Source organism: Pseudomonas sp. LBUM1657, assembly GCF_059716075.1.
Genome location: NZ_CP166799.1, coordinates 5,332,802 through 5,446,513, shown reverse-complemented (window position 1 = coordinate 5,446,513; position 113,712 = coordinate 5,332,802). Strand labels below are relative to the sequence as shown.

General features: G+C 59.5%; 102 protein-coding genes, 2 tRNA genes, 1 other RNA gene, 4 pseudogenes and 1 riboswitch (2 of these 110 only partly in view). Of the genes and pseudogenes, 62 read left to right on the top strand and 47 right to left on the bottom strand.

Translation table 11 applies throughout. The annotated features are described in order from the left end of the window. Positions 1–1,080, bottom strand: the 5' portion of a protein-coding gene (locus ACA055_RS25170) for a short-chain fatty acid transporter (protein ID WP_497681072.1). Its footprint begins 339 nt before the window's first position; only the first 1,080 of its 1,419 coding nucleotides appear in the window; the start codon lies at positions 1,078–1,080; the stop codon falls past the left edge of the window. A gap of 201 nt (positions 1,081–1,281) precedes the next feature. Between ACA055_RS25170 and ACA055_RS25165 the strand changes: the two genes are divergently transcribed. The 3 genes and pseudogenes from ACA055_RS25165 to ACA055_RS25155 all read left to right on the top strand — a co-directional run bounded on the left by ACA055_RS25165 (position 1,282) and on the right by ACA055_RS25155 (position 4,037). Further along, on the top strand, positions 1,282–2,595 hold the full coding sequence (locus tag ACA055_RS25165; RefSeq protein WP_497681071.1) for an MFS transporter: 1,314 nt from the start codon (positions 1,282–1,284) through the stop codon (positions 2,593–2,595). A gap of 125 nt (positions 2,596–2,720) precedes the next feature. After that, positions 2,721–3,449: pseudogene (locus ACA055_RS25160) on the top strand (PAS domain-containing protein); the annotation flags it as partial. Next, positions 3,429–4,037: a methyl-accepting chemotaxis protein gene (locus ACA055_RS25155; protein WP_497684486.1), complete on the top strand. Its 609-nt coding sequence runs from the start codon at positions 3,429–3,431 to the stop codon at positions 4,035–4,037. The pseudogene ACA055_RS25160 and the gene ACA055_RS25155, both read left to right, overlap by 21 nt. A 115-nt stretch (positions 4,038–4,152) precedes the next feature. Here the strand turns inward: ACA055_RS25155 and ACA055_RS25150 are convergent, their stop codons facing one another. Then, complete coding sequence (locus ACA055_RS25150) at positions 4,153–4,521, bottom strand: cupin domain-containing protein (RefSeq protein ID WP_497681070.1); 369 nt, start codon at positions 4,519–4,521, stop codon at positions 4,153–4,155. Positions 4,522–4,597: 76 nt separating this feature from the next. Then, complete coding sequence (locus tag ACA055_RS25145) at positions 4,598–5,407, bottom strand: AraC family transcriptional regulator (RefSeq protein ID WP_497681069.1); 810 nt, start codon at positions 5,405–5,407, stop codon at positions 4,598–4,600. A gap of 151 nt (positions 5,408–5,558) precedes the next feature. Here ACA055_RS25145 and ddlA point away from each other — a divergent pair, with 151 nt between their 5' ends. Continuing rightward, a complete protein-coding gene (gene ddlA / locus ACA055_RS25140) occupies positions 5,559–6,653 on the top strand; it encodes a D-alanine--D-alanine ligase (protein ID WP_497681068.1) in 1,095 nt (364 codons plus the stop codon). 102 nt (positions 6,654–6,755) lie between these two features. Here ddlA and ggt read toward each other — a convergent pair whose 3' ends face one another. Continuing rightward, a complete protein-coding gene (ggt, locus tag ACA055_RS25135; protein WP_497681067.1) occupies positions 6,756–8,588 on the bottom strand; it encodes a gamma-glutamyltransferase in 1,833 nt (610 codons plus the stop codon). A 163-nt stretch (positions 8,589–8,751) separates the two neighbouring features. On the opposite strand from ggt, the gene ACA055_RS25130 reads away from it, so the two are divergent. After that, complete coding sequence (locus ACA055_RS25130; protein ID WP_497681066.1) at positions 8,752–9,861, top strand: DUF2817 domain-containing protein; 1,110 nt, start codon at positions 8,752–8,754, stop codon at positions 9,859–9,861. A gap of 88 nt (positions 9,862–9,949) precedes the next feature. Here the strand turns inward: ACA055_RS25130 and ACA055_RS25125 are convergent. Beyond that, positions 9,950–10,026: transfer RNA gene (locus ACA055_RS25125), tRNA-Met, on the bottom strand. A gap of 116 nt (positions 10,027–10,142) precedes the next feature. Beyond that, positions 10,143–12,200: a methyl-accepting chemotaxis protein gene (locus ACA055_RS25120; protein ID WP_497681065.1), complete on the bottom strand. Its 2,058-nt coding sequence runs from the start codon at positions 12,198–12,200 to the stop codon at positions 10,143–10,145. A 332-nt stretch (positions 12,201–12,532) separates the two neighbouring features. Between ACA055_RS25120 and ACA055_RS25115 the strand changes: the two genes are divergently transcribed. Next, a complete protein-coding gene (locus ACA055_RS25115) occupies positions 12,533–13,750 on the top strand; it encodes an MFS transporter (protein WP_497681064.1) in 1,218 nt (405 codons plus the stop codon). A gap of 199 nt (positions 13,751–13,949) precedes the next feature. On the opposite strand, the gene ychF is transcribed toward ACA055_RS25115, so the two are convergent. From ychF to ACA055_RS25075, 8 genes are all read right to left on the bottom strand, one after another. Then, positions 13,950–15,050, bottom strand: a complete 1,101-nt coding sequence (gene ychF, locus ACA055_RS25110) for a redox-regulated ATPase YchF (RefSeq protein ID WP_134419017.1) — start codon at positions 15,048–15,050, stop codon at positions 13,950–13,952. Between the two features lie 22 nt (positions 15,051–15,072). Continuing rightward, the gene (gene pth / locus ACA055_RS25105) at positions 15,073–15,657 is read right to left on the bottom strand and encodes an aminoacyl-tRNA hydrolase (RefSeq protein WP_008153430.1); all 585 of its coding nucleotides are present in this window, start codon (positions 15,655–15,657) and stop codon (positions 15,073–15,075) included. Positions 15,658–15,826: 169 nt separating this feature from the next. Next, on the bottom strand, positions 15,827–16,432 hold the full coding sequence (locus ACA055_RS25100) for a 50S ribosomal protein L25/general stress protein Ctc (protein ID WP_497681063.1): 606 nt from the start codon (positions 16,430–16,432) through the stop codon (positions 15,827–15,829). A 143-nt stretch (positions 16,433–16,575) separates the two neighbouring features. Further along, positions 16,576–17,517 carry a ribose-phosphate pyrophosphokinase gene (locus tag ACA055_RS25095; protein WP_003208392.1) on the bottom strand — a complete coding sequence of 314 codons (942 nt, stop codon included), beginning with the start codon at positions 17,515–17,517 and terminating at the stop codon, positions 16,576–16,578. 47 nt (positions 17,518–17,564) lie between these two features. Then, positions 17,565–17,639 (bottom strand) — tRNA-Gln (locus ACA055_RS25090). Between the two features lie 36 nt (positions 17,640–17,675). Then, positions 17,676–18,527 (bottom strand): 4-(cytidine 5'-diphospho)-2-C-methyl-D-erythritol kinase, encoded by an 852-nt coding sequence (gene ispE / locus ACA055_RS25085; RefSeq protein ID WP_497684485.1) that lies wholly within the window; start codon positions 18,525–18,527, stop codon positions 17,676–17,678. Positions 18,528–18,529: 2 nt separating this feature from the next. Then, positions 18,530–19,147: a lipoprotein insertase outer membrane protein LolB gene (lolB, locus tag ACA055_RS25080; protein ID WP_497681062.1), complete on the bottom strand. Its 618-nt coding sequence runs from the start codon at positions 19,145–19,147 to the stop codon at positions 18,530–18,532. A gap of 4 nt (positions 19,148–19,151) precedes the next feature. Further along, complete coding sequence (locus tag ACA055_RS25075; protein WP_497681061.1) at positions 19,152–20,876, bottom strand: tetratricopeptide repeat protein; 1,725 nt, start codon at positions 20,874–20,876, stop codon at positions 19,152–19,154. A 182-nt stretch (positions 20,877–21,058) separates the two neighbouring features. Between ACA055_RS25075 and hemA the strand changes: the two genes are divergently transcribed. The 6 genes from hemA to ACA055_RS25045 all read left to right on the top strand — a co-directional run bounded on the left by hemA (position 21,059) and on the right by ACA055_RS25045 (position 26,430). Next, positions 21,059–22,348, top strand: a complete 1,290-nt coding sequence (hemA, locus tag ACA055_RS25070) for a glutamyl-tRNA reductase (protein WP_497460702.1) — start codon at positions 21,059–21,061, stop codon at positions 22,346–22,348. Further along, entirely contained in the window at positions 22,345–23,427 is a 1,083-nt protein-coding gene (gene prfA / locus ACA055_RS25065; protein ID WP_497681060.1) for a peptide chain release factor 1, read from the top strand. Before hemA ends, prfA begins: the two co-directional genes overlap by 4 nt. Then, a complete protein-coding gene (gene prmC / locus ACA055_RS25060) occupies positions 23,428–24,258 on the top strand; it encodes a peptide chain release factor N(5)-glutamine methyltransferase (RefSeq protein ID WP_497681059.1) in 831 nt (276 codons plus the stop codon). Further along, positions 24,252–25,007, top strand: coding sequence for a molybdopterin-synthase adenylyltransferase MoeB (locus ACA055_RS25055; protein ID WP_497681058.1), 756 nt, complete (start codon positions 24,252–24,254; stop codon positions 25,005–25,007). Before prmC ends, ACA055_RS25055 begins: the two co-directional genes overlap by 7 nt. Further along, positions 25,000–25,791, top strand: coding sequence for a glutamate racemase (gene murI, locus ACA055_RS25050; protein ID WP_497681057.1), 792 nt, complete (start codon positions 25,000–25,002; stop codon positions 25,789–25,791). The genes ACA055_RS25055 and murI overlap by 8 nt, the downstream gene beginning before the upstream one ends. 120 nt (positions 25,792–25,911) lie before the next feature. Continuing rightward, positions 25,912–26,430, top strand: a complete 519-nt coding sequence (locus ACA055_RS25045; protein ID WP_497681056.1) for an acyloxyacyl hydrolase — start codon at positions 25,912–25,914, stop codon at positions 26,428–26,430. Positions 26,431–26,557: 127 nt separating this feature from the next. Here the strand turns inward: ACA055_RS25045 and ACA055_RS25040 are convergent, their stop codons facing one another. The 8 genes and pseudogenes from ACA055_RS25040 to ACA055_RS25005 all read right to left on the bottom strand — a co-directional run bounded on the left by ACA055_RS25040 (position 26,558) and on the right by ACA055_RS25005 (position 32,694). Then, complete coding sequence (locus tag ACA055_RS25040) at positions 26,558–26,863, bottom strand: YkgJ family cysteine cluster protein (protein WP_497681055.1); 306 nt, start codon at positions 26,861–26,863, stop codon at positions 26,558–26,560. A 218-nt stretch (positions 26,864–27,081) separates the two neighbouring features. Then, complete coding sequence (locus tag ACA055_RS25035) at positions 27,082–27,864, bottom strand: SDR family NAD(P)-dependent oxidoreductase (protein ID WP_497681054.1); 783 nt, start codon at positions 27,862–27,864, stop codon at positions 27,082–27,084. After that, positions 27,861–28,004 (bottom strand): annotated as a pseudogene (locus ACA055_RS25030) (nuclear transport factor 2 family protein); the annotation flags it as partial. The gene ACA055_RS25035 and the pseudogene ACA055_RS25030, both read right to left, overlap by 4 nt. Before the next feature lie 31 nt (positions 28,005–28,035). Beyond that, positions 28,036–29,481: a deoxyribodipyrimidine photo-lyase gene (gene phrB / locus ACA055_RS25025; protein ID WP_497681053.1), complete on the bottom strand. Its 1,446-nt coding sequence runs from the start codon at positions 29,479–29,481 to the stop codon at positions 28,036–28,038. Positions 29,482–29,502: 21 nt separating this feature from the next. Further along, complete coding sequence (locus tag ACA055_RS25020) at positions 29,503–30,444, bottom strand: MerR family transcriptional regulator (RefSeq protein ID WP_497681052.1); 942 nt, start codon at positions 30,442–30,444, stop codon at positions 29,503–29,505. Continuing rightward, positions 30,444–31,400 carry a YbgA family protein gene (locus ACA055_RS25015; protein WP_497681051.1) on the bottom strand — a complete coding sequence of 319 codons (957 nt, stop codon included), beginning with the start codon at positions 31,398–31,400 and terminating at the stop codon, positions 30,444–30,446. Before ACA055_RS25015 ends, ACA055_RS25020 begins: the two co-directional genes overlap by 1 nt. 224 nt (positions 31,401–31,624) lie before the next feature. After that, positions 31,625–31,711: pseudogene (locus ACA055_RS25010) on the bottom strand (TIGR02450 family Trp-rich protein); the annotation flags it as partial. Then, positions 31,708–32,694 (bottom strand): NAD(P)/FAD-dependent oxidoreductase, encoded by a 987-nt coding sequence (locus ACA055_RS25005; RefSeq protein ID WP_497681050.1) that lies wholly within the window; start codon positions 32,692–32,694, stop codon positions 31,708–31,710. The gene ACA055_RS25005 and the pseudogene ACA055_RS25010, both read right to left, overlap by 4 nt. A gap of 196 nt (positions 32,695–32,890) precedes the next feature. Here ACA055_RS25005 and ACA055_RS25000 point away from each other — a divergent pair, with 196 nt between their 5' ends. Together ACA055_RS25000 and hemH are read left to right on the top strand one after the other, a co-directional pair. Continuing rightward, the gene (locus ACA055_RS25000) at positions 32,891–33,793 is read left to right on the top strand and encodes a TIGR01777 family oxidoreductase (protein ID WP_497681049.1); all 903 of its coding nucleotides are present in this window, start codon (positions 32,891–32,893) and stop codon (positions 33,791–33,793) included. 13 nt (positions 33,794–33,806) lie between these two features. Continuing rightward, entirely contained in the window at positions 33,807–34,829 is a 1,023-nt protein-coding gene (hemH, locus tag ACA055_RS24995) for a ferrochelatase (protein WP_497681048.1), read from the top strand. A gap of 141 nt (positions 34,830–34,970) precedes the next feature. Here the strand turns inward: hemH and ACA055_RS24990 are convergent, their stop codons facing one another. Further along, on the bottom strand, positions 34,971–36,245 hold the full coding sequence (locus ACA055_RS24990; protein WP_497681047.1) for a uracil-xanthine permease family protein: 1,275 nt from the start codon (positions 36,243–36,245) through the stop codon (positions 34,971–34,973). A gap of 2 nt (positions 36,246–36,247) precedes the next feature. Next, positions 36,248–36,886, bottom strand: a complete 639-nt coding sequence (gene upp / locus ACA055_RS24985) for a uracil phosphoribosyltransferase (protein ID WP_462019523.1) — start codon at positions 36,884–36,886, stop codon at positions 36,248–36,250. Positions 36,887–37,053: 167 nt separating this feature from the next. On the opposite strand from upp, the gene ACA055_RS24980 reads away from it, so the two are divergent. The 3 genes from ACA055_RS24980 to ACA055_RS24970 all read left to right on the top strand — a co-directional run bounded on the left by ACA055_RS24980 (position 37,054) and on the right by ACA055_RS24970 (position 38,626). After that, complete coding sequence (locus ACA055_RS24980) at positions 37,054–37,611, top strand: hypoxanthine-guanine phosphoribosyltransferase (protein ID WP_497681046.1); 558 nt, start codon at positions 37,054–37,056, stop codon at positions 37,609–37,611. 178 nt (positions 37,612–37,789) lie between these two features. Then, on the top strand, positions 37,790–38,275 hold the full coding sequence (locus ACA055_RS24975; protein WP_497681045.1) for a hypothetical protein: 486 nt from the start codon (positions 37,790–37,792) through the stop codon (positions 38,273–38,275). A gap of 63 nt (positions 38,276–38,338) precedes the next feature. After that, positions 38,339–38,626, top strand: a complete 288-nt coding sequence (locus ACA055_RS24970; RefSeq protein WP_497681044.1) for a PA4642 family protein — start codon at positions 38,339–38,341, stop codon at positions 38,624–38,626. 68 nt (positions 38,627–38,694) lie between these two features. Here ACA055_RS24970 and mqo read toward each other — a convergent pair whose 3' ends face one another. Together mqo and ACA055_RS24960 are read right to left on the bottom strand one after the other, a co-directional pair. Beyond that, positions 38,695–40,203 (bottom strand): malate dehydrogenase (quinone), encoded by a 1,509-nt coding sequence (gene mqo / locus ACA055_RS24965; RefSeq protein ID WP_497681043.1) that lies wholly within the window; start codon positions 40,201–40,203, stop codon positions 38,695–38,697. 739 nt (positions 40,204–40,942) lie between these two features. Continuing rightward, a complete protein-coding gene (locus ACA055_RS24960) occupies positions 40,943–41,176 on the bottom strand; it encodes a hypothetical protein (protein WP_497681042.1) in 234 nt (77 codons plus the stop codon). A gap of 198 nt (positions 41,177–41,374) precedes the next feature. Here ACA055_RS24960 and ACA055_RS24955 point away from each other — a divergent pair, with 198 nt between their 5' ends. Then, entirely contained in the window at positions 41,375–41,959 is a 585-nt protein-coding gene (locus ACA055_RS24955) for a YajG family lipoprotein (RefSeq protein ID WP_497681041.1), read from the top strand. Positions 41,960–42,149: 190 nt separating this feature from the next. Here ACA055_RS24955 and ACA055_RS24950 read toward each other — a convergent pair whose 3' ends face one another. Beyond that, a complete protein-coding gene (locus ACA055_RS24950) occupies positions 42,150–42,356 on the bottom strand; it encodes a hypothetical protein (protein WP_497681040.1) in 207 nt (68 codons plus the stop codon). 194 nt (positions 42,357–42,550) lie between these two features. Here ACA055_RS24950 and ACA055_RS24945 point away from each other — a divergent pair, with 194 nt between their 5' ends. Then, on the top strand, positions 42,551–42,829 hold the full coding sequence (locus ACA055_RS24945; RefSeq protein WP_497681039.1) for a hypothetical protein: 279 nt from the start codon (positions 42,551–42,553) through the stop codon (positions 42,827–42,829). Between the two features lie 114 nt (positions 42,830–42,943). Here ACA055_RS24945 and ACA055_RS24940 read toward each other — a convergent pair whose 3' ends face one another. Beyond that, positions 42,944–44,110 carry a 1-acyl-sn-glycerol-3-phosphate acyltransferase gene (locus tag ACA055_RS24940; RefSeq protein WP_497681038.1) on the bottom strand — a complete coding sequence of 389 codons (1,167 nt, stop codon included), beginning with the start codon at positions 44,108–44,110 and terminating at the stop codon, positions 42,944–42,946. Positions 44,111–44,250: 140 nt separating this feature from the next. Between ACA055_RS24940 and ACA055_RS24935 the strand changes: the two genes are divergently transcribed. From ACA055_RS24935 to ACA055_RS24925, 3 genes are read left to right on the top strand one after another with little or no spacing between them, the layout of a single operon-like run. After that, complete coding sequence (locus ACA055_RS24935) at positions 44,251–44,433, top strand: CPXCG motif-containing cysteine-rich protein (protein ID WP_008153387.1); 183 nt, start codon at positions 44,251–44,253, stop codon at positions 44,431–44,433. A 14-nt stretch (positions 44,434–44,447) separates the two neighbouring features. Next, positions 44,448–44,708 (top strand): putative signal transducing protein, encoded by a 261-nt coding sequence (locus ACA055_RS24930; protein ID WP_497681037.1) that lies wholly within the window; start codon positions 44,448–44,450, stop codon positions 44,706–44,708. 35 nt (positions 44,709–44,743) lie between these two features. After that, entirely contained in the window at positions 44,744–45,367 is a 624-nt protein-coding gene (locus ACA055_RS24925; protein WP_497681036.1) for an SOS response-associated peptidase, read from the top strand. 126 nt (positions 45,368–45,493) lie between these two features. On the opposite strand, the gene ACA055_RS24920 is transcribed toward ACA055_RS24925, so the two are convergent. Next, positions 45,494–46,237, bottom strand: a complete 744-nt coding sequence (locus ACA055_RS24920) for a methyl-accepting chemotaxis protein (protein WP_497684484.1) — start codon at positions 46,235–46,237, stop codon at positions 45,494–45,496. Between the two features lie 114 nt (positions 46,238–46,351). Continuing rightward, positions 46,352–46,546: pseudogene (locus tag ACA055_RS24915) on the bottom strand (HAMP domain-containing protein); the annotation flags it as partial. A gap of 1,304 nt (positions 46,547–47,850) precedes the next feature. Between ACA055_RS24915 and ACA055_RS24910 the strand changes: the two are divergent. After that, positions 47,851–48,666, top strand: coding sequence for a M48 family metallopeptidase (locus ACA055_RS24910; RefSeq protein WP_497681035.1), 816 nt, complete (start codon positions 47,851–47,853; stop codon positions 48,664–48,666). Between the two features lie 109 nt (positions 48,667–48,775). On the opposite strand, the gene ACA055_RS24905 is transcribed toward ACA055_RS24910, so the two are convergent. The 3 genes from ACA055_RS24905 to ACA055_RS24895 all read right to left on the bottom strand — a co-directional run bounded on the left by ACA055_RS24905 (position 48,776) and on the right by ACA055_RS24895 (position 51,611). After that, on the bottom strand, positions 48,776–49,360 hold the full coding sequence (locus ACA055_RS24905) for a TMEM165/GDT1 family protein (RefSeq protein WP_497681034.1): 585 nt from the start codon (positions 49,358–49,360) through the stop codon (positions 48,776–48,778). Positions 49,361–49,448: 88 nt separating this feature from the next. Continuing rightward, positions 49,449–49,573: riboswitch (yybP-ykoY riboswitch) on the bottom strand. Positions 49,574–49,613: 40 nt separating this feature from the next. Further along, positions 49,614–50,612, bottom strand: coding sequence for a methyltransferase (locus ACA055_RS24900; protein WP_497681033.1), 999 nt, complete (start codon positions 50,610–50,612; stop codon positions 49,614–49,616). A gap of 33 nt (positions 50,613–50,645) precedes the next feature. Next, positions 50,646–51,611 (bottom strand): 2-hydroxyacid dehydrogenase, encoded by a 966-nt coding sequence (locus tag ACA055_RS24895; RefSeq protein ID WP_497681032.1) that lies wholly within the window; start codon positions 51,609–51,611, stop codon positions 50,646–50,648. 161 nt (positions 51,612–51,772) lie between these two features. On the opposite strand from ACA055_RS24895, the gene ACA055_RS24890 reads away from it, so the two are divergent. Continuing rightward, entirely contained in the window at positions 51,773–52,402 is a 630-nt protein-coding gene (locus ACA055_RS24890; protein ID WP_497681031.1) for a LysE family translocator, read from the top strand. A 48-nt stretch (positions 52,403–52,450) separates the two neighbouring features. On the opposite strand, the gene ACA055_RS24885 is transcribed toward ACA055_RS24890, so the two are convergent. Further along, positions 52,451–53,089: a CatB-related O-acetyltransferase gene (locus ACA055_RS24885; RefSeq protein ID WP_497681030.1), complete on the bottom strand. Its 639-nt coding sequence runs from the start codon at positions 53,087–53,089 to the stop codon at positions 52,451–52,453. Between the two features lie 41 nt (positions 53,090–53,130). Beyond that, complete coding sequence (locus ACA055_RS24880; protein WP_497681029.1) at positions 53,131–54,024, bottom strand: glycosyltransferase family 2 protein; 894 nt, start codon at positions 54,022–54,024, stop codon at positions 53,131–53,133. A gap of 344 nt (positions 54,025–54,368) precedes the next feature. Here ACA055_RS24880 and ACA055_RS24875 point away from each other — a divergent pair, with 344 nt between their 5' ends. The 4 genes from ACA055_RS24875 to ACA055_RS24860 all read left to right on the top strand — a co-directional run bounded on the left by ACA055_RS24875 (position 54,369) and on the right by ACA055_RS24860 (position 62,797). Further along, a complete protein-coding gene (locus tag ACA055_RS24875) occupies positions 54,369–56,051 on the top strand; it encodes a fatty acid--CoA ligase (protein ID WP_497681028.1) in 1,683 nt (560 codons plus the stop codon). Positions 56,052–56,390: 339 nt separating this feature from the next. Continuing rightward, on the top strand, positions 56,391–58,277 hold the full coding sequence (locus tag ACA055_RS24870) for a DUF1302 domain-containing protein (protein WP_497681027.1): 1,887 nt from the start codon (positions 56,391–56,393) through the stop codon (positions 58,275–58,277). A gap of 28 nt (positions 58,278–58,305) precedes the next feature. After that, on the top strand, positions 58,306–59,670 hold the full coding sequence (locus tag ACA055_RS24865) for a DUF1329 domain-containing protein (protein WP_497681026.1): 1,365 nt from the start codon (positions 58,306–58,308) through the stop codon (positions 59,668–59,670). 388 nt (positions 59,671–60,058) lie between these two features. Continuing rightward, positions 60,059–62,797: a winged helix-turn-helix domain-containing protein gene (locus tag ACA055_RS24860; RefSeq protein WP_497681025.1), complete on the top strand. Its 2,739-nt coding sequence runs from the start codon at positions 60,059–60,061 to the stop codon at positions 62,795–62,797. Positions 62,798–62,871: 74 nt separating this feature from the next. Here the strand turns inward: ACA055_RS24860 and ACA055_RS24855 are convergent, their stop codons facing one another. Continuing rightward, a complete protein-coding gene (locus ACA055_RS24855; RefSeq protein ID WP_497681024.1) occupies positions 62,872–69,129 on the bottom strand; it encodes a matrixin family metalloprotease in 6,258 nt (2,085 codons plus the stop codon). 219 nt (positions 69,130–69,348) lie between these two features. Between ACA055_RS24855 and ACA055_RS24850 the strand changes: the two genes are divergently transcribed. After that, positions 69,349–69,993 (top strand): MBL fold metallo-hydrolase, encoded by a 645-nt coding sequence (locus tag ACA055_RS24850; protein ID WP_497681023.1) that lies wholly within the window; start codon positions 69,349–69,351, stop codon positions 69,991–69,993. Positions 69,994–70,107: 114 nt separating this feature from the next. Continuing rightward, positions 70,108–70,836, top strand: a complete 729-nt coding sequence (locus ACA055_RS24845; RefSeq protein ID WP_497681022.1) for a YiaD family glycine zipper/OmpA-like lipoprotein — start codon at positions 70,108–70,110, stop codon at positions 70,834–70,836. A 123-nt stretch (positions 70,837–70,959) separates the two neighbouring features. Here the strand turns inward: ACA055_RS24845 and ehuA are convergent, their stop codons facing one another. The 4 genes from ehuA to ehuB form a co-directional block, all read right to left on the bottom strand. Next, positions 70,960–71,835, bottom strand: a complete 876-nt coding sequence (ehuA, locus tag ACA055_RS24840) for an ectoine/hydroxyectoine ABC transporter ATP-binding protein EhuA (protein ID WP_497681021.1) — start codon at positions 71,833–71,835, stop codon at positions 70,960–70,962. Next, entirely contained in the window at positions 71,835–72,491 is a 657-nt protein-coding gene (gene ehuD / locus ACA055_RS24835) for an ectoine/hydroxyectoine ABC transporter permease subunit EhuD (protein WP_497681020.1), read from the bottom strand. Before ehuD ends, ehuA begins: the two co-directional genes overlap by 1 nt. Beyond that, on the bottom strand, positions 72,488–73,147 hold the full coding sequence (gene ehuC, locus ACA055_RS24830) for an ectoine/hydroxyectoine ABC transporter permease subunit EhuC (RefSeq protein ID WP_497681019.1): 660 nt from the start codon (positions 73,145–73,147) through the stop codon (positions 72,488–72,490). Before ehuC ends, ehuD begins: the two co-directional genes overlap by 4 nt. Positions 73,148–73,217: 70 nt before the next feature. Further along, positions 73,218–74,075: an ectoine/hydroxyectoine ABC transporter substrate-binding protein EhuB gene (ehuB, locus tag ACA055_RS24825; protein ID WP_497681018.1), complete on the bottom strand. Its 858-nt coding sequence runs from the start codon at positions 74,073–74,075 to the stop codon at positions 73,218–73,220. A 282-nt stretch (positions 74,076–74,357) separates the two neighbouring features. Between ehuB and ehuR the strand changes: the two genes are divergently transcribed. The 8 genes from ehuR (at position 74,358) to ACA055_RS24785 (ending at position 83,885) form a co-directional block, all read left to right on the top strand. After that, the gene (gene ehuR, locus ACA055_RS24820; RefSeq protein ID WP_497681017.1) at positions 74,358–75,752 is read left to right on the top strand and encodes a MocR-like ectoine utilization transcription factor EhuR; all 1,395 of its coding nucleotides are present in this window, start codon (positions 74,358–74,360) and stop codon (positions 75,750–75,752) included. A 107-nt stretch (positions 75,753–75,859) separates the two neighbouring features. Then, the gene (eutB, locus tag ACA055_RS24815) at positions 75,860–76,831 is read left to right on the top strand and encodes a hydroxyectoine utilization dehydratase EutB (RefSeq protein ID WP_497681016.1); all 972 of its coding nucleotides are present in this window, start codon (positions 75,860–75,862) and stop codon (positions 76,829–76,831) included. Between the two features lie 36 nt (positions 76,832–76,867). Beyond that, the gene (gene eutC, locus ACA055_RS24810; protein WP_497681015.1) at positions 76,868–77,860 is read left to right on the top strand and encodes an ectoine utilization protein EutC; all 993 of its coding nucleotides are present in this window, start codon (positions 76,868–76,870) and stop codon (positions 77,858–77,860) included. 42 nt (positions 77,861–77,902) lie between these two features. Beyond that, positions 77,903–79,093, top strand: coding sequence for an ectoine hydrolase DoeA (gene doeA, locus ACA055_RS24805; protein ID WP_497681014.1), 1,191 nt, complete (start codon positions 77,903–77,905; stop codon positions 79,091–79,093). Positions 79,094–79,096: 3 nt separating this feature from the next. Beyond that, the gene (gene doeB / locus ACA055_RS24800; protein ID WP_497681013.1) at positions 79,097–80,098 is read left to right on the top strand and encodes a N(2)-acetyl-L-2,4-diaminobutanoate deacetylase DoeB; all 1,002 of its coding nucleotides are present in this window, start codon (positions 79,097–79,099) and stop codon (positions 80,096–80,098) included. A 131-nt stretch (positions 80,099–80,229) separates the two neighbouring features. Beyond that, complete coding sequence (locus ACA055_RS24795; protein WP_497681012.1) at positions 80,230–80,709, top strand: Lrp/AsnC family transcriptional regulator; 480 nt, start codon at positions 80,230–80,232, stop codon at positions 80,707–80,709. Between the two features lie 294 nt (positions 80,710–81,003). Beyond that, positions 81,004–82,476, top strand: a complete 1,473-nt coding sequence (locus tag ACA055_RS24790; protein ID WP_497681011.1) for an NAD-dependent succinate-semialdehyde dehydrogenase — start codon at positions 81,004–81,006, stop codon at positions 82,474–82,476. Between the two features lie 23 nt (positions 82,477–82,499). Beyond that, on the top strand, positions 82,500–83,885 hold the full coding sequence (locus tag ACA055_RS24785) for an aspartate aminotransferase family protein (protein ID WP_497681010.1): 1,386 nt from the start codon (positions 82,500–82,502) through the stop codon (positions 83,883–83,885). Positions 83,886–84,113: 228 nt separating this feature from the next. Here the strand turns inward: ACA055_RS24785 and ACA055_RS24780 are convergent, their stop codons facing one another. Continuing rightward, entirely contained in the window at positions 84,114–84,548 is a 435-nt protein-coding gene (locus tag ACA055_RS24780; RefSeq protein WP_497681009.1) for a Z-ring associated ZapG family protein, read from the bottom strand. A 144-nt stretch (positions 84,549–84,692) separates the two neighbouring features. On the opposite strand from ACA055_RS24780, the gene ACA055_RS24775 reads away from it, so the two are divergent. From ACA055_RS24775 to zapE, 3 genes are all read left to right on the top strand, one after another. Then, complete coding sequence (locus ACA055_RS24775; RefSeq protein WP_497684483.1) at positions 84,693–85,322, top strand: alpha/beta hydrolase; 630 nt, start codon at positions 84,693–84,695, stop codon at positions 85,320–85,322. A 24-nt stretch (positions 85,323–85,346) separates the two neighbouring features. Next, positions 85,347–86,702: a tryptophan--tRNA ligase gene (locus tag ACA055_RS24770; RefSeq protein ID WP_497681008.1), complete on the top strand. Its 1,356-nt coding sequence runs from the start codon at positions 85,347–85,349 to the stop codon at positions 86,700–86,702. Positions 86,703–86,792: 90 nt separating this feature from the next. After that, a complete protein-coding gene (gene zapE / locus ACA055_RS24765; protein WP_497681007.1) occupies positions 86,793–87,887 on the top strand; it encodes a cell division protein ZapE in 1,095 nt (364 codons plus the stop codon). An 83-nt stretch (positions 87,888–87,970) separates the two neighbouring features. On the opposite strand, the gene ACA055_RS24760 is transcribed toward zapE, so the two are convergent. After that, entirely contained in the window at positions 87,971–88,867 is an 897-nt protein-coding gene (locus tag ACA055_RS24760; RefSeq protein WP_497684482.1) for a GlxA family transcriptional regulator, read from the bottom strand. 245 nt (positions 88,868–89,112) lie between these two features. Here ACA055_RS24760 and ACA055_RS24755 point away from each other — a divergent pair, with 245 nt between their 5' ends. Further along, positions 89,113–90,249: an acyl-CoA dehydrogenase family protein gene (locus ACA055_RS24755; protein WP_497681006.1), complete on the top strand. Its 1,137-nt coding sequence runs from the start codon at positions 89,113–89,115 to the stop codon at positions 90,247–90,249. Between the two features lie 126 nt (positions 90,250–90,375). Here the strand turns inward: ACA055_RS24755 and ACA055_RS24750 are convergent, their stop codons facing one another. Then, entirely contained in the window at positions 90,376–91,416 is a 1,041-nt protein-coding gene (locus tag ACA055_RS24750) for an NADP(H)-dependent aldo-keto reductase (RefSeq protein WP_497681005.1), read from the bottom strand. Positions 91,417–91,661: 245 nt separating this feature from the next. Here ACA055_RS24750 and rplM point away from each other — a divergent pair, with 245 nt between their 5' ends. From rplM to ACA055_RS24715, 7 genes are all read left to right on the top strand, one after another. After that, positions 91,662–92,090, top strand: coding sequence for a 50S ribosomal protein L13 (gene rplM / locus ACA055_RS24745; RefSeq protein WP_007905295.1), 429 nt, complete (start codon positions 91,662–91,664; stop codon positions 92,088–92,090). Between the two features lie 14 nt (positions 92,091–92,104). Beyond that, a complete protein-coding gene (gene rpsI, locus ACA055_RS24740) occupies positions 92,105–92,497 on the top strand; it encodes a 30S ribosomal protein S9 (RefSeq protein ID WP_002555064.1) in 393 nt (130 codons plus the stop codon). Positions 92,498–92,764: 267 nt separating this feature from the next. Next, positions 92,765–93,358 carry a ubiquinol-cytochrome c reductase iron-sulfur subunit gene (gene petA / locus ACA055_RS24735; protein ID WP_095192981.1) on the top strand — a complete coding sequence of 198 codons (594 nt, stop codon included), beginning with the start codon at positions 92,765–92,767 and terminating at the stop codon, positions 93,356–93,358. Further along, positions 93,358–94,569 carry a cytochrome b gene (locus tag ACA055_RS24730; RefSeq protein WP_497681004.1) on the top strand — a complete coding sequence of 404 codons (1,212 nt, stop codon included), beginning with the start codon at positions 93,358–93,360 and terminating at the stop codon, positions 94,567–94,569. Before petA ends, ACA055_RS24730 begins: the two co-directional genes overlap by 1 nt. Beyond that, on the top strand, positions 94,569–95,351 hold the full coding sequence (locus ACA055_RS24725; RefSeq protein ID WP_497681003.1) for a cytochrome c1: 783 nt from the start codon (positions 94,569–94,571) through the stop codon (positions 95,349–95,351). The genes ACA055_RS24730 and ACA055_RS24725 overlap by 1 nt, the downstream gene beginning before the upstream one ends. A gap of 150 nt (positions 95,352–95,501) precedes the next feature. Further along, the gene (locus tag ACA055_RS24720; protein ID WP_007905304.1) at positions 95,502–96,119 is read left to right on the top strand and encodes a glutathione S-transferase N-terminal domain-containing protein; all 618 of its coding nucleotides are present in this window, start codon (positions 95,502–95,504) and stop codon (positions 96,117–96,119) included. 16 nt (positions 96,120–96,135) lie between these two features. After that, positions 96,136–96,549 carry a ClpXP protease specificity-enhancing factor gene (locus tag ACA055_RS24715; RefSeq protein WP_008155980.1) on the top strand — a complete coding sequence of 138 codons (414 nt, stop codon included), beginning with the start codon at positions 96,136–96,138 and terminating at the stop codon, positions 96,547–96,549. 53 nt (positions 96,550–96,602) lie between these two features. On the opposite strand, the gene ACA055_RS24710 is transcribed toward ACA055_RS24715, so the two are convergent. From ACA055_RS24710 to ACA055_RS24695, 4 genes are all read right to left on the bottom strand, one after another. Further along, entirely contained in the window at positions 96,603–97,181 is a 579-nt protein-coding gene (locus tag ACA055_RS24710; protein WP_497681002.1) for a BON domain-containing protein, read from the bottom strand. Beyond that, the gene (locus ACA055_RS24705) at positions 97,178–97,771 is read right to left on the bottom strand and encodes a phosphoheptose isomerase (protein ID WP_007972584.1); all 594 of its coding nucleotides are present in this window, start codon (positions 97,769–97,771) and stop codon (positions 97,178–97,180) included. The genes ACA055_RS24710 and ACA055_RS24705 overlap by 4 nt, the downstream gene beginning before the upstream one ends. A gap of 104 nt (positions 97,772–97,875) precedes the next feature. Further along, complete coding sequence (locus tag ACA055_RS24700) at positions 97,876–98,238, bottom strand: YraN family protein (RefSeq protein ID WP_497681001.1); 363 nt, start codon at positions 98,236–98,238, stop codon at positions 97,876–97,878. After that, positions 98,238–100,049 carry a penicillin-binding protein activator gene (locus ACA055_RS24695; protein WP_497681000.1) on the bottom strand — a complete coding sequence of 604 codons (1,812 nt, stop codon included), beginning with the start codon at positions 100,047–100,049 and terminating at the stop codon, positions 98,238–98,240. The genes ACA055_RS24700 and ACA055_RS24695 overlap by 1 nt, the downstream gene beginning before the upstream one ends. A 176-nt stretch (positions 100,050–100,225) precedes the next feature. Between ACA055_RS24695 and rsmI the strand changes: the two genes are divergently transcribed. From rsmI to murC, 13 genes are all read left to right on the top strand, one after another. Continuing rightward, positions 100,226–101,131 (top strand): 16S rRNA (cytidine(1402)-2'-O)-methyltransferase, encoded by a 906-nt coding sequence (gene rsmI, locus ACA055_RS24690; protein ID WP_497680999.1) that lies wholly within the window; start codon positions 100,226–100,228, stop codon positions 101,129–101,131. Positions 101,132–101,206: 75 nt separating this feature from the next. Next, positions 101,207–101,560: RNase P RNA component class A (gene rnpB / locus ACA055_RS24685), an RNA gene on the top strand. A 448-nt stretch (positions 101,561–102,008) separates the two neighbouring features. After that, positions 102,009–102,464, top strand: a complete 456-nt coding sequence (mraZ, locus tag ACA055_RS24680; protein WP_008147486.1) for a division/cell wall cluster transcriptional repressor MraZ — start codon at positions 102,009–102,011, stop codon at positions 102,462–102,464. Further along, a complete protein-coding gene (rsmH, locus tag ACA055_RS24675) occupies positions 102,461–103,408 on the top strand; it encodes a 16S rRNA (cytosine(1402)-N(4))-methyltransferase RsmH (RefSeq protein ID WP_497680998.1) in 948 nt (315 codons plus the stop codon). Before mraZ ends, rsmH begins: the two co-directional genes overlap by 4 nt. Further along, on the top strand, positions 103,405–103,698 hold the full coding sequence (gene ftsL, locus ACA055_RS24670) for a cell division protein FtsL (protein ID WP_003205353.1): 294 nt from the start codon (positions 103,405–103,407) through the stop codon (positions 103,696–103,698). The genes rsmH and ftsL overlap by 4 nt, the downstream gene beginning before the upstream one ends. Beyond that, positions 103,698–105,437 (top strand): peptidoglycan D,D-transpeptidase FtsI family protein, encoded by a 1,740-nt coding sequence (locus tag ACA055_RS24665; RefSeq protein ID WP_497684481.1) that lies wholly within the window; start codon positions 103,698–103,700, stop codon positions 105,435–105,437. The genes ftsL and ACA055_RS24665 overlap by 1 nt, the downstream gene beginning before the upstream one ends. Further along, positions 105,437–106,900 (top strand): UDP-N-acetylmuramoyl-L-alanyl-D-glutamate--2,6-diaminopimelate ligase, encoded by a 1,464-nt coding sequence (locus tag ACA055_RS24660; protein WP_497680997.1) that lies wholly within the window; start codon positions 105,437–105,439, stop codon positions 106,898–106,900. The genes ACA055_RS24665 and ACA055_RS24660 overlap by 1 nt, the downstream gene beginning before the upstream one ends. Further along, positions 106,893–108,260, top strand: coding sequence for a UDP-N-acetylmuramoyl-tripeptide--D-alanyl-D-alanine ligase (locus ACA055_RS24655; protein WP_497680996.1), 1,368 nt, complete (start codon positions 106,893–106,895; stop codon positions 108,258–108,260). The genes ACA055_RS24660 and ACA055_RS24655 overlap by 8 nt, the downstream gene beginning before the upstream one ends. Continuing rightward, on the top strand, positions 108,260–109,342 hold the full coding sequence (gene mraY, locus ACA055_RS24650; protein WP_007904350.1) for a phospho-N-acetylmuramoyl-pentapeptide-transferase: 1,083 nt from the start codon (positions 108,260–108,262) through the stop codon (positions 109,340–109,342). Before ACA055_RS24655 ends, mraY begins: the two co-directional genes overlap by 1 nt. Positions 109,343–109,347: 5 nt before the next feature. Then, complete coding sequence (gene murD / locus ACA055_RS24645) at positions 109,348–110,694, top strand: UDP-N-acetylmuramoyl-L-alanine--D-glutamate ligase (RefSeq protein ID WP_497680995.1); 1,347 nt, start codon at positions 109,348–109,350, stop codon at positions 110,692–110,694. Beyond that, complete coding sequence (gene ftsW, locus ACA055_RS24640; protein WP_497680994.1) at positions 110,691–111,908, top strand: putative lipid II flippase FtsW; 1,218 nt, start codon at positions 110,691–110,693, stop codon at positions 111,906–111,908. The genes murD and ftsW overlap by 4 nt, the downstream gene beginning before the upstream one ends. Then, positions 111,898–112,968 (top strand): undecaprenyldiphospho-muramoylpentapeptide beta-N-acetylglucosaminyltransferase, encoded by a 1,071-nt coding sequence (murG, locus tag ACA055_RS24635; RefSeq protein ID WP_497680993.1) that lies wholly within the window; start codon positions 111,898–111,900, stop codon positions 112,966–112,968. Before ftsW ends, murG begins: the two co-directional genes overlap by 11 nt. After that, positions 112,961–113,712: the 5' portion of a UDP-N-acetylmuramate--L-alanine ligase gene (murC, locus tag ACA055_RS24630; protein ID WP_497680992.1), read on the top strand. 709 nt of this gene lie beyond the right edge of the window; 752 of the gene's 1,461 nt are visible here — the first part of the coding sequence; its start codon is at positions 112,961–112,963; its stop codon lies beyond the right edge, outside the window. Before murG ends, murC begins: the two co-directional genes overlap by 8 nt.

Here is a 113,712-nt window from a genome sequence, read left to right as displayed (position 1 = left end):
GTCGTGGGACGCGATGCTGACGAAAAAGGTCGAGATGTGGTGAGCCAGGGTCTGAGCGTCAGTGCCTTTGACGGTGGTCATCAGCGCCGCGATCGAGCCGTACAGCGGGAACTGGATCAGTACGCCGGTGGTGGTCGGCACTGCACGGCTTACCGCGTCCAGGAAACTGCGCGGGCGCCAGTGCAGCAGAGCGCCGAGCATGATGAACAGGAAGTTATAAGTGTTCAGCCCGGAAATCGCACTGATCGCCGGTTTGGTCGAAAACTCATGAAACAACCATCCGGCCGCCAGCAGCACCAGCAGAATCGTCAGCAGAGGGCTGTGTTCCAGCCATTCGCCGGGGCGGGTGCGCGGTTGCAGCGGCGGCAGGTTGAAACTCGGATCAACGCCGCAGGCCTCGGCATCACGGGCCGACTTCGGGCCGGGTGCGGTGGCGTAGGCAATGATCAGCGAGATCACGATCAGTGCCAGCAACATCACGCCGGACTGCCACAGAAAAATGGTTTGGGTAAACGGAATCACCCCGGTGATCGACAAAATCGACGGCGGCAGGCTGCCCGTGTTGGCCTGCAATTGCGCAGCGGACGACGACAGGCCCAGGGCCCACACCGCGCCGAGGCCCAGGTACGCCGCAGCACCGGCGGCGCGGTAATCCATTTTCAGATCGGTCCGACGCGCGAGGGCACGCACCAGCAAGCCGCCAAACACCAGCGACAAACCCCAGTTCAGCAGCGACGCGACCATGGAAATCAGCGCGACCCAGGCCACCGCTGAGCGACCGTTTTTCGGGATTCGCGCCAGACGGTCGATCAGTTTCACTGCGGGTGGCGAACTGGCGACCACATAACCGCCGATCACCACGAAGGCCATCTGCATAGTGAATGGAATCAGGCTCCAGAAGCCGTCACCGAAGGCCATGGCGGCATCGGTGGGTTTCGCGCCCATGACCATGGTGGCCACGGCAACGATGATCACTGCCAGCGCGGCAAACACCCAGGAGTCGGGGAACCAGCGTTCGGCAAAGCTTGAGCAGCGCAGGGCAAAGCGGGCGGAGCGGCTATCTTCGATATCAGCGGCCACGGGAGTACCTCGAATTTTTATGTTTTTTGTGGTCTTCAGGGCCGCACAGGCCCGTCTGGACAGCTGCCAACAGTAAATCAATCGATCTTTTTTTGTGACGAAGTTTTACGAGCATTGGACTTTGGTCTAACGGGTTGTCCGCTGACGCGTTTGCGTAGACCATGGGCGCCTTGGTTTTTTGCCTGTGCCAGAGTTCTTTTGATGACTGCCAATACCGATTCGCGCCCGGCGCCGTTCAACCGCTCGGACTACAAGACCCTGGGCCTTGCAGCCCTTGGCGGCGCCCTGGAAATCTACGACTTCATCATTTTCGTGTTTTTCGCGCTGACCCTCAGCCAGCTGTTTTTTCCACCGGAAATGCCCGAATGGCTGCGGCTGCTGCAAAGCTTCGGGATCTTCGCCACCGGCTACCTGGCGCGTCCCCTGGGCGGGATTCTGATGGCGCATTTCGCCGACCGGCTGGGTCGCAAGAAAGTCTTCAGCCTGAGTATCCTGATGATGGCGCTGCCGTGCCTGTTGATCGGCATCATGCCGACCTACGCACAGATCGGCTATTTCGCGCCGCTGCTGTTGTTGGCCCTGCGGATTCTTCAGGGGGCCGCCGTGGGCGGTGAAGTGCCGAGCGCCTGGGTGTTCGTCGCAGAACACGCGCCGGTCGGCCATCGCGGCTATGCCCTGGGCTTTTTGCAGGCGGGGCTGACCTTCGGCTATCTGATCGGTGCGTTGACGGCGACCTTTCTGGCGCAGGCGTTCACTCCGGCGGAAATCCTCGATTACGCCTGGCGTTACCCGTTCCTGCTGGGCGGCGTGTTTGGCGTGATCGGCGTCTGGCTGCGCCGCTGGCTCAGCGAAACCCCGGTGTTCATGGCCATGCAGGCCCGACGCGATGCCGCTGTTGAGCTGCCATTGCGCACGGTATTGCGCGAGCATCGCCTGGCCATGCTGCCGGCGATGATCCTCACCTGCGTGCTGACGTCGGCGGTGGTGGTTTTTGTGGTCATCACGCCGACCATGATGCAGAAAACCTTCGGCATGACCGCCAGCCACACCTTTGCCCTGAGTGCCTTGGGCATCGTCTTCCTCAATATCGGCTGCGTGCTTGCCGGGTTGCTGGTCGACCGCATTGGTGCCTGGCGCACGGTGATGCTGTACAGCCTGTTGCTGCCGCTGGGCATCGGCGTGCTCTACACCTGTCTGATCATTGGTGGTACCTGGATCGGTCTGGCATACGCCGTGGCCGGCCTTAGTTGCGGGGTGGTCGGTGCGGTGCCGTCGGTGATGGTCAGCCTGTTTCCGGCGCGGATCCGCGTCTCGGGGATTTCCTTCACTTACAACATTGCCTACGCCGCCTGGGCGAGTGTCACACCGCTGTTGCTGATCGGTCTGATGCCGTGGAGTCCGTGGATCTGTGTGATCTTCTGCGCCGTGATGGGGGCGGTGGGTGTGAGCAGCGCTGCTTATTTCGGCTCGCGGATGCCGCAAGTCGCCACGTGCCCGGCGGCTGGAGCGATGTGAGTGGGGCGGTGGGTGTGCTGCAACTATTTTTGTAGGACAACCCTGAAGCGCTCTTCAGAAAATATTTCCAATGCCGATGGCTAGGCTGCATTCCGCTTTCTATCCCTGTCCATCGGTGCTTTCCCATGTTCAACACACGCTTGAAGCAGGAGCTGTCCGCTCTTCGCGAAGAACTCTCCAGCCTTCAGCAAGTGAAGGAAAGTCTGGACAGCGAGATGCTGGTCCTGACCCTCGATCCCGATAGGCGGGTGCAATCGGTCAACCAGAACTTCCTTGGTGAGATGCATTACAAAAGCAACGATCTGATTGGCCGGCCCATCGAAGACATCGTGCCGGTTCATGTGACGTCGGACGAATTCCACCGCCGCTTCAAGGCTGCTCTGTCGCGCGGTGAACACTTTGCCGGCACCGTGCGCCTGTTGCGCGGCAATGGCCAAGAAGCCTGGCTGCGTTCGATCGTGCAGCCGGTACGGTCCATGGACGGCCGGATCAAGCACTTCTCGATTTATTCCAGCGACCTGACCCGCACCATCGAGGCATCCCGCGAACATGAGAACCTGATCGGTGCGCTGGTGCGCTCGACGGCAGTGATCGAGTTCGACCTTAATGGCAACGTGCTGGCGGCCAACGATCGGTTCCTCAGCGGCATGGGTTACAGCCTCGCGCAGATCAAGGGCAAACATCACCGCACCTTCTGCGAGCCGGAGGAATACAACAGCGCCGAGTATCAGAACTTCTGGCGTCGCCTGAACGCCGGAGAATTCGTGGCCGAACGCTTCAAGCGTATCGACAGCCACGGCCGCGTAGTCTGGCTGGAGGCGTCCTACAACCCGGTGGTCGATGCCAACAACAAACTCTACAAAGTGGTGAAATTCGCCACGGTGATTACCGATCAGGTCAATCAGGAACGCGCCGTTGCCGAAGCGGCCAACATTGCCTACAGCACCTCACAGCAAACTGACAACAGCGCCCAGCGCGGTACCGCCGTGGTGACGCAGGCAGTGAATGTGATGCGTGATCTGGCCAAACATATGCAAACCGCCGGCGAAGGCATTGAAGCGTTGAACGAGCAGTCGCTGGTGATCGGCACCATCGTCAAAACCATCAGCGGCATCGCCGAACAGACCAACCTGCTGGCGCTCAACGCCGCCATCGAAGCAGCTCGGGCGGGTGAACAGGGTCGAGGTTTTGCGGTGGTCGCGGACGAGGTCCGGCAACTGGCGTCGCGCACCAGCCAGGCCACCGATGAAATTGTCGGCGTGGTGCGTCAGAACCAGGACATGGCCCGCAACGCCGTGGCGCTGATGACCGACGGCAAACTCCAGGCTGAACAGGGCCTGGCGCTGGCGGCAGAGGCCGGCACGGTGATCGTCGAGATTCAGGACGGTGCGCAAAAAGTCGTGAATGCGGTCGGGCAATTTGCCAATCAGTTGGCGACGTGATTACGCGCAAATAACCCTTGAAAAAGATCGTCCGGGCATGTGCCAGAGGACGATCTTTTTTGTTCTTTCAAACCACCTGGCACCGCTAGTCATTGCCGCCGTAAGCCGGCTGCTTTCACACCCAGACATCATTCTGCGCAGTGCGCTCGCCGCCTTCACTGCCGGTGTTCAGCACGCCCTTGGGTTCGATCAGCAGCAATTTCACTTCCTGCTCAGCGAACGGTTTGTGCTCGACACCCTTTGACACCACATACATTTCGCCGGCATTCACCAGCACGTGACCATCGCGAAAATCGATGCGCAATTGCCCTTCGAGGACGATGAAGGCTTCGTCGGTATCCTGGTGATCGTGCCAGATGAAATCCCCCAACAGTTTCACCACTTTGAACTGGTAGTCGTTCATTTCGGCGATGACACGCGGTGTCCAGAACGGGCCGATCCGGGAGATTTTTTCAGCGAAGTTCAGGCTTTCGTACGCTTTCATGAAGCCGCTCTCGTGGTTGGTCGTGGGCCCACGATAATCAGCGTATCAGCGTGATTCTTGTACGATTGTGCGAGGCTCAGCGGCGGTGCATTTTCATCCAGCGGGCGGGCGACAGGCCGTAGGTTTTGCTGAAGTGCCGGGTCATGTGGCTCTGATCGGTGAAGCCGGCGATCAACGCGGCGCCGACCAGCGACTGGCCCTGAATCAGCAACGAACGGGCCAGGTCCAGGCGGCGCATGGTCAGGTATCGATAAGGGCTGGTGCCGAACAGCAGGCGAAAATCCCGCGACAGACTCCAGCGATCCCGCCCGCTGTGATGCGCCAGTTCGTCCAGTGTTACCGTGCGATCCAGGGCGCTGTGGATGTATTCCCGCGCGCGTTCCGCAGCGACATAGTCGACGCTCGGAAGGGTGGCAGACACTTCAGAAACGCTGTTCAAGGCCTGCGCCAGATCGAACAGTGCATCCTGCTCTTCCATCGGATCGAGGGGGTAATCGAGGCTTCGCAACAGTACGCCGGTCGCGGCGAACAAACGCGGATCGGTCGACAGGCCATTCTTGATAAACGGCAGCGGCTTGCCGCCGAGTATCTGCTGGATCAGCGCCGGTTCGATGTACATCATTCGGTACTGGAACCCGGTGTCGGTGCCAGCCTCGCCATCGTGGACTTCATCCGGATGCAGCACCATGGTTGTGCCCGGCAGACTGTGGCGCCAGGCGCCGCGGTATTGATAACTCTGCACACCGGCCAGGGTATGACCGATCGCATACGTGTCGTGGCGGTGCAGGTCGTAGCCGTGGCCTGCAAAAAATGCCTCGAAACGCTGGAGCCCGCCGACGTCGGGCGCTCGGTGGAACCAGTCGATGGGCGGCGTGTGCTTGGCCATGGTGTCGTTGTCTTGAGTTCGATGCAGAGCACGTTAACCCAGCGATCACCTGTCTGTCTGCTGGCCGATAGAGCCATTCGACTGGTAGAAAAAGCCGGGCGAATGCTGCAAGGTGTTGCACTCTCTGAAGCCAATCGTTGAGGCGTTCTGAATGAGCAAGCTGCGGGTAGGCATTATTTTCGGTGGCCGTTCGGCTGAACATGAAGTGTCGCTGCAATCGGCGAAAAACATCGTAGACGCGCTGGATCGGTCGCGCTTCGAACCGGTGTTGATCGGGATCGACAAGCAAGGCCATTGGCACCTCAACGACCCCTCCAACTTCCTGCTCAACCAGGAAAACCCGGCACTGATCGCCCTCAACCAGTCCAACCGTGAACTGGCCGTGGTGCCGGGCAAGGCCAGTCAACAACTGGTGGAAACCTCGAGCCAGGAACTGCTGGGGCACGTCGATGTGATCTTCCCGATCGTCCACGGCACCCTCGGTGAAGACGGTTGCCTGCAAGGTTTGCTGCGCATGGCCGATCTGCCGTTTGTCGGCTCCGATGTGCTCGGCTCGGCCGTCTGCATGGACAAGGACATCAGCAAGCGCCTGCTGCGCGATGCCGGGTTGGCCGTCACGCCGTTCGTGACCTTGACCCGGGCCACGGCAGCGCGCATTGGGTTTGCCGAGGTGAAAGACAAACTCGGTCTGCCGCTGTTCGTCAAACCGGCGAACCAGGGTTCCTCCGTGGGCGTGAGCAAGGTGAACGACGCGACCGAATATACGGCCGCGGTCGAGCTGGCCCTGGGTTTCGATGAAAAAGTCCTGGTCGAATCGGCCGTCAGCGGCCGCGAGATCGAATGCGCGGTGCTCGGCAACGAGGACGCCATTGCCAGCGGTTGCGGCGAGATCGTGGTGCGTAGCGGGTTCTATTCTTACGACAGCAAATACATAGACGATCAGGCGGCTCAAGTCGTGGTGCCGGCTAACATCAGTGTCGAGGCCAGCGAACGCATTCGTGCTTTGGCCGTTGAAGCCTTCCAGGTGTTGGGCTGCTCCGGGCTGGCGCGAGTCGATGTGTTCCTGACCGACAGCGGCGAAGTGTTGATCAACGAGATCAACTCATTGCCCGGCTTCACCCGTATCAGCATGTACCCCAAGCTCTGGCAGGCCACCGGCATGACTTACAGCGAACTGGTCAGCCGCCTGATCGAGCTGGCGCTGGAGAAACACAAAGCGCGGCAGGCGCTGAAAATCTCTCGCTAGGTTACCTGCCAAAAACCGGCAATTGAGGTGACGAATCAGGATTCGTTACCTATAAAAAAGGGCCTACCTCCCGGTAAGCCCTCTCTCATTCCTTCGTGCGACTCAATCCCCCAAAGCCGCCCCCTCACGCCGAGGATCAGCGCCTCCCGCCAGCGAAGCGTTCCCCTGCGCATTCTTGACCCGGACAATCGCCTGAGTCCCGCTGGTCATGTCGTTTTCGATCACGTCGTGCCCTTTGTCTTTCAGCGCCTGAATCAGCTGCGCGCTGAACTGCCCTTGTTCCAGTTCCGTCGGGCCGTTGCGGCTGCCGAAGTTGGGCAGGTTGATGGCGGCTTGCGGGTCGAGGTTCCAGTCGAGCAGGCCGATGGTGGATTTGGCGACGTATTCGATGATTTGCGAGCCGCCGGGGGAGCCGATGGTGGCGAGGAATTCACCGCTCTGGCGGTCGAAGATCAGCGTCGGGGCCATGGACGAGCGCGGGCGTTTGCCGGGTTCGACCCGGTTGGCGACCTTTTGTCCGTTCTCTTCGGGGATGAACGAGAAGTCGGTCATCTGATTGTTGAGCAGGAAACCCTGGACCATCAGGTGCGAGCCGAACGCGGCTTCGACGGTGGTGGTCATTGAAACCGCTCCGCCCAAGTCATCGACCGCCACCACTTGCGACGTGGAGATTCGCAGCGGCGAACGGTCCGGCGCATAGGCGACCTGAATGCCCGGCGGGGTGCCGGGTTTGGCCATGCCCATGCTGCGATCACCGATCAAGGCTGCACGACTGGCGAGATAGGTCGGGTCGACCAGGCCTTTGACGGGGACGGGAACGAAGTCTATATCGGCCAGGTACAGCGCGCGGTCGGCGTAGGCCAGGCGTTCGGCTTCAGAGATCAGATGCACGGCTTCAGGGGCGGGTTCGATGCCCGCTGGTTTGTTGGTCTTGAGCGGTTTGAGGGGTGCCAGGGCAAAACGCGCATCGCGGGTTTCCAGGGCCTGCAAGGTGCCGAGGATTTGCGCCACGGCGATCCCGCCTGAAGACGGTGGCGGCATGCCGCACACCTGCCAGCGTTTGTAGTCGGTGCACAGCGGTGCGCGCTCCTTGGCGCTGTAACCTTTGAGGTCGTTCAGCGACAAGCTGCCGGGGTTGGCATGGCCCTGAACCTTGGCGACGATCTCTTGAGCAATGGGGCCCTGGTACAACGCATCCGGCCCTTCTTTGGCGATGCGTTTTAACGCGGCAGCCAGTGCCGGGTTTTTCAGCGGCGTGCCGGCGGCCTTCGCGCTGCCATCGGCATTCAGGAAGTAGGCTGCCATCTCCGGTGAGCGCTGCACGGATGAGTCCGAGGCGATCAACCGATGCAGGCGTGGCGAGATGGCGAAACCTTGCTCCGCGAGTTTGATGGCCGGTTCAAACAGCTGCGCCCATGGCAGGCGACCGTGTTTTTGATGGGCGAGTTCAAGGGCTCGCAGCACGCCCGGCGTCCCCACCGAGCGACCGCCGATTTGTGCCTGGGTGAACGACATTTGTGTGCCGTCCGCCCGCAGGAAAAGTTTCTCGGTGGCGCCAGCCGGTGCGGTTTCGCGACCATCGTAGGTGCGCACAGCCTTGCCATCCCAGAGCACGATAAACGCACCGCCACCGATGCCCGAGGATTGCGGCTCGACCAGGGTCAGCACGGCCTGCATCGCAATCGCGGCATCGATCGCCGAGCCCCCCTGACGCAGCATGTCCCGGCCGGCCTCGGCTGCCAGCGGATTGGCCGCGGCCGCCATGTGTTTCGTGGCGTGCTGAGTGCGCAGGTCGGTGCGGTAACCCGAGGCGGCTTCTGGCGCGACCGGTAAAGTCGAAGAGGGCGGAGCGCTGCAGGCCGCGAGGGTTAAAGCGGTGGCAATCAGCGAAAGGGCTGACCGGCGATAGCGGCTAAAGTGGAAGGCTGAGAACACGCGGGGTACTCCGTCCGTTGGAAAAGTTCTTGGGACTTTATCGACCGACAGGAAGTGACGCAAACCACGCCCACCGCAAAGGCGTTTTCGTCCTTCATGAACCGAGGTATTTTCTGTAGGGTCGAGGGCAACAGACTGGCCAGAAGATCAACGTGAGGCAGACATGCAGACCGAGTTCCCCACCCAGCCGAGTTACCGCAGCCAGCGTGAACAATTTCTGGCGGTAGCGACCGCGGCCGGCGCGACGCTGACCGAGTACCCACATCCACTCAAAGGGCCGTTCGGCGAGCCTTTGATCACCGATGTGGCGGTGTTGGGTGATCCGGGCGCCAAGCGCTTGCTGATTGCGCTGAGCGGCACGCACGGGGTCGAAGGCTTCTACGGCTCGGGATGCCAGATCAAATGGTTGCAGGAGTTGGGCAAGCGTTCACTGCCGGCCGATGTCGCGGTGGTGATGATCCACCTGATCAATCCCTGGGGCACGGCGTGGTTGCGCCGGGTCAACGAAGACAACATCGACCTGAACCGCAATCACCTGAACTTCGACCGTCCGCTGCCGGACAATCAGGCCTATGTCGCGCTGCATGACATTTATGCCTGCACCGAGCTGCAAGGCCCCGAGCGTGATCGTGCCGATGCCTTGCTCGACGAGCAGATTCGGGAACACGGCTGGCCGGCGGTGATGTCGATTGTCGAGGGCGGCCAGCACAGTCATCCCGATGGGCTGTTTTATGGCGGGCTGGCACCGAGTTGGTCGAACCGCACGCTGCACCAGATCATTGAGAAGCACGTCGCCCACGCCGACGTCGCCCTTTTTTTCGACTTGCACACGGGCGCCGGCGAGTACGGTCATCCGATGTTGCTGACCATCACCGAGGCGGCCTATCCGGCGTTGAAAGAGGCGCAGGGCATTTACGGTCCGTGGCTCTACACCTTGCACACCGGCACCGACACGCTGAGCGAAACCGGTGTTGCCGCTACCGCCACCGGCTACACCTCCCAGGCGTTGATCAATGCGCTGCCGCAGGTGCGGGTGATGCCGTTTGTGATCGAGTGCGGGACTTATCCGGGAGCGGACGTTCATCGTCATCTGCGCGACGATCACTGGCTGCACCTGTACGGCAATCTGAGCGACAGCGTGGGGCGCGGGATCAAACTGAATCTGCTTGAGCAGTTCTATCCCGCCGACAGCGATTGGCAGGCGATGGTCTGGCTGCGTACGTGGCAGATCTGGGAACGGGCGTTGTCCGCGTTGCCGGCGATTCGCGCCTGACGCGACCTACGCTGGCGCGGTGGTCTGGAGGCACTTTTCTCGAGGCATAAAAAAACGGCCTACCTTTCGGTAAGCCGTTTTTAGTACTTGGTGGCTACACAGGGACTTGAACCCCGGACCCCAGCATTATGAATGCTATGCTCTAACCAACTGAGCTATGTAGCCAAGTGGCGCGCATTATTGGCTCGTAACAGAGATGTGTCAAGCGTAAATCTAAAATATTTCTCTACGCTTTCAACCGCTTATCCACCTGACCCGAAAAACCGGGCAGGGGGAGGGCGTCAACTGAGCTGAAATCTCCCGGTATTGGCACTCAAGGCCTTGCTGCCCTGGCTCAAGGTGTCTGCTGCAAGGTTCACCGCTCGCGCGCCTTCAAGCAAGCGTACCGCCGCCTGATCGACTTGCTGGATGTTGCCGCTGACCTCATCGGCGGTGGTCGCTTGTTCGTCGACCGCGGTAGCGATCTGCGCCAGGGTGTCGGTGACGCTCTGCACGGCGCTGGCGATCTCACCCAGGCGTTCGCCCAGACCGGTGACAGCTTGCGCATCGGATTGAGCCTGGTCGCAGGCCGCTTCCATCAGGCTCACGGCTTCGTTCACCGTGTTGCGCAGGCTGTCGACCGTGCCGGCAATCTGCGCGGTAGAGGACTGGGTGCGTTGCGAGAGACTGCGCACTTCATCGGCCACCACGGCAAATCCGCGACCTTGCTCACCTGCGCGTGCGGCCTCGATGGCGGCATTGAGCGCCAACAGGTTGGTCTGTTCGGCAACGCCGCGAATGGTGTCCACCACCAATTGAATCTGCTGCCCTTGTTCGCTGACCCGTCCCAGTGCCGCGGCGGTGTCGTTCAAACGCTGATTGAGCTGTTGAATGCTCGCCGTTGTGCGCACGCTGTCGCGGCTACTGTCGGCGGCGATACGCTGGGTGTGCTGAGCGCTGCCGGAGGCTTGTTCGCAGCTCTGGGCAACACCTTGAGAGGTTGCGGCCAATTGCGTGGCGGCAGCGGCGATCTGGCTGATCTGCAATTGCTGGGCTTCGACTTCCCCAAGGGCGCCGCTGGAATGATGGTTCAGAGTGCGCACCGCGTTGCTCAGTTGCAGGGTTTCGTGATCAACCCCCAGCAGACTATTGCGCAGTTGCACCACGGCGACGTTAAGGGCAGTGCTGATGGCTGCCAATTCGTCGCGGCCCTGCACGGGGACTTGCAGGCTCAGATTGCCATCGCGCAACGCTTCGGCCAGCAGGGTGATGCCGCTGGCGCTACGACGGATCGAGGCCTGCAAACAAATGAACAGGTACAGCGCGGCCAATAGCAGGCAGCCGAAGATCGTCGCCACCAGTATGAACTGACGGATCGCCGAGCCGTGGTAGTAATCCAGGCGCTGATCCAGCGACATCAACGACTGCTGACGCAGCGAGGCGAGATCGGTAAGCAGGGCGTCGAGACTGCGTTCGAACTCTTCCGGCTTGAGCTTGATGCTGCCGCCGAACACGCCGTCGTCGAGGACTTTCAGCTCGGCGTCGAGGTGCTTGAGGCTGTCATGGTATTGCCCGGCCCAGGCTTGCAACGCGCTGGGTAGACGCGCCTCCAGCAGACTGGCGGTTTTTACGAGTTGCTCGCGGGCATCACCGATTCGGCTGCGCAGGTCGCGCAATTGCAGACGACTTTGCAGGGTGAACTGCCCGGACACCACCGACGCCTGGCCGACGCTGGCCAGACGGCCGACCCGTTCGATCAAGTCGGGTGCGTGCTGCGTGGAAATCTGCGTCAGCAGATAGGTTTCCAGCCAGGGTGCAAGCGTCAGGCGATTATCCATGGCGATCTGCTCGCGCAAGGCTTGCAGCGCACTCAAGGCGTTGGTGAAACGATCGTAACCGTCCGGCCACCAGCCGACGCTGCTCAGGCTTTTCGAGTCGAGGCCGTTGAGGGCTGTTTGCAGTGCCTGATAACGGGCCAGGGTTTCACCCTCGGCACCTTCGGTTTGCAGTGCATTGCCGAGGTCCGAAGTGGCTTGCGCGACGGCCGGCTGGACCGCATCAAACGCGGCCATCGCCGCGAGGGTCGCGGGCGTCGGCTGGCGATTGGTTTCCGTGGCACGCCAGCGAGCCGCGCGGTCACGCTGGGCGGCGAGCAAGTTATCGAGCGCGTCGAGGGCGAGCAATTGGCGAACGCCAGCGCGTTCGCCGGAGATCAGGTTCAGTTTGTCGCGATAATCCTGCCCGATCATTAACAGGCTGCCCGCCAGCGGCAGGATAAACAGCAGAAACAGCAGCTGAAATTTACGTGCGAAGCCAAAACGCCCCAGCAATCCGATCCCCGGTGATAAAAAAGCCTGCATGCCCCATGACTCCTCTGGACACCACGCACCATTGGCGTGCGTCGAGGTCCTTGCGACCACGACTTGTGCCCTTTTAATAGGCCTCGAAAGTTCACCCTCGTCAGCTCTGTAGGCCGACTCTGTGGCGAAACTTCCCATTCTCGGTCCCCTTTGTAAGGGGCCGCGTTGAAGGGGATTAGTAAGGCAAGATTCAGACCATGGCGTTGCGCTATCACCTATTCAGCGATGGGCGTCGAGTTCGTTAGCAGGCTAAGGGGATGGCGCTGCTGCACTGAAAAATGGCACATTGGCGCACCTGCCTGTGCGCACCCATCTGCTGTACGGAAATTTCCATGGCTATCAGCAACGTTCAGTCCGCCGCTACATCGGCGCCCGCTACTTCACAAAGCAGCCCTCTGGTCATGCGCATCATCGGCGCGGTGGCGCTGGCGCATTTGATCAACGACCTGATTCAGTCAGTGCTGCCGTCGATTTATCCGATGCTCAAGGCCAACTATGGCCTGACCTTCACTCAGGTTGGATTGATCACGCTGACGTTTCAGCTGACGGCCTCGCTGTTGCAGCCGTGGGTCGGCTACCACACCGATCGCCATCCCAAACCGTGGCTGCTACCGGCCGGGACGGTCTGCACGCTGATCGGCATTCTGATGATGTCGGTGGTCGGCACATTCCCATTGATTCTGCTGGCGGCGGGATTGATCGGCATCGGCTCCTCGACCTTTCACCCGGAAGCCTCTCGTGTGGCGCGACTGGCTTCAGGCGGGCGTTTCGGCCTCGCGCAATCGACCTTTCAGGTCGGCGGCAATGCGGGTTCGGCCTTCGGTCCGCTGCTGGCGGCGGCGATCATCATTCCTTTCGGCCAAGGGCATGTAGCGTGGTTCGGGTTGTTCGCCGTGTTTGCGCTGTTCGTGCTCTATCGAATCAGCCGCTGGTACGCCAATCACCTGAGCCTGTTCAAGCTCAAGCAAGGCCAGGCGGCGACGCACGGCTTGTCGAAAAACCGAGTGATCAGTGCCTTGGTTGTGCTTGGATTGCTGGTGTTCTCCAAGTATTTCTACATGGCCAGCTTCACCAGTTATTTCACCTTTTACCTGATCGAGAAATTCGACCTGTCGGTGGCCAGCTCACAGCTGCACCTGTTCCTGTTTCTTGGCGCGGTAGCGGCGGGGACTTTCTTCGGCGGGCCGATCGGCGACAAGATCGGGCGTAAGGCAGTGATCTGGTTCTCGATCCTAGGCGTTGCCCCGTTCACATTGATCCTGCCCCACGTCGACCTGTTCTGGACCAGCATCCTGAGTGTCGTGATCGGCTTCATCCTCGCCTCGGCATTTTCGGCCATCGTTGTGTATGCCCAGGAACTGGTGCCGGGCAATGTCGGGATGATTGCCGGGGTGTTTTTCGGGCTGATGTTCGGTTTTGGCGGGATTGGCGCGGCGCTGCTGGGGTATCTGGCGGATGTGCACGGCATCGAGTACGTGTACTTTTTATGCTCGTTCCTGCCGTTGCTTGGCGTACTGGCGATCTTCCTGCCCAGAACCAAAAAGGCCTGACCCGACACAAGCCGAATGTGTGTGGGGCCTGCTCGCGAGGCGGTGTGTCAGCTGCATTGATTTCGACTGACACTTCCTCTTCGCGAGCAAGCCCGCTCCCACAGTTAATCGATGGTGTGGCAGGTGACTTATTTCAGGCACAAAAAAGCCGCGCATGAGCGCGGCTTTTTCTTGGGCGGGTGCTTAGTTCTGAATAAAGTTAGACGTTGAAGCGGAAGTGCATTACGTCGCCGTCTTTAACGATGTAATCCTTGCCTTCCAGACGCCATTTACCGGCTTCTTTGGTGCCGGCTTCGCCCTTGTATTGGATGAAGTCGTCATAAGCGATGACTTCGGCGCGGATGAAGCCTTTTTCGAAGTCGGTGTGGATCACGCCAGCGGCTTGTGGTGCGGTAGCACCGACGCGGACGGTCCAGGCGCGGACTTCTTCGACGCCAGCGGTGAAGTAAGTCTGCAGGTGCAGCATTTCGTAGCCGGCGCGGATCACGCGGTTCAGGCCAGGCTCTTCGAGGCCCAGGGCTTCGAGGAACATGTCTTTCTCTTCACCGTCATCCAGCTCGGCGATTTCGGCTTCGATCTTGTTGCAGACCGGAACCACCATGGCGCCTTCTTCTTCGGCGATGGCTTTGACGATGTCCAGCAGCGGGTTGTTCTCGAAACCGTCTTCGGCAACGTTGGCGATGTACATGACCGGCTTGGTGGTCAGCAGGTGGAAACCACGAATCACCGCTTTATCGTCGGCCCCCATGGTCTTCATCAGGGTGCGCGCAGGCTTGCCGAGGGTGAAGTGAGCGATCAATTGCTCCAGCAGGCCTTTCTGGACCACGGCGTCCTTGTCACCGCCCTTGGCGTTACGGGCGACTTTCTGCAGTTGCTTTTCGCAGCTGTCGAGGTCGGCGAAGATCAGCTCCAGGTCGATGATCTCGATGTCGCGTTTCGGGTCGACGCTGTTGGAGACGTGAATCACGTTCTCGTCTTCGAAGCAGCGGACCACGTGCGCGATGGCATCGGTTTCACGGATGTTGGCGAGGAACTTGTTGCCCAGGCCTTCACCTTTCGACGCGCCGGCAACCAGGCCTGCGATGTCGACGAATTCCATGGTGGTCGGCAGGATGCGCTTGGGATTGACGATGGCCGCCAAGGCTTCCAGACGGCTATCCGGCATCGGCACGATACCGGTGTTCGGTTCGATGGTGCAGAAGGGGAAGTTCTCGGCCGCGATCCCGGATTTGGTCAGGGCGTTGAACAGGGTGGATTTACCGACGTTAGGCAGGCCGACGATGCCGCAATTGAATCCCATGGTGTTTTCCCCGAGGAGTGAGTCAGGCCTTCTGGCTGTGCAGGTTTTTCATCGCGCGGTTCCATTCACCGGCGAGGATATCCGGCAGCACGCCGAGGGCAAAGTCGATGCTGGCATCGAGTTTTTCCTGTTCGGCGCGTGGCGCACGACCCAGGACGAAATTTGAAACCATACTGGCAACGCCCGGGTGGCCAATGCCAAGCCGCAAGCGGTGAAAGGTATTCTGATTGCCCAGTTGCGCGATGATGTCGCGCAACCCGTTGTGACCGCCATGGCCGCCGCCCTGTTTGAGCTTGGCAACGCCGGGTGGCAGGTCGAGTTCGTCATGCGCCACCAGGATTTCTTCCGGCGTTATGCGAAAGAAGCCGGCAAGTGCCGCTACGGCCTGGCCGCTGCGGTTCATGTACGTGGTGGGAATCAGCAGACGAACATCCTGACCCTGATGCGAATAGCGCCCGGTCAGGCCGAAATATTTGCGATCGGCTACAAGGTTCACACCCTGTGCGTTCGCGATGCGCTCAACAAAAAGGGCCCCTGCGTTATGCCGGGTCTGTTCGTATTCAGCGCCTGGATTTCCCAGGCCAACGATCAGTTTGATGGCAGTCACGATAGGGGCCCTTCCTTGGAGTGGTGGATAACATCGCCGCGATCAGGGAGTGCGGCGAAAGTGGACGACAAGTGCTCATTTACCATTATGTAAACTCCGCGTTCTCGCCCGCTTTCTCGCTACGCTCTAGTCCGCGATGTTTCCGGTCACTCCGGCGAACAGAGTGAAATTACTCTGCTGCGCCTTCTTCAGTAGTAGCTTCTGGAGCAACACGTGGAGCGTGGACGTTGGCAACAGCCTTGTCATCACCGTGTGCCAGAGCAACAAACTCAACGCCTTTAGGGGCTTTGAGGTCGGACAAGTGAATGATCGAGCCGATTTCGGCGTTAGCCAAGTCAACTTCGATGAATTCAGGCAGGTCTTTTGGCAGGCAGGTCACTTCGATTTCCGAAACAACGTGCGAAACTTCGCCGCCTTTCTTGATCGGAGCTTCTTCACCAACAAAGTGTACAGGCACGATAGCGGTCAGTTTCTGGCCAGCTACAACGCGTACGAAGTCAGCGTGCATCACGTGGCCTTTGGCCGGGTGACGCTGCAGAGCCTTGATGATTACGTTTTGCTTGGTGCCGCCAACGTTCAGCTCGATGATGTGGCTGTAAGCCGCTTCGTTTTCGAGCAGTTTGGCAACTTCTTTAGCCAGCATGCTGATGGATTCAGGGGCTTTTTCGCCACCGTAAACTACAGCTGGTACCAGGCTTGCGAGACGACGCAGGCGGCGGCTCGCACCTTTCCCCAGGTCGGAACGCACTTCAGCATTCAGAGTAAAATCGTTCATGTTGTATCTCCAAAATAACCACATTCGCCCCAGCGTTTGCGACCAGCGCTAAAGGCGATATGGGCAAAAAAGCCCCGCCCCGACAGGAATGCCGGGGCGGGGCGCTTTTCGTCAACGACGATGTAATGGAAAGGGCAGGGCCCTTAACGGAACATCGCGCTGATCGATTCTTCATTGCTGATGCGGCGGACCGCCTCGGCAACTACCGGCGCGATATCCAGTTGACGGATACGCGAGCAGGCTTGAGCAGCAGCGGACAACGGGATGGTGTTAGTCACCACCAGTTCGTCCAGCATGGAATTTTCGATGTTTTCGATCGCCCGACCGGACAGCACAGGGTGTGTGCAGTAGGCGAAAACCTTGGCAGCGCCATGCTCTTTCAAGGCCTTCGCCGCATGGCACAGCGTGCCGGCGGTATCGACCATGTCATCGACCAGAATACAGGTACGCCCTTCGACATCACCGATGATATGCATCACTTCAGAGTGATTGGCTTTCTCACGGCGTTTGTCGATGATCCCGAGATCCACGCCCAGGGATTTGGCAACAGCACGTGCACGCACGACGCCGCCAATGTCCGGGGACACGATCATCAGGTTTTCGAAGCGCTGATCTTCAATGTCATCCACCAGAACCGGGGAGCCGTAGATGTTATCTACCGGAATATCGAAGAAGCCCTGGATCTGGTCAGCATGCAGATCAACCGTGAGAACACGGTCGATGCCGACTACGGTAAGCATGTCAGCAACGACTTTCGCGCTGATAGCCACACGTGCGGAACGCGGACGGCGATCCTGACGGGCATAACCAAAGTAAGGAATAACAGCAGTGATACGAGTAGCCGAGGAGCGGCGGAAGGCATCAGCCATCACTACCAGTTCCATCAGGTTATCGTTGGTCGGAGCGCAAGTCGGCTGAATAATGAAGACATCTTTACCGCGGACGTTTTCATTGATCTCGGCAGTAATTTCGCCGTCGGAGAACTTACCGACAGAGATGTCACCGAGAGGGATATGCAGCTGACGTACAACACGCCGAGCCAGATCGGGGTTAGCGTTCCCCGTAAAGACCATCATCTTGGACACGCGCAGTACCTGAAGGCTGAGGGTATACCTGGATGAGTATAGGAAAATGGCAGGGGCGGCTGGATTCGAACCAACGCATGGCAGGATCAAAACCTGCTGCCTTACCGCTTGGCGACGCCCCTGTATCTGTTGCAACGAGTACCCAGTACTCGGTTCCTTTAGAGCAGACTTTGCAGCTTGCGATGCAACATCGAAACGTTGCTTCCTTTTGCTACAAACCCTGTAAGGGTCTCTGTAAGAAGGGCCGAGACTTTATCAGCTTCAGCTTTGCTTGGGAAGCCCCCAAACACACAACTTCCAGTTCCGGTGAGTTTTGCTTCGGTAAATTTACCTAACAAATTCAATGCGTTACGTACATCCGGGTAACGCCTTGCTACTACCGGTAAGCAGTCATTTCGACTGTTTCCCTTGGGAACGGGGCGCACTTTAATGGGAGAAGAGTTACGTGTCAACAACGGATCTGAAAAAATTTCTGCTGTACTTACAGAGACTTGCGGCACAAGCACGACATACCACGGTTCTTCGGGGTCTACGGGGGTAAGTTTCTCCCCCACGCCCTCGGCAAAAGCCGCGTGCCCACGCACGAAAACCGGGACGTCGGCGCCCAGCGTCAGGCCTAGCGCGGCCAGGCGATCTTCATCCCAACCCACTTGCCAGAGATGATTCAGTCCGAGCAAAGTCGTCGCGGCATTTGAGCTGCCGCCACCGATTCCGCCGCCCATGGGCAGAATTTTTTCGATCCAGATATCGATCCCGAGGGAGCAACCGGATTGCTCCTGAAGTTTTTTTGCAGCCCTGACGATCAGATTGCTGTCGTGCGGTACGCCGTCGAATTCGGTGTGCAGTTTGATCACGCCATCGTCGCGCACGGCAAAGGTGATTTCGTCACCGTAATCGAGAAACTGAAAAATCGTCTGCAACTCGTGGTAACCGTCTTCACGGCGACCGAGGATGTGCAACATCAAATTGAGTTTGGCCGGGGAGGGCAGCGTCAAACGAGGAGCCGTCATATTCACTGCCCCAGTTTGCGTGGTTGCCATTCCTTGATCACCAGCGTGACGTCAAGGTCGGTGCCGTGCAGTTTGATCCGCTCGGGCAACCAGAAGCCGCCTTGTTCGGCGTAACTCAGATATTCGACCTGCCAGCCATCCTGTTCCAGGTTGGCCAGGCGGCTGTCGGCATCCAGTGTCAGGTGGCTTTTGCTGTCCGGGGCCGGGAGCCCACGAACCCACCAGGCCAGATTGGACACTGGTAGTTTCCAGCCGAGCTGCTCTTCTACCAGCGCTTCCGGAGTGGGCGCTTCATAGCGACCCTGGTTGGCGACTTCCAGCGAGACCTTGCCCGGGCGCCCCGTCAAGCGCGCAGCGCCGCGCCCCAGCGGACCGGAGAGGCGGATGTCGTAGTAGTCCTGTCGCTGCAGCCAGAACAGCGTGCCGCTGCCCGAGTCTTTTGGTGCGCGAATGCCGATTTTGCCGTTGATCTGCCAGCCGTCGAGGCCGGTCAGTTGCTGTTTGTACTCGCGCCATTGGGCCGGGTTGCCTTGACCCTGGACCGTTTCGCGGGCGCCGAAGCCTGCGCATCCGGCGAGCAGGGCGATGAAAGTGAACACGATGAAGTGGCGCAAAAACATAATCTTAAAGAGTCTCTGATCCGGTCAGGCGCTTGATGGTGCTGCGCAGGATTGGGCTGTCGGGCTGTTCCTTGAGGAACTTGCTCCAGATTTGCTTGGCTTCCCGTTGCTTGCCATTGGCCCACAGGACTTCACCGAGGTGAGCGGCGACTTCCTGGTCGGGGAAGCGCTCCAGGGCTTGACGCAAGTAACGTTCGGCCTCGTCGAGATTACCCAGGCGGAAGTGCACCCAGCCGAGGCTGTCGAGTACCGCCGGGTCTTCCGGATTGATCTGGTGCGCCTGTTCGATCAGGGCCTTGGCTTCGACGTAACGCGTTGTGCGGTCGGACAGGGTGTAACCGAGAGCGTTCAACGCCATTGCATTGTCCGGGTCGCGCTTGATGATCAGCCGCAGGTCTTTTTCCATTTGCGCCAGGTCATTGCGTTTTTCTGCCTGCATGGCGCGGGTGTACAGCAGATTCAGATCGTCCGGGTATTGCTGCAAGGCTTGCTGCAATACTTTCCAGGCCTTGTCGCCCTGCTTGTTGGCGGACAGGGTTTCGGCTTCGATCAAATACAACTGAATCGCATAATCGGGCTGTTCTTCGCGCTCTGCCGCCAGACGACTTTGGGCTTCGGCGGTCTTGCCGTTGTTCATCAGGATATCGGCCTGACGCAATTGCGCTGGCAGGTAATCGTTACCCGCACCGACCTGGCCGTACTCGATCAGCGCGCCTTGGGGGTCGTTGCGCTCTTCAGCGATACGACCGAGGTTCAGGTGCGCCGAATCGACATGGCTTTCCCGCGCGATCAAGTCTTCCAGGTAACCCTTGGCCTCGTCCCAGGCCTTGGCTTCCAGACACACCAGCGCCAGGGAATAACGCAGTTCGTCGTCTTCTGGATACTGTTGAACCAGGCTTGAGAACTCGACTTTTGCGTCGTCCATGCGGTCCTGTTCAACCAACATGCGCGCGTAGGTCAGGCGCAGGCGTTTGTCGTCCGGGTACTTCTTGATGTTTTTTTGCAGCAGCGGCAGGGCTTCATCGCCACGGTTGAGCCCTTGCAGCAGGCGTGCGCGCAAGAGGATCGGCGCGATTTCGCCTTCGTCCGGCGGATTGTCTTCCAGCAGGGTCAACGCGCCTTTGGCGTCGCCGTCCTGTTGCAGCAACAAGGCCTTGCCGAAAATCAGTTGGCTGTTGTTCGGATGGCGCTGCAGCAAACGGTCAAAACTTTTCATCAGGCCGTTGCGGGTGTCCTGGTCGGTGTCGGCCGCAGACAGGGCGAGGAAGTCGAAATGCGTGTCGCCCTTGCCTTGCAGGACTTTCTCCATATAGACCATGGAGTCGTCATACCGCCCGGCGCGCGCCAATTGCACGGCCGCAGCCCGTTGCGCCTCGAGGTCGTCCGGGGCGTTTTTGGCCCAGATCAGCGCGGTATCCAGGGCGGCCTGATCGGCGCCCAGATATTCGGCGATACGGAATGCCCGCTCGGAGATGCCCGGATCCTGTGTGTTGATGGCCTGGGTCACATAGTTGTCCAGGGCAATGTCGAAACGATTGCGCTGGCCAGCCAGTTCTGCGCTCAGCAGGCTGAAGACGGTTTCTTCACTGAACGAGCTGTAAACCTTGGGCTTTTCTGGGGCCGGGGTGCTGTCTTCGACCGGCGGCGTACCGTCCGACGAAACGGGTGCCAATGCCTGGCAGCCGCTGAGGAAGACAAATGCGAGGAGCAACGCGGAAGATCTATTCATATAGGAAGAGGACGACTAACCTGCGGTCGGATCATCATGACACAAGCCTTCGGCCAAACATAACCGAGTCTCAATTGATGCCTTTATAGGGGCAGGCAATTGTGACAATAGTCAGCGGTAGTTGTTCTGGCCCCGGCGAAGTAGGACAATTGCCGGCTTCACGTCACCATCAGCGACCTTGAATGGCCTTCCTTGCACTCGGTATAAACCACAAGACTGCGTCAGTAGACGTCCGCGAGCGCGTGGCCTTTACCCCTGAGCAGCTGGTTGAGGCCTTGCAGCAGCTCTGCCGACTCACCGACAGCCGCGAAGCTGCGATCCTCTCCACCTGCAATCGCAGTGAACTCTATATAGAACAGGATCACCTTTCGGCTGACATCGTGTTGCGCTGGCTGGCCGATTATCACCATTTGAGCCTCGAAGAGCTGCGCGCGAGCGCTTATGTGCACGAAGATGATGCGGCAGTTCGTCACATGATGCGGGTGGCTTCCGGGCTCGATTCGCTGGTATTGGGCGAACCGCAGATTCTCGGCCAGATGAAATCAGCCTACGCCGTGGCCCGCGAGGCCGGCACCATCGGTCCGCTGCTCGGGCGTTTGTTCCAGGCCACGTTCAATGCGGCCAAGCAAGTGCGCACCGACACCGCCATCGGCGAGAACCCGGTGTCCGTGGCGTTTGCCGCGGTCAGCCTGGCGAAACAGATTTTCAGCGACTTGCAACGCAGCCAGGCCTTGCTGATCGGCGCTGGCGAGACCATCACCCTGGTCGCCCGCCATCTGCACGAACTGGGTGTGAAGCGCATCGTGGTCGCCAACCGCACCCTGGAGCGCGCGAGCATTCTGGCCGAGCAGTTCGGCGCTCATGCGGTGCTGCTCTCGGACATTCCGGCCGAACTGGTGCGCAGCGACATCGTCATCAGTTCCACGGCCAGTCAGTTGCCGATCCTTGGCAAAGGCGCCGTGGAAAGCGCCTTGAAGCTGCGCAAGCACAAACCCATCTTCATGGTGGATATCGCCGTTCCTCGGGATATCGAGCCGGAAGTCGGCGAACTGGACGACGTTTACCTGTATAGCGTCGACGATCTGCACGAAGTGGTCGCCGAAAACCTCAAAAGCCGTCAGGGCGCTGCGCAAGCGGCGGAAGAGATGGTCTCAGTCGGCGCCGAAGATTTCATGGTCCGTCTGCGCGAACTGGCGGCGGTGGATGTGCTCAAGGCCTACCGCCAACAAAGCGAGCGCCTGCGCGACGAAGAATTGCTCAAGGCCCAGCGCATGCTGGCCAACGGCAGCAGCGCCGAAGACGTGCTGGTGCAACTGGCACGCGGGCTGACCAATAAACTCTTGCACGCACCGAGCGTGCAGTTGAAAAAGCTCTCTGCCGAAGGTCGCCTCGATGCGCTGGCCATGGCCCAGGAACTCTTTGCCCTCGGTGAGGGCTCATCGGATAGCTTTTCGGATAAAAAACCGCAATGAAAGCGTCACTGCTCAATAAGCTGGACATCCTCCAGGACCGTTTCGAGGAATTGACCGCCTTGCTTGGCGACGGCGAAGTCATTTCCGATCAGAACAAATTCCGCACCTATTCCAAGGAGTACGCGGAAGTCGAGCCGATTGTCGAAACCTATAAACAGTTGCTCAAAGTACAAAGCGACCTCGAAGGTGCCCAGGCACTGCTCAAGGACAGCGACCCGGACATGCGCGAAATGGCCGTGGAAGAAGTCCGCGAAGCCAAAGAGCAACTGATCGACATCGAAGCCAGCCTGCAACGCATGCTGTTGCCCAAGGATCCGAACGACGGGCGTAACGTGTTCCTCGAAATCCGCGCCGGCACCGGCGGTGACGAGGCGGCGATTTTCTCCGGCGACCTGTTCCGCATGTATTCGCGTTACGCCGAGCGGCGTGGCTGGCGGGTGGAAATCCTTTCGGAGAACATCGGTGAGCACGGCGGCTATAAAGAAGTCATCGCTCGGGTCGAAGGCGACAACGTCTACGGCAAGCTGAAATTCGAATCTGGCGCTCATCGCGTGCAACGGGTTCCGGCCACTGAATCCCAGGGGCGCATCCACACTTCGGCGTGCACCGTGGCCGTGTTGCCCGAGCCGGACGAGCAGGAAGCGATCGAAATCAACCCGTCCGATTTGCGCATCGATACCTACAAGTCCTCCGGCGCCGGTGGTCAGCACGTCAACAAGACTGACTCGGCGATCCGCATCACGCACTTGCCGTCCGGTATCGTCGTTGAGTGTCAGGAAGAGCGATCCCAGCACAAGAACCGCGCCCGGGCGATGTCCTGGCTGTCGGCCAAGCTGAACGATCAGCAAACCAGCGCCGCCGCCAATGCCATCGCCAGCGAGCGTAAGTTGCTGGTCGGTTCGGGCGATCGCTCCGAACGGATCCGCACCTACAACTTTGCCCAGGGCCGGGTCACCGACCACCGGGTCAACCTGACGCTGTATTCCCTCGACGAAATCCTTGCAGGTGGCGTCGATGCAGTCATCGAACCGTTGCTGGCCGAATTCCAGGCCGACCAATTGGCAGCGATAGGTGAGTAAATGACGATCATTGCCAGTTTGTTACGTGCTGCCGACCTGCCAGATTCGCCCACCGCGCGACTGGATGCCGAATTGTTGCTGGCCGCTGCGTTGGGCAAGTCCCGCAGTTTTCTGCACACCTGGCCCGAGCGCATCGTTCCGAGCGAAGCGGCGCTTAAATTTGCCGAGTATTTGCAGCGCCGCCGGGGTGGTGAGCCAGTGGCCTACATACTCGGTCAGCAAGGTTTCTGGAAGCTTGATCTGGAAGTTGCGCCTCACACGCTGATCCCGCGCCCGGACACCGAACTGTTGGTGGAAGCGGCGCTTGAACTCCTGCCAGCCACACCTGCCAAGGTCCTCGATCTCGGCACCGGCAGCGGCGCCATTGCCCTGGCCCTGGCCAGCGAGCGTCCGGCCTGGAAGGTTACCGCCGTGGATCGCGTGCTCGAAGCCGTGGCCCTGGCCGAGCGCAATCGCCAGCGTTTGCACCTGAATAACGCCACCGTGCTGAGCAGTCATTGGTTCAGCGCCCTGGAAGGTCAGCGTTTTCAGTTGATCATCAGCAACCCGCCCTACATCGCGTCCGCCGATCCGCATCTGGCCGAGGGCGACGTGCGCTTCGAACCGGCCAGTGCCCTGGTGGCCGGCATCGATGGGCTGGACGATCTCCGTTTGATCGCCGCCCAGGCGCCGGATTACCTTGAAGCGGGCGGCTGGTTGATGCTCGAACATGGTTACGATCAGGCCGCCGCGGTGCGCGATTTGCTGGTGACCCGCGGCTTTGAACATGTCCACAGCCGCACCGATCTGGGCGGTCACGAACGCATCAGTCTGGGGCGCTTGCCGTGCTGAATGATCAGGAATTGTTGCGCTACAGTCGGCAGATTCTGTTGCAACACGTCGACATCGACGGTCAGTTGCGACTCAAGGAAAGCCGCGTGTTGATCGTCGGTCTCGGCGGCCTCGGCGCCCCGGTGGCGTTGTACCTGGCGGCCGCGGGCGTCGGCGAGTTGCATTTGGCAGACTTCGACACGGTCGATCTGACCAACCTGCAACGCCAGATCATTCACGACACCGACAGCGTCGGCATGACCAAAGTCGATTCGGCGATCAAACGCCTGAGCGCGATCAACCCCGAGATCCAATTGATCGCCCATCGCGCGGCGCTGGACATTGACACACTGGCTGCTGCGGTGGCCGCGGTGGACCTGGTCCTGGACTGTTCCGACAATTTCTCCACCCGCGAAGCGGTCAATGCTGCCTGCGTGACCGCCGGCAAACCCTTGGTCAGCGGCGCGGCGATTCGCCTCGAAGGGCAGTTGTCGGTGTTCGACCCGCGTCGTCCGGAAAGTCCTTGCTACCACTGTTTATACGGGCACGGCAGCGAAGCCGAGCTGACCTGCAGCGAAGCCGGGGTCGTCGGTCCGCTGGTGGGGCTGGTGGGCAGCCTGCAAGCGCTTGAGGCGCTGAAACTTTTGGTGGGGTTCGGCGAGCCCCTGGTGGGCCGTCTGTTGTTGATCGATGCCTTGGGTTCGCGCTTTCGTGAATTGCGGGTCAAGCGTGATCCGGGTTGCAGCGTCTGTGGGTCGAAACATGCGTGAAGCGCCGATTGGCGTGTTCGATTCCGGTGTCGGTGGGCTGTCGGTGCTGGCCGAGATCCAGCGTTTGTTGCCCAATGAATCACTGTTGTATGTGGCCGATTGCGGGAATGTTCCCTATGGTGAGAAAACCCCGGAGTTCATCCGCCAGCGCTGCAGTGTGATGGCAGATTTTTTTCAGCAGCAGGGTGCCAAGGCCCTGGTGCTGGCCTGCAACACGGCGACGGTCGCCGGTGTTGCGGATTTGCGGCGTGATTATCCCGAGTGGCCCATCGTCGGCATGGAGCCGGCGGTCAAGCCGGCTGCCGCCGCTACCCGCAGCGGTGTGGTCGGAGTCCTCGCCACCACCGGCACTTTGCAGAGCGCCAAGTTCGCTGCGTTACTCGATCGCTTCGCCACGGATGTGCAGGTCATCACTCAGCCGTGTCCCGGTCTGGTGGAGCTGATTGAAAACGGCGATCTGCACAGTGCGGCCCTGCGCCAGTTGCTGGCCAGGTACGTCGAACCGCTGCTGGGTGCCGGGTGCGACACGATAATTCTTGGCTGCACGCATTACCCCTTCCTAAAGCCGTTGCTTAAGCAGATGATCCCCGATGACATCAGCCTGATTGACACCGGCGCCGCCGTGGCACGGCAACTTCAGCGTCTGTTGGCGGAGCGTGAATTGCTCGCCGATGGGCCTGCACGTGCTGCACAGTTCTGGACGAGTTCCGATCCGGAACATTTTAGAAATATCTTGCCGATACTGTGGAATACGTCTGGTGTTGTGCGAAGCTTCAATGAGTAAATAAATCTTGGGAAAAACGACTAATCGGGCTGAACTTCTGATTAAGCGTCGACTTCTATAGCTTTAGATTGCTGAGCAACAAAAAAACCATACGAAATCGTTCGGAAAAGGATGTTTCTAATGAAGCGACTATTCTGCTTGGCTGCGATTGCGGCCGCACTGATGGGGCACAGTTTCACCGCACAGGCGGCAGGCGTGGAGTTCGCGGTCGGCCAGACCAGCGAGTCGACCATGACCTATCGACTGGGCATGCAATTCGATTGGGACAAGAGCTGGCTGCAAAGTGATGTCGGTCGTTTGACCGGTTACTGGAGCGGCGCCTACACCTATTGGGAGGGCGACGAGGCATCCAGCAACCATAGTTTGTCGTTCTCACCGGTGTTGGTTTACGAGTTTGCCGGCCAGAACGTCAAACCCTATGTCGAGTTGGGGGTTGGTGTCGCGCTATTTGCCAATACCGAAGTCGAAAACAACCAGCTCGGCAGTTCCTTTCAATTTGAAGACCGCTTCGGGTTTGGCCTGCGCTTTGCGGGTGGACATGAAGTCGGGATCCGCGCGACGCACTATTCCAATGCCGGGATCAGTAGTCCGAACAACGGTGTAGAGAGTTACGCGCTGCATTACACGATGCCGTTGTAAGCTTACTGCACCTTTAATGTGGGAGCGGGCTTGCTCGCGAAAGCGATTTAACGTTCAACATAGATGTTGGCTGTTAGTCCGCTTTCGCGAGCAAGCCCGCTCCCACATTGGTATCCAGGATTTGGCTTCAGCGATACGCCGTGGTGATCCCCAGGCGTTCTTCGATGCATTCCGGTGCGCCCATCTCGAATTCCCGGCAGATTAGCGGGCGTTTTTCGTAGATGGTGCACATCATGCTGTTGCGATCCAGCGCGGCACACCAGCCGTCATCCAGACGCAGCATGACTTCCCCACCCCAGTCATCGGTATCGATAAAACGTTCGGGCACGCCAGTATCGGTGATCAGCATGACTTCGAGCTGGCAGCAGCAGGCTGCGCAAGTCGAGCAAGTGACCGCCGGTGTGACGATTTGCGTGTGGGGAATGGTTTTCATGGGACGCAGTGTAAGGCAGTGGGTCGGTCCTGTGTGAAAGGCCTGACAGACGTCTAGCGGCGGATTCATCCAGTCCCGCTGACATCCTGCCCTATGGTGCCGAGATGCTGGACGTCGTTAGCCGCTACATCGATATGAACCAGGGGCCGGTCGTCGACTGGGATTGAGCAGGTAGGCGCTGGTCAGCGCCGAGATACCGCTGCCGATATTGGCGATGTTCACGGCTGATCCTTGATGGGCGGATTGCTGCGCACCATGCGCCTGCCGATCGCCAGTTGTATCCGGTCAGGCATTTTCGACAGCGGCCAGAGGGCCGCCATGAACATGGCCGGGAAGGCGATTTCCAGCGGACGTTCTCTGAGTTTGTCGAAGATGTGCCGCGCAGCTTTATCCACCGGCCAGCTGAGGGGCATCGGGAAGTCGTTTTTCGCTGTCAGTGGCGTGTCGACAAACCCCGGGCTGACTACCGTGACTTCGATGCCTTCCGGGGCAAGATCAATGCGTAGGGATTCGAACAGATACCGCAGCCCCGCTTTCGAGGTGCCATACGCTTCGGATCGGGGCAGCGGCAGGTAGGTCACCGAGCTGGCGATGCCCACCAAATGCGGTGCCGTACCGGCCCGCAACAGTGGCTGGGCGGCTTCAATGCAATAGCTGCTGGCAAGCAGGTTGGTGCGCACCACATGCTCGACGATCGAGGCATCGAACTGCTTGGCATCTACGTATTCGCAGGTGCCGGCGTTGAGGATCACCGTGTCCAGGGAACCCCAGAGGTCAGCAATCTGCTCGCCGATCTCACGCACGGTCTGGCTGTTGGTCAGATCGCCCGCGACCACCATTACTTGCCCTGGATAACGCTGGGACAACGCTTTCAGCGGCGCCACCGAACGTGAACTGACGGCCAGGTGGGCGCCGGTTTTCAGTATTTCCTCGGCCAGCGCGGCGCCAATGCCGCTGCTGGCGCCGGTCAGCCAATATCGTCGTGGTGTTGCAAGACTCATCCCAATCTCCTTTTCAACCAGGCAATTGCCCGGCCCAATACGGGTAGATATTCACAATGCAGCGCCCCGGCATCGACGTAATCCCGGTGGCAATAAATCTTGTCGCGCCAGCGCAAGTGCGAACACCCGCCGACCCGAACTGCAAACTGCCGGACAAAATGCCGTAGCCAATCACTCATGTCCAACTCCCGTGTGGTGTCGCGACGGCAGATTTTTAAACGCAGCCAGTGCGCGCGTGCGGGATGTACTTAGATTGACGATTGGCGACGGATAATCGGCAACCCCAAACAAGCCGCCGAGGTTTGCCGGGTTGTGCACTTCTTTCTTGTCCAGCCCGGCCAGTTCCGGCAACCAGTGCTTGATGAACACGCCTTCGGCGTCGAATTTTTCCGACTGGCTCAGCGGGTTGAAGATCCGGAAGTAAGGCGCCGAATCGGTGCCGGTGGATGAGCTCCACTGCCAGCCGCCGTTGTTTGCCGCGAGGTCGCCATCGATCAAGTGACGCATGAAAAAGCGCTCCCCTTCACGCCAATCGATCAGCAGATTCTTGGTCAGGAACATCGCCACCACCATGCGCAAGCGGTTGTGCATCCAGCCGGTTTCGAGCAACTGGCGCATCGCTGCGTCGATGATTGGCAGGCCGGTGCGGGCCTGCTGCCAGGCCGCGAGTTCGTCGGGTGCATTGCGCCAGGCCAGGGCTTCGGTTTCCGGGCGGAAGGCACGGTGACGGGAAACCCGTGGGTAGCCCACCAGGATGTGTTTATAAAACTCGCGCCACAGCAGTTCATTGATCCAGGTCACGGCGCCGACATTTCCACTTTCGAACTCGCCCTGATTGCTTTGCAACGCGGCGTGCAGACATTGACGAGGCGAAATCACCCCGGCGGCGAGATAGGCCGAGAGTTGGCTGGTGCCGGGTTTGGCCGGGAAATCCCGCTCGTTTTTGTAGTAGTCGATGTGCGCGTCGGCGAAGGTGTCGAGGCGGCGAAGGGCTTCGGCCTCACCGGCCGGCCAGAGGGCGCGCAAGCGGTCGTCGGGCGTTTCGAAACCCTTGGCGTGCAAGGGTATTTTGTCGCTGTCGATGTTTAACGGCGCTTGAGCCAGCGGAGCGATCACCGGGCTTGGCAGCGACCGATGCAGGCGTTCGTAGCAGACCTTGCGGAATTGACTGAAGACCTGGAAGTAAGTGCCCGTCCGGGTCAGCACGGTGCCAGGTTTGAACAGCAGTTGATCGAGGTAACTGTGAAACTCGATGCCCGTGGCTTTCAGTGCTTCGGCGACCGCTGCATCGCGGCGGGTTTCATGGATGCCGTATTCCTCGTTGACGTGCACTGCGTCGATCTTCAGCTGCCGGCAAAGATCGAGCAGCACGGCTGGCGCGTCATCCCAGCGCGGCGCGCTGCGGATCAGCAGGGGGATGTTCAATTCGCCCAATGCGCGGCTCAATTCGTTCAGGTTGCGCAGCCAGAAATCCACTTTGCAGGGGGCGTCGTCGTGCTCCAGCCATTGCTCCGGGCTCAGCAGATACACCGCCACACTCGGGCCGCGGGCTGCGGCGGCCGAGAGGGCGGTGTTGTCGTTCAGGCGCAAGTCACTGCGCAGCCAGATCAATTGCATGGTGGTGTCCGTGGCAAACATTTATATGAGCCCGCGCTGAACCAGAGCCTGGTGAGCCGATAACGGATCTCCAGCCAGGAACAAATCAGCGATTTCAGTCTTTCTTGCGGACAACTCAGCGTGGTGAATGCACACCGTTGGTCCGGCAATCATTTTTGGGCAACTGACGCCATTCAAAAGTTTCGTCAGCTGCGAAAGGTTTATGGCTTTGCTGGAATACAGCAGTACGCCACGGGCTTGCAGGTGATCGACCGCTAACGCAAGTTCGCCAGCGGGGAGTGGCCAATCGAAAACCTCCACCGGGCAATCGGTACTGCTGATCAGCCAGGCGGTGAGCCACAAGTGAGGCTCCAGTGGCAGGTCCGAGTGATTGATCAGCAGCAGCGGCGCGGTGCGCAACTGACGGTTGTTATGGTAGATGCGTGCGCCAAATTTGCTGCGTAGCCAGGATAAAAAAAATATCCGTTCCATCTGTGCGCCGAACTGGCCCTGCCAGCGTTGTTCGAGTTCCGCCAGCAACGGCATCAGCAGTTGTTCGCACAAGGTTCGTGGCGGGTACAGTGCCATGGCGTGGTTGACGGTGTCATCGAGGGTGCGTTCGGACAATCGAGTGACCGCTTGCAGCACTGTATGGCGCAGCACCTGCCAGTCGTTTTCGAAGGATTGGGTAAATGCCAGCGGGGTGTCGAGCAGTTGCTTGACCTGACTGACGGCCACGCCACGGTTGAGCCAGGTAAGAATTGTCAGGATGCGTTGCACATGTTCAGCGCTGAACAGCCGATGACCCTTGGGCGTGCGTTGCGGCACGATCAGGCCATAACGTCGCTCCCAGGCACGCAGGGTGACGGCGTTGACGCCGGTTTGCCGGGCCACTTCACGGATCGGCAGCCAACCTTCGTCGAGGGCTTTCTTGAAATCGGCGCCGAGGTCTTCGCTGGCGCTCGTGTCGAGTGAGGTGTTCATCAGATCGCGTTTCGCAGGCTGAGGTTCTCCGGGTGCGGTTGCAGATACACCTGCTGTGCAATGTACGGATCCGGGTGTTGGCGAAAGTAGTGCTTGAGCAAAGTCAGTGGCACCACCAGCGGTACGATTCCTTCACGGTACTGATCAATGAGATGTAGCACTTCCTGTTTGTCTTCGGCGCTGATCGCGCGTTTGAGGTAGCCGCTGATATGTTGCAGGACGTTGCTGTGGGTGCGGCGGGTGGCGCACTTTTTCAGGGCGGCGATTAGTTCGCTGAAATAGCGTGGGCCGAGCTCGTTCGGGTCGGTCTGGCCCATGTTGCCCAGCAAATTGCCCAAGGTTTTGTATTGCACCGGGTTGTGGGCCATCAACAGGTATTTGTAGCGCGAGTGGAAGTCCGTGAGGCCGCGACGGGTCAGGCCTTCTTGCAGCAACTGCTGCCAGGCGCTGTAGGCAAATACACGAGTGAGGAAGTTTTCACGCAGCACCGGGTCGTTGAGGCGACCGTCTTCTTCCACCGGCAAGTCCGGGTGCAGGGCGCAGAAGGCCTGGGCATAGATGCCGCGACCACCGCCATCCACCGGCGCACCGTTGGCGTGGTAGACCTTGACTCGCTCCAGTCCGCAGGAAGGGGATTTCTGCATGAAGATGTAGCCGCAGACAGTGCCCAGCTCTACCGCCATCTTCTGACCGTATTCGGCCAGCGGACGGGTGACGTTGATCGTCGGGTTGACCGTGCCGATGGCTTGCGGGTGATCAGGATGGCCCACCAGGCGGATGGGCTCGCGAGGAATGCCCAGGCCAATGGCGACTTCCGGGCAGACCGGGACGAAATCGAAGTAGTCAGTGAGGGTGCGGCTGCACAGTCGCGACTCCTTGTGCCCACCGTTGAAGCGCACCTCGGCACCCATCAGGCAGGCGCTGATAGCTATTTTCGGTTTCTCGGCGTAGGGCATTGGAGCACCTCGAATCTAAATTTGTACAGATTGTTTTATCTGTACAACATGATTTCATCATAGATTCAAAGGTGTACAAGTCAAACTATTTGTATAAGTTTTGTCTAGCTGCACTCGGTCCCTGTGGGAGCGGGCTTGCTCGCGAATGAACGATAACGCGGTTTGCCTGAGAAACCACAATGCCTGCTTCGCGAGCAAACCCGCTCCCACAGGGATGAAGTCCAGCTCAGCAGAGAATGTTTTTCACGTTTTTTTTGGGGGGCTGCTGTCCATTTCGACAGCAGCAATTGACTCGGATTGATGCGATTCACTGCAGGTGCGCATGCAGACGGCGGGCGGCTTCCTGGCCGCTTAGCCAGGCACCTTCGACACGCCCGGACAGGCACCAGTCGCCACACACATAAAGGCCCAGGTCGGCATCGGCCAGTGCGCCCCATTCATGGCTGCTGGCGGGGCGGGCGTAGAGCCAGCGGTGGGCGAGGCTGAAACTTGGTGCTGGCATGGCGTCGTGCAGCAGCTCGGCGAATGCACCGTGCAATTGCTCGATCACCGCTTCCTTGGACAGGTCGATATGTTGTCGGCTCCAGACGCTGGTGGCATGCAGAACCCAAGTGTCCAGCGTGTTGTCGCGTCCCGGTTTGCTGCGGTTGCGCGCCAGCCAGTCGAGCGGGCTATCCTGCACGAAGCAGCCTTCCATGGGGGTTTCCAGCGGTGTCTCGAACGCCAGTGCAACGGCCCAGGTCGGTTCCATTTTTACTCCCGCAGCGGCACCGGCGAGTTTCGGCGCGGAGGCCAGCAGCGCGGTCGCTTGTGGGGCCGGCGTGGCGATGACCACATGACTGAACGGACCGTGGGTGAAGCCTTCGGCGTCCTGCAGATGCCAGTGTTCTTCACCGCGATAGACCTCGGTGATCCGGCAAGCGAAGTGCACTTCCAGGTCGCCAAGCAGGCCGCGAGTGATTGCGCTCATGCGCGGCGTGCCGACCCAGCGGGTCTGCTCGTCGGGAGACAGGTTGAGCTGGCCACCATGGTAGGTGTAGAGCTGTGGCGTCCATTCGGCGACCCAGCCATTGGCTTGCCAGCGCGTGACTTCAGTGACGAAGCGGCGATCGCGGGCGGTGAAATATTGCGCGCCCATGTCCAGAGCACCCGCATCGCTGCGCTTGCTCGACATGCGTCCGCCACTGCCGCGGCTTTTATCGAAAAGTTGAACGACATGCCCGGCCTCCGTGAGGGCCTGGGCGGCGGAGAGTCCGGCGATGCCGGTGCCGATGATTGCGATAGGTACAGTCATAGGGGCCTCGTTTACCTTTCTGTACAGACTACGCCGTGGTTGAAACCTGTACAATATTGTTTTTTGGTATAACTTTTAGCGTTATCGTTCTGATAGCTTGGCCTATTGTTAAACACAGAGCCTGCCCGATATCAAAGATCCCTGCTTATAAAAATAGACTAGTGAACAGGGTAAAACGCCACGCGAGGAAGAAGTCATGCACATATTGCTGACCGGCGGTACTGGTTTGATAGGACGTCAACTCTGCCGACACTGGTTGAGTCAGGGACATCGTCTGACGGTCTTGAGTCGTACGCCTGAAAAAGTCGCGAAAATTTGCGGCGCTGAAGTACGTGGAGTCGCACTGTTCGAAGACCTTGGACAGGAAGCGGTTGATGCCATTATCAATCTGGCAGGCGCACCGATTGCCGACCGACCATGGACGTCCAAACGCAAAGCACTGCTGTGGAGCAGCCGGATCACCCTGACCGAAACGATGCTGGCCTGGCTTGAAAGCCGCGCGCAGAAACCGCAGGTATTGATTTCGGGCTCCGCTATCGGCTGGTACGGCGATGGTGGCGAGCGGGAATTGACCGAGAAGTCGCCCCCCGTCATCGATGATTTCGCCAGCCAGTTGTGCATCGCCTGGGAAGAAACCGCTCAACGTGCAGAGGCGATGGGCATTCGCGTGGTGCTCATTCGCACCGGTCTGGTGCTGTCCGCCGAGGGCGGCTTTTTGTCGCGGCTGTTGCTGCCGTTCAAACTGGGGATGGGCGGGCCGATCGGTAACGGTCGGCAGTGGATGCCGTGGATTCATATCCAGGATCAAATCGCCCTGATTGATTTTCTCCTGCATCGCAATGAGGCCAGCGGTCCATATAATGCCTGCGCGCCCAAACCGGTGCGCAATCGCGAGTTTGCCAAGACGCTGGGCAACGTGCTCCACCGCCCATCGTTCATGCCCATGCCGGCCCTGGTTCTAAAGGTGTGCCTGGGCGAGTTGTCATTGTTGTTGCTGGGCGGTCAGAAAGCCGTACCGGCTCGCTTGCTGGAAGCGGGTTTCACTTTCCGGTTCACTGATTTGCGCGCGGCCCTGGACGATCTGTCCAGCCGCCTTTGAAATAGGATGTTGCATGACCGATCACGCGTTGCTTCTGGTCAACCTGGGCTCCCCTGCCTCCACCTCGGTGGCGGATGTGCGCAGTTACCTCAATCAATTTCTGATGGACCCGTATGTGATCGACCTGCCCTGGCCGGTGCGACGTTTGCTGGTGTCGCTGATCCTGTTCAAGCGCCCGGAGCAGTCGGCCCATGCCTACGCTTCGATCTGGTGGGAGGAGGGCTCGCCGCTGGTGGTGCTCAGCCGTCGCCTGCAACAGGCCATGTCCGCGATGTGGACTCACGGTCCGGTCGAGTTGGCGATGCGTTACGGTGAGCCGTCCATTGAGTCGACGCTGGTTCGCCTGGCAGCGCAGGGCCACAAGCGGATCACCCTTGCTCCGCTTTATCCACAGTTCGCTGACAGCACCGTGACCACGGTGATCGAGGAAGCCAAGCGGGTGGTGCGGGAGAAAAAGCTCGATGTGCAGTTTTCGATTCTCGAGCCGTTCTACGATCAGCCGGAATACCTCGATGCATTGGTGGCGACTGCCAAGCCTTATCTGCAACAGGATTTCGATCACCTGTTGTTGAGTTTCCACGGTTTGCCTGAGCGGCACTTGAAGAAGCTCAATCCGGGGCACAGTTTCGAAGGCGGTGGCGATTGCTGTGCCGGTGCGCCGCCGGAAGTGGTTGCGACCTGTTATCGCGGTCAGTGCCTGCGCACCGCGGCGGAATTTGCCAAGCGCATGGGCTTGCCGGACGGCAAGTGGTCGGTGTCGTTCCAGTCGCGTCTGGGCCGGGCCAAGTGGATCGAGCCCTACACTGAAGCGCGTCTCGATGAACTGGCCAAAAGCGGTGTGAAAAAGGTGCTGGTGATGTGCCCGGCGTTCGTCGCCGATTGCATCGAGACCCTGGAAGAGATCGGTGATCGCGGGCTGGAACAGTTCCGCGAGGCGGGAGGGGAGGAGTTGGTGCTGGTGCCGTGCCTCAACGATGATCCGCAGTGGGCGCGGGCGTTGAATGCGTTGTGTGAGCGGGCGCCGATTGCTTTGTAGGATTTGAGGGCCCCTTCGCGAGCAAGCCCGCTCCCACACTTTGATCGGTGTCGAACACAAAAATTGTGTCCACCGAACATCCAATGTAGGAGCGGGCTTGCTCGCGAAAGCTATTTCACTAACGACAAAGACTTCAAACCGTTACAACAACGACTCATCCGCCTTCTTGTGCTTCCAGCTGTCATTTCCCGGCAGCAACAGGTTCAGCGCAATCGCCGTCACCGCGCACAGCGCGATGCCTTTGAGGCCGAAGTCGTCCGGGCCAGTCCCGGTGCCGACCAGCACGCCGCCTATCCCGAACACCAAAGTGACCGAGACAATCACCAGATTGCGCGCCTCGCCCAGATCAATCTTGTGGCGAATTAGCGTGTTCATGCCCACCGCCGCGATCGAACCGAACAACAGGCACAGAATTCCGCCCATCACCGGCACCGGAATGCTTTGCAGCAGCGCGCCGAACTTGCCGATGAAGGCCAGGCTAATGGCGAAGATCGCCGCCCAAGTCATGATTTTCGGGTTGTAGTTCTTGGTCAGCATCACCGCGCCGGTCACTTCGGCGTACGTGGTGTTGGGTGGACCACCGAACAGGCCCGCTGCGGTGGTGGCGATGCCATCGCCGAGCAGGGTGCGGTGCAGGCCAGGCTTTTTCAGGTAGTCGCGACCGGTCACGCTACCCACGGCGATCACGCCGCCAATGTGCTCGATGGCTGGCGCCAGGGCTACCGGAACGATGAACAGAATCGCCTGCCAGTTGAACTCCGGAGCAGTGAATTGCGGAATCGCAAACCACGGGGCCGCAGCGATCTTCGCGGTGTCGACGACACCAAAGTAGAACGCCATCGCAAAACCCACCAGCACCCCGGAGATGATCGGCACCAGGCGGAAAATGCCTTTGCCGAATACCGCGACAATCAGGGTGGTCAGCAGCGCTGGCATCGAAATCATCATCGCCGTCTGGTAATGAATCAGCTCAGTGCCGTCACCTGCCTTGCCCATCGCCATGTTGGCAGCGATTGGCGCCATGGCCAGGCCGATAGAGATGATCACCGGGCCAATCACCACGGGTGGCAGCAGGCGGTCGATGAACCCGGTACCTTTGATCTTCACCGCAAGGCCCAGGAAGGTGTAGACGAAACCCGCCGCCATCACACCGCCCATGGTCGCCGCGAGGCCGAATTGGCCTTTGGCGAGAATGATCGGGGTGATGAAGGCAAAGCTCGATGCCAGGAACACCGGCACCTGACGCCCGGTGACGATCTGAAACAGAATCGTCCCCAGGCCTGCCGTAAACAGCGCCACGTTCGGATCGAGGCCGGTAATCAGCGGCATCAACACCAGGGCGCCGAAGGCCACGAACAGCATCTGTGCGCCAGACAGCACCGTGCGCCAGAGCGGATCGTTGAACTCTTGCTGCATGGTCACGCGTCCTTCTGCTTGGTGCCGAAGATCTTGTCACCGGCGTCGCCCAGGCCTGGGATGATGTAACCGTGTTCGTTGAGTTTTTCGTCAATGGATGCGGTGTAGATGGTCACGTCCGGGTGAGCCTTCTCGACAGCGGCGATGCCTTCCGGCGCGGCCACCAGCACCATGGCGCGGATATCCCGGCAACCGGCTTTTTTCAACAGGTCGATGGTGGCGACCATGGAACTGCCGGTGGCGAGCATCGGGTCGATGATCATCGCCAGGCGTTCGTTGATTTCCGGGACCAGTTTTTCCAGGTAGGTATGGGCCTGCAGGGTTTGTTCGTTGCGGGCTACGCCCACGGCACTGACTTTGGCGCCCGGGATCAGGCTCAGCACGCCTTCGAGCATGCCGATACCGGCGCGCAGGATCGGCACCACGGTAATTTTCTTGCCGGCGATTTTCTCGACCGACACAGTGCCGGCCCAACCTTCGATATCGTAGGTTTCCAGCGGCAGGTCTTTGGTGGCTTCATAGGTCAGCAGGGCGCCGACTTCCTGAGCGAGCTCACGGAAATTCTTGGTGCTGATGTCTGCACGGCGCATAAGGCCAAGTTTATGACGGATCAGCGGATGGCGGATCTCACGGATGGGCATGGGGAAAGGCTCCGGCGGCGGGCAAAAAAACCGGCCTAGATTAATCTATCCGAGGGTGTTGTCCTATAGACATAGAGTACGTTAGTCCACAAACGCTTGATCTGGCCTCGCTTGATGCGTACCTTTGCCCGCTTTTCCTGAATCCGCCACCCCCCCTGGAGAGCGCCATGTCCGCTGATCTCGAGCATATCCGTCAAATCATGCGAGAGGCTGACTGCCTGTACACCGAAGCTGAAGTCGAGGCGGCCATCGCCCGCGTCGGTGCACACATCAACGAACAACTGGCTGAAAGCAATCCGGTGGTGTTTTGCGTAATGAACGGCGGGCTGATTTTCGCCGGCAAGCTGCTCACCCATTTGCAATTCCCGCTGGAAGCGTCCTACCTGCACGCCACCCGTTATCGCAACGAAACCAGCGGTGGCGACCTGTTCTGGAAAGCCAAGCCGGAAGTCTCGTTCATCGACCGTGACGTGCTGATCATCGACGACATCCTCGACGAAGGTCATACGCTGGGCGCGATCATCGACTTCTGCAAACACGCCGGTGCCCGCGCCGTGCACACCGCCGTACTGATCGACAAGGACCACGACCGCAAGGCTCGCCCGGACCTGAAAGCCGATTTCGTCGGCCTGCCGTGCATCGACCGTTACATCTTCGGTTACGGCATGGACTACAAAGGCTACTGGCGTAACGCCAACGGGATTTTTGCTGTTAAAGGGATGTAAGCTTCGGCGCCGATCTCCTGTGGGAGCGGGCTTGCTCGCGAAAACGGCCTGACTGACACATTGATGTTGAATGTGCCGCCGTCTTCGCGAGCAAGCCCGCTCCCACAAGTATTGGTGTTCACAGATTCACTTTCGCACACCCATGCTAGAGTGCTCGGCCCGTCCTCCGGAGCCCGTCATGAGCCTTATGATCCGCAGCTGCGCCGTCCTGTTGCTGACCCTCAGCCTGCCCCTGGCCGCCGCCCCGGCGCCGATGCACGCGCAATTCCTGCCCCCGGATGACCTGACGCTGCGGGACGCAGAACCCGAGCAGCAACAACTGTTGCAAGTCACCGAGTACTCGGTGGTGGTCGGCAGTCAGCGCCAGTCCAATCAGCAGCCGATCCCGGTCACTTCGCCGCTACTGATTCGCCTCAAGGGCAAATCCTTGAACAAGGGAGCGACCATCAACCAGGTGCTGGTCAATTTCGATGGCGAAAGCAAAAGCCTGAAAAAGCCGATCTACGACGACAAGAGCAAAACCCTGACGCTCTTTTACCCGATGGCGCAGTACCGGGTGATCATCGACTTGTTGCGTAACGACACGGTGTATTGCCAGTTCCTCAGCTACGCCAACGGCCATGTCTGGGCCGATCTGCACACGGGCAGTGTTCGTCCGCGTTGAGCCCTGTGCCCGGGGAGGGGTAAACTGCCCGCCCCGTGAAATGTCTGCGAGCTGGAGTCGGCAATGCGTAAAGATAAGAAACAAGTGATTGGTGACGAGATCGGCGATGAGCAAATCAAGTTGTTTCTCGACTTCGAACCGGTCGACGCCACTTCGCCGTCGCTGCACAAACTGATCAAGGCCTACCGTGGCCTGCGTATCGATGACTTCGAGCGTTTTCTGACGTTCTTCGTCGAAGCCGGTTTTGATCTGGACGGCAAGGATGAGCACGGCAATGACTTCGTCGCCCTGATCAAGGATCAGCGCAACGCGGCCGAGTACATCGAGCTGATCGATAAGGCTCGCGGTTAAGACCTTTTAAAAGGCACAAAAAAACGCCCCGCTCTCAATGAGAGCGGGGCGTTTTTTATGGGGCTGAATCAAGCATAGCTTGGGGTTTCGCTGCTTTCTTCAACCAGTTCCAGGGCGATGTTGTTATGCGTATTGATCTTGCGATACAGCGCAGCATCGGTTTCCAGGACCTTTTCCCGAGCCGGGAAAATTTCCGCCAGCTTGGTAGCCCACTCGCCGGAGGCTTTGTTCGGGAAGCATTTTTCGATCAGTTCCAGCATGATCGAAACGGTCACCGAAGCGCCTGGCGAAGCGCCGAGCAGTGCAGCAAGGGAACCGTCCTTGGCCGCGACCAGTTCGGTACCGAACTGCAGAACGCCGCCCTTTTTCGGGTCTTTCTTAATGATTTGTACCCGTTGGCCGGCCACTTCCAGACGCCAGTCTTCGGCTTTGGCTTCAGGGTAGAAGCGACGCAGGGAGTCCAGTCGCTGCTCCATCGACTGCATCACTTCGCTGACCAGGTACTTGGTCAGGTCCATGTTGTTTTTCGCCACGGCCAGCATCGGGCCGATATTGCCGGCGCGAACCGACATCGGCAGGTCCATGAAGGAACCGTGCTTGAGGAACTTGGTGGTGAAGCCGGCGTATGGCCCGAACAGCAGGGACTTCTTGCCATCGACCACGCGGGTGTCCAGGTGCGGCACCGACATCGGTGGCGAACCCACTGCGGCCTGGCTGTAGACCTTGGCCTGGTGGTGCTTGACCACTTCCGGATTGTCGCAACGCAGCCACTGGCCACTGATCGGGAAGCCACCGAAGCCTTTGCTTTCTTCGATGCCCGACGCCTGCAACAGCGGCAATGCCGCGCCGCCAGCGCCGAGGAAAACGAACTTGGCGTCGACGTCGCGGGTGTTGCCGCTGTTGACGTCCTTGATGCTGACGGTCCAGCCACCTTTGTTGCGCTTCAGATCAGTGACGCGCTTGCAGTACTTGACCTGGGCATCGGGTGCGCTGGTCAGGTGCTGGAGCAGTTGGTTGGTCAGGGCGCCGAAGTTGACGTCGGTGCCGTTCATCACGCGGGTGGCGGCGAGGACTTCGTCAGCTGAACGCCCCGGCATCATCAGCGGCATCCACTCGGCCATGGTGGACTTGTCTTCGGTGTATTCCATGTCCGCGAAGGCATGGTGCTTGCTCAGCACCTTGAAGCGTTCCTTGAGGAAAGAAACACCGTTGTCGCCCTGCACGAAGCTCAGGTGCGGTACCGGGCTGATGAAGGTCTTGCACGAGCCGAAGGTGCCTTTTTTGGTCAGGTAGGACCAGAACTGCTTCGACACTTCGAACTGGGTGTTGATGTGCACGGCTTTCTTGATGTCGACGGTGCCGTCGGCGGCCTGCGGCGTGTAGTTGAGCTCACACAGCCCGGCGTGACCGGTACCGGCGTTGTTCCACGGGTTCGAACTCTCCGCGGCACCGGAATCCATCAGCTCGACGACTTCCAGCTTGATCGCGGGGTCGAGCTCTTTGAGCAGTACAGCCAGGGTGGCACTCATGATGCCGGCCCCAACCAGTACTACGTCGACTGCTTCGTTATGCGCCATTTAACGCGTCTCCAAAATCTGCAGCACCAAATTGTCGGCATGGCTGCCAGGAGTGACGGGGCGTGTCAGTGATGCCCCAGGTACCCATGGCAGTATCGCCATGTCCGAATCTTCGCAATTTTTCGCAACTTCGACGGACGCTACCGACCGGGTCTAAAAGAGTTACATGAACTCATTTCAACGCGCGGCTGGCAATTCGACTTATGGTCGATACATCCGTTTGTGCAACCAAATCCGTAGCGGACAGGCTTCAGGCTCCGGTGTTCGAGGAGTACTCGGTCCTGTGTCGTTGGGCTGTTTCAGACGCTAATGGTGCATGTTCAGACGCAAAACTATTCATTTGCTCGCCACACTCTTGTGAAGTAGTGAAAACCCGTTTTTTTCACGCTCTTTTGAAGACGTGAACCTCAAAAAAGGGCTGTCCCAGCCTGGCACCGTGCCCGGATGGATTGCCGCCATGGAATACATGACAGGCAAAACGGGCAAACAGCTCAGTGACCGAGCGTAATGACAGCTCTGCAGATTCGCGAAAAGTGGAGGTTTTGCTCAAGGAACAGCAAGCGCGCCAGCTTCACTCGATCTGTGTGGGCGGCTCTCTGTGGGCGGTGCGGGGTGCCAATGCAAGCGCATTGACGATGCTGCGAGGCCCGATCAGGAGACGTCCTTATAATCGGGGGGAGATTGTAGCGAAGAAACGCAGGGAAATGGTCGTGTTTAATGACTTTTATTAGGCGTCTGGTCAGGTGGTCAACAGTTGTTGCGCCCGTGAGCGTGGCTGGCGCTGGCTGATGCGGGCGCTGGCGGGCAGGGGATGGTGCAGCCAGTTGAGGCGGATTTCTTCGATTTCGACCCAGCCATCGCCCATGGGCTGCAGGCTGCATTGCTTGAATGCCTGGCAGTGGCCGTTGCGGTCGAGCAGGGCGAAGCAGCGGTGCAGGGGGCGTGGCGCGAACAGCGAGATGAGATAGCGCATGGGAAAGTACCGTGTGGGGTGACTGCCGTGAAGGTTGCCAGTGAGTCGTGACGCGAAAGTGTATGGGCGGTGACAGATGTGTGACAGGACGCGCGGTCCTAAAGGTGTGTCAGACTTTTCTGTAATTGTTGCGCTGGTTCGCCGCAGTGGCGCACCGCTATACTGCGGGCCTTAGTGCCTGATTCTGGAGAGAAGCGCATGTTGCAACGCCTGTTGTTCGGTTTGATCACTGTGACCAGTTTGACCCTGGTCGGCTGCGCCCACAGCCCGCAACAACTGAACCCGGAACCGAAGCTGAACGCACAGTTGGCCCCGATCGGCCGTGGCCAGCCGGTGGTGGTGCGTGTGGTGGACGGTCGTCCGTCGCCAACCCTGGGTACCCGTGGCGGTCTGTATCCAGAGACCAGCGCAATTACGGTGCAGGGCGCGCAGATTCTGCCGAAGTTGCAGGCTCAGGCCGAAGCAGCCGTGCGCCTGTTGGGCTTCACTCCGACGTCCAATGCGATGAATGCTCCACAACTGACCGTGACCCTGGCCGAGCTGAAGTATCAATCGCCCAAAGAGGGTATGTACGTGACCGAGGCGACCATTGGCGCGACGTTCCGCTCCGATGTGCAGAATGCCAATCGTCGTTACAGCGGTCGTTATGGTGCGTCCCTGGATCAGCGTTTTGGCATGGCCCCGAATCAGGAGACCAACACCAAGCTGGTCAGCGATGTGTTGAGTGATGCGTTGACGCGTCTGTTCAAGGATCCGACGATTGGTCAGATTCTCAGCGAGTAAACTTTCGCTGCATTAAAAAGCCCGGTACCAGCAATGGCCCCGGGCTTTTTGTATCTGCCAACTTTACGGGTTCACACCGATCAAAATGTGGGAGTGGGCTTGCTCGCGAAGGCTTTTTGACATTCAACATTGAAGTCGTCTGACACACCGCTTTCGCGAGCAAGCCCGCTCCCACAAGGGATCACTGTTGTCAGGCAGCTTGCGAATAAAAATCCAGCACGCTCACCCCGGTCAGCAAATCCGTTTCCGGCAAATCCGCATGTTGGTGCCCACCCAGTGCGCAATACACCAGCCAGTGGCGATCCTGAACATTGAAGGCGAGACTGCCCACGAGATCTTGTTGTTCGTCGCTCTGGGCGATGAGGTAGAGGCGATCCTGGTTTTCGGCGTGCAGCATGACGGGCTCCGTGTCGTTTTCGTGGGGCCAGAGATTGGCGGATTCAGATGACGAAGCCGTGACGCAGGACAGGAATCTGCCAAATGGTGAGTTATTTGTCGCAAAGGGCAGGGCAGGCGTGGAGGCTTTCGGTAGAATCCGCGGCGCGGTCGTCGGTCCGGCGTCTGCCACACCTGTTTTGTCTGAGGTCCGTGATGTCGCTGCATTTGATGACGCTGTTTACCGCCCATCCTGCCAAATTGATCAACCTGGTTGCGTTGCTGTTCGCCTTCCCGGGCAGCTGGTTGCTGCACGCCACGCGTCGTCGTGAACAGCGCGCGATGGCCAGTCTCGCAGCCCAGCGCCAGAGTCGTCCCAGCGAAGAGCCCATCCTGGACTGGGCGACGCTACGCATGAACCGGTTTTTCTATCGATTCGGTTTTGCCTGTTTGGGCTTGGCGTTGCTGGTGTCGTGGATCAGCACACAATTCTGAAGCGCTGACACAAAACGTGTGGCGGGGGGAAAGTACTCTCACCACGGATTCTTCGTCGACCAGACAAACAAAAACGGCGCCCGAAGGCGCCGTTGTCGTATCCAGCCAAAAACCCTACAGCGGTAACCCGGCCTTGACGCGGTACTGATTACGCACCGGCGTCGCATATTGCAGCACCAGGAATGGACGATGTTCCTCGGGGCAAGCCTCCAGGCGGCGCTGCCATTCTTCCTGAGCCTTGGCCAGTTCGTCGGCAGCGAACACCTCGGCGGCTTTGGGCACTTGCAACTGCGGGTCGGCGTCTTTCCATTGTGCATAAGCCAGGTAATGCACCGGGAACAAGCGATAGCCGCCGAGGATCTGCCGGTCCATCTCGATTGCCAGTTGCTTGGTGTCGTCGAACAGTTCGGTAATCGGTGCGGCGAAGTTCACATGCACCCGGCCCTTGTAGCCGGTGATGCCCTTGGCGATGCTCACATCGTCCTCGCCCGGCACTTTGGTGTAACTGCCAGTGGTGGCGCGGATGAACAGCTCGCGGGCCTTGGCCTGGTCGCAGGGGTCGTATTCGTAGCTGATCGACACCGGGGTGACGTTCAGCGAGCGGATGACCTCGCCGAACGGCTCGTCCTTGCGACTCATGTGGAACATCTTGAGGATCGCCGACTCGGTGCGGTCGTCACCGTCCTTGGCCCGGCCTTCGGCCTGTGCAATCCAGATCGAGGCGCAATCGTTGCGGATCGAGTGGTTGATGTAGGCCGACAGCAGCTGATACGCCGCCATCTTCTCGCGGCGACCGGTGATCGAACGGTGCACGATGAAGCTCTTGTTCAGGCGCATCAGATCGCTGACGAAGGGCTTTTGCAGGAGGTTGTCGCCAATCGCGATGCGCGGTGTCGGCAGGCCGGCGTGGTACACGGCATAGTTGACGAAGGCCGGGTCCATCACGATGTCGCGGTGGTTGGCGATGAACAGGTACGCACTGCCGGACCTGAACTGCTCGACGCCGGTATAGGTCACGCCGTCGGTGGCACGCTCGATGGTGTGGTCGACGTAGACTTCGACCTTGTCTTGCAAGGTGGCCACCGAGTTGACGCCGGCGAACTCACGGCGCAGCCGATGAGCTATAAGAGGTTTGAGCATCCAGCCGAGGGCACCGGCATAACGCGGGAAGCGGAAGTGGATGAGGATATCTAGAAGCGCCTTGTCGCCGAGCAGCCGGGCCAGCACCGCTGGGACTTCGCTGTCGTCGTATGGTCGGATGGCATCGAATTCGCCCATCATGCTCTCTTGTTGGGAAACGGCTAGGGTAAGTAAAGGTTTTGATCGAAAACCAACGGGGCACGGTCTGAAAAGGTAGCCAGACAAAAATAGCCCTGCAAATAGACCGGCGATTATACGCACAAGTCACCCGGGAGACCGCGATGCTGGAAACCGAGCGCTACGAATGTCCGTATTGTGGTGAAGAAGCTGAGGCGGTGCTGGATTTGTCCGGCGGCGATCAGACCTATATCGAGGATTGTCCGGTATGTTGTCGTCCCATTACATTTGTCCTGCAGACTGATGGTCAAGAATGGTTGCTCGAAGTTCACAGCGAAAACGAATGATAAAGGGGCATCCCATGCAGCGAATCTACGAGCCGGAAAACCTGATGGAGGGCGAGTTGCTGCAAGGCATGTTGGCCAGCGAGGGCATCGAGGCGCACCTGGTGGGGCGGGATTTGATCGGTGGCACCGGAGAATTGCCGATCTTCGGCCTGCTTGGGTTGTCGGTGGATAACGATAACGCTGAGTACGCCAGGGAGCTGATCGCTGCGTACAATGCCGCGCTGCCGCTGCCCGGCGATGAACCGGAAAACTTTCCCGGCACGCTGGTCTGTTAGGCTGACGTTCGTTTTATTCAGAGTCGTGTTGCCCCATGTGTGGACGTTTTGCCCTGTTTCGCTGGAACCCCGCCTTCGCGGCCCTGCCTGGCTTTCCCGCCGATCAGCAGGCCCAGTGGAATATTTCCCCTAACGATTCGGTGTTGATGCTGCGGGCCGGTGTGGACGGTCAGCGTGAGCTGGCCCGTGCGCGATGGGGCCTGACGCCGCCGTGGCTGACCGATCTGTCCCGCACCCCGGCCCATGCCCGCGCCGAAACCGTTGCCGAACAGCCGATGTTTCGCGAAGCCTTGCGCCTGCGTCGTTGCCTGCTGCCGGCCAATGGTTTTTATGAATGGCGCGGCACGACACGCAAGCGTCCGTACTGGCTGACACCGGGGGAGGGGTCGACGCTGTTCTTCGCGGCGATCTGGGAGGCGTATCCGGTGCAGGAGCAGGTGTGGCTGAGCACGGCGGTGATCACCCAGCCGGCTGCGAGCCAGCGCCGACCGTTGATTCTCGATGCGGCGGGGCAGGCAGCCTGGCTCAACCCTGAAACCCCGTTGCATGCCTTGCAGGCGTTGCTCGCCAGTGAACCCGCGGCGTTGCGCGAGCGGGTGCTGGCGAACATGGTGAATGACCCGAAGTTGAATGGGCCGGAGTGTTTGACCCCGGGTTGATGAGTTGTCTGGGTTGACGCATTCGCGAGCAAGCCCGCTCCCACATTTGATCTCCATTGTTTGCGGACTTTGAATCCACTGGAGATACAGTGTGGGAGCGGGCTTGCTCGCGAAAGGGCCTTTTGATCAGACCTTGAACTGATTGATCAACCGCCGCTGCTGCTCGGCCAGTTTGGTCAAATCCGCACTCGCCGCACTCGATTCATCCGCCCCGCCAGCCACTTCATTGGCCACTTGCCCGATATTGATCACGTTGCGGTTGATGTCGTCGGCCACCGCGCTCTGTTCCTCAGCCGCGCTGGCGATCTGGGTGTTCATGTCGTTGATCACCGACACGGCCTGGGTAATGGTCTCCAGCGCTTGGGCCGCCTTGGCCGCATGTTGCACGCTTTCGTCGGTGCGGTTCTGGCTGTCTTCCATGACGCGCACCACATCGCGGGTGCCTTGTTGCAGTTGCTGGATCATGGTCTGGATTTCTTCAGTGGCTTTCTGGGTTTTCTGCGCCAGGTTGCGCACTTCATCGGCCACCACGGCAAAACCACGGCCCTGCTCACCGGCACGTGCGGCTTCGATGGCGGCGTTCAAGGCCAGCAGATTGGTTTGCTCGGCGATCCCGCGAATCGCGGTGAGGATCGCGTTGATGTTCTCGCTGTCCTTGGCCAGGGTCTGGACCACGCTGACGGCCTTGCCGATTTCCACCGCCAGCACACCGATCGAGTTCGAGGTGTCGCGCACGATCTGCATGCCCTGCGCCGCAGCCTGATCCGCATGGCTGGCGGCTTGTGCGGCCTGGGTCGCATTGCGCGCCACGTCCTGGGCCGTGGCGGTCATTTCATGCACCGCGGTGGCGACCTGATCGATCTCGGCCATTTGCTTGTGCACGCCAATGTTCGTGCGGATGGCGATGTCGGCGGTGTGTTCCGACGAATCACTGACGCTCTGCACCGAGGTCACCACTTGAGTGATCATCACCTGCAACTTGGCCAGGAAAGTATTGAAGCCTTTGGCGATCGAGCCCAATTCGTCGGCGCGATCGCTGGTCAGGCGGCGGGTCAAGTCACCTTCGCCCTGGGCGATGTCGTCGAGCATGGCGACCATTTGCTTCAGCGGCCGGGCAATGCCGTGGCCCACCAGCCAGATCACCAACAAACCGATACCGGCAATCAACAGACCGACCATGGCCATGCCGAAGGTGTCGGACTTGCGCTGGGTGTCCAGATCGCCCTGAAGTTTTTGCAGATCCGCCATCACCGCGTTCAGCGGCAGTTGCAGCATCAGGGTCCAGCGGGCGTCGGTCTGACCGATGCCGAAGGGCAGATACAGCTCGATCCGGCCCTCGGTCTTGTCGACGGTGTAGGTGACTTCGCCGCGCTTGAGATTGGCCATGTTGGCGATCTGCTGGCTGCCGAGGATGTCACTGACCTTCTCACCGAATTTGCTCGGATCCTTGGTGTAGGCAACGATCCGGCCATTACCGCCGATCAGGGCCATTTCACCGGCGCCACCGTACAGTTTCTGATTCGCGCCCAGGAGCATTTCCTGGATGAAGTTCACCGACAGGTCGGCGCCGACGATGCCCTGGAAGGCGCCGTTGAGCATGATCGGTTCAATAAAGGAGGCGAGCATGACGATCTTGTCGCCGACCTTGTAGGGCGCCGGATCGATCACGCAGGATTTTTTGGTTTCTTTCGAGCACAGGTAGTACTCGCTGGCGCGCACCCCTGTGGACAAGGTTTTCTGGTCGTCAACGTCCACCAGTTTGTCCAGGCCCAGCGTCCCGTCCTCGTTGCGGAACCACCACGGCAGGAAGCGCCCGTTGCTGGCGTCGATGCCGACAACCGGGGTATCGACGTAGGCCGCATCGTTGTGGTCGAGAGCGTTTTTTTCCCAGCCGATGTAGGTGCCGAGGATTTTCGGGTTCTTGGCGACGTTTTCCTTGATCAGGCTGATCAATTGCTCACGACTGAGGCTCAACTGTGGCTGGCCATCGGCGCCCGGTGTGCCGATCAATGCGTTGACCCGCACCAGTCCACCGGCAATCAGCAGGGGCGCTTCGAGTTCGCGCTGGATCTGGCTGACCTGAGTCTGCGCCAGCGAAGTCAGGCGTTGTTCGATGACTTGCTCGAACTGCGCCTGGGTCCGCTCCTGGACCATCTCTTGGGTCCGTGCGCCGGAAAACAGCGCGTACAGCACCAGCGCGGCGACTACGCTAAGAACGATGGCGCCAGCGAGGGCGGCGACGGAAAACTGGATCGACTTGAATTTCATGGAAGCTCCGGACGACAGGGATGACGTCTGCCGTGGTGTATCGGCAAAGCGGACCGGAACCATGAATGGGGTGCAGCAAAATGACTGTTTTGGACGCGCCTGTGTCGCAAATGGACAGGTGCCGAACCTTTGCCCGGCAAGGCAGTCAGTGCTGTATGAATTTTTTGCTACGACCGTCTTCCCAGGGTGGGTTGCGGATTTGAGGGAGTGCCTTGATGAACAAGTCTCTGGTTACGTGCGTGTTGGGCTCGGTGCTGTTGCTTAACGGCTGCGAGACCGTTAACACCACCAGTGCGGGGGAAGTCGGTGTCGTGCGTCAACAACGGATGACCACATTGCTGTCGACCGAGCAGGTCAATCAAACGTATGCGCAGGACTACCAGCAGACCCTGGGTGATGCGAGCAACAAGAACATCCTTGATAAAACCAGTGCCGATGCCAAGCGCGTTCAGGCGATCGCCGATCGGCTGATTGCCCAGGCGCCGACGTTTCGTCCGGATTCTGCACAATGGAAGTGGGAGGTCAACCTGATCAAGAGTGATGACCTCAACGCCAACTGCGGTCCTGGCGGCAAGATCATTATGTACACCGGGCTGATCGATAAGCTTCAACTCACCGACGACGAAATTGCCGCGGTCATGGGCCATGAAATCGCCCATGCCCTGCGTGAGCATGGGCGAGAGGCACTGTCCAAGGCCTATGCCGTGGGTTTTGCGCAGCAACTGGCCGTGGCTGCCGGGGCACCCGTGCAGCTCGTGGAAGTGGGAAGCAACGGCGTGAACCTGCTGATGACCTTGCCCAACAGTCGCACCAACGAAAACGAGGCCGACCTGATTGGTCTGGAGCTGGCGGCGCGGGCCGGTTACAACCCGAATGCGGCGCTCACGCTGTGGGACAAGATGAGCAAGGCTGCCGAAGGCGCGCCACCAGAATTCCTCAGCACTCACCCATCCTCCAGCAGTCGGACCGCTGCGTTGCAGGGTGCTATTCCAAAGGTCATGCCGCTTTACGAGAAAGCCCCGAAGTCCTGATAGTCATGCGGTGACGCCGCTGACGCCTTCGCGAGCAAGCCCGCTCCCACATTAGAACGCGATCAAATGTGGGAACGGGCTTGCTCGCGAAGAACGATGATGCGGTCCGTCAGACCCACCCACTGCTCTGCATCGCCTTGTACACAGCAACAATCGCCAGGATCAAAAACGCCGAAGCGGCCAACCGGCGGATCAACGTCAACGGCAATTTATCCGCTGCAAAGTTACCCGCCAGCACCACTGGCACGTTGGCGATCAACATGCCGACCGTGGTGCCGATGATCACCAGCCACAGTTCCGGGTATTGCGCGGCGAGCATCACGGTCGCGATCTGAGTCTTGTCACCGATTTCCGCCAGGAAGAAGGCGATCAGCGTGGTCAGGAACGGCCCGAACTTGCGGGCGGTGCTGGCTTCGTCGTCATCCATTTTGTCCGGCACGAGGGTCCACAGCGCGGTCGCGGCGAAGCTTGCGGCGAGGATCCAGTGCAACATCGCATCCGAGAAGAAACCGCCGACCCAGGCACCTACCGCACCGGCTGCCGCGTGGTTGGCCAGGGTCGCGGCGACGATGCCGGCGATGATCGGCCAGGGTTTGCGAAAGCGGGCAGCGAGAATGAGCGCGAGCAGTTGCGTCTTGTCGCCGATTTCGGCCAAGGCAACGATTGCGGTGGGAACGAGAAGTGAATCCAACATCAGGGTTTTCCTAAGGGGCGGGTCGACACGGCTATGACACGTACAGCCTTCCCGCCCCGGGTAAGGTGTTCGTGTCATAGGTCTTGTCAAACCCTGCGATCCGTCTGATGCGGACGCTTGGGTCGCATACGCCATGGTCTTTTGACCAAGTATGTTGACGTATGCCGGACGAGCATGGCGCTCGTGGGAGACTACTCCCCTAGGACGGAGCGGATTCTGCCTAGGCAAAATCCGTTCGGCAAGCACTAATTTCTCAGCCGCGTTTAGCCCGGTAGATTCTGAAACCCTGTCCTTCGGCCTTGATCGCACACACGCCGAGGTGCTCTTCGATCAAGGGTTGATACTTCAGGAAGCTGTTCGCTACCAGGCGCAGTTCCCCACCATTTTTCAGATGTTTAGCTGCTTTTCGCAGCAAGTTTTCCGTGGCGAAGTAGTCGGTGTGCACGCCGACATGGAACGGCGGGTTGCTCAGAATCGCACTCAAACCCATAGGCGCGGCGTCGATACCGTCACCGGTAATAACGTCCGCTTCCAAGCCGTTGGCAGCCAGGGTCAGGCGACTACTGGCAGCGGCAAACGCGTCCACGTCGAGCAGGGTGACCTGGTTGTGCGGGTAACGACGTTTCACCGCCGCCCCCAGTACGCCGGCGCCGCAACCGAAGTCCAGCAGGTGGCCACTGGGCAACTTGTCCAGGTGTTCCAGCAACAGCGCGCTGCCGCGATCCAGTCGACCGTGACTGAAGACGCCCGGCAGGCTGATGACTTTCAACGGACCTTCGGCCAGTGGCAGTTCGTATTCCTGGGCCAGGCTTTCCAGCGACCTGGCTTGTGGTGCATCGGCCACGGTGACCTGCCAGAGCTGGCAATGCCGTGCGCTGTCTAGCTTGCGCGGTTTGCCAAACGGGTTCAGTTGCTTGGCCGCGCCTTCGATGCCGCTGCGCTTTTCGCCCACCAGATACAGCTCTCGACCCGCCAGCCGGGAGGCGAGGGCGTTAAGGATGTAGTCGGTCAGGTCCTTGGACTTGGGCAGGAACACCACGGCGGTGTCGAACTCGCGCTCTGGAGCGGTCACGCCAAAATGGCTGCGCTCGACGAAGCGGGCGTCCAGTGCCGCTTGGTCGCCGGCATGCCAGCACCAGCCATGGGCATCGGGCAGGCGGCCCAGCAGGTCGTCTGCAGGTAAACCGGCCAGCAACACCGAACCTTCGAATAACTCAGCCTGACGAAGCAGTACTTCACTGCGCGGATCCATACTCTGCTCCTTGAAAAAAAGTGCGGCAGTTTATCAACTGACGACCCGCAGCGCTTTACCGCTGAAATATCCCTGAGCGTTTTCGGTTAATTGGCCCACGATCCGCTGCCGCGCCTCGCGACTGCCCCAGGCGTTGTGCGGGGTGACGATCAATCGTGGAATATCGGCAGCCAACAGCGGATTGCCAGCCGTCGGTGGTTCAACGCTCAGCACGTCGGTGGCGGCACCACCCAGGTGACCGTTGCGCAACGCGTCGGCCAGCGCCTGTTCGTCGATCAAGCCACCCCGAGCGGTGTTGACCACAAATGCGCCGGGCTTCATCGAGGCTAGCTCGCGGGCACCAATGAAGTGGCGGGTGTGTTCGTTGAGCGGGCAGTGCAGGGTCAGCGCGTCGATCTGCGGCAGCAGTTCATCCAGCGGCAGACGATCAGGCCGGGCAGGGCGCCCGGGAATCTGACCGAGCAGCACGCGCATGCCGAAGGCTTCGGCCAGCCGTGCCACCGCACCGCCGAGTTCGCCGTGACCGAGCAGGCCAAGGGTTTTGCCTTCCAGTTCGACGATCGGGTAGTCCAGCAGGCAGAACTGCTTCGCCTGCTGCCAGCGACCGTCACCGACGGCTTTCTGATAATCGGCCAGGCGTGTCGCCAGGTTGAGCAGCAACATGATCGTGTGCTGCGCCACCGACGGCGTGCCGTAACCCTGGCAATTGCAGACGGTAATCCCGTGGGCGCGGGCGGCGGCGAGGTCGACGTTGTTGGTGCCGGTGGCAGTGATCAGGATCAGTTTCAGTTCAGGGCAGGCAGCGATCGCTGCGGCATCGATCAGGATTTTGTTGCTGATGGCGACGGTGGCGCCCTTGAGGCGTTCGATCACCTGGTCAGGCGTGGTCTGGGCGAACAGCTGCAAGTCGCTGAAACATTCGCGCAGCGGGCTGAGGTCGAGATCGCCCAGGTCCAGGGAGGGATGGTCGAGGAAAACGGCGCGGCGAGTGTTCGTCATCAACTGTACCTTTTGTGCAATGGACTGAAGGCGTAATCTGCCGAGCCTACCAGATGAAACAAATCGTTACGCACTACAAGACAAATGCTAAACCCGCTCCCACAGGGGTGACGTTAACGCTGTGAATTTCAATTCGACTGATCTGCCCCAGAGGAGCCCCCATGTACTGGACAGAGTTCTTGACCGTTGCCCTGATTCACTTGCTGGCGGTGGCCAGCCCCGGCCCGGACTTTGCCGTGGTGGTGCGTGAGAGCGTGACCCACGGTCGCCGCGCCGGAACCTGGACGGCGCTGGGCGTCGGTACGGCGATTTTCCTGCACGTCGGTTATTCGCTGCTCGGCATCGGCCTGATCGTGTCCCAGTCGATCGTGCTGTTCAACGCATTGAAATGGGCCGCCGCCGCTTATCTGCTGTACATCGGCTTCAAGGCCTTGCGCGCGCAGCCGGTCAAGCCGTTGGCCGACGATCTGCATAAGGAGGTGGGCGAGCGCACGGCTCGCGGCGCCTTCACGTCAGGTTTTGTGACCAACGGTCTGAACCCGAAAGCCACGCTGTTCTTCCTGTCGCTGTTTACCGTGGTGATCAACCCGCACACGCCGCTGGCGGTGCAGGCCGGTTACGGGATCTACCTCGCGGTGGCGACGGCTGTGTGGTTCTGCCTGGTGGCGATGCTGTTCAGCCAGCAGCGGGTGCGCGCCGGTTTTGCCCGCATGGGCCACTGGTTCGACCGCACCATGGGCGCCGTGCTGATCGCCATCGGTGTGAAACTCGCGTTTACCGAGATGCACTGAGACGCGGAGAAGTGGCCGCGCCAGGATTGGATGCGGCCGAAACACTATTTACGTGGCGTCGATGGTCGATGCGTGGCGTTGACGGGCGTAGTCCAGAAAGCCGTCCATATCGTTACTGCTCAGGATCCGCGACACGGCTTTGACTTCCTCCAAAGGCCAGTCCCACCAGGCCGATGCCAGAAGATCCTGGCGCACGTCCTCGTCAAAACGCCAGCGAATGTGGCGGCATGGGTTGCCGCCGACGATCGCGTAGGGTTCGACGTCGCGCGTCACGACGGCGCCAGCTGCGACCACCGCGCCATGACCGATGGTTACGCCAGACAGAATCATGACATCGGCGCAAATCCAGCAATCGCTGCCGATCACCACATCGCCCTTGGTCGGGTTACAACCAGGAATATCCCGGGCTTCGTCAATCATTAGTGGAAATGGGTAGGTGCTGACCCAGTCGGTTCGATGGCCACCCCCCAGCAAAATCTTCACGCCTTCGGCAATCGAGGTGTAGGAACCGACCTTCAAAACGGTGTCGTCGCCGAAATCCATGACCTCCGGGATGCCGTAGGTGCCCACGCCAACTTCGTATCCGGGGTAGCGCAAGCGTATTTTTTCTGGCGCCCTTTCCAGTTTTTCCAGCCGCTTCAGATGCTTTCTGGTTTTTCGTTCTTTTAGTTTTTCGAGAAATTTCATGCGTGAGGCCTGGAAAGCTGGAGGGGGTAAGGCGTTGTCGTCTAGCGATGCAACATCAATCGTTTCAGGCGTTTGAGGCTGGTTCGATTCAAGTGCCGCCAGGGAATCGAGCGCAACAGTCTCCAGGCTTCTTTCTTGTCTTCGATCACGGCGTATTTAAGCGCCTTGTTCACCAGTTGGGTGCGGGCGCTCTGGTAGGCGGGGTGGTTTGCATACGGTGCGATGGCCTCAAGGTCTGCCTGCAGCAACACCCGGTATTTTCTCGACAGGTTGTTGGCATGGCGGCGATAGCGAGTCGTGCATACCGGTAGTTCATGTATCTCGTACCCCAACCGGGCAATGCGCAAGGTCATCTGAAAATCTTGAACCCGCAGGTGAGGCGCGTAAAAGCCGGCCTGTCGCATCGCGCTCATGCGGTAAAGCGCGACCGGGGCACCGATCACGATGGCTCCGCTGAGGACTTGATCGAAGTTGTAGGTGCGGATCTGGTCGCGTTTTTGTTGCTTGATCGTGTTGCCGTCGCTATCCATGTAGGTGATCAAGGCCCCCACGCAACCAACGTTCGGGTTCTTGTCCAGATAGTCGACGCGAATGCGCAGCGACTCCGGCAGCATGATGTCGTCCAGGTCGGGCGTCGACACATAGACGCCTTTGGCGTACTGCAAGCCGTGATTGAGCGCCGCACTCACACCCTGGTTCGATTGCGAATACAACTGGAAGTCATAGGTTTGCTGCAATCGCTTGAGCATGGCGATGCTGTTGTCGCTGGAACCGTCGTCCACGATGATGACTTCGAAATTCGGGTACTCCTGGGCGAAGATGCTCTTGATGGCATCCTCCAGGTATTTTTCCGCGTTGTAGCAGGGCGCCACGATGGAAACCAGGGGGGCTTGCGTCGAGGTGCAAGCCTCAGAGGCGGTCGCTTCAGTGCTCATTGTTATACCGATGACGTTTCTGACAACGTATGTTTGATGGAGAGATCCCGCCATGGAAGTCCGGGGTGGCAAGGTTTGGCAGCTATTGGCTTGCTTATCGATCAGCACGGTGTGTCAATAACGGTACATATGCTCGCTTGTCATTTGCCTGGCGACAAGCTTTGCGTAAATGAAGTTACAAACGTTTACAGCACAGGAGTCCTGGGGAATGACGCAAAATAGTGGCGCAAAGCTAGCATTTCCGCGTTGAAGCTAAATCATTCCTTTGGCTGATTTGGTTGGTGAGCAAGGGCACTAAAGTGCTTACTTTCAGCCACGACCGTGTAGTCAGAAAAGGGATTCTTATGTTGCAGACTCGCGTTATCCCCCCAGCCGAAGGCGCTTACCAGTATCCGCTGCTGATTAAACGGCTGCTGATGTCCGGCGCTCGTTATGAGAAAACCCGCGAGATCATTTACCGCGACCAGTTGCGCTACAGCTACCCGACCCTGATCGAGCGGGTCGCCCGGTTGGCTAACGTGTTGACAGCGGCCGGGGTCAAGCCCGGGGATACCGTGGCGGTGATGGACTGGGACAGCCATCGTTATCTGGAATGCATGTTCGCCATCCCGATGATTGGCGCGGTGATCCACACCATCAACGTGCGCCTGTCACCGGAACAGATCCTCTACACGATGAACCACGCCGAGGACCGCTTCGTGCTGGTCAACAGCGAATTCGTGGGACTTTATACGGCGCTTGCCGGGCACCTGACCACGGTCGAGAAAACCCTGCTGCTGACCGACCTGCCGGAAAAAACCGCTGACCTGCCGAACCTCGTCGGCGAATACGAGCAACTGCTGGCGGCCGCCAGTCCGCACTACGACTTCCAGGATTTCGACGAGAACTCGGTCGCTACCACCTTCTACACCACCGGCACCACCGGTAATCCAAAAGGCGTGTACTTCACCCATCGGCAACTGGTGCTGCACACCATGGGCGTGTCGACCATCATGGGGGCCATCGACAGCGTGCGTCTGCTGGGCACCAACGACGTGTACATGCCAATCACCCCGATGTTCCATGTGCACGCCTGGGGATTGCCGTATGTGGCGACCATGCTCGGGCTCAAGCAGGTTTACCCCGGTCGCTACGACCCGGAATACCTGGTGGAGCTGTGGCGCAAGGAAAAGGTCACCTTTTCCCACTGCGTGCCGACCATCCTGCAAATGGTCCTCAACGCCAAGGCTGCGCAAAGCACTGACTTTGGTGGCTGGAAAATCGTTATCGGCGGCAGCGCGCTGAACCGTTCACTGTACGACGCGGCCAAGGCCAAAGGCATTCAGCTGACTGCCGCTTACGGCATGTCGGAAACCGGGCCGCTGGTTTCATGCGCTCACCTCAACGATGAGCTGATGGCCGGCACCGAAGACGAACGCACCACCTATCGGATCAAGGCCGGGGTACCGGGACCCTTGGTGGAGGCGGCAATCGTCGACACCGACGGCAACTTCCTGCCCGCCGATGGCGAGACCCAGGGTGAATTGGTGCTGCGCGCGCCGTGGCTCACCGAGGGTTATTTCAATGAACCGCAAAAGGGCGCAGAGCTCTGGGCCGGGGGCTGGCTGCACACCGGCGACGTGGCGACCCTGGACAGCATGGGCGTGATCGACATTCGCGACCGGATCAAGGACGTGATCAAGACCGGCGGCGAATGGATCTCCTCCCTGGACCTGGAAGACCTGATCAGCCGCCACCCGGCGGTACGCGAAGTAGCAGTGGTGGGCATTGCCGATCCGCAGTGGGGCGAGCGACCGTTTGCCTTGCTGGTGGTCCGCGAGGGCCATGTCATCGGGGCCCGGGAACTCAAGGAACACCTCAAGCCGTTCGTGGAGCTGGGGCACCTGAGCAAATGGGCCATCCCGAGCCAGATCGCCCTTGTTACTGAAATTCCCAAGACCAGTGTCGGCAAACTCGACAAGAAGCGAATTCGCGTCGACATCACCGAATGGCAAGCCAACAACAGCACCTTCCTCTCGACGCTTTAAGCGTCTTCTGGCGTGCCCGAAAGGGCACGCCAGCCCCACCAAGCAAGCGCTTGGCTTGTGAAATTTGAATTTTCAGCCATCCTTGCCGTGCCGACAGGTGTCGGACTGGCGAAAGGACTGTTCCAGAGTGGTCGGCGGCTGCAAATCACACTTTAGAGGGATCAAGCAGTACTACCCGCTGGCTATAGTCCGCTCAAGGATTTTTAAGAACGGAGCAAACGCACAAACCGGGGCGATGCAACTTTGGAATGACTTTGGGATGCCTTGGCTCCCGGTTATCCACAGCGTTTTTAAAAGTGCTCACTGCCATAACAATAAAATGCACATGGAGTAGCGTCGATGACATCAGTAAACCAGTTCTGGCGCCGGGCGAAATTGCCCCTGGCGGTCAGTCTTGCCTCTACGCTCGCCGGGCCAGCATTCGGCGTCAGTTTCAACGTTGGTGAAATCGAAGGTCAGTTCGACTCATCCCTGTCGATCGGTGCCAGTTGGTCTACCGAGAGTGCCAACAAGAACCTCATCGGCGTCAACAACGGTGGCCGCGGTCTCTCCCAGACTTCCGATGACGGTCACCTGAACTTCGAGAGCGGTAAAACGTTCTCGAAGATCTTCAAGGGTATCCATGACCTTGAATTGAAATACGGCGACACCGGCGTCTTCGTCCGTGGCAAATACTGGTATGACTTCGAACTCAAGGACGAAAGCCGTCCGTTCAAGGACATCAGCGACAGCAACCGCAAGGAAGGCGCAAAGTCCGCTGGCGGGCAGATTCTCGATGCCTTCGTCTACCACAACTACGCCATTGCCGATCAGCCGGGTTCCGTGCGTCTGGGCAAGCAAGTCGTGAGCTGGGGTGAAAGTACTTTCATCGGCAGCGGTATCAACTCGATCAACCCGATCGACGTTTCCGCATTCCGTCGTCCAGGTGCCGAGGTCAAGGAAGGTCTGATCCCGGTCAACATGTTCTACGTCTCGCAGAGCATTACCGATACCCTCTCGGCCGAAGCCTTCTACCAGCTGGAATGGGACCAGACCGTCGTCGATAACTGCGGCACGTTCTTCTCCCAGCCGGACATCATTGCCGACGGTTGCGACAACAACCTGCGCGTGCTGAACAAGCGTTCGACCATTCCGGCCGCAGCCCTGCCAACGCTGTCTGCGCTGGGTGTCGACGTCAACGACGAAGGTGTGCTGGTACGCCGTGGCCCGGACCGCGATGCGCGGGACAGCGGCCAGTGGGGCGCGTCCCTCAAATACATGTTCGAGCCGCTGGACACCGAGTTCGGCGCTTATTTCATGAACTACCACAGCCGTGCGCCGATCTTCAGCGCCACCGGTGCCCCGGCATCGGCCTACGCCCGAGTGGCGGCGTTGCCTGCGGCGCTTCGCCCTCTGGCACCGCTGGTGATCGCGGGTAACTCGAACTACTTCGTCGAGTATCCGGAAGACATCCGCCTCTACGGCTTGAGCTTCTCCACCACCCTGCCTACCGGTACGGCGTGGAGCGGTGAAGTCAGCTACCGTCCGAACGCGCCGGTGCAGCTCAACTCCACCGACATTCTGTTCGCCGGTGTACGTCCTTTGGGCGGCGCTCTGACCAACGCTTCGCTGCTCGCCGGCGTACCGGGTCAGGACCTGCACGGCTATCGCCGCAAGGAAATCACCCAGTTCCAGACCACCCTGACGCACTTCTTCGATCAGGTCATGGGCGCCAGCCGCTTGACCCTGGTGGGCGAAGTGGGCGTGACGCACGTCGGCGGCCTGGAAAGCACTTCCGACGTCCGTTATGGCCGTGATCCGGTCTACGGTCCTGGTGAATTGCCTGCTACCGGTGGTGCCAACACGTGTGTGGCGCTCAATACCAGCACCATCAACGGTGCCGGTCCGGGAACACCTACCAACAACGTCAGCCGCAATTGCAACGACGACGGATTTACCACGTCGACATCGTGGGGCTACCGCGGTCGTGCCATCTGGGAATACAACGACGTGTTCGCCGGTGTGAACCTCAAGCCGAACGTAGCCTGGTCCCATGACGTCAGCGGTTACTCGCCTGGCCCTGGCGGCAACTTCGAGGAAGGTCGCAAAGCGGTGAGCCTGGGTGTTGATGCCGAATACCAGAACACCTACACCGCGAGCCTGGCTTACACCAACTTCTTTGATGGCAAGTACACCACCGTCGATGACCGCGATTTCCTTGCGCTCAGCTTCGGCGTGAACTTCTAAGCACTGTATTATCAGGACGAACACACTTATGAAAATAACAAAGAGTCTGTTTCACGTCGGTGTTCTGGGGCTTTCGCTGCTGGCGACCGGCGTGATGGCGGCGGTCCCAGCGGCCGAAGCGGACAAGCTGGGCAAAAGTCTGACCCCGATGGGCGCCGAGATGGCGGGCAACGCCGACGGTTCGATTCCAGCCTGGAAGCCGATGGCGAAAAACGCCGGCAACGTCGACGGAAAAGGTTTCCTGTCCGACCCGTTCGCCAGTGAAAAACCGTTGTTCACCATCACTGCGCAGAACGTTGACCAGTACAAGGAAAAACTCGCTCCGGGCCAGTACGCGATGTTCAAGCGCTACCCGGAAACCTTCAAGATGCCGGTCTACCCGTCCCATCGCGGTGCCACCGTGCCGGATGCCGTGTTTGCCTCCATCAAGAAAAACGCCACCAGCACCAACCTGGTGTCCGGCGGTAACGGTCTGGAAAACTTCGAAACCGCGGTTCCGTTCCCGATTCCGAAAACCGGCGTTGAAGTCATCTGGAACCACATCACCCGCTATCGCGGCGGCAGCGTAACTCGTCTGGTGACCCAGGCCACGCCGCAGCCGAACGGCTCGTTCAGCCTGGTGTACTTCCAGGACCAGTTTGTATTCCGCGACAAGATGAAGGATTACGATCCGGCGAACCCGGGCAACATCCTGTTCTACTTCAAGCAGAAAGTGACCGCGCCGGCGCGTCTGGCCGGTGGTGTGCTGCTGGTGCACGAAACCCTCGATCAGGTGAAGGAACCACGTTCGGCGTGGGTCTACAACGCCGGTCAGCGTCGTGTGCGTCGTGCTCCGCAAGTGTCCTATGACGGACCGGGTACCGCTGCCGATGGCCTGCGTACCTCCGACAACCTGGACATGTACAACGGTGCACCGGATCGTTACGACTGGAAACTCGAAGGCAAGAAAGAGATGTACATCGCCTCCGACAGCTACAAGCTCGACGATCCGAAGCTGAAGTACGCCGACATCATCAAGGCCGGTCACATCAACCAGGACCTGGCTCGTTATGAGCTGCGTCGTGTGTGGCATGTGGTTGCAACCTTGAAGGAAGGTCAGCGTCACATCTACGCCAAGCGTGACTTCTACATCGACGAAGACACATGGCAAGCGGCAGTGATCGATCACTACGACGGCCGCAATCAACTCTGGCGCGTGGCGGAAGCTCACTCCCAGAACTACTACAACGTTCAAGTGCCGTGGTACACCCTGGAAACCTTGTACGACCTGCAATCCGGTCGTTACCTGGCGCTGGGTATGAAGAACGAAGAGAAATCGGCGTATGACTTCGGCTTCACCGCGACCACCAGCGACTTCACTCCGGCCGCTTTGCGTCAGGATGGTGTTCGCTAACCTGCGCTGAACCGAGGCCGCATCCTCGAAAACGCCCCGACTGGTTCGGGGCGTTTTTTTTGGAGTTTTGTATCGGGGCGCGCTTGTTAACGCGGGGCTGCTCGCGAAACAACGGTGCCTGTAATGGCCTCTTCGCGAGCAAGCCCGCTCCCACATTTGATCTTTGCTGGACATAAAATCTGTGAGCAATGGAGATCCAATGTGGGAGCGGGCTTGCTCGCGAAGGGGTCGACACGGTCCGTCGGGAAAACTGAAGCTCAAGCTTGGCAACTTCTATTCGTAGACTTTTTGTAGCCATTTGTAGCAATAACCTTCATTCCCTCTTCGTTTACCGCTAGTCTGCGGACATCTGCAACGCCGCCAACAGCATTTCAAACAAGAGCCGGCCATGACTGATCTGTCCCCACTCCCGGGCCCTGCAAACGCTGCCATCGCCGCACTGGACGGGCGCTTTTTCCGGCCTCCATTGCCCGACGGCCATGTGCTGCGGCCGCGTCTGTGCGAGCGCCTGAGTGCGGGGCTCGGTGGCAGGCTGTTGCTGGTCAGTGCGCCGGCGGGGTTCGGTAAGAGTTCGTTGGCGGTGGAGTTCTGTCAGAGCCTGCCGGCACACTGGCAAAGTCTTTGGCTGGGATTGAGTCCGCGAGACAGCGATCCCGGCCGTTTTCTTGAACGGTTACTCGAAGGCCTGCAGGATTATTTTCCGCGACTTGGCAGCCAGTCTCTGGGGCTGCTGAAAATGCGTCAGCGCCATCAGCCATTCGCTTTCGAAGAATGGCTGGACGGTTTGCTCGATGAGTTGGCCGTGCACCTGTCACCCGGCACGCCATTGCTGCTGGTGCTCGATGACTATCATCTGGCTCAGGGCCCGGTACTTGATCGCTGCCTGCAATTCTTCCTTAATCATCTGCCTGATGGCTTGCTGGTGATGGTCACCAGCCGACAGCGGCCCGACTGGCATCTGGCGCGTCTGCGGCTGTCACGGCAACTGCTCGAGTTGCATGAGCAGGACTTGCGCCTGACCCACGACGAAGCCTTGACCTTGCTCGACCGGCACAGCAGTTCCTTGCGTGGTGAGGCGCTGGAGAACCTGATCCAGCGCAGCGAAGGCTGGGTCGCGGGGCTGCGATTCTGGCTGCTGGCGGCCTCCGAAGCGGGTACCGATGGTGCGTTACCCCAGTCCTTGCACGGCGGGGAAGGGCTGATCCGCGATTACCTGCTCGAAGAAGTCATCGATTGTCTGCCCGCCGAGGTGCAATCATTCCTATACGACACCGCACCTCAGGAGCGCTTTTGCAGCGAGCTGTGCGACGCCGTTCGTGATGCCCATGACAGCGCTGAGATCCTGCGTTTTCTGTTGGCCCACCAGGTGTTCCTGGTGCCGCTGGACGAACATGGCCACTGGTATCGTTATCACCATCTGTTTTCTGATTTGCTGCGCACCCGGCCTGCCGCTCAGTCGATGGTACCGACGGCCAGCCTGCATCTGCGCGCCTGTCGCTGGTTCAATGCCCAGGGGCTGCTCGATGAGGCGGTGGAACAGGCTCTGCGTGCCGGGCACCTGGACGTGGCGGCGAACCTGGTACAAAACCTTTCCGAAGAACAACTGCTGGCCGAACAGAACGTCGGCATGTTGCTGCGCTGGAAAATGGACTTGCCCGACAGCCTGCTGATCAGCACGCCACGGCTGATCGTGCTCTACAGCTGGGCGCTGGGGCTGGCCTGTCAGCTGGACGCCGCCGAGGAACTGGCCAGTCATTTGAGCCGCTTCCTGCCAGCGCCGTCGGCCACTGCGCAGAAATCCATGCTGGCGCAATGGCTGGCCTTGAGCGGGATCATCGCTCGCGGGCGTGGCAATCGAGAGCTGACGCTGCTCTATTGCAGCGAAGCGCTGGAGAGCCTTCCGGCCAAGCGTTACGGCCAGCGACTGATGTGCCTCTCGACCCTGTCCAACCTGGCCATTGCCGATGGCGACTTGTGGCGGGCACGCGGCTTGAACCGTGAGTCTCTGGAATTGGCACAACGGGTCGGCAATCCGTTGTTCGAAGCGCTGGCCCATTACGATCGCGCTCGCGTATTGCAAGCGCGCGGGGAAATCCTGCGTTCGCTGGATGAAGTCCGTCAGGGGCTGCTGCGCCTGCAAGGTTTATCCCCGCAACGGCTCTACGCCGTGCGCGCTCGACTGACTTTGTACGAAGGGTTTTTGCTGGCCCTACGCCTGCAACCACAAGCCGCGCGGGTACGTCTGCAGGCGGGTTTGACTGAAGCGCGCGCCTGTCGTGATATCAGCGTGTTGATCGGTCACTGCGTGATCGCCAGGCTTGAAGGCAGCGCCGGTGAGTTTGCCAAAGCCTTTGCCGAACTCGCCGAGGCCGAACGGCTGATGCACATCTGGGACGTGCCGCCGATTTACTATCTGGCGATGATCACCCTGGTCAAATGCGAACTCTGGCTGGCCCAGGGCCGCACCGATCTGGCTGAAGCCTGGCTGGCGCGACTGGGCCAGACCTACAACGGCGAACACGCGGCAGCACCTCCTGAGTTCCATCCGCAACTGCCGCTGCACATTGAGTTGCAGCAGGCCTTGCTGGAGGTCATTCAGGGGCAACCGATGCTGGCCGAAGGGCGATTGAATGCGTTGCTGGAGCATGGGCAGCAAACGGGCAGACAGCTGCTCAGCGTGATGGCACTGACCCAAAAAGTGACGTTGTTGCTGGGTGGTGGACGCGAACTCGAGGCACGCAAGGCCCTGAGCCAGGCACTGGAAGCGGCGGCCGGAGGTGTACTGCAACCGTTTGACCGGTTGTTGGCTGAACACCCGGACTGGCTGCGTGGGCAATTTCAACTCGGTGCGCCGACGTCCGTTTCACAGAGCCTTTCAGAAAAACTTCCGGCATTGGTTGCTCGTCCGCCATTGGATTCATGCCCGGCGACAGAACAACTCAGTACGCGGGAAATGGCCGTCCTGAGACTAATCGCCCAAGGCTGCTCGAACCAGGAAATCAGCGATCAGCTGTTTATCTCCCTGCACACGGTTAAAACCCATGCCAGCCATATCAACAGTAAATTGGGAGTTGAGCGGCGTACACAGGCGGTGGCGCGGGCGAAGGAGTTGGGAGTGTTGGGCTAGTTGAAAATGTAAGTGCCCTCGCCAAAGCAAAACGCCCCGAACAAGTCGGGGCGTTTTTCATTGTGTTGCCGTTGTTATGCGGTCAAATCACTTGCGCTGAAGCTATTGACGCCCACCAACTGGATTTCGAAGTCCGAGCCCAGGTCGCCATTTACGTTGCCATAGAGCACATGGTCGATGAAACGCAGTTGTCCCGCACCGGTGAAGTCATTCGCCCCGATAAAGCTAAAGCCATTGAAGCCACCGCTCAGCAAATTGGCGTCGAACTTCGTCAGATCGATTTTATCGCCCTGCAGACTGCTGAAGTCGGTGATGACATCGCGATTGGCGCCTGTGCCCATTTCGTTCACAGCACTGAAAACAAACCTGTCGGCACCTGCGCCGCCGGTGAGGATGTCGGCACCTGCGCCGCCGTCCAGGATGTTGGAATCGATATTGCCAGTCAGGGTGTTGTTCAGGCTATTGCCCAGGGCCGTGAAAGCTCCGCTGCCGAGCAAGAGCACGTTCTCGACGTTGTGCAGATTGCTCAGGTTCAGGTCGACGGTGTTGGTCTGGGCCGTAGCGGTATAGGTGACGTAGAGGGTATCAGTGCCTTCACTGGCATTTTCCTGGACCAGGGCCAGTTCGCCAGCCTGATCGAGACCGTAGTCGTCATTGCCCTGGCCACCGATCAGGGTATCCAGACCCGCGCCGCCATTGAGCTGGTTATTGCCGTCGTTGCCGGTGAGCACGTTGTTCAGGGCGTTGCCGACGCCATAGATATTGGTTGCGCCGGTCAGCGTGAGGTTTTCCAGGTTGGCGGCCAGAACGTAGCTCACCGAGGAGCGCACGGTGTCGATCCCGCCGGCCAGGGTATTGGTCTCGACGACCACATCATCGATGTTGTCGACGATGTAGGTGTCGTTGCCGTCGCCACCGCTCATGACGTCCGCACCGAGACCACCGTCCAGAAGGTTGTCGCCGATGTAGCCGTTGATGATGTTATTCAGGGCATTGCCGGTGCCGTTAAGGTTGGTACTGCCCACCAGCAGCAGGTTCTCGACGTTGCTGCCCAGGGTGTAATCGATGGTTGAATAGACGGTATCGATTTCGCTGCTCAGGGTGCTGGTCTCGACGACCATATCTCCGACGTTGTCGACCGCGTAGGCGTCGTTTCCGGCGCCGCCGATCATGAGATCGGCACCGAGGCTGCCATCGAGGACGTTGTCGGCACTGTTGCCGGTCAGGGTGTTGTTCAGGCTATTGCCCAGGGCCGTGAAAGCTCCGCTGCCGAGCAAGAGCACGTTCTCGACGTTGTGCAGATTGCTCAGGTTCAGGTCGACGGTGTTGGTCTGGGCCGTAGCGGTATAGGTGACGTAGAGGGTATCAGTGCCTTCACTGGCATTTTCCTGGACCAGGGCCAGTTCGCCGGCCTGATCAAGGCCGTAGTCGTCATTGCCCTTGCCACCGATCAGGGTATCCAGACCGGCGCCGCCAACAAGCTGGTTATTGCCGTCGTTGCCGGTGATCACGTTGTTTGAGGCGTTGCCGATACCATCGATGTTGGCCGTACCGGTCAGGGTGAGGTTTTCCAGGTTAGCGCCTAGGGTGAAGGTCACCGAAGAGCGTACGGTGTCGATCTCGTTGGCCAGGGTGCTGGTTTCAACAATCACGTCGCCGGTGTTGTCGACGATGTAGGTGTCGTTGCCAGCGCCGCCGATCATGAGGTCAGTGCCGATGCCGCCATTGAGGAGGTTGTCGGCATTGTTGCCCGTCAGGGTGTTGTTCAGGTCGTTGCCCAGCGCGGTAAAGGCGCCGGCACCGAGCAGCAGGACATTCTCGACATTCTGCAGGTTGCTCAGATTCAGATCGACGACATCAGTGTGTGCAGCGGCGTTATAGAGAACGTAAAGCGTATCGGTGCCTTCGTTAACGTTTTCCTGGACCAGTGCCAACTCGGCGGCCTGATCAAGGCCGTAGTCGTCATTGCCCTTGCCACCGATCAGGGTATCCAGACCGGCACCGCCAACGAGCTGGTTGTTGCCGTCGTTGCCGGTGATCACGTTGTTTGAGGCGTTGCCGATACCATCGATGTTGGCCATACCGGTCAGCGCGAGGCTTTCCAGGTTGTTACTCAGGGTGTAGCTCACCGAAGAGTGCACCGTGTCGATCTCGTTGGCCAGGGTGCTGGTTTCAACAATCACGTCGCCGGTGTTGTCGACGATGTAGGTGTCGTTGCCCGTACCGCCAGCCAGGTAGTCGGCACCGATGCCGCCGTTCAGGATGTTATTGCCGGTATTGCCGAGGATCACGTTGTTCAGGGCGTTGCCGGTGCCGTTGAGGTTGGTGCCGCCTAACAATGTCAGGTTCTCGACGTTACTGCCCAGGGTGTAATCGATGAAGGACGAGACCGTATCGATTTCGCTGGCCAAGGTGCTGGTCTCGCTGATCACGTCGCCGATGTTGTCGATGACGTAGGTGTCGTTGCCAGCGCCGCCGATCATGAGGTCAGTGCCGATGCCGCCATTGAGGAGGTTGTCGGCATTGTTGCCCGTCAGGGTGTTGTTCAGGTCGTTGCCCAGCGCGGTAAAGGCGCCGGCACCGAGCAGCAGGACATTCTCGACATTCTGCAGGTTGCTCAGATTCAGATCGACGACATCAGTGTGTGCAGCGGCGTTATAGAGAACGTAAAGCGTATCGGTGCCTTCGTTAACGTTTTCCTGGACCAGTGCCAACTCGGCGGCCTGATCAAGGCCGTAGTCGTCATTGCCCTTGCCACCGATCAGGGTATCCAGACCGGCACCGCCAACGAGCTGGTTGTTGCCGTCGTTGCCGGTGATCACGTTGTTTGAGGCGTTGCCGATACCATCGATGTTGGCCATACCGGTCAGCGCGAGGCTTTCCAGGTTGTTACTCAGGGTGTAGCTCACCGAAGAGTGCACCGTGTCGATCTCGTTGGCCAGGGTGCTGGTTTCAACAATCACGTCGCCGGTGTTGTCGACGATGTAGGTGTCGTTGCCCGTACCGCCAGCCAGGTAGTCGGCACCGATGCCGCCGTTCAGGATGTTATTGCCGGTATTGCCGAGGATCACGTTGTTCAGGGCGTTGCCGGTGCCGTTGAGGTTGGTGCCGCCTAACAATGTCAGGTTCTCGACGTTATTGCCCAGGGTGTAATCGATGAAGGACGAGACCGTATCGATTTCGCTGGCCAAGGTGCTGGTCTCGCTGATCACGTCGCCGATGTTGTCGATGACGTAGGTGTCGTTGCCAGCGCCGCCGATCATGAGGTCAGTGCCGATGCCGCCATTGAGGAGGTTGTCGGCATTGTTGCCCGTCAGGGTGTTGTTCAGGTCGTTGCCCAGCGCGGTAAAGGCGCCGGCACCGAGCAGCAGGACATTCTCGACATTCTGCAGGTTGCTCAGATTCAGATCGACGACATCGGTGTGTGCCGCGGCGTTATAGAGAACGTAAAGCGTATCGGTGCCTTCGTTAACGTTTTCCTGGACCAGTGCCAACTCGGCGGCCTGATCAAGGCCGTAGTCGTCATTGCCCCTGCCACCGATCAGGGTATCCAGACCGGCGCCGCCAACAAGCTGGTTATTGCCGTCGTTGCCGGTGATCACGTTGTTTGAGGCGTTGCCGATACCATCGATGTTGGCCATACCGGTCAGCGCGAGGCTTTCCAGGTTGTTACTCAGGGTGTAGCTCACCGAAGAGTGCACGGTGTCGATCTCGTTGGCCAGGGTGCTGGTTTCAACAATCACGTCGCCGGTGTTGTCGACGATGTAGGTGTCGTTGCCAGCGCCGCCGATCATGAGGTCAGTGCCGATGCCGCCATTGAGGAGGTTGTCGGCATTGTTGCCCGTCAGGGTGTTGTTCAGGTCGTTGCCCAGCGCGGTAAAGGCGCCGGCACCGAGCAGCAGGACATTCTCGACATTCTGCAGGTTGCTCAGATTCAGATCGACGACATCAGTGTGTGCAGCGGCGTTATAGAGAACGTAAAGCGTATCGGTGCCTTCGTTAACGTTTTCCTGGACCAGTGCCAACTCGGCGGCCTGATCAAGGCCGTAGTCGTCATTGCCCTTGCCACCGATCAGGGTATCCAGACCGGCACCGCCAACGAGCTGGTTGTTGCCGTCGTTGCCGGTGATCACGTTGTTTGAGGCGTTGCCGATACCATCGATGTTGGCCATACCGGTCAGCGCGAGGCTTTCCAGGTTGTTACTCAGGGTGTAGCTCACCGAAGAGTGCACCGTGTCGATCTCGTTGGCCAGGGTGCTGGTTTCAACAATCACGTCGCCGGTGTTGTCGACGATGTAGGTGTCGTTGCCCGTACCGCCAGCCAGGTAGTCGGCACCGATGCCGCCGTTCAGGATGTTATTGCCGGTATTGCCGAGGATCACGTTGTTCAGGGCGTTGCCGGTGCCGTTGAGGTTGGTGCCGCCTAACAATGTCAGGTTCTCGACGTTATTGCCCAGGGTGTAATCGATGAAGGACGAGACCGTATCGATTTCGCTGGCCAAGGTGCTGGTCTCGCTGATCACGTCGCCGATGTTGTCGATGACGTAGGTGTCGTTGCCAGCGCCGCCGATCATGAGGTCAGTGCCGATGCCGCCATTGAGGAGGTTGTCGGCATTGTTGCCCGTCAGGGTGTTGTTCAGGTCGTTGCCCAGCGCGGTAAAGGCGCCGGCACCGAGCAGCAGGACATTCTCGACATTCTGCAGGTTGCTCAGATTCAGATCGACGACATCAGTGTGTGCAGCGGCGTTATAGAGAACGTAAAGCGTATCGGTGCCTTCGTTAACGTTTTCCTGGACCAGTGCCAACTCGGCGGCCTGATCAAGGCCGTAGTCGTCATTGCCCTTGCCACCGATCAGGGTATCCAGACCGGCACCGCCAACGAGCTGGTTGTTGCCGTCGTTGCCGGTGATCACGTTGTTTGAGGCGTTGCCGATACCATCGATGTTGGCCATACCGGTCAGCGCGAGGCTTTCCAGGTTGTTACTCAGGGTGTAGCTCACCGAAGAGTGCACCGTGTCGATCTCGTTGGCCAGGGTGCTGGTTTCAACAATCACGTCGCCGGTGTTGTCGACGATGTAGGTGTCGTTGCCCGTACCGCCAGCCAGGTAGTCGGCACCGATGCCGCCGTTCAGGATGTTATTGTTGGCGTTACCGGTGATCACGTTGTTCAGGGCGTTGCCGGTGCCGTTGAGGTTGGCGCCGTCCACCAGAATCAGATTCTCGACATTACTGCCCAGGGTGTAGTCGATGTAGGAATAGACCGTGTCGATTTCCGAGAGCGTCGTGCCACGTTCAATGACTACATCGCCGACGTTGTCGACGATGTAGCTGTCATTCCCTGCACCGCCATCCATGGTGTCCGCGCCAGCCATGCCGTTGAGCAAGTTACTCATTGCGTTGCCGATCAGCGAATCGTCAAACGCCGAGCCATAGGCGTTTTCAATCTTGGCACCAAAAGCAATTGCCAGCCCTTCATTGAAAGCATCACCGTTCTGGTCGGTGAACGCTTTGCCGATCTGGCTGAACTGACCTTCATTGAGGTTGATGCGCACGGCGGCCAACTGGTTGCTGCCGTCGATGCTGTCGTTGCCGCCAGCGTCCCAGATGGTTTCGAACACCGATTGGGTCGGTGCCCAGGAATAAACGTTGTTGCCCGTCGCCCACAGGTTGTTGGCACCATAGAGGCTCTGGATCGCCAGGATATCGAGCAGCATGGGGGTGGTGGGTTCGTAGGAGTACGCGTTGTTGTAGCTCATGACGGTGAACTTGACGTCATCCAGCGACGGGTCGATCGTGATCGAATTCAAGCCGCCCGGCGCAAACGAATGCTTGAGGCCGATCGAATGACCGACTTCATGGATGAACGTCATGAAGTCATAGCTGCCTTTATCAGGCGTCAGGTCATAGGTATTCGGCCCGATCCAGACATCGCCACCACTCGGGGTGTCAGAAGGGTAATAAGCCCAGGCAGCCGCGTCGTCATCCAGCTGCGTATAACCACCGAAGCGTATATCGCCCACGTTGAACAACGTTTCAGTGGTCTGCTGGAAAGTAATGTTGGCGACTGCACTCCATGCAGCGAGTGCACCGGTGGCCGCCGTCTGCTGCGCAGCCGTCAATGCGTACATGTCTTTGTACTCATTGTCGGCACTGTAGTTGTAGGCGAATTTGGAAGTGGCAGGTGATATAAAACTATAAGTCAGGCTAGTCACCGCCCCAGGCACGTACCACTTCGTGCTTTCCCATTGGAAACCGGAAATTAGACTGTCGACCGGTGCAAATCCGGTCAGTGAAGAGGTCGTGCTATAGGAGTAACCAGTGGGGCGTGGCATGTGAAATTCCTGAGTTAGGCTGCGACCCTTCCTGAATGCGGCCGCTACAATCTGCAATTTTGCATGAGAAATAGCGCCATTGACATCATATGGCCACTATTTTTTTGATGAGGGCCGACGTATGGCAGCTCCGGCCTTTTATATCGGCCGCGCCCGTATAATCCTTAGGTCACCAAACCAATCCTGCACAAGACCGCCATGCCCTTCCCAGGACCCGTTATGAACACCGTAAAAACCACGCTAATCCGCGAAACCTTCCCCGTCGGCCCGTTGCAGTGCAACTGCACGATCATCGGCGACCCGATCACCAAAAAGGCCATCGTCGTCGATCCGGGCGGCAATCATGAGCTGATCCTGGCGCGCCTCGACGCCTTGGGCCTGAAGGTGGTCAGCATTATTCACACCCACGCGCACCTTGATCACTTCCTGGCCTCGGGTCAGTTGAAGGAGAAAACCGGCGCGACGTTGCATTTGCACAAGGAGGATCAATTTCTCTGGGACAACCTTGAGATGCAGTGCCAGATGTTCGGTGTGCCCTACACACCGGTGCCGTCGCCGGATCGCTGGTTGGCCGATGATGAAGAACTGGCGTGCGGATGCGGCGTGGCGTTGCACACGCCGGGTCATACGCCGGGTTCCATGAGTTTCTGGTTTTCCGAGGCCAAGCTGCTTATTGCCGGTGATACGCTGTTTCGTCGCGGGGTAGGGCGCACGGATTTGTGGGGCGGCGATCAGGCGACTATCGTGCGGTCGATCAAGCAGCGCTTGTATACCCTCGATGAAGAGGCGACTGTCGTGACGGGGCATGGTCCGGACACCCGTTTGGGTGATGAAATGCGCGAGAACCCTTTTGTGCGGGCCTGACCTGCATTTGTGAAAAGCCGGGCGGAATTTTTGTCGTCCAGAATGATCCAACGCCCGCAAAGGCTGATGCCTTAAGTCCGTTGCACCACAGAATGCAAAAAGTAGGAGCTCTTCATGTTCACCAAGCAGCATTTGATTATTGTCGCTACGGCTGTGGCCTTGCTGTCTGGCTGCGCCTCGCCTAACCCTTACGACAGCCAGGGCCAGGCCGACGGTGGCTCCACGGGCATGAGCAAAACCGCCAAGTACGGTGGCCTCGGTGCTCTGGCCGGTGCGCTGGCCGGTGCCGCCATCGACCACAATAACCGTGGCAAGGGTGCACTGATTGGCGCCGCGGTGGTCGGTGCTTCCGCCGCCGGTTACGGCTACTACGCCGACCAGCAAGAGAAAAAATTGCGTGCCAGCATGGCCAACACCGGGGTGGAAGTGCAGCGCCAGGGCGATCAGATCAAGCTGATCATGCCGGGCAACATCACGTTCGCCACCGATTCGGCGAACATCGCCTCCAGCTTCTATCAGCCGCTGAACAACCTGGCCGGCTCGCTCAAGGAGTTCAGCCAGAACCAGATCGAGATCGTCGGCTACACCGACAGCACCGGCAGCCGCCAGCACAACATGGACCTGTCCCAGCGTCGCGCCCAGAGCGTGGCGACTTACCTGACTTCGCAAGGCGTGAGCGGCACCAACTTGAGCGCCCGTGGCGCCGGTCCGGATAACCCGGTTGCCAGCAACGGCGACGTCAATGGCCGGGCGCAGAACCGTCGGGTCGAGGTCAACCTGAAGGCGATTCCGGGTCAGCAGTATGGTGGCCAGCAGCAAGGCACCGTTCAGCAATATCCATAACACCGCAAAACCCTGTGGGAGCGGGCTTGCTCGCGAAGGCGGCGTGTCAGACAACAATGATGTTGACTGACACTCTCTCTTCGCGAGCAAGCCCGCTCCCACATTGGGCGCTCGTAAAACTTTCTAATTCGCCTCTTTCACCGCGCTGAGAAATGCGCAGGTGCGCTCCTGCTGTGGGTGTTCGAAGATTTGCGCCGGGGTACCCTGTTCGTGAATCTGGCCCTTGTAGAAGAAGCACACGCGATCGGCAAACTCCCGGGCGAAACCCATCTGGTGCGTGACCATCAGCATGGTCAGGTTGTGCTCAGCACCGAGTTTACGGATCACGTTGAGCACTTCGCCGCACAGTTCCGGGTCCAGCGCCGAGGTCACTTCGTCGAACAGCATGACTTTGGGTCGCATGGCCAATGCGCGGGCAATCGCCACCCGTTGCTGCTGGCCGCCGGACAGTTGCGAAGGGTAATGCCCCAGTTTGCTGCCCAACCCCACCAGTTCCAGCAAGTCCGCCGCTCGCTCGCGCGCCTCGACCGGTTTCATGCCGAGGACCTGCACCGGGGCCTCGATGACGTTTTGCAGCGCCGTCATGTGCGGGAACAGGTTGAAACTCTGGAACACCATGCCGATCTTGCCGCGCACGCGACGGATATGCCGATCGTTGGCCGGCACCAGCACGCCGTTGCGATTGGGCATGTGGGTCAGCAGGTCGTCTTCGATGCGGATCACGCCGTCATCGATGCCTTCGAGCGTCATCAACACCCGCAGCAAGGTGGATTTGCCCGAGCCGCTGGGGCCAATGATCGCGACTTTCTCGCCCGGCGTGACGTCCAGGTTCAAGTGGTCGAGCACGGTGAAGTTGCCATAGCTCTTGGTGACGTCCTGGAAGCTGACAATCGGCTTGACCGGTTTGGTTTCCTGCATGGTCATGGCCTCCTGCGGATGCAGCGGGGTCGTGTTGCTGTGCCGGGAAAGGTCGTTGGGTGTCGAGAGTGGAGAAGTCATTAGCGTAGCTCCAGACGCACTTCAAGGCGCCGTACCAGATAAGCCAAAGCGATGCTCAGGGCGAGGAAAAACAGACCGACCATGGTGATCGGCTCCAGGTAGCGGAAGTTCTCGGAGCCGATGTTCTTGGCCTGTTGCATGATTTCCACCACGGTAATGGCCGACAGCACCGGCGTGTCCTTGAGCATCGCCACCAGGTAGTTGCCCAATGGCGGCAGGATCGGCCGCAGGGCCTGGGGCAAGATGATGTTGCGGTAGGCGCTGTACGGGGCGATGTTCAGCGCCGTGACGGCCTCCCACTGCGCCCGCGGCACTGCATCGAGACCGCCGCGATACACCTCGGCGATGTAGCAGGCGTAATGCAGGCCGATGCCGAGAATCCCCACTTGCATGGCGCTCATGCTGACGCCGTAGTTGGGCAGCACGTAGTAGAGGAAATACACCTGGATCAGCAGCGGCGTGCTGCGAATGAATTCGATCACCCCGGTGGCCGGCCACGACAGCCAGATTCGGCGGCTGCGCCGGCCTATGGCCAGGAACAGCCCCAGCACAATGGCGATCAGGAAACCGATCAGGGTAATGCCCACGGTGTTGAACGAGGCGCGCAGCAAATCGGGGAGGATCTGCCAGGCGTAGGTCCAATCGAACAGTGTCATGACAGACCTCCGCGCATCCGCCCGCGAGCCAGGTGCCGCTCAATGCGGCGCATTCCGAAGTTGATGGCTTGCGCCAGGACGAAGTACATCACCAGCGCCAGGCTGAAGATTTCCAGGGTTTGGAAGGTTGCCTGATCCAGTTGCCGAGCGCGGAAGCTGAGGTCGGACAAGGTGATCAGCGACACCAGCGAGGTGTTCTTCAGCAACTCGATCAGCAGGTTGGTGCCCGGTGGGATCGCGGCCAACAACGCTTGCGGCAGAATGATGCGGCTAAAGCGTTTGTAGCCGCTGAAGTTCAGCGCCGTGGACGCTTCGTACTGACCCTTGGCGACCGAGCTGATCGCGCCGCGCATCACTTCTGCGCCGTAAGCGCCGATGTGCAGGCCGAGGCCGACGATGGCCACGGCGTAGGGGCTCAATTCAAGATTGAACGGCGGCAGCGGCAATACAAAAAACAGCCAAAACAGTTGCACCAGCAACGACGTGCCGCGAAACACTTCGATGTAGGCGATGGAAAACCAGCGCAGCGCCCGCCATGGCGACATGCGCCCGAGGGCCGCGAGTATCGCTGCGACAATCGCCAGCAGTGAGCCGAAGAAAGTCACCTGGAGCGTTACCCAGGCGCCTTGTATCAATAGCGGAAGTAATTCACCCATGGTTCAAACCTGTCCATCCGGATTAAGCAGGGGAAATAGGCATCGCGCCGTGGCGCCATGCCTGTTTCGACTATTGAGCGCAGAGCTCGGCAGCCGTTTTGCTTGTCACGTTGGATTTGTCGAAGCCGAACGGCGCGACGGTCTTGAGGTGCTCTTCAGAGCCCAGCCACTTTTTCAGCTCGGCGTTGACCGCATCCCGCAGGTCTTTGTCTTCGGGGCGGAAGGCGAGGGCGCCGTAGCCGATGTGCGACGGGTCATCCTTGAATTCGGTGACCGCTTCGACTTTTTCACCACCCTTGGATGCCAGGCCTTTCATGGTCAACTGGGTGCCCACGGCCGCATCGGCACGCCCAGCGCGCACGGCTTGCAGTTGGGCGGTGGTGTCCGGCACCTGGAGGATTTGCGCATCTTTCACGCCCGAATCCCGCGCATACGCCAGGTTGACCGTGCCAGCCATGATCGCCAGTTTGACGTCCGGGTTCTTGGCGATGTCTTCATAGCTGTGCAGGTTCTTCGGGTTGCCTTTGGCTGTCAGCAGCGCGTCCGGCAGTTGATACTGCGGATCGGTGAACAGCACCTGCTTGCAACGGGCCGGGGTGATGTACATGCCGGCGGCAATCACGTCGAAGCGTCCGGCGCGCAGGCCCGGGATCAACGAACCCCACTCGGTCAACACGCCGTCGACCTTGGAGATGCCCATCTTGGCGAAGATGGCTTTGGCGATTTCCGGTGATTCACCGGTGACCCTGCCGTCGGTTTCGGTAAACGCGAACGGGGTTTCGTTGGCGTAACCGATGCGGATGCTGCTGTTCTGTTTGATGGTTTCCAGCGTGGTGGCGGCGTTGGCGCTGGCGGCCAGGCCGAGCATCGCGCAAGCCACGAACAGGCGACGCAAAGCATGGGGGGTGCGGGTGGTGAAATTGCTCATCGGTAAAATCTCCTGTTTCTTGTGGACCCGTCGGTGACGGCTCTGTGGTAGGAGGCAGTGTGACAAGAGCAAAACGTACAAAGGACTGATCCCATGGATCGGGACACAGTTCCGGTACAGGTCGATTGGTTTTGTTGTGGGGGCTTGAAACCTGCCCAGGCATCGACCTTGACCCGAGCATACAAAAGCCCTGCGCTTCATTGCATTGCACTAGGACAATTGCTTTGCACGGATTCTCGCGGGATGCTGTCCCGACGAGCACAGACGCGGGTTTTAGCGCTGATGGACAAGTGGAAAGCAGCATTGGAAATCGCCCGCAGTGGCGAGTCCAAATACAAAATTCTGGTGCAGGCGATCGCCGATGACATCGAACAGGGTGTGCTGGCCAACGATCAGCGCCTGCCACCCCAGCGGCACGTTGCCGATGCCATGGGCATCAGCGTGCAGACGGTCACCAATGCCTATAAGGAACTGGAGCGTCAGGGCCTGGTGCGTTGCGAAGTGGGGCGCGGCAGCTTTGTCTCGCGGCGCATGAGCGACCGGGTGGCCACTTATATTCTTGATAGTCCCGAGCGGGCGCTGGTGGACTTTTCCATCGCGCGGATTCTGCACACTCGCGAGCATGACCAGTTCTGGCGTGACACCTGTCGCGAGCTCAGCACCGAAGAAGATCAGCCATGGATTCACGCGTTTCGTCCGATCGCCGGTTTCGAATCCCACCGTGAGGCGGCCATGCACTGGATCGGCCGGCAGGGTCTGCGGGTCGAGCGCGATGACATCCTGATCACCAACGGCGCGGCCCACGCGGTGTTTCTCGCCCTGGCTTCGCTGGCCGGCCCTGACGATGTGGTGCTCTGCGAAGGCGTGACCGACCACGGCGTGATCGGCAATTCCCAAGTGCTCGGGTTTACCCTCAAGGGCCTGGAGATGGACCGCCACGGCATCGACCCGGAGCATTTCGAAGACATGTGCAGCAACGAGCGCATCACCGCGCTGGTCTGTACGCCGAACCTGAACAACCCGACCACCAGCCTGATGCCGGACAGCCGCCGGCGCGAAATCGCCGACATCGCCCGGCGCTTCGGCGTGCACATTATCGAAGACGATGTCTACGGGCCGTTGCTGGATGAGCGCCGCGCACCGCCGATCAGTCATTACCTGCCGGAGCTGTCGTTCTATTGCACCAGCATGACCAAGTCGGTGCTGACCGGTTTGCGCATCGGCTACCTGGTGATGCCCAAGCGTCTGGCACTGCGCACCGAAAGTATTTTGCGGGTCAACAGCTGGATGGCCACGCCCATGGTGTCCGAGATCGCCGCGCGCTGGATTCGCGACGGTCGCGCCGACACCCTGGTAAGCCTGCAGCGCAAATTGTTGGCCGGACGCCAGGTGATGGTCAGCGAATACCTGGGCGACTACCTGCTCGGCCAGCATCCTCATGCACTGAATGCGTGGGTCGGCATCCCGCCGCACTGGGAGGTCGACAGCCTGGTGCGAGCCCTGCGCCACCGGCACATCGCGGTCACTTCTCCTGATCCCTTTACCGTGCGTGGCACACCTCGGCCACGGGCGGTGCGGATCTGTGTCGGTGCCGAATGCAGCGACGAAGAAATGCGCGATGCGCTGATCAGCATGCGCGAGATATTCGGTCAGTACCCGCAAATCCACGACTTTTGACCGGGTAAAAAGTCGGCAAAAAGTTTGTCGGCTAAATTGCCCTAGTACATTCATCGTGACAATCCAGCCCTCTTAGACTGCGCCCAACACCTCAGTGGGATGCGGTCATGTCAGCGCTGCAACTAAACGATATTTACCTCGCCCGCCAGCGAATCGAATCGCTGGTCCGGCGTACCCCCATGGAATATTCGCCCAGCCTTTCCCGGCGATTGGGCGTGGCGGTGTACCTCAAACTCGAATCCCTGCAAATCACCGGCAGCTTCAAGTTGCGTGGCGCGAGCAATGCCGTGGCGCAACTTAGCGCCGAACAAAAGGCCCATGGCGTGGTGGCGGCGTCGACTGGTAATCATGGTCGTGCGCTGGCGCATGCCGCTTCTCGGCAAGGGGTGAAGGCGACCATTTGCCTGTCGCACCTGGTGCCGGCGAACAAGGTTCAGGCCATTCGTGAACTCGGCGCCGAGGTGTGCATCGTCGGTCAGTCTCAGGACGATGCACAGCGCGAAGCCGAGCGCATTGCCCGCGAGGACGGTGCGACATTGCTGCCGCCGTTCGATCACCCGGCAATCATTGCCGGGCAGGGCACGCTGGGGCTGGAAATCCTCGAACAGCAACCGGACGTCGCCCAAATCCTGGTGCCGTTGTCCGGCGGCGGGCTGTTTGCCGGCGTGGCGCTGGCGATCAAAAGCGCCAATCCGCAGATCGTCACCCATGGCCTCAGCATGCAGCGTGGTGCGGCCATGCACGCCAGCCTGGCGGCCGGGCATCCGGTGGAAGTCGAAGAGCTGCCGACCCTGGCCGACTCACTCGGCGGCGGCATCGGCCTGGACAACCGTTACACCTTCAACATGACCCGCGACCTCTGCGATCACTTGCACCTGCTCAGCGAACCCTCCATCGCCAATGCCCTCCGTCATGCCTACCGCGAAGAGCGGCTGGTGCTGGAAGGCGCGGCGGCGGTCGGCATCGCGGCGTTACTCGACGGCTTGATCGAGCCGCGCGGGCCAATCGTCGTGGTGGTGAGCGGGCGCAACGTCGACATCGATCAGCACTTGCGCGTCCTCGCTGGCGCGGATGCGTGAACCCCAACAATAACGACTGAATGGAGTGCCGCGTTGATGAGTGAAATCACCTTGTTGAGCGAAGCGGATCTGCGCGCCTGCGTGGCGCTGGATTTGCCGAGCATCGAAGCCATCGAACAGGCATTCGTGCTGCTGGCCACGGCCGCCGTGGCCATGCCGCCGATCCTGCGTCTGGACATCCCCGAGCACAACGGCGAAGTGGACGTGAAGACCGCGTACCTGCCGGGCCTGGAGCGTTTTGCGATCAAGGTCAGCCCGGGGTTTTTCGACAATCCGAAACTCGGGCTGCCGAGCCTCAACGGCATGATGATGCTGTTGTCGGCACGCACCGGTCTGCTGGATGCCCTGTTGCTGGATAACGGTTACCTGACTGCCGTGCGTACGGCGGCGGCCGGCGCAGTGGCGGCGCGCGCATTGTCGCGAGCCGACAGTCGCAGCGTGGCGCTGATCGGTGCTGGCGAGCAGGCCGCGTTGCAGCTTCAGGCCTTGCGCTTGGTACGGCCGATTGAAAGCGTGCGGGTCTGGGCCCGCGACCGCGCCAAGGCCGAAGCCTTCAGTGTCGAGCTGGCGCGCAGCAGCGGCCTGGCAGTCATGCCGTGCGCCAGCATCGACGAGGCAATGGCTGAAGTAGACATCGCGATCACCTGCACCCCGAGTCGCGAACCCTTGATCGAAGCGCGCCACTTGCACCCCGGCCTACACATCACGGCCATGGGCTCGGACGTCGAACACAAAAACGAAATTTCCCCCCAGGCCCTGGCGCAAGTCGATCGCTACGTGGCGGATCGATTGAGCCAGACCCGCATCCTCGGCGAGTTGCATCACGCCCTCGTGGCTGGGGTCATTGCCGACGAATCGAACCTGGCGGAACTGGGACAAGTGCTGGCGGGCCAGCGCCCCGGTCGGGCCCACTCGGCGCATATCACCTTGTGCGATCTCACCGGCACCGGCGCCCAGGACACCGCCATGGCCAACCTGGCCTTCGAGCGCGCGCGCTCGGCCGGCAAGGGTTTTCAGTTCGGCAGCTAAGCCGTTTTTTCATCCGCGCGTCATTTATCAGAGGGCAGGTGCATGTCTCAGATAGTCGTCAATCTTCCGTTCGAACGGGAGGAATACGCCCAGCGTCTGGCCAAGGTTCGAGCGGCCATGCAGGCGCAAGGTATCGAGCTGTTGCTGGTCACCGATCCGTCGAACATGGCCTGGCTGACCGGCTACGACGGTTGGTCGTTTTATGTGCATCAATGTGTGTTGCTGGCGCTCGACGGCGAGCCGGTGTGGTTCGGTCGCGGGCAGGATGCCAATGGCGCCAAACGCACGGTGTTCATGCAGCACGAGAACATCGTCGGTTACCCGGACATCTACGTGCAGTCCCGGGAACGTCATCCGATGGATTACCTGTCGCGGGAAGTCATCACCGCCCGCGGCTGGGATGCGCTGACCATCGGCGTGGAAATGGATAACTATTACTTCAGCGCCGCCGCTTATCTGTCGCTGAAGAAACACCTGCCCAAAGCCACCCTGAACGACGCGGTCGGGCTGGTGAATTGGCAACGGGCGATCAAGTCACCGCAGGAAATCGCCTACATGCGCATCGCGGCGCGCATCGTCGAAAACATGCACGGGCGCATCCTCGAACGGATCGAACCGGGCATGCGCAAAAACGAACTGGTGGCCGAGATCTACAGCAGTGGCATTCTCGGTGCGGACGGGCATGGCGGCGATTACCCGGCCATCGTGCCGCTGTTGCCGACGGGCGCCGACGCCAGCGCGCCGCACCTGACTTGGGACGATTCGCCGTTCGAAAAGGGCGCCGGGACGTTCTTCGAAATTGCCGGTTGCTACAAACGCTATCACTGCCCGTTGTCGCGCACGATCTACCTGGGCAAGCCGCCGCAGCACTTTCTCGACGGCGAAAAAGCCGTGGTCGAAGGCATCGCCGCCGGGCTCGATGCAGCGAAACCAGGCAACACCACTGGTGACATTGCCGTCGCGTTTTTCAAGGTGCTGGAGAAGTTCGGCATCCACAAGGACAGCCGTTGCGGCTACCCGATCGGGATCAGTTATCCACCGGATTGGGGCGAGCGCACCATGAGCCTGCGTCCCGGCGACACCAGCGTATTGCAGCCGGGCATGACGTTTCACTTCATGCCGGGCCTGTGGATGGACGATTGGGGGCTGGAAATCACCGAAAGCATTTTGATCACCGACTCTGGCGTCGAGACGCTGTGCAACGTGCCACGCCAACTGTTCGTGAAGGATTGAGCCATGAGCGAATTGCCTGACAACCCCATCAGCGCCACGGTGGATTTTGCCCGCGAAGGCGTGCAGCACGGGTTCCTCAAATTACCTTATTCCCGGGACGATTCAGCCTGGGGCGCGGTGATGATTCCGGTCACGGTCATCCAGCGCGGTCATGGACCGACCGCGCTGCTCACTGGCGGTAATCACGGTGACGAATACGAAGGCCCGGTGGCGTTGAGCAAACTGGCGCAGGGTTTGACGGCCGCCGAGGTTGCCGGGCGAGTGATTATCGTCCCGTTCATGAACACTCCGGCGTTTCATGTCGGCCGGCGCACGTCGCCGATCGACAAGGGCAACCTCAATCGCAGCTTCCCCGGCAAACCGGATGGCACGGTGACAGAGAAAATCGCCGATTACTTCAACCGCACCTTGCTGCCGTTGGCCGATATCGTGCTGGACATTCATTCCGGTGGCCGCACCCTGGATTTTCTGCCGTTCGCTGCTTGCCACGTGCTGCCGGACAAAAATCAGCAGGCGCAATGCGAAGCCGGCATGCGCGCGTTCAGTGCCCCGTACAGCATGCGCATGCTGGAGCTCGACGCCGGGGCGATGTACGACACCGCCGCTGAAAGTCAGGGCAAAGTGTTTGTCACCACTGAACTGGGTGGCGGTGGCTCGTCCAGTGCGCGCAGTGTGGCGATTGCCGAACGCGGGGTGCGTAATCTGCTGGTGCATGCCGGGATTCTCGAAGGTGAGGTTCAGACCGCGCCGTCGATCATGCTCGACATGCCCGACGCCGATTGCTTCATTGCCAGCGAGCACGACGGGTTACTGGAAATGTGCTGTGATCTGGGCGACAACGTAAACAAGGGCGAAGTGATCGCCCGGGTTTACGACGCCACTCGCACGGGTGTTGCACCGGTGGAATATCGCGCAGCCCGCAGCGGCTTGTTGGCGGCGCGGCATTTTCCCGGGCTGGTGCGCTGCGGCGATACCGTGGCAGTCATCGCCGAAGTGCTGACCTAACCAAAATCTCCTGTGGGAGCGGGCTTGCTCGCGAAAGCGGTGTATCAGTCAACACACATGTTGAATGTCAGTCCGCTTTCGCGAGCAAGCCCGCTCCCACAGGATCTCATCGCACTGGAGATCTTCGGCCCATGCACAAACTCGATCGCTACGACCTGAAAATCCTGCGGATCCTCGCCGAAGACGGGCGTATCACCAAGTCGAGCCTGGCCGAGGCGATCAATCTCTCCGTGACCCCGGCGTGGGAGCGGGTACGCAAGCTGGAGGCTCTGGGGTTGATCAAGGGCTACCGCGCGCAGATCGACTGGAATGCGGTGTTCAAAAGTCAGCAAGTGCTGGTGGAAATCACCCTGGCCCGTCATACCGCCCAGGACATGCGGCGCTTCGAGCAACGCATGAACGAGGCGACCGAAGTGGCGTTCTGTTACGCCACCGGTGGAGGCGTCGATTACATGGCGATGATCCAGGCACCGGACATCGACCATTACCAACGGTTTATCGACCAGTTGTTACTCGATGATCTGGGCATCGAACGCTACTTCACCTACATCGTGACCAAGACCATCAAGACTGCGGGCGCGTTGCCCGCCGAGCTGGCGCAGGAGCCATAAAAACACCGCAAATAAAAATGTGGGAGCGGGCTTGCTCGCGAAGGCGGTGTGTCAGGCAACACAAAGCTCGACTGACACTCCCTCTTCGCGAGCAAGCCCGCTCCCACAGTGGATTCTCTGTGGTTTGAGGACAGTGCTCCCTGGCTGACATTGCGGCGAAACCCTCACCGCAAAAATCCCCGATTTACCGCTGCTCAATCAGAAAAAACCGCCTGCCACACCTGGGTTTTCAGCAAATCCCCCAAGCCACGCCGCCCTAACATGGATTCACGCACACGGATTGGAGTGAACGCCATGACCTACAAACATCCACTGCTGTTCAAAGCGCTTTGCTACGTCGACGGCCATTGGGTCCACAGCGACAGCGGTAACAGCGTCGCCGTGCACTACCCGGCTGACGGCAAGTTGATCGGCCATGTGCCGATGCTCGATCAGCCGCAGATCGTCGCGGCGGTCGATGCCGCACACCGGGCGTTTGCCGACTGGCGCGAACAAAGCCTGGAGGCGCGCGGGGCGATTCTGCGGCGCTGGGCCGCGCTGATTCTGGAGCATCAGGAAGACTTGGCGCGGATTCTCAGCCAGGAACAAGGCAAGCCACTGGCCGAGTCTCGTGGTGAAATCGCCTACGCTGCCAGTTTCATTCCGTGGTTCGCCGAGGAAGCGCGGCGCCTGTATGGGCAGAACATTCCCAGCCATATCCCCAACGCGCATTTGGGCACGGTCAAGGAACCAGTGGGCGTTTGCGCGCTGCTGACACCGTGGAACTTCCCTTCGGCGATGATCACCCGCAAAGCCGCGGCAGCCTTGGCCGCCGGTTGCACTGTGGTGATCAAGCCGGCCCATGAAACGCCGTTTTCGGCATTGGCCTTGGCACAACTGGCCGAGGAAGCGGGTTTCCCGGCCGGCGTGTTCAACGTGGTGCTGGGCGACCCCCAGATGACCATGGAAACCCTGGTGCAGGACAGCCGCGTGCGTTCGGTCAGTTTCACCGGCTCGACCCGCGTCGGTAAGTTGGTCTTGCAAGCGGCGGCGCAGGATGTGAAGAAAGTGTCTCTGGAGCTGGGCGGCAATGCGCCGTTCATTGTCTGCGCCGATGCCGATCTGGAGTTGGCGGTAAAAGTCGCGGTGGAGGCGAAGTTCCAGACTTCGGGCCAGGATTGCTGTGCGGCCAATCGGATCATGGTCGAGCGTTCGATCTACCCGGAATTTCTCCAACGTTTTGCTGCGGCAGTGCGCGAGCTGCGGGTCGGCCCGGCACTGGTGGGCGGTCAGGAGCAAAACGTCGACATCGGACCGTTGATGCATCAGGCCGCGTTCGATGTCACGGCTGAACGTGTTGCAGACGCTATTCAACTCGGTGCGCTACGCCTGGTCGGCGGCGAGGCCCATGCCCTCGGCGGGTTGTTCTACCAGCCGACGGTACTGGCCGATGTCACCCCGCAGATGCGTATCTACCGCGAAGAAAATTTCGCGCCGATTGCCGGGGTACTGCCGTTCGACACGATTGAGCAAGCCATCGAAATGGCCAACGACACCGAATACGGTCTGGCCGCCTACATTTGTTCCAACCGTCTGGACCTGATCTACCCCCTGATCCGCCGCCTCGACCATGCGATGGTCGCGGTCAACGGCGTCAAGTTCACCGGCCATCCGATCCCGTTCGGTGGCATGAAAGCCTCGGGACTGGGCCGCGAAGGCGGCACCGAGGGCTTCGAAGCCTTTGTCGAAACCAAATATTTTTGTCTGCACCATCAAGGCCAGTTCTAAGGCCAGTTCTCAGGAGACATGCCATGAACCAAGAACTCGATACGCTGTTCGAACAAGACCGCGCGCACTTCATGCACCCTTCGACCCACGCCCATGATCACGCCAGCGGCGCGCTCAAAGGGCGCATCATCAAGAGCGCCTCGGGCATCCGCATTCGCGATCACGAGGGCCGCGAGTTCATCGACGCCTTTGCCGGCCTGTACTGCGTGAACATCGGCTACGGCCGCACCGAAGTCGCCGATGCGATCTACAAGCAAGCCAAGGAGCTGGCCTATTACCACACCTATATGGGCCATTCGAGCGAGGCGATCATCGAGCTGTCCAGCCGCATCATGGACTGGGCGCCCGAGGGCATGAAAAAGGTCTATTACGGCCTGTCCGGTTCCGACGCCAACGAAACCCAGATCAAACTGGTGCGTTACTACAACAACGTGTTGGGTCGCCCGCAGAAGAAGAAAATCATCTCTCGGGATCGCGGTTACCACGGCTCGGGGATCATGACCGGTAGCCTCACCGGACTGGCGGCGTTCCATCAGCATTTCGACTTGCCGGAGCAAGGCGTCACACACACTGTTTGCCCACATTGGTACCGCAAAGCTCCTGCCGGCATGGACGAGGCCGCCTTTGTCCGTTATTGCGCCGACGAGCTGGAGAAAATGATCCTCACCGAGGGCCCCGACACCGTCGCCGCGTTCATTGGCGAGCCGGTCATGGGTACCGGCGGCATCGTGGTCCCTCCGGCCGGTTACTGGACGGCGATTCAAGCGGTGCTGAACAAGTACGACGTGTTGCTGATCGCCGACGAAGTGGTCTGCGCCTTCGGTCGCCTGGGTTCGAAAATGGGCAGTCAACGCTACGGCATGCGTCCGGACCTGATCACCACGGCCAAAGGCCTGACCAGCGCCTACGCACCGTTGTCGGCGGTGATCGTCGGCGAAAAGGTCTGGGACGTGATCGAAAAGGCTTCCGAATCCCAGGGCGCCATGGGCCATGGCTGGACCTATTCCGGGCATCCGATCTGCGCGGCGGCGGCCTTGGCCAACCTCGATATCCTGGAGCGGGAAAACCTCACGGCTAATGCCGAGCAGGTCGGCAGCTACCTGAACCGCCGCTTGCGCGAAATCCTGGAAGGCCATCCACTGGTAGGCGAAGTGCGCGGCGACGGTATGCTCGCCGCCGTGGAGTTCATGGCCGACCGTGAACAGCGCACCCCATTTGACGCCGCCTTGAAGGTCGGCCCGAAGGTTTCGGCTGCGTGCTTGGAGCGCGGCATGATCGCCCGTGCGATGCCCCATGGCGACATCCTCGGCTTCGCCCCACCGTTGATCCTGACCGAGGAAGAGGCGGACTTGATTGTCGACATCACTAAGGGTGCGGTTGATCAGGTGGCTAGCGAGTTGTTGGGCTAACTCTTTCCGGCATGAGCTGTTTGTGTCGCCTGTACTGGCCTCTTCGCGAGCAAGCCCGCTCCCACAGGATTTGTGTTTGATCACTGTTTTGTGATCGACATAGAACCCATGTGGGAGCGGGCTTGCCCGCGAAGCGGCCAGTACAGGCACCAGAGATACCGGACCAGAAACAAAAAGCCCTCGAACAATCACTTGCTCGAGGGCTTTTTTGTTTCTTACGAAACTTGATTACTTCTTCAGGCCGTAATGCTCATCAAGCATGCCCGGCGCGTTCGGGGCTTTTGGCGCGTAATCGCGAGGCGGCTCCTGATTGCGCGGCGGTGTCAGGCGTTCCCGTGGCGCCTGCGCCGCGTCGGCTTGCAGGGAAGCCAGCAAGCGTTGGCGAGTCTGTTCGTCCAGGGCCAGGCGGTTGGCGCCCTCGGCGAGATGATCCTGCACTTCCTGATAGCTCTGAGTCAGTTTCTTGACCAGTGTTGCAGTGCTGTTGAAGTGGGTAACCACCTCATTCTGATAACTGTCGAAACGTTCCTGAATATCGTCCAGCTGACGCTGCGTGCGGTTAGGCGCGGCATTTGGCACCAGGCGAGCGATCAGGAACCCAATGGCGACACCCACAACCAGGGCAAGAGTCGGCAACAACCAAACTAAGAGCGAGTGTTCCACGAGTCCTTCCTCTATAAACGGCTTTGCTTTACGTTAACGGCTCGAACCTGCGCTGTATACCGCGATTCACTCGCAATAGATTGGCACAGACAATTTGCTAGACGAGTCGACCCGATTCGAGGTCACGGAGTTCCTTCCTTGCTTATGCGCGAAACCCCTGTAGTAATTGATGGCCCGGTCGGCCAACTGGAAGCCCTCTACCTGGACAACGACCAGCCCCGCGGCCTGGCGTTGATCTGTCACCCTAACCCGGTGCAGGGCGGCACCATGCTCAACAAAGTGGTCTCGACCCTGCAGCGCACCGCGCGCGACGCCGGTTTGATTACCTTGCGCTTCAATTATCGTGGCGTCGGTGCCAGCGAAGGCACCCACGATATGGGCACCGGCGAAGTCGACGACGCCCAAGCCGTTGCCGAATGGCTACGAGCCAAACACCCCGGGTTGCCGCTGACGCTGTTCGGATTCTCCTTCGGTGGTTTTGTTGCAGCAAGTCTCGGCGGACGTCTGGAAGTCAAGGGTGAGCAGCTCAAGCACCTGTTCATGGTCGCGCCTGCGGTGATGCGTCTGGGCGATCAACATCAACTGCCGCAGCAAGGCGAGCTGACCCTGATCCAGCCGGAAACCGACGAAGTCATCGACCCGCAAGCCGTCTACGACTGGTCCGAAAAACTCGAGCGTCCCCATGAGCTGCTGAAAGTGGCAGAATGCGGACACTTTTTTCATGGCAAGCTGACCGATCTCAAGGATCTGATCCTGCCGCGTCTTTCGAATTGATTGCAGTCTGACAAGCGATTACCCATGACGACTCGTACCCGTATCCTCACCGGCATCACCACCACCGGCACGCCGCACCTGGGCAACTACGCCGGCGCCATCCGCCCGGCGATCCTTGCCAGCCGCGACAGCAATGCCGATTCGTTCTACTTCCTGGCCGACTACCACGCCCTGATCAAGTGCGATGACCCGCTGCGCATCCAGCGCTCGCGTCTGGAAATCGCCGCGACCTGGCTGGCCGGTGGCCTGGATGTGGACCGCGTGACGTTCTATCGCCAGTCCGATATCCCGGAAATCCCCGAGTTGACCTGGCTGCTGACCTGCGTGGCCGCCAAGGGCCTGCTCAACCGCGCCCACGCCTACAAGGCTTCGGTGGACAAGAACGTCGAAACCGGCGAAGACCCGGACGCCGGCATCACCATGGGGCTTTACAGCTACCCGGTGCTGATGGCGGCGGACATTTTGATGTTCAACGCTCACAAGGTGCCGGTCGGTCGGGACCAGATCCAGCACGTGGAAATGGCTCGTGACATCGGCCAGCGTTTCAACCACCTGTTTGGCCAGGGCAAGGAATTCTTCACCATGCCCGAGGCGCTGATCGAAGAAAGCGTCGCCACGCTGCCCGGCCTCGACGGTCGCAAGATGTCGAAGAGCTACGACAACACCATTCCGTTGTTCAGCAGCGCCAAAGAGATGAAGGACGCGATTTCGCGGATCGTTACCGACTCCCGCGCGCCGGGTGAAGCCAAAGATCCGGACAATTCGCACTTGTTCACGCTGTTCCAGGCCTTCGCCACCCCGGCGCAATCCGACGAGTTCCGCAGTGAACTGTTGCAGGGCCTGGGATGGGGCGAGGCGAAAAATCGTCTGTTCCAGCTGCTGGACAATGAATTGGGCGAGTCCCGCGAGCGCTATCACCAGTTGATCGAACGCCCGGCGGACCTGGAAGACATCCTGCAAGCTGGTGCGAAAAAGGCTCGCTCGGTGGCGACGCCGTTCCTCCACGAACTGCGCGAAGCGGTCGGCCTGCGTTCTTTCGTCGCCCAGACCCAAGTCGCTGCGACCGCCAAGAAGAAAGCCGCGAAAGCCGCTCGTTTTGTCAGTTTCCGCGAAGAAGACAGCAGTTTCCGTTTCCGTCTGCTGGCGGCCGACGGCGAACAACTGCTGCTGTCGCGCAACTTCGCGGACGGCAAAACCGCAGGTCAAGTGACCAAGCAGCTGCAATCGGGCCAGCCGTTGGATGTGCGTAGTGAAGACCGGAGTTTCAGCGTCTGGCTGGAAGGCGAGTGTGTTGGCGACAGCCCGACTTTTGCTGACAACGCCGCTCGCGACATCGCCATCGACACTTTGCGGGTTGCTCTGACGCCTGTTCAGGAATAAACAACGGTTCGGTCCGACCAAGGGCCGATTGCCATTCCCACGGGCCGTCGCTACAGTGACGGCCCGTTTTTGTTGCCTTGCTAACGAATTATGACGCCCCTAGAACGATATCAAGCTGATCTGAAACGTCCGGAATTCTTCCATGACGCTGCGCAGGAAACTGCGGTGCGCCATTTGCAGCGCCTGTACGACGACCTGGTTGCTGCGTCGAACAACAAACCGGGCCTGCTCGGCAAACTGTTTGGCAAGAAAGAACAGGCGCCGGTCAAGGGCCTGTACTTCTGGGGCGGCGTTGGCCGCGGCAAGACTTACCTGGTCGACACCTTCTTCGAAGCGCTGCCGTTCAAGGAAAAGGTCCGGACGCACTTCCACCGCTTCATGAAGCGCGTGCACGAAGAGATGAAGACCCTCGGCGGCGAGAAAAACCCGCTGACCATCATCGCCAAGCGTTTCTCCGACGAAGCCCGGGTGATCTGTTTCGATGAATTCTTCGTGTCTGACATCACCGACGCGATGATTCTCGGCACGTTGATGGAAGAGCTGTTCAAGAACGGCGTGACCCTGGTCGCGACCTCGAACATCGTGCCGGACGGCCTCTACAAGGACGGCCTGCAACGCGCACGCTTCCTGCCGGCCATTGCGTTGATCAAGCAGAACACCGAAATCGTCAACGTCGACAGTGGCGTCGATTATCGTCTGCGTCACCTTGAGCAAGCCGAATTGTTCCACTTCCCGCTTGACGACGCGTCCCACGAAAGCCTGCGCAAAAGCTTCCGCGCCCTGACGCCGGAATGCACCGCAGCCATCGAAAATGACGTGCTGATGATCGAGAACCGCGAAATCCGTGCCGTGCGCACCTGCGATGACGTGGCCTGGTTCGACTTCCGCGAACTGTGCGACGGCCCGCGCAGCCAGAACGACTACATCGAACTGGGCAAGATCTTCCACGCCGTATTGCTCAGCGGTGTCGAGCAAATGAGCGTCACCACCGACGACATCGCCCGACGCTTCATCAACATGGTCGATGAGTTCTACGACCGTAACGTGAAGCTGATCATTTCTGCCGAAGTCGAGCTCAAAGACCTCTACACCGGCGGTCGCCTGAACTTCGAGTTCCAGCGCACCCTCAGCCGTCTGCTGGAAATGCAGTCCCACGAATTCCTGTCCCGGGCGCACAAGCCGTAGGACGTTTCGGAAAATAAAAAAAGGCCTGCAATGCAGGCCTTTTTTTATTCTCCGAAGAACCAATGTGGGAGCGGTGTTGATTCCTACGCCGCCTGCTGAAACTGCTGCCGATACTGGTTCGGCGAGAGCTCAGTGTGCTGGCGGAACAACCGCGCAAAGAAACTCGCATCGTCGTAACCGACTTCATAGCTGATGGTCTTGATGCTTTTTCTGCTGCCGGATAGCAAGCCCTTGGCGGTTTCGATGCGCAGGCGTTGCAGGTAATGCAGGGGCTTGTCGCCGGTGGCGGTCTGGAAGCGGCGCATGAAGTTGCGGATGCTCATGCCGTGCTCGCGAGCGACGTCTTCGAAGCGGAACTTGTCGGCGAAGTGTTCTTCGAGCCAGTGCTGGATCTGCAGGATGATCACGTCCTGGTGCAGCTTCTGCCCACCGAAACCGATTCTTCCCGGAGAGTAGCTGCGCCGTACTTCGTAGAGAATGTCGCGGGCCACGGCCTGGGACACGTTGGCGCCACAGAAACGCTCGATCAGATAAATGTAGAGGTCGCACGCCGAGGTGGTGCCGCCGGCGCAATAGAGGTTGTCGGCGTCGGTCAGGTGCTTGTCCTGATTGAGCTGAACCTTGGGGAAGCGTTCAGCGAAGGCGTTGAAGAAACGCCAGTAAGTGGTCGCTTCCTTGCCATCGAGCAGCCCGGCTTCGGCAAGCCAGAACACGCCAGTGGCCTCACCGCAAAGTACCGCGCCGCGAGCATGTTGCTGACGCAGCCACGGCAGGACCTGTGGATAACGTTGGCAAAGGGTTTCGAAATCGTCCCAGAACGCGGGCAGCACGATGATGTCGGCGTTTTCCAGACCGCCGTCCACCGGCATGATCACATCGCTGAAGCTGTTCACGGGTTTGCCGTCGGGACTGACCAGCCGGGTTTCGAACGCCGGCGTCAGGCCGTGGCCCAGTTGTTTGCCATAGCGCAAGCTGGCCAGGTGGAAGAAATCCTTGGCTTGCATGAGGGTGGAAGCGAAAACCCGGTCGATAGCCAGGATGCTGACGCGCCGCAGGGGCGTGGAGACTTGCTTAGACATAATTCAACTTTATTTTTATAAGGGGAAAGTGGTCACCAGACGGCTGGATCGTCTTATTTTTTGTCGGATGTGTCCAGTGTCCTGTATCGGACGCGAGGCTTAGTCTCTGAAGGTCAATTCCCTCTAACAATAACGACAGGTGCCGCATGATCCCCAGAACCTTGTTCAGTTCCGAGCACGAACTTTTTCGCGACAGCGTACGAACGTTCCTTGAAAAAGAAGCCGTGCCGTTCCATGGGCAATGGGAAAAACAAGGCTACATCGACCGCAAACTCTGGAACAAGGCAGGGGAGGCGGGGATGCTGTGTTCGCACTTGCCGGAAGAATATGGCGGGCTGGGAGCGGACTTTCTCTACAGCGCCGTGGTGATCGAAGAGGTGGGACGCCTGGGCCTGACCGGTATCGGTTTTTCCCTGCATTCCGACATCGTCGCGCCCTACATCCTGCATTACGGCAGTGAAGCGCTGAAGCACAAATACCTGCCAAAACTGGTGTCCGGGGAGATGGTCACCGCCATTGCGATGACCGAGCCGGGCGCCGGTTCCGACCTGCAGGGGGTGAAAACCACCGCAGTGCTCGATGGCGACGAGTATGTGATCAACGGCTCGAAGACTTTCATCACCAACGGCTATCTCGCCGACCTGGTGATTGTCGTGGCCAAGACCGATCCGAAGGCCGGCGCCAAGGGCACCAGTCTGTTTCTGGTGGAAGCCGACACTCCGGGCTTCGCCAAGGGCAAGCGCCTTGAAAAGGTCGGCATGAAGGCTCAGGACACCTCCGAATTGTTCTTCCAGGATGTGCGGGTGCCGAAGGAAAACCTGCTGGGCCAGGCCGGAATGGGGTTCGCTTACCTGATGCAGGAACTGCCGCAGGAGCGACTGACGGTCGCCGTCGGTGGCCTGGCATCGGCCGAAGCGGCGCTGCAATGGACACTGGAGTACACCCGCGAGCGCAAGGCGTTCGGCAAGGCCATCGCCGACTTCCAGAACACCCGCTTCAAACTGGCGGAGATGGCCACCGAGATCCAGATCGGCCGGGTCTTTGTCGATCGCTGTCTGGAACTGCACCTGCAAGGCAAGCTCGACGTGCCGACGGCGGCGATGGCCAAATACTGGGGCACGGACCTGCAATGCAAGGTACTCGACGAGTGCGTGCAGTTGCATGGCGGTTACGGGTTCATGTGGGAATACCCGGTGGCCCGGGCGTGGGCGGATGCGCGGGTGCAGCGGATCTATGCCGGGACCAACGAAATCATGAAGGAGATTATTGCGCGGTCGCTTTGATGCATTTCAGGGACTGTTAGACCGCTTTCGCGAGCAAATCCGCTCCCACATTCGACCGCTTTCTTTTTGGGAGAACTCGGTTAAATGTGGGAGCGGGCTTGCTCGCGAAGGCTTCTTGTCAGGCAATCAAGGCGCCGGGTTTGGGTGATCCTTGTGAATCGCCTCAATCCCCGCCAGCACTTCATCCGACAGCTTCAAATCGAAGCTGGCAATGTTGCTGTCCAGTTGCTCCAGCGTCGTCGCGCCAATGATGTTGCTGGTCACGAACGGCTGTTGCGTCACGAACGCCAGTGCCATTTGCGCCGGGTCCAGGCCGTGTTCACGGGCCAACGCCACATAACGGCTGCACGCCGCTTCCGACTGCGGATTGAAATAACGGCTGAAGCGGCTATAGAGGCTCAGGCGACCTTTCGGCGGACGCGCACCACCTTCGTACTTGCCCGACAGGAAACCGAACGCCAGCGGCGAATAGGCGAGCAGCCCGCACTGTTCGCGGATGGCGATTTCCGCCAGGCCGACTTCAAAGCTGCGGTTGAGCAGGTTGTAGGGGTTCTGGATCGACACCGCTCGCGGCCAGCCACGGGCTTCGGCCAGGGCGAGAAAGCGCATGGTGCCCCACGGTGTTTCGTTGGACAGGCCGATGTGGCGGATCTTGCCGGCCTTGACCTGTTCGTCCAGCGCTTCGAGGGTGTCCTCCAGCGGCGTGAGGTTGGCTTCGCTCTTGTGTTTGTAGCCCAGTTGACCGAAGAAATTGGTGCTGCGTTCCGGCCAGTGCAACTGATACAGGTCGATGTAGTCGGTTTGCAGGCGCTTGAGGCTGGCGTCCACGGCTTCGGTGATGTGCTGGCGGTTATGTCGCAGGTTTTTGTCGCGGATGTAGTCGATGGTGTTGCCGGGGCCGGCGATCTTGCTGGCGAGGATCCAGTCGGCGCGATCACCGCGACTTTTGAAGTAATTGCCGATGTAGCGCTCGGTGGTGGCGTAGGTTTCGGCCTTTGGTGGCACCGGGTACATTTCGGCGGTATCGATGAAATTGATCCCGGCGCTCTTGGCCCGTTCGATCTGCGCGAAGGCTTCAGACTCGCTGTTTTGCTCGCCCCAGGTCATGGTTCCGAGGCAGATGGCACTCACGTTCAGATTGGTTCGGCCTAGCTGGCGATAGTCCATCGGGTGCTCCTTGGGCAAAACAATCATAAAAGCAGGTTGAATTATTTTTCGCAATCTGCATAATTGCGCACCTCTTTCTGCAGTGGAAGTGATGCGCCGCCGCCGAAGAATCTTGCCGTTGAACGGACGCGCCGACCCGAGCCCCCGAAAGCGTCTGTATCCGGCTGCCTTTGACTTGTCAAAGTACGCACTATTCAGTAAGATCCGCCGTCTAATTTACAGGGCGGCCCCTGAGGCTATAAAGAATGAAAACTTTTACTGCTAAACCGGAAACAGTACAGCGCGACTGGTTTGTCGTCGATGCTGCGGGTCAGACCCTGGGTCGTCTGGCCACCGAAATCGCGAGCCGTCTGCGTGGCAAGCATAAAGCTGAGTACACTCCTCACGTTGACACCGGCGATTACATCGTCGTTATCAATGCCGAGCAGATTCGTGTAACCGGTGCTAAAACCACCGACAAAATCTACTACTCCCACTCCGGTTTCCCGGGCGGCATCAAGTCGATCAACTTCGAAAAGCTGATCGCTAAAGCCCCTGAGCGCGTGATCGAGACCGCGGTCAAAGGCATGCTGCCTAAGAACCCGCTGGGTCGCGACATGTATCGTAAGCTGAAAGTCTATGCGGGCGCTGTTCACCCTCATACTGCTCAGCAGCCCCAAGAACTGAAGTTTTAACGGAATAGTTCATTATGTCGGCGACTCAAAATTACGGCACTGGCCGTCGCAAGACCGCAACCGCACGCGTTTTCCTGCGTCCGGGTACTGGTAACATCTCCATCAACAATCGTTCGCTGGATAATTTCTTCGGTCGCGAAACTGCCCGCATGGTAGTTCGTCAGCCGCTGGAATTGACTGAGACTGTCGAGAAGTTCGACATCTACGTCACCGTGATCGGTGGTGGTGTAAGTGGTCAAGCTGGCGCAATCCGCCACGGTATCACTCGCGCACTGATGCAGTACGACGAAACCCTGCGTGGCGCTCTGCGCAAAGCTGGCTTCGTTACTCGCGATGCTCGTGAAGTTGAACGTAAGAAAGTTGGTCTGCGTAAAGCGCGTAAGCGTCCGCAGTACTCGAAGCGTTAATTCGCTTTCGCGTTCAAAAAGAACGCCCAGTTTCCTCGCGAAGCTGGGCGTTTTTTTATGGGCGCGATTTATCAAGGAATTGCTCTGTGACAACTTGCCACAGCCGTAGAAGCCCTATACTGCAAGGCTTGGCAGTGAAGCCCTTAGGTAATTACCTTGTCAGAATTGGGGCTTTTCATTACCATTCGGCAAAATTTTTATAAGTTCAGATTTTTACTTAGTAGACGCCTGATTTAACAGGCCACAAAGCTGATGGGAGAGGACTGAATGAGCAATGACGGCGTGAATGCAGGCCGGCGTCGCTTCTTGGTAGCAGCCACATCCGTGGTGGGTGCTGCAGGAGCGGTGGGGGCTGCGGTCCCGTTCGTGGGGTCATGGTTTCCCAGTGCCAAGGCGAAAGCCGCAGGTGCACCGGTGAAGGTGAATGTCAGCAAAATCGAACCAGGTCAGCAAATGATTGCTGAGTGGCGTGGTCAGCCGGTGTTCATTGTCCGCCGTACCGAGGAAATCCTGGGGAATCTGAAAAAGATCGAGGGCCAGTTGTCTGACCCGACCTCCAAGAACTCGACACAACCGACCTACGTCGACCCGGAAACGCGTTCGATCAAGCCAGAGGTTCTGCTGCTGATCGGTATCTGCACGCACCTGGGTTGCTCGCCGACCTTCCGTCCGGAAGTGGCGCCTGCTGATCTGGGCAAGGATTGGGTGGGTGGTTATTTCTGCCCTTGCCACGGTTCCCACTACGATCTGGCTGGCCGCGTCTACAAGTCGCAACCTGCGCCTTTGAACCTGCCAGTTCCCCCGCATTCCTATGAGACCGATGAGATCATCATCATTGGCGTCGATACGGAGAAAGCGTGATGAGCAAGTTCATGGATTGGGTTGATGCGCGCTTTCCCGCGACCAAAATGTGGGAAGACCATCTCAGCAAGTACTACGCCCCGAAGAACTTCAACTTCTTCTATTTCTTTGGCTCCCTTGCACTGCTCGTTCTGGTCAACCAGATCGTTACCGGTGTCTGGCTGACCATGAGCTACACCCCGTCGGCGGAAGAGGCTTTTGCTTCCGTTGAAGGGATCATGCGTGACGTCAACCACGGCTCGATCTTGCGTTTGCTGCACGCAGTCGGCGCCTCGATGTTCTTCATCGTGGTTTACCTGCACATGTTCCGTGGCTTGCTTTACGGTTCGTACCAGAAGCCCCGTGAACTGGTGTGGGTCTTCGGCATGCTGATCTACCTGGCGCTGATGGCTGAAGCGTTCATGGGTTACCTGCTGCCTTGGGGCCAGATGTCCTACTGGGGTGCCCAGGTGATCATCTCGCTGTTCGGTGCGATCCCGGTCATTGGCAACGACCTGACCCAGTGGATCCGTGGTGACTACCTGATTTCCGGTATTACCCTGAACCGCTTTTTCGCCTTGCACGTCGTTGCGCTGCCAATCGTGATTCTCGGTTTGGTGGTGCTGCACGTTCTGGCGCTGCACGAAGTGGGTTCGAACAACCCGGATGGCGTGGACATCAAGAAGCACAAAGACGAAAACGGCGTACCGCTGGATGGCATCGCCTTCCACCCGTACTACACCGTTAAAGATATCGTCGGTGTGGTGGTGTTCCTGTTCATCTTCTGTTCCATCGTGTTCTTCTTCCCGGAAATGGGTGGCTACTTCCTCGAGAAGCCGAACTTCGAACAGGCCAACCCGTTCAAGACGCCTGAGCACATTGCTCCAGTCTGGTACTTCACTCCGTTCTACGCGATTCTGCGGGCGGTTCCGGACAAGCTCCTGGGCGTTATCGCCATGGGTGCTGCGATTGCAGTGTTGTTTGTCCTGCCGTGGCTGGACCGCAGTCCGGTGAAGTCGATGCGCTACAAAGGCTGGCTGAGCAAGATCTGGCTGGTGCTGTTCTGCATCTCCTTCGTGATCCTGGGGATTCTGGGCGTGTTGGCGCCGACTCCAGGCCGTACGTTGCTGTCGCAGGTATGTACCTTCCTGTACTTCGCCTACTTCATTCTGATGCCGTTCTACACCAGGCTTGAGAAGACCAAACCGGTTCCGGATAGGGTGACTGGCTGATGAAAAAGCTATTTGCTGTACTGATTCTTGCTGCCATGCCTGCGCTGTCCTTTGCGGCCGAACAGGGTGGTCCCGAGCTGGAAAAAGTCGACATCGACGTTTCCGACCAGGCTGCCATGCAGGATGGCGCGCGTACTTTTGCCAACTACTGCATGGGCTGCCACAGCGCCAAGTTCCAGCGTTACGAACGTGTGGCCGATGACCTGGGCATTCCTCACGATCTGATGCTCTCGAAGCTGGTGTTCACCGGCGCCAAGATTGGCGACCACATGAACATCGGCATGCAGCCGGCTGACGCCAAGACCTGGTTCGGTGCCGCGCCACCCGACCTGACCCTGGTGGCTCGTGTTCGTGGTACTGACTGGCTCTATGGTTACCTGAAGTCCTTCTACGAAGACCCATCGCGTCCTTGGGGTGTGAACAACAAGGTGTTCCCGAACGTCGGGATGCCTAACGTTCTGGTCGGCCTGCAGGGTCGTCAGGTGGTAGGCTGCAAACAGGTTCAAGTCGTCGAAGACGGCAAGAAGCAATACGACCCGCTGACCGGTACGCCTTTGACTCATGAAGCGTGCGACCAGCTGACCGTGTTGCCAAAAACCGGCACGCTGAACGAAGAGCAGTTCGACGAGAAGGTCAAGAATCTGGTGACCTTCCTGGCCTATTCGGCCAACCCGGTGAAGCTGCAGCATCAGCGCATCGGTACCTATGTGTTGCTGTACCTGGCGTTCTTCTTCGTATTCGCTTACTTGCTCAAGCGCGAATACTGGAAAGACGTCCATTGATAAAGCTGTAAGCAATTGCTGTTAATCGCGCGCGCCCAAGGGCGTCTCTGAAGGTGTAACGAGCCTGGTGATCCAGGCGTTACGAGAGGCGCCCTCTGGGCGCGCGCGTTTTTCCGCTTCCGATAATTTCAACAAGCGAGGAGGACCGCCATGGGCGTGACCAATCGGTTGGCCTGTTACTCCGACCCCGCCGACCACTATTCCCACCGAGTGCGCATCGTACTTGCAGAGAAGGGTGTCAGCGCCGAGATCATTTACGTGGAAGCTGGTCGCCAGCCGCCTAAACTGATCGAAGTGAACCCTTACGGCAGCTTGCCCACCCTGGTCGATCGTGACCTGGCGTTGTGGGAGTCGACCGTGGTGATGGAATATCTGGATGAGCGTTACCCGCATCCGCCTTTACTGCCGGTTTATCCAGTGGCGCGTGCCAACAGCCGTCTGCTGATTCATCGTATTCAGCGTGACTGGTGTGGTCTGGTGGATCTGATCCTGGATTCGCGGACCAAGGAAGCAGCCCGTGTCGTGGCTCGTAAAGAGCTGCGCGAAAGCCTGACAGGCGTGTCGCCGTTGTTCGCCGACAAGCCGTTTTTCCTCAGTGAGGAACAAAGTCTGGTGGATTGCTGCCTATTGCCAATACTCTGGCGATTGCCGATTCTGGGTATTGAACTGCCGCGGCCTGCCAAGCCGCTGCTTGATTACATGGAGCGCTCGTTTGCGCGTGAGGCTTTCCAGGCGAGTCTGTCTGGTGTCGAACGCGATATGCGCTAAGGCTTAAGGAGCCGCTATGAACTCCAGTCGACCTTATCTGGTCCGCGCGCTCTACGAGTGGATTGTGGACAACGATTGCACCCCGCACATGCTGGTCAATTCCGAGTATCCGTCGGTGCAGGTACCTCAGGGTTTTGCCAGTGACGGACAGATTGTCCTGAACGTATCACCGGCAGCCGTGCGTCATTTGCACATGGACAACGAAGCGGTCAGCTTCGAGGGGCGCTTTGGTGGCGTGCCGCACACCCTGTACGTGCCTATTGCATCGATCCTGGGTATTTACGCTCGGGAGAATGGCCAGGGCATGGTGTTCGATCTGGAATCGCCTATGGAAGACGAGGAAGAGATCGAGCCGGATGACGATATTCCGCCACCCGACAGCGAGCCGCCGCGTCCCAGCGGTCGACCCAGTTTGAAAGTGGTGAAGTAATAAAAAAGGCGATCCGGATGGATCGCCTTTTTTTATGCGCTCCCCAAGGGAGATCAGTCGATGTATTCGAACAACTTCACGATCTTCTGCACACCGGCAACGCTTTGCACCAGATTGGTGGCCTGGGCGGCTTCCTGCTTGGTCAGCAGGCCCAGCAGATAAACGATACCGTTCTCGGTCACAACCTTGATGCGCGAACCGGGGATGCTGGCATCGGCGAGCATCTGGGTCTTGATCTTGGTGGTGAGCCAGGTGTCGTTCTGACGTGCGATGAAGCCGGACGGCGGCAGGACCTGCAGTTCGTTATGGACCTTCTTCACGCGCTGGACGGCAGCGGCAGCCTGTTCGGCCTTGGCCTTGAGGTCCGCACGCGGCGTTTGCCCGGCGAGAAGTACCACGCCATTGAAGCTGGTGACGACGATGTGCGAGTCGTTATCCAGGGCCGGATCGGCCTTGGCAACGTTCACACCGACCTTGGTGTCGATCAGGGAGTCATCGATCTTGCTGCCGAAGGTGCGGGTGCCGCGGTCATCTTCAATCGGTGCTTCACGGCTGGCTTTAACCACCGAGGTGCAGCCGCTGATGCCGAGGCACAGGGTCAGGGCCAGTAGGCCTAGTCGATTAGGGGTCATTCTTCACTCCCGAACAGTTGGCTGTCGATCAAGTCGCAAAGGCAGTGGATCGCCAGCAGGTGGACTTCTTGAATACGTGCGGTGACATTGGCCGGTACGCGAATCTCGACGTCCTCGGGCAATAGCAGCGACGCCATGCCGCCGCCATCGCGACCGGTCAATGCTACGACAATCATTTCGCGATCATGTGCGGCCTGGATCGCTTGAATTATGTTTGCCGAGTTACCGCTGGTGGAAATAGCCAGCAATACATCGCCCGGCTGGCCGAGGGCTCGGATCTGTTTGGAAAAGATTTCGTTGTAGCTGTAGTCGTTGGCGATCGAGGTGATCGTCGAGCTGTCAGTAGTCAGCGCAATGGCTGGCAGGCTCGGGCGCTCGCGTTCGAAGCGGTTGAGCAGCTCCGACGAGAAATGCTGGGCGTCACCAGCGGAACCGCCATTGCCGCAGGAGAGCATTTTGCCTTCGTTGAGCAGGGCGTTGACCATCACCTGGCTGGCTTGCTCGATGTGCGGTGCAAGTACTTCCATCGCCTGTTGCTTGGTGTCGATACTGGCCTGAAAAAGCTGGCGAATTCGGGATTGCATGTCCATCTGTGTGACCTTAATTAGCGCGGCTACTCGGCACATGAATGTGCAGCCCGCAAAGCAAAGAGCAAAAGTGTTGGGTGAAAGTGTCCGGTTCGGGGCGCATGCGATCAGCTGTCGAAGGCATTCTGCAACCAGTTCAACTGATCGAGGTTGCTGTCGATGGCAACCACGTCGAAGCGGCAAGGGGAATTGGCCCAGCGCGACTCGCGCTGAAGAAAATACTGCGCGGCGAAAATCAGTTTCTGCTGTTTGCGCCCATCGATGCTATCGAGCGCACCACCCCATTGAGTGTTTTTTCTGTAGCGGACTTCAACGAATACTACTGTATCGCCATCAAGCATGACCAGATCAAGCTCACCGCGTTTACACAACCAGTTCTGCGCCAGCAGGCGCAGACCTCGTTGTTGAAGATGCTCGAGCGCCTGTCGCTCGGCATCTTTACCGCTTTGCTGGCGTGACCTGTCGGGCATCAGCGCGAGGTGTCCGGCAGGCGTTGAACCTGACCGTTGACGAACTCTGCCCATGGCAGCTGGCGTTCGACACGTTGGTTCTGAGTCATGCCCAGGCTGCCCGATTGACCTTCGATGCGGCTGTCCGGCAATGCCTTGAGTTGCCCCAGGCGCGGTGCCAGGCGATAGGCGTCGACACCCATTGCGTAAAGGCGACCCAGGCTGCCACCGGCTTGTGGCCATTGAGCGGTGACCTGTTTGCGCAGTGGATCGTTGGCATCCAGCAACCATGGGGTTTCGCAAAAGCGAATGCCGGTCATGTCGTTGTACTGGTTCTGATCGCCGCTGGCGCTGAACACGTGAGAGGTGGCGTAAACCGGCACGTCACCCGCGTATTGGAAGTTCAGGGTCGGTTTGATCTGCTGGGCTTGCTGAGGCGTTGCAGCCAGGAAAATGAATTCGATATCCTGGCGACGCGAAGGCTGGGCGGCGACCTGCGCACCAACAGTGCTTTGCAGGCTCTTGGCGCGGCCTTCGCTCTGACGCAGCTGGAACATGTCGGCAATCTGCTGGGCCAGTTGCACCGGCTGGTCGACGCGTTCGGTGGCGACGATGCTGCCACCGTTGGCTTGCCAGTCCTGACTGAACGCCCTGAGTACACGGTCGCCCCATTCGCCTTTCGGCACCATGATGGCGGCGCGATGCAAGCCATCGGCGCGAGCGCGACGGGACACTTCGCGTGCTTCGTCCTCAGCGGCAAGGCCGAACTGGAACAGTTGGGCCGGACCTTGTTCGCCCTCGCTGTAGTTCAGTGCCAGGGTGGTGATCGGCAACTGCGGGCGAACGCTGAGCTGTTTGACCAGCGGCTTCTCCAGCGGACCGACGACCAGTTGCACGCCATCGGCCTGGGCCTTGCGATAGAACTCGTCCATGGACGTCAGGCGCGAGCTGTCATAGACCTCGATGGCTGGCGGTTTCTGCCCGGCTTGTTGTGCCTGGTAATGAGCGGCCATGAAGCCTTCGCGCAACGCTTTGCCGACCGAGGCCAGCGGGCCGTCTTGCGGCAACAGCAGGGCGATCTTGCTCAGAGGCTGGCTGGCCAGCTCCTTGAGCTTGGTCAGGGGTAGCGGTAATTGGATGGCTGCCGGGTGTTTAGGATTCTGTTCGCGCCAGGTGTCGATCGCGGCTTGCTGCTGTTCCAGGGTGCCGGCGGTTTTCACGGCCAGGGCCAGGCTCATCCAGCCGCCGAGGTCATCGGTGGAGGTTGGTTGCAATTGATCGGTCGGCAGCGAAGCAATCAAGGTCCAGATGGCTTCGTGGTTTTTGCCGGCGGCTTCACCCTCAAGCATCGGAGCGATGAAGATTCGCTCCCGCGCAGCGGCCAGGGTCTGCCCATCGGCTTCAAGGGCGCGGGCGTGAACGGTGCCGGTGCGAACCTGTTGTTCGACTGGCAGTTCACTCAAGCGTTGCAGGCTTGGATGGCTCAAGGCAGTCAACGCCGCTTTGGGCTGATTGCGGGCCATCGCCAGTTCCGCCGCCAGGGTACTGGCGAAGACCTGTTGCCCCGGCTTGAGTTGTTCGACAGGCACTTGTTGCAGGATTTGCGCGGACTGGCCGGCATTGCCCTGACGATAGGCCAGGTCTGCCGCGCTCAGGCGCAACAGGGCGGCTTGTTCCGGCGTTTTGCTTTTGGCAGCCTGGTCGAGCAGTTGCTCGATACTGGCGTCCGGGGTCCGTGGAAGTTCGCCAAGGCTGGAAGAGGGCGAGCTGGCGCAAGCCGCCAGCAAGGCAGCGAGGCAGAGGGCAGTGAACAGCCGCAGGCAAGCGATCATGTAGTGTTCCTGATACTCGATCAAATTAGCGTGGAATTGTACCCAAGCACTGGCCGGGGCGCGATGTTACTGGTGTGAATCGATCAATTTAGCTCGTGCAAATGTTGCAGCGCTGCACAAAAGGCTGCAAAACCGAGGGTGGCTTGCGCGTATCGCGGACGTCGCGACGCGCTACAATGGCGGTTTTTACCGATCATGAGGTGTGCGCTTTGACTGCTCCAGGTGCTTTGAATTCCGCTGCTGGCTCGCTTTATGTGGTGGCGACGCCCATCGGCAACCTGGACGACATCAGTGCGCGTGCGCTGAAAATCCTGCGCGATGTCGCGTTGATCGCCGCCGAAGACACCCGCCATTCCCAGCGGCTGATGCAGCATTTCGGTATTCCCACGCCACTGGCGGCCTGCCATGAACACAATGAGCGGGATGAAGGTAGCCGCTTTATCACGCGATTGCTTGCTGGCGATGACGTGGCGCTGATTTCCGACGCCGGCACGCCGCTGATTTCCGATCCGGGTTATCACCTGGTACGTCAGGCTCGCGCCGCGGGGATCAATGTCGTGCCGGTGCCGGGTGCTTGTGCATTGATTGCGGCGTTATCGGCGGCGGGTCTGCCGTCGGATCGTTTCATCTTCGAAGGATTCCTGCCCGCGAAGGCTGTTGGGCGACGTGCGCGTCTTGAACTGGTAAAGGAAGAGCCGCGCACATTGATCTTCTATGAGGCCCCGCACCGTATTCTTGAGTGCCTGCAAGACATGGAGCTGGTATTCGGCGGCGAGCGCCCGGCGTTGCTGGCGCGCGAACTGACCAAAACCTTCGAAACCCTTAAAGGCTTGCCGCTTGCCGAGTTGCGCGAGTTCGTCGAGTCGGACAGCAATCAGCAGCGCGGCGAATGCGTGGTGTTGGTGGCAGGCTGGTCTGCTCCCGAGACTGAGGACGCGGTCAGCAGTGAAGCGATGCGTATCTTGAACCTGTTGCTGGAAGAGATGCCGCTCAAGCGAGCCGCGGCATTGGCAGCGCAAATTACCGGGGAGCGCAAGAATGTGCTCTATCAGGTCGCGCTGGATAAACAAAAGGGCGAGTAAAACCCGACGTGCAGGCGTGGTCCAAGGCGTTTAGCGCTTGTTCTTCGGCCGCTCTGCCGTTAACCTTTGCGGCGGAGAGTCGATCGGACAGTCGCTGCCCTCTATGAAAATTAGGGGGGGGAGGAAAGTCCGGGCTCCATAGGGCGAAGTGCCAGGTAATGCCTGGGAGGCGTGAGCCTACGGAAAGTGCCACAGAAAATAACCGCCTAAGCGCTTCGGCGCCGGTAAGGGTGAAAAGGTGCGGTAAGAGCGCACCGCACGTCTGGCAACAGTTCGTGGCTAGGTAAACCCCACTTGGAGCAAGACCAAATAGGGTCCCAAGGCGTGGCCCGCGCTGGGACCGGGTAGGTTGCTAAAGATGTCCAGTGATGGCCATCGTAGACGAATGACTGTTCAAGACAGAACCCGGCTTACAGATCGACTCTCCACCTTTTTTCTTCCCTCTGCTTTAATCATTGAGCAGGGTGCTGGTGATAGCCATTTTCCTCCTTCCAGACTCTTCAGAAGAAGGAGGTTGGTAATATCGATTGGCCTGCGCTGGTAGGAATCGCGTGACCTCAACGCAACACAGATTTCCCTCCTTTCAGAATCGTCAGCAGAAGCACTTTCGTAATACCGAAAAAATCTTACTCTTAATAAATTACTTTAACTTTCGAACGCAGCCTTCAGCGCTGATTCAAGTTATTGAGCAAGAACGCACCTCGGATTCTCGTTAGCCCTCCTTTTATGCTCCTAAATCTCAGTTCTGTAAGGCTTTTCCTTTAAACCGCGCCTTGACGGTGCGGTAGCCGCATTCCTATAGTGTGCACAAGTGGCGGAAAGTGGCATGAAGTGGGTTTTTTGAGCTCAAAACGCTAAAATTTGGAGAAACGCTGACGTGTTTCGCGGAGCTAACGCTATCAGTCTCGATGCAAAGGGCCGTCTCGCCATGCCGAGCCGGTACCGTGACGAGCTCGTTTCGCGTAGTTCCGGTCAGTTAATCGTCACAATTGATGCCGTTGATCCGTGTTTGTGTGTTTACCCCCTCGATGAGTGGGAAATTATTGAAACCAAACTGCGCGCACTGCCTTCGCTTCGCGAAGAGAACCGCCGCCTGCAACGTTTACTGATTGGTAATGCCGTCGACCTCGAGCTCGATGGCAGTGGTCGTTTTCTGGTTCCACCGCGTCTTCGCGAATATGCCAAGTTGGATAAGCGCGCGATGTTGGTAGGCCAACTGAACAAGTTCCAATTGTGGGACGAGGATGCCTGGGATGCGGTTTCTGCCGCTGACCTGGCTGCTATTCAACAACCGGGCGCCATGCCTGATGAACTGCGTGATTTGATCCTGTGACTATTGATAGCGGCTTTAACCACATCACCGTACTGCTTGACGAAGCCGTGGAGGCTCTCGCCGTACGTCCTGATGGCTGCTATCTGGACGGCACGTTCGGGCGCGGCGGGCACAGTCGGTTGATCCTCAGCCAGCTCGGTCCCGATGGTCGGGTACTCGGATTCGATAAAGATCCTCAAGCGATTGCCACAGGGCAAACGCTAGCGGCCGAAGACGGCCGCTTTGTCGTTGTACAGCGCAGCTTTGCCGAGCTCGGATCGGAAGTCGCCGACCGCGGTCTGGCCGGCAAGGTCAGCGGTGTCTTGCTCGACCTGGGTGTGTCCTCGCCACAGCTCGATGACCCGGAACGCGGCTTCAGTTTCCTCAACGATGGCCCGCTGGACATGCGCATGGACCCGTCCCGCGGGATCAGCGCCGCCGAATTCGTCAACACCGCGCCAGTGGAAGAAATCGCTCGTGTGTTCAAGGAATACGGCGAAGAACGTTTTTCCGGTCGCATGGCCCGTGCCGTGGCTGAGCGTCGCGACATCAAGCCATTCGAGCGCACGGGCGATCTGGCTGAAGTCCTGAAAGTCGCCAACCCGGCGTGGGAAAAGGGCAAGAACCCGGCAACCCGTGCGTTCCAGGGCCTGCGTATTCACGTCAACAACGAATTGGGCGATCTGGAAGCCGGCCTTGAAGCCGCACTGGAATCCCTGGAAATTGGCGGTCGTCTGGTGGTGATCAGCTTCCACTCGCTGGAAGACCGCATCGTCAAACTGTTCATGCGCAAACTGGTAAAGGGCGAAGCCGACAACCTGCCGCGCAACCTGCCGGTGCGTCACGTCGCCTTCGAACCGAAAATCAAAGTCCATGGCAAAGCGCAGTCCGCCTCCGAGGCCGAACTCAAAGCCAACCCACGTTCCCGTAGCGCCGTCATGCGTGTCGCGGAGAAGTTGCGGTGAGCAAGCTTTTCGCCAAGCCACTTCCCGGCGGAAGCTTTTTCATGCTGCTGCTGTTTATCGGCGTGCTCGTGTCGGCCATCGGCGTGTCTTATAGCGCCCACTGGAACCGTCAACTGTTGAACTCGCTGTACAACGAATTGAGCGTGCGCGACAAGGCGCAGGCAGAGTGGGGCCGGTTGATTCTCGAGCAGAGCACCTGGACCGCCCACAGCCGTATCGAAGTGTTGGCGACCGAGCAACTGAAGATGCGTATTCCTGGCGCCGCTGAAGTGCAGATGGTGGCGCCATGATGAAACTTGAAGGCGCGCTCTTCCCATGGCGGTTCCGCTTGGTGCTGGGTTTGCTCGGTATCATGGTGGCGGCGATTGCCTGGCGCATCATTGACCTGCAAGTGGTCGACCGTGCCTTCCTGAAAGGCCAGGGCGACGCGCGCAGCGTTCGTCATATCCCGATTCCGGCTCACCGTGGTCTGATCACCGACCGTAACGGCGAGCCTTTGGCCGTCAGCACCCCGGTCACCACCCTGTGGGCCAACGCCAAGGAAATGCAGTTGGCCAAAGAAAAGTGGCCTGCACTGGCGGCGGCTCTGGGGCAAGACCCAAAAGCCTTGAGCGAACGTCTCGAGGCTCAAGCCAATAAAGAATTCATTTACCTGGTGCGCGGGCTGACGCCTGAGCAGGGCCAGTCCGTGCTCGATCTGAAAGTACCGGGCGTTTACGGGATCGAAGAGTTCCGGCGTTTCTATCCGGCCGGTGAAGTCACGGCCCATATGGTCGGATTTACTGACATCGATGACCACGGTCGTGAAGGTGTCGAACTGGCCTATGACGAATGGCTGGCCGGGGTCGCCGGCAAGCGGCAGGTCATCAAGGATCGGCGCGGCCGACTTATCAAGGATGTCCAGGTCACCAAAAACGCCAAGGCCGGAAAGCCCTTGGCGTTGTCCATTGACCTGCGTCTGCAATACCTGGCCAACCGCGAACTGCGTAACGCAATCATCGAGAACGGCGCCAAGGCCGGCAGCCTGGTGATCATGGATGTGAAGACCGGCGAGATCCTCGCCATGGTCAACCAGCCGACCTACAACCCGAACAACCGTCGCAACCTGCAACCGGCGATGATGCGTAACCGCGCGATGATCGACGTGTTCGAACCGGGTTCGACCATGAAAGCGATCTCCATGAGCGCCGCGATAGAAACCGGTCGCTGGAAACCGAGCGATACCGTCGAGGTGTACCCGGGCACCTTGCAGATTGGTAAGTACACCATCAAGGACGTATCCAAGAGCGAAGGTCCGGTCCTCGACCTGACCGGCATTCTGATCAACTCCAGTAACGTCGGCATGAGTAAGGTCGCGTTCGATATCGGCGGCGAAACGATTTTCCGTCTGGCGCAGAAAGTTGGTCTCGGCCAGGACACCGGCCTCGGCTTCCCGGGCGAACGCGTCGGCAACCTGCCGAACTACCGCGAATGGCGCAAGGCTGAAACCGCCACGCTGTCCTATGGCTACGGTATTTCCGTGACGGCGATCCAGTTGGTCCATGCCTTCTCGGCCCTGGCCAACAACGGTCGCCTCGCGCCATTAACACTGATCAAGACCGACAAGGCGCCGCAAACCACTGAAGTGCTGCCGGAAGCCGTCGCGAAAACCATGCAAACCATGCTGCAACAAGTGATCGAAGCCCCGCGCGGCGTGTTCCGTGCGCAGGTGCCGGCGTATCACGTGGGCGGCAAGTCCGGTACCGCGCGTAAAACGTCGGTCGGCACCAAAGGCTATGCCGAGAATTCCTACCGCTCGTTGTTCGCCGGTTTCGGCCCGATGAGCGATCCGCGTTACGCGATTGTGGTGGTGATCGATGAACCGACCAAAGCCGGTTATTACGGTGGCCTGGTCTCGGCTCCGGTGTTTAGCAAAGTGATGTCCGGGACCCTGCGCCTGATGAACATCACCCCGGACAACCTGCCACCGACTCAACAAGTGAACGCAACACCAGTCGTTCCGCTGAAAGCCAATGGAGGGCGCGGCTGATGTCTCTGAGCCTGAACAAGATTTTCGCCCACGCCGGCCGCGATCTGTTGATCCGCGAACTGACCCTGGACAGCCGTAATGTGCGGGCTGGCGATCTGTTTCTCGCCGTTCCTGGCGGCAAGTTCGACGGTCGTGCGCACATCGCCGACGCCTTGCAGCGCGGTGCTGCCGCTGTGGCCTATGAAGTCGAAGGCGCCACCGTGCTGCCGATTACCGATGTGCCGTTGATTCCGGTCAAGGGCCTGGCCGCACAGCTATCGGACATCGCCGGGCGTTTTTACGGTGACCCGAGCCGCCACCTGAATCTGGTTGGCGTGACCGGCACCAACGGCAAAACCAGCGTGACCCAGTTGGTCGCGCAAGCCCTTGATCTACTCGGCCAACACTGCGGTATCGTCGGCACTCTGGGCACCGGTTTCTACGGCGCGCTGGAAAGCGGCCTGCACACCACGCCGAATCCGATTGCCGTGCAAGCAACCCTCGCCGACCTGAAAAAGGCCGGTGCCAAAGCCGTGGCCATGGAAGTCTCTTCCCATGGTCTGGATCAAGGCCGTGTCACTGCGCTGGCGTTCGACGTGGCGGTGATGACCAACCTGTCCCGCGATCACCTGGATTACCACGGGACCATGGAAGCCTACGGCGAAGCCAAGTCCAAGTTGTTTGCCTGGAACGATCTGAAATGCCGGGTGGTGAACCTCGACGATAATTTCGGCCGGCAACTGGCCGCCGAAAAACGCGAGTCGCGGCTGATCACCTATAGCCTGGAAGATTCCAGCGCCTACCTCTATTGCCGCGAAGCACAGTTCGACGATGAAGGTGTGCGCGCCACGTTGGTCACGCCGCAGGGCGAGCACCATTTGCGCAGCACTCTGCTTGGTCGTTTCAACCTGAGCAACGTCTTGGCCGCAGTGGGCGCTTTGCTCGGTCTGGATTACGCCCTGGACGAAATCCTCAAAGTCCTGCCGAAACTCGAAGGCCCCGCCGGTCGCATGCAGCGTCTTGGCGGCGGCAACCAGCCGTTGGTGGTGGTCGATTACGCCCACACGCCGGACGCCCTGGAAAAAGTCTTGATGGCCCTGCGTCCTCACGCCAAAGGCCGGCTGCTGTGCCTGTTCGGTTGCGGCGGTGATCGCGATCGCGGCAAGCGTCCGCTGATGGCCGAAGTGGTCGAGCGTCTGGCCGATGGCGTGCTGGTCACCGATGACAACCCACGCACCGAAGACCCTGCGGTGATTTTCGACGACATCCGCGCCGGTTTTACGGCTGTGGATAACGTCACCTTCGTCGCTGGCCGTGGCCAGGCGATTGCCCAATTGATCGCCAGTGCTTCGGCGGATGACGTGATTGTCCTGGCCGGTAAAGGTCATGAGGACTACCAGGAAATCAACGGCGTACGCCACGCGTTCTCCGATCTGGTCGAGGCCGATCACGCCTTGACCGCGTGGGAGGTGGCCCATGCTTGAAGCCTTGAAACTGAGCGAACTGACCGGCGCACTGAATGCCCGTCTGGTGTCTGCTGATGCAAGCTTCGATGGCGTCAGCATCGACAGCCGCGCGATCAAGCCGGGCCAGCTATTTATCGCCCTGACCGGTCCACGCTTCGACGGTCATGATTATCTGAACGATGTCGCGGCCAAGGGCGCCGTGGCTGCATTGGTCGAGCGCGAAGTCGCCGACAGCACGTTGCCGCAATTGCTGGTCAAGGATGCCCGCCAGGCACTGGGGCAACTTGGCGCGTTGAACCGTGCGGCTTACACCCAACCGGTCGCGGCCATCACCGGTTCCAGCGGCAAGACCACGGTCAAGGAAATGCTCGCGAGCATCCTGCGCACGCGCGGTCCGGTGCTGGCCACCCGTGGCAACCTGAACAATGACCTCGGCGTTCCGCTGACCCTGCTCGAACTGGCGCCGGAACATACCGCCGCCGTCATCGAACTCGGCGCTTCGCGGCTCGGCGAAATTGCCTACACCGTTGGCATGACCAAGCCCCACGTAGCTGTGCTCAACAACGCCGGGACCGCTCACGTTGGCGAATTCGGCGGACCAGAAAAAATCGTCGAAGCCAAGGGCGAGATTATTGAAGGGCTGGATGCCGATGGCGTCGCCGTTCTCAATCGCGACGACAAGGCGTTCGACATCTGGAAGACCCGCGCCGCCGGTCGCAAAGTGCTGACATTTGCCTTGAGCAATACCATCGCCGATTTTTACGCCAGCGATCTGGACCGCGATGCTCGCGGCTGCCCGGCGTTCAATCTGCACAGTCCTGAAGGTGTGGCGCGCGTTCAACTGAACCTGCTCGGCACCCATAACGTCGCCAATGCCATGGCCGCCGCCGCTGCCGCTCATGCCCTGGGCGTGTCGTTGTCCGGCATCGCTGCCGGCCTCGGCGCGGTACAACCGGTCAAGGGTCGCACCGTCGCGCAGCTGGCTACTAATGGCATGCGCGTGATCGATGACACGTACAACGCAAACCCCACCTCGATGTGCGCCGCCGTTGATATACTTGCCGGCTTTTCCGGCCGCACCGTCCTGGTGCTCGGGGATATCGGCGAATTGGGCGATTGGGCGGAGCAGGGGCACCGCGACGTGGGCGAGTACGCCCGTGGCAAGGTTTCCGCGCTTTATGCCGTCGGGCCAATGATGGCTCACGCCGTGAACGCTTTCGGCCCACAGGCCTTTCATTTCAGCACTCAGGCTGAGCTGATCAAGGCACTGGGCGCCGAACAAGACACAAACACCACCATTTTGATCAAGGGCTCGCGCAGCGCTGCGATGGAAAACATCGTCGCCGCTTTGTGCGGGTCCAGCCTGGAGAAACATTAATGCTGCTGCTGCTAGCGGAGTATCTGCAACAGTTCTACAAAGGCTTCGCGGTCTTTCAGTACCTGACCCTGCGCGGGATCCTCGGTGTGCTGACCGCGCTGGTTTTGTCGCTGTGCTATGGCCCGTGGATGATCCGCACTTTGCAGAACCGTCAGATCGGTCAATCCGTTCGCAACGACGGTCCACAATCGCACCTGTCCAAATCCGGCACCCCAACGATGGGTGGCGCGCTGATTCTTTCGTCCATCGGCGTCAGCACCTTGCTCTGGGCTGACCTGGCCAACCGTTATGTCTGGGTCGTCTTGTTGGTGACCTTGCTGTTCGGCGCCATCGGCTGGGTCGACGATTACCGCAAGGTGATCGAGAAAAACTCCCGTGGCTTGCCGAGTCGCTGGAAATACTTCTGGCAATCGGTGTTCGGCCTGGGCGCGGCGATCTTCCTTTATATGACCGCGGCGACGCCGGTAGAAACCACCCTGATCCTGCCGATGCTCAAGGACTACAGCATTCCGCTGGGCGCGGGCTTTATCGTCTTGACGTATTTCGTGATCGTCGGCTCGAGCAACGCGGTCAACCTGACTGATGGCCTCGACGGTCTGGCGATCATGCCAACCGTGATGGTCGGCGGCGGGCTTGGGATCTTCTGCTACCTGTCGGGTAACGTGAAATTCGCTGAATACCTGCTGATCCCTTATGTGCCGGGCGCCGGTGAGCTGATTGTGTTCTGCGGAGCGTTGATCGGCGCCGGCCTGGGTTTCCTCTGGTTCAACACCTATCCGGCACAGGTTTTCATGGGCGACGTCGGCGCACTGGCGCTGGGCGCGGCTTTGGGCACCATTGCAGTGATCGTCCGTCAGGAAATCGTCCTGTTCATCATGGGCGGCGTGTTCGTGATGGAGACCCTGTCCGTCGTCATTCAGGTTGCTTCCTTTAAGTTGACCGGTCGCCGTGTGTTCCGCATGGCTCCGATTCACCACCACTTTGAACTCAAGGGCTGGCCCGAGCCGCGTGTGATCGTCCGTTTCTGGATTATCACCGTGATTCTCGTATTGGTCGGCCTTGCCACCCTGAAGCTGAGGTAGAACGAGTGTCTCTGATCGCTTCTGACCACTTCCGCATCGTTGTCGGCCTCGGCAAGAGCGGCATGTCCCTGGTTCGCTTCCTGGCGAACCGGGGCACGTCGTTTGCTGTCGCCGATACGCGGGAAAATCCACCGGAACTGGCCACGCTCAAGCGTGACTATCCGCACGTGGAAGTGCGTTGTGGCGAGCTGGACGTCGAATTCCTGTGCCGTGCCGACGAGCTCTACGTGAGCCCCGGCCTGGCGCTGGCGACCCCGGCCCTGCAGGCTGCCGCCGCCCGTGGCGTGAAATTGTCCGGTGATATTGAGCTATTCGCGCGTAACGCGAAGGCGCCGATTGTCGCCATCAGCGGTTCCAACGCGAAAAGCACCGTCACCACCCTGGTGGGCGAAATGGCGGTCGCGGCTGGCAAGCGTGTCGCTGTCGGCGGCAACCTTGGCACGCCGGCGCTGGATCTGCTCAGCGACGATGTCGAGTTGTACGTGATGGAGCTGTCGAGTTTTCAACTGGAAACCACCGACCATCTCGGTGCCGAAGTGGCGACCGTGCTCAACGTCAGCGAAGACCACATGGACCGTTACAGCGGCCTGCCGGCTTATCACCTGGCCAAGCACCGAATATTCCGTGGTGCCAAACAGTTTGTGGTCAACCGTCAGGACGCCCTGAGCCGTCCATTGATGGGCGAAGGTCAGCCATGCTGGACCTTCGGTTTGAGCAAGCCAGACTTCAAGGCATTTGGTATCCGCGAAGAAGACGGCGAGAAGTACCTGGCCTTCGAATTCCAGAACCTGATGCCCGTGCGCGAGTTGAAAGTCCGCGGCGCCCATAACCAGTCCAACGCCCTGGCGGCATTGGCTCTGGGCCACGCCGTCGGCCTGCCGTTCGACGCCATGCTCTCAAGCCTGCGTACCTTCGCCGGCCTCGAGCATCGCTGCCAGTGGGTGCGCGACCTTAATGGCGTGAGTTACTACAACGATTCCAAAGCCACCAACGTTGGCGCCGCACTGGCCGCCATCGAAGGCCTGGGCGCGGACATCGACGGCAAACTCGTGCTGATCGCCGGTGGCGATGGCAAGGGTGCCGAGTTCAAGGACCTGCGTGATCCAGTCGCGGCCAACTGCCGCGCCGTGGTGCTGATGGGCCGCGACTCCGACTTGATTGGCCAGGCCATCGGCGATGCCGTGCCATTGATTCGCGTCAACTCGCTGAGCGAAGCGGTCGAGCAATGCCGCTCCATCGCAGAAGAAGGCGATGCGGTGCTGCTGTCGCCGGCCTGCGCCAGTTTCGACATGTTCAAGAACTACGAAGATCGCGGTCACCAGTTTGTCCGCGCCGTGGAGGACTTGGCATGAGCCTGCGAAATATCATCAAGCCATATCCGTCGCCGATCATTACCGGGCGCGGTATCGACCTCGACTTCCCGATGCTCGCCGGCTGCCTGGCGCTGCTTGGCCTGGGGCTGGTGATGATTACTTCCGCGTCGTCGGAAGTCGCCGCCGTGCAGTCGGGCAACACCCTGTATCACATGATCCGCCACCTGATTTACCTGGTGATCGGTCTGGGCGCGTGCATCGTCACCATGATGATTCCGATTGCCACCTGGCAACGTCTGGGCTGGCTGATGCTGATCGGTGCCTTCGGTTTGCTGGTGATGGTGCTGTTGCCGGGGATTGGCCGTGAGGTCAACGGCTCGATGCGCTGGATCGGTTTCAGTTTCTTCAACGTGCAGCCGTCCGAAATCGCCAAGGTCTTTGTCGTCATTTACCTCGCCGGTTACCTGGTGCGTCGGCAAAAAGAAGTGCGCGAAAGCTGGATGGGTTTCTTCAAGCCTTTCATCGTGCTGCTGCCGATGGCCGGCCTGCTGCTGATGGAGCCGGACTTCGGCGCCACCGTGGTGATGATGGGCGCGGCGGCCGCGATGCTATTCCTCGGCGGGGTCGGGCTGTTCCGCTTCACGCTGATGGTGGCGCTCGCCGTCGGCGCCGTGACGGTCCTGGTTCAGGCGCAGCCCTACCGGATGGCACGTCTGATTACCTTTACCGACCCGTGGGCTGATCAGTTCGGTTCCGGCTACCAGCTGACCCAGGCGCTGATCGCTTTCGGTCGCGGTGAATGGTTGGGCGTTGGCCTGGGCAACAGCGTGCAGAAGCAGTTCTACCTGCCTGAAGCGCATACCGACTTCGTGTTCTCGGTCCTGGCCGAAGAGCTGGGTGTGGTTGGCTCCTTGCTCACCATCGCCCTGTTCACTTTCGTCTGCGTACGGGCTATGTACATCGGTCTGTGGGCCGAGAAGTCCAAACAGTTTTTTGCCGCTTACGTGGCGTACGGCCTGGCGTTCCTGTGGATCGGTCAGTTCCTGATCAACATAGGGGTGAACGTCGGCCTGCTGCCGACCAAGGGTCTGACCTTGCCGTTCCTCAGTTATGGCGGCAGTTCGTTGGTGATCTGCTGTGCCTGTCTCGGCTTGTTGCTGCGCATCGAATGGGAGAGTCGAACCCACCTGGGCAGCGAAGAGATGGAGTTCCATGAGAGCGACTTCGCCGAGGAGCCGACCCATGGGCGCTAACGTGCTAATCATGGCGGGCGGCACCGGTGGCCACGTGTTCCCGGCGCTGGCCTGTGCTCGCGAATTCCAGGCCCGCGGTTACACCGTGCATTGGCTCGGGACGCCGCGGGGCATCGAGAACGATCTGGTGCCGATGGCCGGTATCGAACTGCATCGGATCAACGCCAGCGGTCTGCGCGGCAAGGGCAAATTGTCCCTGCTCAAGGCACCGTTCATGTTGCTCAAGTCGGTCTGGCAGGCGCGGGCGATCATTCGCCAGCTGCGGCCGGTCTGTGTGGTTGGCTTCGGCGGTTATGTGACCGGTCCTGGCGGCGTTGCAGCCAAACTGGCCGGTGTGCCGGTGATCGTTCACGAACAGAACGCCGTAGCCGGTACCGCCAATCGGCTGCTGGTGCCGTTGGCCGCCCGAGTCTGTGAAGCGTTCCCCGACACCTTTACCCTGTCGAACAGCCGTCGGACCACCGGTAACCCGGTGCGCACCGAGCTGTTCCTCGAAACATTGCGCCCCGCCCTGGCGGGTCGCAAGGCGCGTTTGCTGATCCTGGGCGGAAGCCTGGGCGCAGAACCGTTGAACAAATTGCTGCCTGAAGCCCTGTCGCAAGTCGCCCCCGACCTGCGCCCGGAAGTGTTTCATCAGGCCGGCAAAAACCACGATGAAGTGACTGCAGAGCGCTATCGCGCGGCTGGCGTCGAGGCGCAAGTGCAGCCTTTCATCAAAGACATGGCCCAAGCCTATGGCTGGGCCGACCTGGTGGTCTGTCGCGCAGGCGCGCTGACCATCAGTGAACTGGCCGCCGCCGGTCTGCCCTCGATGCTGGTGCCTTTGCCCCACGCGATCGACGATCACCAGACCCGCAACGCCGATTATTTGGCCCGTGAAGGTGCAGCCTTCCTGATGCCGCAAAGAACGACTGGCGCGGCGGATCTTGCCGCACGCCTGACAGAGGTCCTGATGCAACCACAACGACTCAACGATATGGCGACCGCGGCCCGCCGCCTGGCCAAACCCGATGCCACCCGTAACGTGGTCGATACCTGTCTGGAGGTGGCCCATGGTTGAGAATCAGAAAGCCATGCCGCACCCGGAAATGCGCCGCATCCGTCGCATCCACTTCGTCGGTATCGGCGGCGTGGGCATGTGCGGCATTGCCGAAGTGTTGCTGAACCTGGGCTATGACGTGTCCGGTTCCGACTTGAAAGCTTCGCCGGTGACCGAGCGTCTCGAATCCTTTGGTGCCCAGATCTTCATCGGTCACCGCGCCGAGAACGCCGCGAGCGCCGATGTTCTGGTCACGTCGAGTGCCGTGAACACGTCCAATCCGGAAGTCGCCAATGCTTTGGAACGCCGTATTCCGGTGGTGCCGCGCGCAGAAATGCTCGCCGAGTTGATGCGCTACCGCCATGGTATTGCCGTCGCCGGTACCCACGGCAAAACCACCACCACCAGCCTGATCGCTTCGGTGTTCGCGGCCGGTGGCCTGGACCCGACGTTCGTCATCGGTGGCCGCCTGAATGCCGCGGGCACCAATGCCCAGCTCGGCACCAGCCGTTACCTGATCGCCGAGGCCGACGAAAGCGACGCCAGTTTCCTGCACTTGCAGCCACTGGTGGCCGTGGTCACCAACATCGACGCCGACCACATGGCGACCTACGACGGTGACTTCAACAAACTGAAGAAAACCTTCGTCGAGTTCCTGCACAACCTGCCGTTCTACGGTCTGGCAGTGGTGTGCCTGGACGATCCGGTGGTGCGTGAAATCCTGCCACTGGTGAAACGCCCGACGGTCACCTACGGCTTCGGCGA

Excerpts from the sequence above, each read along its gene's own strand:
- ddlA (WP_497681068.1), top strand. The coding sequence starts at position 5,559 with ATGAGCAAGCTGCGGGTAGGCATTATTTTCGGTGGCCGTTCGGCTGAA.
- ispE (WP_497684485.1), bottom strand. The coding sequence starts at position 18,527 with ATGACGGCTCCTCGTTTGACGCTGCCCTCCCCGGCCAAACTCAATTTG.
- ACA055_RS24865 (WP_497681026.1), top strand. The coding sequence starts at position 58,306 with ATGAAAATAACAAAGAGTCTGTTTCACGTCGGTGTTCTGGGGCTTTCG.
- upp (WP_462019523.1), bottom strand. The coding sequence starts at position 36,886 with ATGCCCATCCGTGAGATCCGCCATCCGCTGATCCGTCATAAACTTGGC.
- ACA055_RS24950 (WP_497681040.1), bottom strand. The coding sequence starts at position 42,356 with ATGCTGCACGCCGAAAACCAGGATCGCCTCTACCTCATCGCCCAGAGC.
- ACA055_RS24755 (WP_497681006.1), top strand. The coding sequence starts at position 89,113 with ATGATCCCCAGAACCTTGTTCAGTTCCGAGCACGAACTTTTTCGCGAC.
- ACA055_RS24720 (WP_007905304.1), top strand. The coding sequence starts at position 95,502 with ATGGGCGTGACCAATCGGTTGGCCTGTTACTCCGACCCCGCCGACCAC.
- ACA055_RS25000 (WP_497681049.1), top strand. The coding sequence starts at position 32,891 with ATGCACATATTGCTGACCGGCGGTACTGGTTTGATAGGACGTCAACTC.
- ACA055_RS24715 (WP_008155980.1), top strand. The coding sequence starts at position 96,136 with ATGAACTCCAGTCGACCTTATCTGGTCCGCGCGCTCTACGAGTGGATT.
- ftsW (WP_497680994.1), top strand. The coding sequence starts at position 110,691 with ATGAGCCTGCGAAATATCATCAAGCCATATCCGTCGCCGATCATTACC.
- ACA055_RS24875 (WP_497681028.1), top strand. The coding sequence starts at position 54,369 with ATGTTGCAGACTCGCGTTATCCCCCCAGCCGAAGGCGCTTACCAGTAT.
- ACA055_RS25015 (WP_497681051.1), bottom strand. The coding sequence starts at position 31,400 with ATGCCCTACGCCGAGAAACCGAAAATAGCTATCAGCGCCTGCCTGATG.
- phrB (WP_497681053.1), bottom strand. The coding sequence starts at position 29,481 with ATGCAATTGATCTGGCTGCGCAGTGACTTGCGCCTGAACGACAACACC.
- ACA055_RS24775 (WP_497684483.1), top strand. The coding sequence starts at position 84,693 with ATGCGCGAAACCCCTGTAGTAATTGATGGCCCGGTCGGCCAACTGGAA.
- eutB (WP_497681016.1), top strand. The coding sequence starts at position 75,860 with ATGTCAGCGCTGCAACTAAACGATATTTACCTCGCCCGCCAGCGAATC.
- ACA055_RS25100 (WP_497681063.1), bottom strand. The coding sequence starts at position 16,432 with ATGAACGATTTTACTCTGAATGCTGAAGTGCGTTCCGACCTGGGGAAA.
- ACA055_RS24770 (WP_497681008.1), top strand. The coding sequence starts at position 85,347 with ATGACGACTCGTACCCGTATCCTCACCGGCATCACCACCACCGGCACG.
- ACA055_RS24700 (WP_497681001.1), bottom strand. The coding sequence starts at position 98,238 with ATGCCCGACAGGTCACGCCAGCAAAGCGGTAAAGATGCCGAGCGACAG.
- petA (WP_095192981.1), top strand. The coding sequence starts at position 92,765 with ATGAGCAATGACGGCGTGAATGCAGGCCGGCGTCGCTTCTTGGTAGCA.
- hemH (WP_497681048.1), top strand. The coding sequence starts at position 33,807 with ATGACCGATCACGCGTTGCTTCTGGTCAACCTGGGCTCCCCTGCCTCC.
- ACA055_RS24960 (WP_497681042.1), bottom strand. The coding sequence starts at position 41,176 with ATGCGCTATCTCATCTCGCTGTTCGCGCCACGCCCCCTGCACCGCTGC.
- ACA055_RS24955 (WP_497681041.1), top strand. The coding sequence starts at position 41,375 with ATGTTGCAACGCCTGTTGTTCGGTTTGATCACTGTGACCAGTTTGACC.
- ACA055_RS24945 (WP_497681039.1), top strand. The coding sequence starts at position 42,551 with ATGTCGCTGCATTTGATGACGCTGTTTACCGCCCATCCTGCCAAATTG.
- ACA055_RS24795 (WP_497681012.1), top strand. The coding sequence starts at position 80,230 with ATGCACAAACTCGATCGCTACGACCTGAAAATCCTGCGGATCCTCGCC.
- ehuD (WP_497681020.1), bottom strand. The coding sequence starts at position 72,491 with ATGACACTGTTCGATTGGACCTACGCCTGGCAGATCCTCCCCGATTTG.
- ACA055_RS24710 (WP_497681002.1), bottom strand. The coding sequence starts at position 97,181 with ATGACCCCTAATCGACTAGGCCTACTGGCCCTGACCCTGTGCCTCGGC.
- ACA055_RS24970 (WP_497681044.1), top strand. The coding sequence starts at position 38,339 with ATGCGTAAAGATAAGAAACAAGTGATTGGTGACGAGATCGGCGATGAG.
- ACA055_RS24900 (WP_497681033.1), bottom strand. The coding sequence starts at position 50,612 with ATGGATCCGCGCAGTGAAGTACTGCTTCGTCAGGCTGAGTTATTCGAA.
- ACA055_RS24730 (WP_497681004.1), top strand. The coding sequence starts at position 93,358 with ATGAGCAAGTTCATGGATTGGGTTGATGCGCGCTTTCCCGCGACCAAA.
- ACA055_RS24925 (WP_497681036.1), top strand. The coding sequence starts at position 44,744 with ATGTGTGGACGTTTTGCCCTGTTTCGCTGGAACCCCGCCTTCGCGGCC.
- ACA055_RS24785 (WP_497681010.1), top strand. The coding sequence starts at position 82,500 with ATGAACCAAGAACTCGATACGCTGTTCGAACAAGACCGCGCGCACTTC.
- rpsI (WP_002555064.1), top strand. The coding sequence starts at position 92,105 with ATGTCGGCGACTCAAAATTACGGCACTGGCCGTCGCAAGACCGCAACC.
- prmC (WP_497681059.1), top strand. The coding sequence starts at position 23,428 with ATGACGATCATTGCCAGTTTGTTACGTGCTGCCGACCTGCCAGATTCG.
- eutC (WP_497681015.1), top strand. The coding sequence starts at position 76,868 with ATGAGTGAAATCACCTTGTTGAGCGAAGCGGATCTGCGCGCCTGCGTG.
- ehuB (WP_497681018.1), bottom strand. The coding sequence starts at position 74,075 with ATGAGCAATTTCACCACCCGCACCCCCCATGCTTTGCGTCGCCTGTTC.
- ehuR (WP_497681017.1), top strand. The coding sequence starts at position 74,358 with ATGGACAAGTGGAAAGCAGCATTGGAAATCGCCCGCAGTGGCGAGTCC.
- ACA055_RS25075 (WP_497681061.1), bottom strand. The coding sequence starts at position 20,876 with ATGAATAGATCTTCCGCGTTGCTCCTCGCATTTGTCTTCCTCAGCGGC.
- mraY (WP_007904350.1), top strand. The coding sequence starts at position 108,260 with ATGCTGCTGCTGCTAGCGGAGTATCTGCAACAGTTCTACAAAGGCTTC.
- ehuA (WP_497681021.1), bottom strand. The coding sequence starts at position 71,835 with ATGACTTCTCCACTCTCGACACCCAACGACCTTTCCCGGCACAGCAAC.
- doeA (WP_497681014.1), top strand. The coding sequence starts at position 77,903 with ATGTCTCAGATAGTCGTCAATCTTCCGTTCGAACGGGAGGAATACGCC.
- ACA055_RS25045 (WP_497681056.1), top strand. The coding sequence starts at position 25,912 with ATGAAGCGACTATTCTGCTTGGCTGCGATTGCGGCCGCACTGATGGGG.
- ACA055_RS24845 (WP_497681022.1), top strand. The coding sequence starts at position 70,108 with ATGTTCACCAAGCAGCATTTGATTATTGTCGCTACGGCTGTGGCCTTG.
- ACA055_RS24660 (WP_497680997.1), top strand. The coding sequence starts at position 105,437 with ATGTCTCTGAGCCTGAACAAGATTTTCGCCCACGCCGGCCGCGATCTG.
- ACA055_RS24880 (WP_497681029.1), bottom strand. The coding sequence starts at position 54,024 with ATGAGCACTGAAGCGACCGCCTCTGAGGCTTGCACCTCGACGCAAGCC.
- ACA055_RS24885 (WP_497681030.1), bottom strand. The coding sequence starts at position 53,089 with ATGAAATTTCTCGAAAAACTAAAAGAACGAAAAACCAGAAAGCATCTG.
- ACA055_RS25020 (WP_497681052.1), bottom strand. The coding sequence starts at position 30,444 with ATGAACACCTCACTCGACACGAGCGCCAGCGAAGACCTCGGCGCCGAT.
- murI (WP_497681057.1), top strand. The coding sequence starts at position 25,000 with ATGCGTGAAGCGCCGATTGGCGTGTTCGATTCCGGTGTCGGTGGGCTG.
- doeB (WP_497681013.1), top strand. The coding sequence starts at position 79,097 with ATGAGCGAATTGCCTGACAACCCCATCAGCGCCACGGTGGATTTTGCC.
- ACA055_RS24890 (WP_497681031.1), top strand. The coding sequence starts at position 51,773 with ATGTACTGGACAGAGTTCTTGACCGTTGCCCTGATTCACTTGCTGGCG.
- ACA055_RS24905 (WP_497681034.1), bottom strand. The coding sequence starts at position 49,360 with ATGTTGGATTCACTTCTCGTTCCCACCGCAATCGTTGCCTTGGCCGAA.
- ACA055_RS24980 (WP_497681046.1), top strand. The coding sequence starts at position 37,054 with ATGTCCGCTGATCTCGAGCATATCCGTCAAATCATGCGAGAGGCTGAC.
- ACA055_RS24990 (WP_497681047.1), bottom strand. The coding sequence starts at position 36,245 with ATGCAGCAAGAGTTCAACGATCCGCTCTGGCGCACGGTGCTGTCTGGC.
- rsmI (WP_497680999.1), top strand. The coding sequence starts at position 100,226 with ATGGCGGTTTTTACCGATCATGAGGTGTGCGCTTTGACTGCTCCAGGT.
- ACA055_RS24665 (WP_497684481.1), top strand. The coding sequence starts at position 103,698 with ATGAAACTTGAAGGCGCGCTCTTCCCATGGCGGTTCCGCTTGGTGCTG.
- ACA055_RS24655 (WP_497680996.1), top strand. The coding sequence starts at position 106,893 with ATGCTTGAAGCCTTGAAACTGAGCGAACTGACCGGCGCACTGAATGCC.
- rplM (WP_007905295.1), top strand. The coding sequence starts at position 91,662 with ATGAAAACTTTTACTGCTAAACCGGAAACAGTACAGCGCGACTGGTTT.
- ACA055_RS24725 (WP_497681003.1), top strand. The coding sequence starts at position 94,569 with ATGAAAAAGCTATTTGCTGTACTGATTCTTGCTGCCATGCCTGCGCTG.
- ACA055_RS25115 (WP_497681064.1), top strand. The coding sequence starts at position 12,533 with ATGGCTATCAGCAACGTTCAGTCCGCCGCTACATCGGCGCCCGCTACT.
- ACA055_RS25145 (WP_497681069.1), bottom strand. The coding sequence starts at position 5,407 with ATGGCCAAGCACACGCCGCCCATCGACTGGTTCCACCGAGCGCCCGAC.
- zapE (WP_497681007.1), top strand. The coding sequence starts at position 86,793 with ATGACGCCCCTAGAACGATATCAAGCTGATCTGAAACGTCCGGAATTC.
- lolB (WP_497681062.1), bottom strand. The coding sequence starts at position 19,147 with ATGTTTTTGCGCCACTTCATCGTGTTCACTTTCATCGCCCTGCTCGCC.
- ACA055_RS24910 (WP_497681035.1), top strand. The coding sequence starts at position 47,851 with ATGAACAAGTCTCTGGTTACGTGCGTGTTGGGCTCGGTGCTGTTGCTT.
- ehuC (WP_497681019.1), bottom strand. The coding sequence starts at position 73,147 with ATGGGTGAATTACTTCCGCTATTGATACAAGGCGCCTGGGTAACGCTC.
- murG (WP_497680993.1), top strand. The coding sequence starts at position 111,898 with ATGGGCGCTAACGTGCTAATCATGGCGGGCGGCACCGGTGGCCACGTG.
- ACA055_RS25040 (WP_497681055.1), bottom strand. The coding sequence starts at position 26,863 with ATGAAAACCATTCCCCACACGCAAATCGTCACACCGGCGGTCACTTGC.
- ACA055_RS24850 (WP_497681023.1), top strand. The coding sequence starts at position 69,349 with ATGAACACCGTAAAAACCACGCTAATCCGCGAAACCTTCCCCGTCGGC.
- ACA055_RS24935 (WP_008153387.1), top strand. The coding sequence starts at position 44,251 with ATGCTGGAAACCGAGCGCTACGAATGTCCGTATTGTGGTGAAGAAGCT.
- ACA055_RS24930 (WP_497681037.1), top strand. The coding sequence starts at position 44,448 with ATGCAGCGAATCTACGAGCCGGAAAACCTGATGGAGGGCGAGTTGCTG.
- ACA055_RS24920 (WP_497684484.1), bottom strand. The coding sequence starts at position 46,237 with ATGGCCGAGATCGATCAGGTCGCCACCGCGGTGCATGAAATGACCGCC.
- ACA055_RS24860 (WP_497681025.1), top strand. The coding sequence starts at position 60,059 with ATGACTGATCTGTCCCCACTCCCGGGCCCTGCAAACGCTGCCATCGCC.
- hemA (WP_497460702.1), top strand. The coding sequence starts at position 21,059 with ATGGCCTTCCTTGCACTCGGTATAAACCACAAGACTGCGTCAGTAGAC.
- ACA055_RS24870 (WP_497681027.1), top strand. The coding sequence starts at position 56,391 with ATGACATCAGTAAACCAGTTCTGGCGCCGGGCGAAATTGCCCCTGGCG.
- ACA055_RS25130 (WP_497681066.1), top strand. The coding sequence starts at position 8,752 with ATGCAGACCGAGTTCCCCACCCAGCCGAGTTACCGCAGCCAGCGTGAA.
- ACA055_RS25165 (WP_497681071.1), top strand. The coding sequence starts at position 1,282 with ATGACTGCCAATACCGATTCGCGCCCGGCGCCGTTCAACCGCTCGGAC.
- ACA055_RS24855 (WP_497681024.1), bottom strand. The coding sequence starts at position 69,129 with ATGCCACGCCCCACTGGTTACTCCTATAGCACGACCTCTTCACTGACC.
- ACA055_RS24750 (WP_497681005.1), bottom strand. The coding sequence starts at position 91,416 with ATGGACTATCGCCAGCTAGGCCGAACCAATCTGAACGTGAGTGCCATC.
- ACA055_RS24895 (WP_497681032.1), bottom strand. The coding sequence starts at position 51,611 with ATGACGAACACTCGCCGCGCCGTTTTCCTCGACCATCCCTCCCTGGAC.
- ACA055_RS24705 (WP_007972584.1), bottom strand. The coding sequence starts at position 97,771 with ATGGACATGCAATCCCGAATTCGCCAGCTTTTTCAGGCCAGTATCGAC.
- ACA055_RS25035 (WP_497681054.1), bottom strand. The coding sequence starts at position 27,864 with ATGAGTCTTGCAACACCACGACGATATTGGCTGACCGGCGCCAGCAGC.
- ACA055_RS24790 (WP_497681011.1), top strand. The coding sequence starts at position 81,004 with ATGACCTACAAACATCCACTGCTGTTCAAAGCGCTTTGCTACGTCGAC.
- ACA055_RS25005 (WP_497681050.1), bottom strand. The coding sequence starts at position 32,694 with ATGACTGTACCTATCGCAATCATCGGCACCGGCATCGCCGGACTCTCC.
- ychF (WP_134419017.1), bottom strand. The coding sequence starts at position 15,050 with ATGGGATTCAATTGCGGCATCGTCGGCCTGCCTAACGTCGGTAAATCC.
- ACA055_RS25150 (WP_497681070.1), bottom strand. The coding sequence starts at position 4,521 with ATGAAAGCGTACGAAAGCCTGAACTTCGCTGAAAAAATCTCCCGGATC.
- ACA055_RS25120 (WP_497681065.1), bottom strand. The coding sequence starts at position 12,200 with ATGCAGGCTTTTTTATCACCGGGGATCGGATTGCTGGGGCGTTTTGGC.
- ACA055_RS24940 (WP_497681038.1), bottom strand. The coding sequence starts at position 44,110 with ATGATGGGCGAATTCGATGCCATCCGACCATACGACGACAGCGAAGTC.
- ACA055_RS24975 (WP_497681045.1), top strand. The coding sequence starts at position 37,790 with ATGAGCCTTATGATCCGCAGCTGCGCCGTCCTGTTGCTGACCCTCAGC.
- mqo (WP_497681043.1), bottom strand. The coding sequence starts at position 40,203 with ATGGCGCATAACGAAGCAGTCGACGTAGTACTGGTTGGGGCCGGCATC.
- prfA (WP_497681060.1), top strand. The coding sequence starts at position 22,345 with ATGAAAGCGTCACTGCTCAATAAGCTGGACATCCTCCAGGACCGTTTC.
- ACA055_RS24695 (WP_497681000.1), bottom strand. The coding sequence starts at position 100,049 with ATGATCGCTTGCCTGCGGCTGTTCACTGCCCTCTGCCTCGCTGCCTTG.